Genomic DNA, 92,706 nt, shown 5'->3' with positions numbered 1-92,706 from the left:
ACATCTGGTTCAACGGCTTCATGAACCCGTTCGTGCTGGGCGCGCTGGGCGTTGCCGGCAACGAGTACGTCACCATCAAGGAGTTCACGAAGTCCGCGTACGCGTACGCCGTCATCGCCATCGTGGCCATGATGGGCAGCATCCCGCTGTGGATGGCCATGGGCCTGTGCTGAGCAAGCCGTTTGAAGCGTCTCGCCCCGCCAGCGCGATCTGGCGGGGCCTCCGGCTTCACCACGCCTCGCCGTTGCTGCAGCCCACCTGCTCCCTCGGCGCCGGCGAGGCGTGGCGAAACGAGTTTCTTGGAGAGGAGTCCGCATGAACATCCCCCTTGCCATGCTTGTCCTGTACATCGTTCTCACCGTGGGAATAGGCGCCGTCGTGGCGGCGCGCGGGAAGGTGTCGTCCCGCCAGTTCCTCACCGCGCAGGGAAACCTTGCGTGGTACATGATCGTCCCGCTTCTGTTCGCCGAGATGATGGCGGGGGCGGCCACCATCGGCAAAGCCGCCACCGGGTTCACCACCGGCATATCGGCTGTGTGGGTAAACTGGGGCATGTCCATCGGCATGATAGTGTTCATTGTGTTCGCGGCGCGGTTCTACCGGGCCATGCACAGAAAATACGACATTTTGTCCGTGCCGGAGGCATTCCGGTTCATGTTCGATGAGCGCTGCCGCGCCGTGATGCTCATCATCGTGGTGGTGACGTACTGCTTTCTGTACTCGTCCCAACCCATCAGCGCCGCAGCGCTCATCGCCCCCATGACCGGCCTTGACCCCACCCTCCTGGCCTGGATGGTGTCCGCGCTGTTCATCTTGGTCACGTTGATGGGAGGCATGCGGGGCTTGGCCATCATGAACATCGTGCACATGGTGGTCATGTACGCGGGGCTTGTCGTGGCCACGTCGGGCAGCCTGAACATGGCCGGCGGCCTGGCGGTCCTGCAGGAGCAGCTTCCCTCAAGCTACTTCGACCTGCTGCAGCCAGATCCCTGGTCAACCTTGGCAAACGCCATCGGCATCGGCATCAGCTTCCTTGCGGCGGCCACGATGGTGACCGCCTCCATATCGGCCCGATCGGCACGCGACATGGGCATTGGGGCTTGGGGAGCTGCGGCCATCGTCATCCCGTTCGCCACCCTGCCCGCCATCATCGGCATGTGCGGCGTGCTGGTCATGCCCGACGCGGACCCGAACTCCATCCTGTTCTCCATGTCAAATGCCCAAGGCCCCGTCGTGGGAGGCGTGGTGTCCATGGCTATTGCAGCCGCCATCTGGTCTTCGGCACCCGCCGCGTTGCTGTTCGTCTCCAACACGCTCACGCAGGATTTCTACGCCGTCGTGCGACCGCACAGCACCGACCGCCAACGCCTTGCGTTCTCGCGGCTCATGGTGGTGGCGCTGGGAATCGTGTCCACGTGGCTGGGACTGAACGCCTCCTCCATCTTGGGGCAACTCTACGCCGCGTTTCAGATTCGCTCGGTGGTGGGCGTTGTGCTTCTGGTTGCCATGGTGTGGCCGCGCGTGAGCAGCACAGCGGCGTTCTGGTCGATGCTTGGCGGGGGCGCCATTGCGGCCATCTGGCATTTCGCCGGCAATCCCTGGGGCGTTGAGCCGCTGTGGCCCGCGTGCGGATTCACTATCGTCGTGCTGGGGGCGCTGACGCTTGTTAGCAGGCAGCAGGTCTCGGAAGGATACCTGCGTTACAAAGCCGCCCGCGACGAGCTAGCCGAAGCCGAGGGGAGAGCGGTGCGCGAACGGAAAACGAGCCGCTGACCGCCCTACGCCAAGCCCAGCCACACGCTCACTTTGGGCACGTAGCCCATCACGAAGATGATCACGATGAGCGCGGGAATGCCGTACTTGAGCCACGGGCGCGCCCACACGGGAAACCTCGCGCCCTTGCCCGCGTCGGCCTCGGCAAGGAAGCTCTCCCAACCCCAGCCCTTGCGCGTGGTGCAGAACAGCACGAACAGCAGGCTGCCCAGCGGCAGCATGTTGTTCGACACGATGAAGTCCTCGATGGACTGGATGTCGCCGATGGCCGGAATGGAGATGTCGGAAAGCACGTTGAACCCGAGCGCGCACGGAAGGCTGAGCACCGTGACCAGCACGGCGTTGGCCAGCACGGCGCGCCGGCGCGTCCATCCCCATTTGTCCATCGACCAGCTGATCAGGTTCTCGAACACGGCGATGACCGTCGACAGGGCCGCAAACGCCATGAACACGAAGAACAGCGCGCCCCACACGTTGCCAAGCGGCATCTGCCCAAACACCATGGGCAGCGTGACGAACACAAGCGACGGACCTTGATCGGGGCTGACACCGTAGGCGAAGCACGCCGGAAAGATGATGAGGCCGGCCAGCACGGCGACGACGGTGTTGAGCGCCGTCACGGACACGGCCTCGCCTGTGAGGCTGCGCTCGCGGCCGATGTAGCTGCCGAATATCTCCATCGCCGCAATGCCGAGCGACAAACTGAAAAACGCCTGGCCCATGGCGGCGTACACGGCCTCGCCGAACGTGCCCCACTGCTCGGCAAAAGTGGTGCCCGCAAACAGACGCGAGAAGTCGGGAACAAGGTAGAACGCAATGCCCTCGCCCGCGCCTGGCAGCGTGACGGCGCGCACGCAGAGCAGCAACATGACCACGAACAACGTGGCCATCATCCATTTGGTGACGCGCTCGACGCCCTTTTGCAGGCCCATGCTGCAAATGACGAAGCCGATGGCGATGGCGGCCAGCATCCACCCCACCAGCTCGCCGGGATTGGCGAGCATGGCATTGAATATCTGCCCGGTGGCCGCAGCGTCGGCAGCGCCGAACGTGCCCGAGGCCATCTTGGGAATGTAGGCCAGCATCCAGCCGCACACCGTGGTGTAGAACATCATGAGGATCATGCAGCCGACGTATCCCCACCACGAAAACCAGTGCCAACGCCGCGAGGGCTGCAACGCGTCGAACGCCTGAGCGGCCGATTTCTGGCTGGCTCGGCCCACGGCGAACTCCATCACCATGACCGGCAACCCCAGGATAACCAAAAACACCAGGTACATGAGCACGAACGCGGCGCCGCCGTACTCGCCCACGATGTAGGGGAACCGCCACACGTTGCCCAAGCCAATGGCGCAACCGGCGCTGATCAAGATGAAGCCGAGCCGCGATGCGAACCGCTCGCGCCCGACCGGCTGCGCGCCGACGGCGGCCTCACCAACGGTCGAGCGCGCGCCGGCGGCCTCACCTACGACCGAGCGCGCGCCGGCAGTCCCCTGCTCCTTGTCCATACCACACTCCTCTTGCGATCGCTTGCGCGAAATTGCTCAAAAATTGCGTCAAGATTTTAGCGCAAGAACGCAGTCGGAAGAGCCTGAATGCGGAAACGCCGGCGCAGGAGCGCGCCGCCGAGGCGCGCCCGCGCCGCGAATGGGGAGCACGGCCCTGCGCCGAATGGCTACAACTCCTTGGACAAGCGGGCAAGCTTGCGCTCGATAACCAGATCGGAGACGCCCTTCGCAACAAGCAGCACGCCGAGCACCAACACGAACATGGCGGTGGTGGCAAACGGGTTGGCGATGATGACGATGCCCCCGATTGCAACGGCCACGCTCACGAGCATCGCAACCACCCAGACGCCGCCTTGGTACGCGCGCAGCTCAAGCGATCGAACGGCGTTGACCACGCCGCCGATAAGCAGCAAAACGCCCAGAATCAGCGAGAAGAACCCCGCAACAACCTGCGGAAACATGAACACGAGCAAGGCAAGGACCAGCAGCACCACCGCATTGGCGAGCACCAAGGGGGAGCGATAGCGCGGGCCAGCCGAGCGCAGGTAGGCAACGAGCGAAGCCGCGCCCGACACCGCTAGGTAAACGGCGAGCATGTACACAACGGCGATGGCGGTGACGCCCGGCAAAAACGCCAGCAGCAACCCCAAGACGATGGACAAGACCGCCTGGGCGACCATGTTCGAGCGAACCGCATCGAGAAATGTTTTCATAGGAGAGCCTCTTTTCCAAAGGTAGCAGAAGACGCATGGCCCCTTTCAGGCGAGCGCCCACCATCCACTATACACGCCTTGGGGGCGCGAGGGGCGCGGAGAGCGACAACGATACGAAAGGGTAACGCGCTGATCGGGAGGCTTGGGGCGGGCGGCTGAGTTGGCAGGCCGGATTGGGAGGTTTGGGGCGGGAGGCCGGGTCGGGCGGCTGGGAGCGAATCGGCAGTTGGAGTAGCTGGACGGTTGGGGCTGGCTGGCGAGATGATCGCGTCATCTTGGGCTGTCCTCGGACCGCCGTAGGATCGTCGGCGCCACAGCGCGCCTGCATCACCCGCCCGCGCATCCTTCCACGTCACAAACTCAACGCCGCAAAGCCGTGCAAGCCCCGTCATCTCGAGTTCGCTCGCCCCTGTCACCTCCCCGCCCACGATCCGCGCATAATCCGCGCCACTCACCCGCCCATGATCGGTTAGTACTGCGATGGGTACGGAAAGCTAGGGGCACCTACCGCGACTTCCCGCCCGCGATCCCTCGCCCGACTTCCCACCCAAACCAACCCCTCGTCCACCACCCGCGCATGCCGCGCACCGCGCATCGCCGCTCGCCCGCATGGCGCATGATTGTGTTCGTTTCATGGTGGGCAAACTAACACTTGAAGCCGCAACGCAGCATGGGTATTATTTGTTCTTGCCGCTTTTCCTGCCTGAAGCGCTTCGTGCAGGAAGGGTAGGCGCAATGATGCGGGGTGGAGCAGTCTGGTAGCTCGCCGGGCTCATAACCCGGAGGTCGTAGGTTCAAATCCTGCCCCCGCGACCAGCATTTACACAGGTCAGCTTACTGATTCAAGTAGCTGGCCTGTTTTCTTTTGTCTCGCAGCAGGCATGCTCCCTGATGCCCTCAACGACGCGCTGTGCCTTCTTGTGCTTCTTCTTGGTGGTGCCGTCCTCTTGCTTCTTGTCGAAGGTGGGCGACAGGCGCGCTAGCGCATGACGTCAGTTTCGTAGGGCTCGTTTTCGGCCTGCTCATCTCCGTAAGACTGCAGGTGCATCACCCTGCACGAGTCGCTGCAGAATTGCTTCGTGTTGCGTTGTTGCTCGAAGAAGCGGTGACAGTGCTTGCACACGCCAATGGCTCCGACTCTCTCCTCCTTGCTAAGGCCGTCTGCGAAGTAGGACCAGGCTTTGGACAGGATGGTGTGGTGATATTTGTAGGTAGTGAGATCACATTCGTTTATCATCTTGCGCTCGCCGGACATGAGCAGCGAGAACGCCGTGGAGACATACGACCTGACTGCGCTTTCCATGTCAGCGGGCTTGTGGAGATGCATCTGTTTGATGGCCACGTGGGTGCTGAAGCCGAGAAGCACGTTGCCTGTGTTGTTCTTGAGCTTCTCATAGTAGTCGTGCAGGAAGACCGGCTCCTCAGCGTCGATGGTGCGCATCTCAGCCTTGCGGTCGCCTACGGGAAGGCCGTGTTCCTCTAGCGAGTTTCGACCAAAAAAGCAATCCGCATGGTATGATGCCGTCAGTAAGCCCGCCTGGCCTCTGCTTTCGAGCATGCACACTGGCGGGTTTTTGCCGCTCTAAGGACCTTTTCCCATGAAGTACACGAAACCGTTCCTCACATACGAGCAGCAAGCCGACCTACTGATGGTCGAGCACGTCGAGGTCTACATGCGCACCCAGCTCGCCTACCTACTGGCGGAGCAGACCGGATCGTTCGGCTTCCTCGAGCGCGGAAACCTGCCCAGGCTGAAAGGTGACGCCTACAACAAGTACCTGCGTGTCGAGGCCCAGGGCGTCCAGCGCGGCATCGCCGGCTGGCGCGACCACCCACTTGTTGGCGCGCGCTATGGCGCGGACCACTTCGTCCACGCTCGCGGGGACCTCGGTGTCGAGGAGCCGCTTTTCTCGGGGACGTAGCAGACGCCCCGGACGACGCGTGCTATCTCCCCGCTTTTCTCGATATATGAAGATTGAGGCGAATCGTCCTGGCAACTATCAAGCGGGCTGGTTCGGATGATTGCGCAGGATTGCCCATGGGGACAAATTGCCCCGGCGGTTGCGGCGTCCATCAGCCCCCCTCTTCCAACGTCGCCAGCATGGCGCGCAATCGCGAAAACGGCACCGAGCGCATGCTCCGCCTCGAAATACGCCAGAGCATGCAGGGAAGGCGCGCCGAAGCCTTGACGACACCGCAACAACCGCATCGCAGGCAGGCGATGAAGGGAGTCCCGCGCCGCCTTGAACAGCAGAGCGCCTACCAGCGCTTTTCATTCCCTGGATCGGCAGGCTCGTCGGTGCCTTGCAGCACTGCCCTCTCCCAATCGGCGCGACGGACCCGGGGACGGTGCTCCACTCCCTTGAACCACGCCAGCACGTGGTCGAGCGAAACGGGCTCGTAGCCGTTGGCGTCCACCCCCACGTCGTAGCGCAGCAAACGCTGAGCGCGGCACCATTCGTTGTAGGCGCGGCTCGCGTGGATGTGCCCGTGCAGATGAATGGACCCGTGGGCCAGCGACGGCCAGTCCATCAACGGGTAGTGCGACAGGATGAGCTTGCGGCCCCCGTCTATCTTGACGGTGCAGATGAGCGGTTCCACGACGAACGTGCCGGCCACGCCGGGCTGCGCCCAATCCTTGTCGTGGTTGCCCGGCACCAGGCGCACGTTGCGGCAGGCGATGCGACGGCGCCAAGCGGCCGCCTGCTCGCGGGTGATTTTGAACGAGAAGTCGCCGAGGATGTAGAGGACGTCGTCGGAAGCGACGTGCGCGTTGATGCGGTCGACGAGCGCTTCGTTCATAGCGTCAACGTCGGAAAACGGCCGCCCTGTGAATTCGACGGCTTTGGCGTGCCCTAGGTGAAGGTCGGATGTGAACCAGATCATGATACGCTCCTCGGCAATGCGGGCCACCACTATAGCGAACGAGCGCTGCGCAGGCAAGCTTCACGCGCATCCGCCCGTCGCAGCTACGCAAGCGACCCCGTTTCGGTAAATATCGTCGAAAAATTCTCGTCCGTTACCGTAGTGACGCAAGGCTATCGTCAAGGGTTTGCTGGGGACGCTAAACCGCATCTATGGGCGAGTCCGACACGCCAAGCACGCGAAGGCGCGGGCGGCGCCCAGGCACATTGGACGCGTAGCAGACGTACAGGCGCTCGGACGCATTGGACATTTGGGTACACGGGCATACGACGTACCAGACGCGGACGCGGGACGCTTGCGCGCCAGAATGTTTCACGTGAAACATTCGTTCCGACTTACCTGTTCGCTTGCGGGCGGTTCCATTGCACGGACGGACTGGTCCGCAGCGCTCACCGCGCCTTCGCCTGGTAGCCCTCGCCCCAGGTCCACATGGCGTCGATGATGGGGCGAAGGCTTTCGCCCGTGCCCGTGAGCGAGTACTCCACATGCGGCGGCACCTCGGGATACACGCGACGAATCACCAGCCCCGCTTCCTCCATATCGCGCAGGTTGGACGTGAGCACCTTCTGCGAGATGCCGCCGACGGAACGCTGGAGTTCTTTGAAGCGCATCGTCTTGTTCAGCAGCAGGTCGCGCATGATGAGCAGTCGCCATTTGCTGCCGATGAGCCGCACGCATGTCTCCACCGGGCACGCCGGCAAATCCGCACGTTTCGGCGCGTGCTCGTTGCTGAACTCAGCGTATGCTCCGTTTGTTCCATCCATGAGAATCCTTTCTTGCTCCGTGCGATGCCGCAACACAGCGCGCGGCCTTTTTTCCCCGTCGCAAAGTCCCTCCTGCGGCAACGCGCCTTGCGGCTGCCATGATCCAACACGACTTCGCGCATTGCCGCGGCGCCCCCGCATCGTTGCGGCGCGCCTCGGCCGCACACCGTCCCCCTTGCATTGCCGCGGCGCGACTCCCCGCATTGCTGCGGCGCGACTCCCCGCATCGCTGCGGCGCACCCCTTGCATCGTCGCGGCGCATCTCTCGCATCGCTGCGGCGCACCTCGCACATCGCTTCGACGCTGCCTCCTGCATTGCTTTATAGTTACCAAAAGGTACCTACAGCACAATATTGTGCCTACTTTCCCTTTGGTGCTCTGCATTCTAAGCTACGTTTCGTCAGAACGCAAACGGGCAAAGCGCCCCTACGAGAAAGGAACCCTCATGAAGATCGCAGTTGTCGCCGCGAACGGCAAAGCGGGCACGCTCATCACAGAAGAGCTGGTGAACCGCGGCAGCGAAGTGACCGCGTTCGTGCGCGGCGAGAACCGGACGGCCGCGCAGCACGCGGTGCGCAAGGACCTGTTCGATCTCGAAGCCACCGACCTCGCCGGATTCGATGCGGTGGTGGACGCCTTCGGCGCTTGGACGCCCGAGACGCCGCCCCAGCATTCCACTTCGCTTCGGCATCTGGCCGACCTGCTCTCCGGCACCGACACGCGCCTGCTGGTGGTGGGCGGCGCGGGCAGCCTGTTCGTCAATCCGGAGCACACCGTCACGCTTGACCAAACCCCCGAGTTCCCCGACACGTTCAAGCCGCTAGCCTCCGCCATGGCCGAAGCGCTGGCCGAGCTGCGCACGCGCGACGACGTGCGGTGGACCTACATAAGCCCCGCAGCCGACTTCCAAGCCGACGGTGAGCGCACGGGCGAATACCTGCTGGGCGGCGAAGAGCTGATAACGGGGTCTCAGGGATCCGTCATCAGCTACGCCGACTACGCTATTGCCCTGGCCGACGAAGCGGAGAGCGGCAACCATGTGCGCGAGCGCGTTTCGGTGGTGCGCAAGTAGCGCCCTCCTTGACGCAATGGGCGTGCACGACGCAAGAATGTTTCACGTGAAACATTCTTGCGTCGTATCGCCGCGAACGGACGGGGCAAGCAAACAGGGAGCTGCTTTTGCTGCGAACAGGCCAAGGTGGCTGTTCCGTCGCAAGCGGCGCAACGGGGAACCCGGGAATGTTTCACGTGAAACATTCGTTTGCCCTGTGCTCTTGGAATCGAAAAGAATGGGCAAGCAAGAGGAACAGCGACTGCCACGAGCAGGCGGAACGCAGCTCCTCTGCCAAGAGCAGCGCAACAGGACGCAACAGGGCGAAGCGCAGAAAGGCGAAGCACAACGGGACGCAGCGCAACAGGACGTGGCGCAACAGAGCGAGGCGCAACAGAGCGAGGCGCAACAGGACGCGGCGCAACGGAGCGAGGCATAGAAAGGCGAGGCGCAGCGCGTTTCACGCGGGACGCCTGCTTTGACTGCGCCGCGTCCAACGCACCAAACGCGTTCAGCGCGCAAAGAGCGAGGGTCCGCGCTCAAAGCACGGACCCTCGCTTCGCATCATCCGAAAAGGCACTCGGCCTTCAGCGAACGCCCTACGGCGCGGACCAGCTTACTCGTCCTCGCCTGCAGCCTGCTTCGCCGCCTCGGTCACCGAGGCGTTGGTGATGAGGATGAGGCTGGCCACCGACGCCGCAGCTTGCAGCGCCGTGCAGGCCACCTTCGCGGGATCGGCCACGCCCATGGAGATCATGTCGCCGTACTCGCCGGTCACGCAATTCAAGCCGAAGCCCTGCTTGGCCTCCTTGGCCTTTTCCACTTCCACGTTGCCGTCGAAGCCCGACGCGTACGCCAGCGCGCGCAACGGCTCCTCCACGGCCTTGCGGACGATGTCGATTCCCAGCTGCTCGTCGGCGTTGTCGCACGCCAGCGCGTCCACGGCGGACGCCGCCTGCAGAAGCGCCACGCCGCCGCCTGCCACCAGGCCCTGCTCGGCGGCCGAACGCGTGGCCAGCAGCGCATCCTGGATGCGGCTGCGAATCTCGTTCATCTCGCTTTCCGTGGCGGCGCCCACCTTCATCACGGCAAGGCCGTTGGAAAGCTTGGCCAAACGCTCGCGCAGAACGTCGCGGTCGTAGTCGGTGTGCTCGCGCTCAAGGTCGTTGCGGATCTGCGCGCAGCGCTCCTCGACAGCCTCGGGCTTGCCCTTGCCCCCGATGACCGTGGTGGTGTCCTTGGTGATCTGCACCAAGGCGGCACGGCCGAGCATGCTCTTCTTGGCGTCGGACAGGGCCAGGCCGCGATCAGGCGTGATGACCTCGCCACCCGTGAGGATGGCCAGGTCCTCCAGCTCCGTCTTGCGGCGGTCACCGTCCATGAGGCCGGGTGCCTGCACCGCCACGCTGATGAGCGTGCCGCGCGCACGATTCAAAAGCAGCGCCTTCATGGACTCGCCGCGCACGTCGTCGGCGGCAATGAGCAGGGGATGGCCCGAATCCATGACTTCCTCCAGCACGGGCACGACGTCTTTGAAGTTGTCGGCCAAGCGCTGGTCGGTCATCAGGATGTAGGGCTCCACCAGCTCGCCTTCCATGCGGCCCATGTCGTCGGCCATCTGCGGAGAGATGAAGCCGTGCTCGAACATCATGCCCTGGCGAAGCTCCACCTCTATGCCGAAATTCTGCGACTTCTCCACGGAGATGATGCCGTCTTTGCCGATGGCCTGCAGGGCGTCGGCGATTTTCTCACCGATCTCGGCATCGCCCGACGACACCGTGGCGATTTCCGCGAACTGGTCGCGCGTGGACACCTCCACCGCGTCTTTGAGCACCGCTTGCTCGATGGCGGTGGCGGCGCGTTGGATGCCGCGGCGCAGCGCCAGCGGATCGGAGCCGGCGGTCACGCAGCGCACGCCCTCGCTCACGATGGCATCGGCCAAGATGGTGGCGGTGGTGGTGCCGTCACCTGCGTCGTTGTTCGCAGCGATGGCGGCCTCGCGCACTATCTTCATGCCCATGTTCTCTATCGGGTCCGAAAGATCCACGTTGGCGGCCACGGTGGCACCGTCGTTGGAGACGTTGACTTTGGGCTTCTCCTTGGGCTTTTCCATTGCCACGTAGCGGCCCTTGGGGCCTATGGTCACCCGCACGGCATCTGCCAGTTTGCTCACGCCCGCAGCCATCTTTGCGCGCGCGTCGTTGTCGAACGCGATATCCTTGGACACGATCCTGTTCCTTTCTCGCTTTGCAGGGCGCGAGGCGCCCGTTTCGGTGAGCGAGCGGCCGCCAAGGAACGCAGCGCAGGTTCTTGTGCAGCCGCCAGAAAAGTCGCTAGGGAAAAATTAGCACTCTTTCGCTTTGAGTGCTAGTCATACGGGGGCTTTCGCGCAAGGAATTCAAAGCACGGGCCAGGCATCCGAGCGAGGGCCAGGCATCCGAGCCCCGGTCGGGCATCCGAGCGCGGGCCAGACCCGAATGCGCGTGCGGTTCCGCGCCCCGCCTGCTTCGCTCCGCTCCGCGCTCCCCGTCTGCCGCCGCGTCCCCAACGCAGCGCGTTTGGCTGCTGCGCAAACGCAAGCGTTGCACTACAATCGAAGGCGAAACACGCCGCAGATCGCAAAGGAGCTTGCCCATGGCCGTCATCGATGCCCATGCCCACATCTACCCCGACAAAATAGCCGCGCGCGCCGTGGACGCCATCGGAGAGTTCTACCTGGTGGACATGTACGGCAAGGGCACCGCCGAGCACCTGCTCTCCGTAAAGGACCGCTCCCCCATCACGCATTTCATCGTGCATTCGGTGGCCACGTCGGCGCGTGCGGTGGAGGGCATCAACGACTTCATAGCCACGCAGTGCTACGTGCATCCCGAGTTCATCGGGTTCATGACCATGCACCAGGATTACCCCGATCCCGAGGCCGAGATAGAGCGCGCCATCAGCTTGGGGCTTCGCGGCATGAAGCTGCATCCGGACACGCAGAAGGTGAACATGGACGACCCTCGGCTCATGGAGATCTACCAGATGATAGAAGGCCGCATGCCGCTGGTGGTGCACACCGGCGACTACCGCTACGATTACTCGCATCCCCGGCGCCTGGCGCACATCTTGAAAACGTTCCCCGACCTGGTGGTGGACGCGGCCCACTTCGGCTTCTGGTCGTGCTACGAAGTGGGGTACGACACGCTGCACCACCTGGACAACGTGTTCATCGACGCGTCCAGTTCCCAGTTCTTCTTAGGGCCGCGCCGCACGCGGGAGCTTGCGCGTCTCTGGGGCACCGACCGCGTGATGTTCGGGTCCGACTTCCCCATGTGGGATCCGGTCGACGAGTACAACCAGTTCGTCAACGCGGGATTCAGCGAGGACGAGCTGGAGAACATGCTGTGGCACAACGCCGAGCGCTTCGTCGGCGTGAAGGTGGACTGAGGGGCGCGCAACACGGCTGCACCCCCGCGCGCCGCAAGGCGCGGCGGATGCGGGGCTTACGCCTCCTCGGCCTCTTCGGAGGCGGACTCCAGCACCACGCGGATCTTGTCGATGCGATGGCGGTCCATGTCCATCACGGTGAACGACGCCTTTTTGCCGCCGTCCTCCACGGAAACGGCGTCGCCCTCGTCGGGAATGCGGTCGAACAGCGTGAGCAGCAAACCGCCCGCCGTCTCGCACTCCTCCGACTCCTCCGGCTCGAAGCCGATAAGCTCCACCGTGTCGTCGATGGGCAGCGAGCCGTCGATGAGGTAGCTGCCGTCGTCCAGCTTCACCACTTCGTCCGTCTCGCCGTGCAGGTACTCGTCGTCTATGCGCCCGACGATCTGCTCCATGATGTCGCTCATGGTGACGATGCCCGCCGTGCCGCCGTGCTCGTCTATGACCACGGCGATCTTCGTGCGTTCGGCCTGCAGAGTTTGCAGCAGCTTCGCGATGGGGATGCCCTCGGGAACCGCCTGGATCGGGCGCACGCGTAGATCGTCCACCGTGGCGTCTTGCGGCAGCGTGTAGAGGTCCTTCACATGCACGAAGCCGACGATGCGGTCCTTCGTGTCGCGGCACACCGGGTAGCGCGTGAACTTGTAGGACTGCACCAGCTGCAGGTTCTCTTCGAGCGAATCCTCCAGGTCGATGCAGATGACGTCGGTGCGCGGGGTCATGATGGCCTCGGCGTCCTTGTCGCCTAGATCGAAGATGTTGTCCACGTACTCGTTTTGCTCGGGGTCGATGAGGCCGCTTTCGGTGCTCTCGTCGATGAGCAGCTTGATCTCCTCGTCGGTGTACACCTCGTGCTCGTTGGCCACGTCGTGGCCCAAAAGCTTCATGACGCCGTTCGTGATGGAGTTGAACAGCCACATGACGGGGTACGTGATGCGGTAGAACCACACGAGCAGCCCCGCCGTGAGCAGGGCCCAGCGCTCCGTGGAGAAGATGGCGAGCGACTTAGGGATAAGCTCGCCCACCACAATGTGCAAAGCGGTGATGATGATGAAGCCCACGGCCACGGCGATGGCGTGGATGGCCGCCTCCGGCAAACCGATGGCTGCAAGAGCGGGCGAGATGAGGGCCGAGACAGCCGGCTCGCCCAGCCAGCCCAAGGCCAGCGAGGCCAACGTGATGCCCAGCTGGCACGCCGAAAGATAGGCGTTCACGTTGTCGGCGATGAGCTTGGCGTACTTGGCGCCGCCTTTGCCCTCGTCAAGGGCTATTTCGATCTGGGACTTTCGCACGCGCACGAGCGAGAACTCAGCAACGACGAAAAAGGCATTCATGATCAGGAAAAACAGAACAAGAAGCAAGCTGATTGCTGGGTGCATGGCTGCGGATGGTCCTCCTTTGTATGACATTCGCCTCGCTATCGTACGACACCGCTCCCCCCGGGTCGGTCGGCTGGTCGCAGAAACCCGCAGGTTTCCATAAGTGGGGGCCGAAGCGACGCGACGGAGGCGGGCGATGGCGGGGAACGCAGAGGGGGCGGGCGGCCGAGGCGCTGCGCGCTGGCGGGTTCGTCGAGGTTGGCGGTTGCCATCGCAGGCTCGGACGCAATGGACCCAGAAAAAGGCGGGCGCTTCGCGTGAAGCGCCCGCCAACCGACAGACTATGCAGCGACGGACTACGCACCCACAGGCTCGCCCTTGTCCAGCCCGCGCCTGCGCCTGCGGCGCGCGGCGATCGTCGCCGTGGCGGCAACCGCCGCGACCACCAGCGCGAACGGCAGGCGCGCCCACAGGTCGCCCAGCTTGGGCAGAGGCTTGATCGCTCCCTCGTCAAACCACAGCCCCAAATCCACCGCGTTGCCGTCGGCGCGCGTCCAGCTTGCCACATGCACCAGATCGAAGGACTGCCCAAACGCATTGGCCCCTTCGGATCGGGCCGAGCCGGGCGTCAAGGCCGCAGTCGCGCCGAGCGCGTCCCCGCGGTCGAGGTCGAGCGGCGCGAAATCGTTGTCCTCGTTGTCGCGAGTGTTGCCCTGCGCGTCAAGCTCGGTGACGTGCGAGCCCTTCGGCCCCTCCGCGCGCACGCGGTACTGGTAAGGCGCGCCTGTCTCCGAGCAGACGGGAAGCTCCTCGAAGCGATAGGTGCCATCCTCGCCCGAAGGCATGCCGGCCACGTCCGTCCAACCCTCGTCAGTCCCGGCGACAGCGGGCCCGACGGCCGCAGAGGCGGGCGCCGCATCGCCGCCCGTCGCAACCTCCCGGCGGTCCAGGCGCACCTCCACGCCCACGAGCGGCTGCTCTCCCACATCCTGCAAACCGTTACGGTTGTCGTCATCCCACACACGACCCTCGATGACCATCAGACCGTGCGGCACGAAGCCCGCGTCAAGGCAGGCGCAGTCGTGCGAGGCCACCGGCGAGTACGCGCGGCCTCCGGGCCCGTTCCCGATGTCGGACGGATCGGAGCCGTCGGCCGCATCGGCCAGCACGATCAGACCCTCCACCGGCTCGTCGGGCAGCAGCCACGTCGTCGCCTCGTCCAAATCGGAATCGAGCGCGGCATCGCCCGCATCAAGCCGCGAAACATCGAAGCCCTGCGGGAACTCCTCCACCACCACGCGGTAGCCGTACACCAACGTCTCCACCGTGCCGTCGTCCGCGGCAGCCACGCCGACAGCAGGCAAGCCGGTGAAGGCGTAGGAGCCGTCCTCGGCCGTGACGGCCGTTTTGGCCTCGAACGCCTCGTCGAACTCCCAACGATCGCCATCCGCCGCGCCCGAACGGTACGCGTACCGCGACAAACTCACCCTCACGCCCGCCAGGCCGGCCTCGTCCCGGCCCTGCAAGCCGTCGTCGTCGGCGTCCACCCACGCCCGGCCGCTGATGCTGGCCGGGCGCACGGCCACAAAGCCCGCGTCGCCGCCGCGCTGGGCCACCGCGCTGCGCAGCACGTCGTACTCCACACCCGCGAACGTATCGCGGTACTGGCTGTTCAAAGCCCCGTCAACCGCAACGGCCATCACGGCGAACCCATCGCCGCGCAGCGCGCCCTCGGTACCGTCGGGATAGCGCTCCACCACAGACAGCGTCCGGTTAGCTGCATCAAGCAGCGCGTCCGAATCCACCGTGGGGTCGTCGCCCACGTGGTAGCGCGTGGCCGCGTAGCCCTCGGGCGCGCCGTCAAGCGACACCCGGTAGGCCGCCAGGCGGAAGTCGTCGTCGCCCAACTGGCCCTCCTCCACCGGCGCGCCATCCTTCATCTGCACGTACGGCGCCAGGCCCTCAAAGCGGTAGCGACCCCGCTCGTCGGTGATCGCGGTGCGGCCAAACGCCTCGTTTCGCACCCATTCCCCGCTTTCGCGGTACCACTGGGTAATCCGCACGGCCTGTCCGGGCATGCCGAACTCCAAACCCTCCTCGCCGGGAGAGGTTAGGTCCTGTGTGCCGTCGTAATTCGCGTCGTCCCACACCACGCCTTCGAGCACGCCAAACGGGAAGGGTCCGAAGCCACCGTTCATGCGCAGCTCGCTGCGGCCCTCGGCCACATTGAAGCCCTCAAGCACGTAGGAGCCGTTCACTGCGGCGTCGCCCTCTGCAGCGGGACGCGCCAGCACAATGCGCCCGTCCAGCACGGACTTGTCGGACTCGGCCACATGAGATTCCGTCCAGGCGATGGCCCTATCCTCCTCGGACGCGGGCGGCACGACGGAGTTGTCTCCAGGCCGGCGCACCTTGGAGTTGAGCTTGTCAGCCGCAGGCGAGTCGGTCTGCAGCACCGTGACCGGCAGACCACCCGTGCCCTCGGAGCCCTGGGACCCGTCAACCGCAAGTGTGTAGCCTACCAAACGCCGCACGCCATCTTCGTCAAGCGCCGAAGCGGCCAGCCCGCCGAACTCGAAACGTCCCGCGCCGTTTGTAAGCTGGGACGCCTCCCCTGTCTTCGTCCAGCCATCCTTGCCCAGAAGCCACGTGGACAGCGCAACGCGTTTGCCCGCCAGCAACTCCTCGCCGTCGCTTATCACACCGTCGTAATTAGCATCAACCCACAGCGTGCCCGCTATGGCGTTTGCCGGCGGCGCCATGAGGCCGGCGTCGTCGTGGTCGCGCGAGAGCACCCGCGCCAGGTCGTACGTTGCCAGCGACGCCGCGCCGTCTGCGCGCGAGGCCGGCGCTTGCACCCGGTTGTCCAGCGCCGTGCCCTCGTCGGCCAACCCCAGCAGCACCAGATATTCCTGCGCCGCCCGCTCGGCCAGAAGGCCGTCTTGGAACAGATCGGAATCAAAGGTGCCGTCTTCTCCCAAACGCGGAACCGACACCAACCACGATGCCTTTACCTCATCAGGATGGGCAAGCTCCACTCGGTAGGCGTACACCACAGGCGCACCATCCACCGTACCCCACGCGTCCAGACCGTCGAAGCGGTACACACCGTGGGAGTTGCGGCCAAAGCCATCCACACCCTGACCAGTTGCTTGAACCATGGGCGTGAAGGATTCGTCCACCTTCCAACCATCGCCGTCGCCATCCGCGTTGCCCGCATCGGGCACATAGCGGGTAAGCACCACGTCCACGCCGTCGATGCCAGCTTCCGGACGATAACCCTCCGAAGAACCCGACACCTCCGAGCGTTCGTTTTGCAGCCCGTTACCGTCAGCATCCTCCCACACCACGCCCGCGATGTGCGTGGTAGCAACCAAATGTTCGCCCGCATCGCCACCGGACACAGGATTGGCCTGAACGCGGACCAGGTCGAACACAACACCAGCATACTCCACGCCATACGGAGATCTCGCATCGTCCGCAGCCACCGGATGCGCCACAATGACCGCGCCGTCTGAGCGTTCCGCCCCATCGGCGGAAACGAACTGCTCGTAGAGCGGTATGGTGGCCTCGCCCGCAACCAGCAACGCGTCGGAGTCTGCCTGCGGATTATCGCCCGCATGATAGTGCGTGACAATGCGGCCCTCGCCAGGTGCATCCACACTCACCCGGTAGGAGGCCAAACGGAAGTCATCGGTAGCGTGCCCCGCCGGGGCAAACGAGCCGTCTGCGGCCAGCCGCACAAAGGATGGCAGCCCCTCGAAGACATAGCGGCCCTCCCCGTTGGTGGTCGTGGTGCGGGAGAAGTCTGCGTTTTGCACCCAGGTGCCATCTGAGCCCAGGTACCACTGGGTCAGGTGCACGCTGCGGCCCTCGATGCCCGGCTCTTGCGCCGGATCTCCCTGCACGCCGTCGTAGTCGGCGTCCTCCCACACCACGCCTTCGATGGAGCCGGTTTCAGCGGGGATGAACCCGCCGTTCATGCGGTTTTCGTCTTGGGCGAAGGCCAGGTTGTAGCCCAGGCGGTCGTAGTCGGCCACCATGCCCGGCTGCGTGCGCTCGGCCACCACCATACGGCCGCCCAGCACGCGGTGCGCCGGATCGTCCGCGCCGGCTCCGGTGTTCCAGGCTATAGCATAGTCCCCCGCGTTCTGCGGCGCCGCAACCGAGGCGTCGCCCGGACGGCGCACCTTGGAGTTGTCGTTGTCGGAAGTTGGCGAATCTGCTTGCAGAGCCGTCACCGGCAGGCCGCCCACGCCCGCAGAACCCGCCGCATCGAACGCCTGGCCGTCCACCGCCAGCGTGTAGCCCAGAAGCCGACGCACGTTGCCATCGGCCGCCGAGGCCGCCACCGTGAAGGAGAAGCGACCGTCGTCGCCCGTCAGCGCCTCTTGGTCGCCAGCCGCATAGCGCTGCCAAGCACCCTGGTCGTCCAGCATCCACGCGGCAAGGCGCACCGTGCGGCCGGGCAGCACGTCCTCGGGCGCCGCGTTGCCTTCGGCTTGCGCATTGTAGAGGCCGTCATGGTTGGCGTCCCACCACAGCACGCCGGACACTTCGGCGGCAGGCAGCTCCACCAGGCCCGCATCGCCGCCGGCCGTCGCCTCGCGCGCAGCGGCCAACAGGTCGTACGAGCGGTTCGTGGCCGGATCCTCGCCAATAAACGCGCCGCTTGCGCCAACCGCAGCCGCCGCAAGAACGATGCGGTCGCCCGGACGCGTTTGCACCGAACCGTCATCGGCCGCCACCTGGTCATGCAAGGGATGCCAACCCGCCGCATCCGCACCGTCGGCATCCGAGTCCACGCCCACGCTGGCCGCCGGACCCGCATCGAGCACGGCATGATAGCGCGTGAGCAGGCGGTCGTCCGCAAGCGCGCCCACATACACCTTGTAGGAAGCAAGGTACGACCGCGACGTGGCCGTGTCCGTCCACGCCGTGGGAAGATTGTCGAACACGTAGCGGCCCTCGGCATTCGTGACCGTAGCCACCGCCGTCGTGCCCGCTGCGCCAAACGCATCGTTGCGCTCCCACACGCCGTTTTTGAGCACGTACTGCTCCAGCAGCACCTGCTGGCCGTCCACGCCGCGCTCGGCGGCTTCATCGCGCAAGCCGTCGCGGTTCGCGTCGTCCCACACCACGCCCTCGATGCGCGCCGTGGGCACGGCCACCAGGCCGCCGTCCCACGTGTCGTCCTCAAAGCCGCGCGCCGCATCGTAGGACGCGCCGCCCGGCCCCGCCACCGCGTACTGCGAGCCATCGGCGGCAGGCTGCGCCGGCACGATGAACTCGCCGTCGTCGGTGAGGTAGCGGGTGCCGCCCGCCGCCGCAGGCGCGCCAAAAAGCGCCGGTTTCACAGCTTCGGCCAGGTCGGAATCGAGGGCGCGATCGTCCCCGGCGCGGCGCTGCGTCACGCCCCACGCCTCGGGCAGCGCGCCCAGATGGGCGCCGTCCACACGCACCTTGTAACCGGCGAGCCGCACCGTGCCGTCAACCGTGATGGTGGTGGGCACCTCGAAACGATAGGCACCGTCGGCGCCGGTCGCCGTCGTTTCCAACGCACCGGCGGGGGCGATCTTCCACTCATCCGCATCGGCATCGAAGTACCAGCGCTCCAACGTCACCGTCAGCCCCGCGACGCCCGGCTCGTCGGCCGGATCGTCCTGAACGCCGTCGCGGTCCGCGTCGTCCCAGATGCGCCCGGACACAAACGCGGGTTCCCGGTCGGTGAACCCGGCGTCGCCGCCGAAAACGCGCTCTTCGGCCCGCACCGGGTCATAGCTCACGCCGGCGTAATCGGCTGCGTACACGGCGGGCGCGTCGCCGTCGGCAACCGGATGCGCCACGATGACCGCGCCGTCGGCCCGCGCGTCTTCGTACTGCTGATAGAGCGGCAGCGGCGTGCCGTCGGCGGTCACCACCGCGTCGGAGTCCTTCGAAGAGTCAGACCCGGCATGGAAGCGCGTGACCACCTCGTCGCCCTCGGGCCCTTGCACGCTCACGCGGTAGGATGCCAAGCGGAAGTCGTCGTCGCCACGCACGGTTTGATCCACAGGCGCGCCGTCCTTCATCTGCACATAGGGCGCCAAGCCTTCGAAGGAGTAGCGGCCCTCGCTATCTGTGAGCGTCGAGACGCTGCCGGCCGGACCGCCATTGCCGCCCAGGCCGAAGGACGCGTTCTGCACCCACTGGCCGTCGTCGCCCAGGTACCATTGGGTCAGGTACACCTGGCGGCTGCCGATGCCCGGCTCGCCGTCTTCCTGGACGCCGTCGTAGTCAAGGTCCTTCCACACCAGGCCCTCGACCTTGCCCTGCTCGGCCGGCACGAAGCCGCCGTGCATGCGGTTCTCGTCCTCGGCGAAGGCCACGTTGTAGCCCGAAAGCTCGTAGGCGTCGTTCATGCCGTCTTTATCGGCGGCGGCCACCACCACGCGCCCGTCCAGCACGCGACGGCCGTCCACGGTGCCTTGGTCGTCCGCACCGTCCTCGCCCGCCCAGGCGATGGCGTAATCCTCCGCAGTCTGCGGAGCTTCCACCGAGGTGTCGTTCGGTCGGCGCACCTTGGAGTTCGCGCTGTCGGACGTAGGCGAATCCACCTGCACAGACGTGATAGGCAGACCGCCCACGCCCGCAGAGCCCGCGTCAGAATAGGTTTGCCCGTCGGCCGCCAGGGTGTAGCCCAGCAGACGCCGCACGCCGTCCACCTGGGCCGACGCCGCCACATCAAAGGAGAAGCGTCCGTCGCTGCCGCTGGTGGCTTCTTGGTCGGCCGCCGCATAGCGCTCCCATGCGCCCTGCTCCTCGTTGCGATACCACGCCGCGAGATGCACCGTACGCCCAGGCAGCACCGCCTCGGGCGCCGTGCCAACCGCGGCCTGCGAGTTATACAGACCGTCGTGGTTGGCATCCCACCACAGCACGCCGGACACCGTGGCCCGCGGCTCATCCACCACGCCCGCGTCGCCGCCGCGCTGCTGCTCGCGGCCGGCCAGCGCGTCGTAGGTCACGCCGTTGAACGTGCCCGTGTACCACGGAACAGCCGCAGACGCATCCTGCTTTTGCGCCAGAATAATGAAGCCATCCTCGCGCAGCTGGGTTGTTGCGCCCGCGCCGTCGTCAAACGTTTCGAACAGCTCGCCCACCTTCAACCCTTCGGCCGGAGCCGCCAGGTCGGAGTCGATGGTGCGGTCGGTGCCCGCATGGCAGACGGAGGCCAGTTCGCCATCGGGCAGAAGCACGCTCACGCGATACGCCGCCAGACGGAAGTCGTCGGCGCCCACCCGCACGTAGGATGTCAGGTTGTCGAAGGAATAGCGGCCCTCGCCATCTGTGAGCGTCGAGACGCTGCCGACCGGGCCGCCGTCGCCGCCTGCGCCGAAGGCGGTGTTCTGCACCCACTGGCCGTTGTCGCCCAGGTACCACTGGGTCAGGTACACCCGGCGGCCGTCCACCGGCTTGTCATCCCCATCTTCGGTGCGCATGCCATCGCGATCCGCGTCGTTCCACACCACGCCGGTGATGCTTCCTTTCGCATCGGGCACCACGCCGCCGTTCATACGCAGCTCGTCTTGACCGGCGGACACGTCGAAGGACAGGCCGCCCGCATCCACGCGGTACGCGTTTGTGGTGGTGTCATCTGCCCGGGAGGCCAGCACCAGCCGGCCGTCCAGCACGCTGCGCACCAGACCATTCGCATTGCTATCCTGGCTATTCTGCTCGTTCCAACGCAGCGGATAGCTGTCTTGGCCGTACACGCCGGCGTTGGCGGCGGCATCGGCCGGACCCCGCATGGTGGAGTTGGCGCCGTCTTGCTGGGGGCTGTCCGACAGCAGGCGGGCAAGCGGCAGGTCGCCTATGCCATCGGCACCGCTGCCGGCCGCCTCCAGCGTGTAGCCCGCCAGCAGCACCTCGCCGCCCACGCCGCGCACGTAGGTGGGCAGGTTGTCAAACGAGAACGACCCGTCGGTCTGCGTGGTGGCGGTCAGATCGACCCCTGCCGCCGACCAGGTGCCGTCAGCCGCCCTCTTCCATTGCTTCAGGGTGACCTTCTTGCCGGACAGGCCCTCCTCGCCTTCATCTATCAGGCCGTCGTTGTCGGCGTCTTGCCACAAGCGGCCCGCCACCGTGTGCTTCGGCGGCACGATGACGCCCGCGTCGTTCGAAGCGCGATCGGATGCCTTGGCAGCATCGTAGATGAGCGTGGCGGCATCCTGCGTGCCCGGATTCGTTTCCTGGTAGTTGGGATTGCCGGAAACAGGCTGGTCGCGCATCACGTTCGCGCCGAAGGACTGGTCGTCGGCCACATCAAGCAGCACGTCGTACTCCACAGCCGCGCCGGCCGCGTCCGCCGCCATGAGGAAGCCGTCCTCAAAGCGCAGGTCGGAATCAACCTGATAGCTGTCGCCCTCCTGGTACTTGGCCATCATGAGGTTGCCGTCCGCGTAGCGCGCGTCGCTCACGCGCACGCGGTAGGCGTACGGCACGCGTCCGTTCGCCCCGTCGCTCTTCGAGGCCAGCAGGTTCTCGAACACGAACACGCCCGGTTGCTCGGTTGCGGCATCCGCGTTGCTGCCCGCATCCGCATCGCCGCCCGCGCTCGAATCGCCGGCCGCGCCACCTGCATCCGAGCCGCCAGCCACGTCGCTGTCTGCGCCACCCGTATCTGCATCATCACCCGTCGGCACAACAGCGCTCGCCACCGGCTGCTGCATGGCAGTACGGGCCGTGAGATCAGTCCAACCAGAATCCTTCATCCAGCCGCCGTTGCCGTCGGGAACGTAGCGCTCCAGCGTCACCTCCACGCCGTTGGGCAGGTCGTCCGCGCCAGCGCCAGCCGCCGCCTGCATCTCCTCGGCATCGCGAATGCCGTCGTTGTCGGCATCCAGCCACACGAAGCCGGAGATGCTCGGACGCGGCGCGGGCAGCTCGCCCACGTCGCCGCCGCGCACCTGGCCGTTCTCGTCGGCCACGCACGTGAGCCAGTCGTAGACGGCCGCCTGGCCGTCGAAGGAGTCGTTGGCCGCCACGGCAACCTGGCTTGCCTGGTCGTCAACCAGCGGATGGGCCGTGCCCGCGTCCGCCACCTTGTCGGCCAGGATGATCAGACCGTCGAGCGCACGCGCGCCCTCGTCCGTGCCGGCGGCACCCGCAGCGTAGCGGTCGGTCACCGCCAGGGGTTGCCCCAACGTGGCCACGTCAGAATCAAGGCTGATGGACGCCTCATCCTCGCCCTGATGGTAGCGCGTGAGCAGCCACGGCTCGCCATCCGCATCGTGGTTCACGTCGTTCAAGGCCACGCGATAGGCCGCCAGATAGTGCTGCCCATCGTCTGTTGTGTACGCCACCGGCAGGTTGTCGAACACATAGCGGCCCTCCGCATCCGTGCTCACCGTCACCGCACCCGTCGCCGCCGAGCCGCCCGTCACGATGCCCTTCGTCCACCGATCCGCGCCGAACGCCGTGTTCTGCTGCCACGCACTTCCGTCGTAGTACCACTGCGTGAGCGTCACCTTCTGGCCAGCCAAGCCGGGTTCGGACGCGTCCCAGTTCCCAGCCGCATCGCGCTTCTGCAACCCGTCGTAATCGGCGTCGTGCCACACGCGCCCGGTCACGCTGGCCGTGGGCACCGCCACCAAGCCGGCGTCCCACTTCTCTATGCGCTGGGCGTTCGCCAAGTCGTAGGTGCGCGTCAAGCCGTCGGGCAGCTTGATCTCGCACGTGTTGGCGTCCACCGTTTGGTTGTCGGCCTCGCCGGCAATGACGATCATCTGGTCAAACGCCAAATCGGCGTCGGAGCCGCTTGCAAGCCCCTCCTCGTTCATCCAGTACGACGTGCCATCCGCCGTATCGACCGCGGGAGCCGTGGACAGGTCGGAGTCGTTCTCCTCGCCCACATCCACGTTGCGCAGCGTCACGCCCCAGTCGGTGGTCAGGTTTGCCAGGTCATCCTTGGCAATGCGCAAGCGATAGCCCGCCAGGTACTTGTCCTTCTGATCTTCGTCAAGGTCGGGCTGCGCACCCAGCGGATCGGCCACATAGGTGGGCACGTCCCTGAACAGGTACAGACCTGATGCGCTCGTGGTCTGCGTCTGCAAAACGGGCTTCTTCGTGGCAGGATCGACCAACTGCTCCCAGCCCGCGCCGCCGTCCTTGTCCGGATTCCACCAGTACGTCTCCAGCGTCACCTGCACGCCCGGCACGCCCGGCTCGTCCATGTCCTGCACGCCGTCGTAGTCTTTGTCCTCCCACGCGAAGTTGCCCAGGTAGCCCTTCGTGCCGTCTATCCAGCCCAGCGCGAGCTTGCGGTAGTGCGCAAGGCCCGTCCACGCCTCGCCATCCTGCTCGTACACCGCCTTGCCGTCGGCGTCCACAGGCACCACGGCCTCGAACGCGCGCGTGATGCCGCGCCCTTCCTTGAGCTGCAGGTCGTTGTCCCACACGCCGTCGGCGCCCGTCGCGCCGGGGCGCACCGGGAACTCCAGCGGGTCGTTGCTGCGCACGTACAGCGTGGGTTTCAGCAGCTGCGTGCCGTACTCGTCCTCGCACGTCACCACGTAGTGCCGCCCCGTTTGCAAGCTGAACGAGAACGCGCCGTCGGCCTCCGTCTCCTGCACGGCGGGCTTGCCGTCGGCATCGAGCGCGGGCCCGTCCGACACCTCGCCCGTGACCGGATCGTAGTCGTGCACCGTCACCGTCATGCGCGCCAGGCGTTTCTCCTCCGCAGCGGTGCCGCTGCCCAGCGCATCGTCAATGCCCGTGCCGTAGTAGTCCAGCACGCCGTCGATGGCGTCCTCGCCCTTGTCACCTTCGAGCGAGCCGTCTGCCAGAAGGTCGTCGCGATACACCACGCCCTCGTAGGTGGCAGGCATGGCAATGCCCACGTCGTAGCTGGTCATGCGCGCGTCGTAGGCCGCGTGCACCTGGTCGGGCTGGCCGGCTTTGAGCGCCTCCTCGTCAAAGGCCACTGCATCCACCTGTATCACGTCGGAGGTGGCCACCAACGCCGTTTCGTCCACGTCGGCCGTTGCGGGGTCGTCTGCGCGATGCTCTATGGTCATGGCGGTGTCTGCCACGCCGTCCCCGTCGTCATCGGGGCCGATGCTGCGCGTGCTCAGCGTGTAGCCGGCGTATTCCTTGGGGAAGGTGAAACGCAGCCGGTACTCGCCCGGAGCCAGGTTGGACAAGATGTAGTAGCCCTTGTTGTCGTAGTAGTCCGACTCGGTCACATAGGAGTAAGGCGCGCCGGCCTCGGCCAGGTCGTAGCCGCCGTTCTGATTGATGATAGGCTCGCCCGTCTCCGGGTCGCACACCACCCACTGGTCCTTGCCGTCCGTAAGCGCCGGATCGTTCACCAGCGAGGACGCTTGCCCGTCGCGGTTAACCGGCTGGCCGTAGGCGTTGAGCAGCTCCACCTTCACGCCGTTGATGCCGGGGTCTTCCGCCTCGCCGTCGTAGTCGAGGTCGCGGAAGAGGTCGGCCGTGCGCGAGCCGTTGCCGTACAGGCCTTCCCACACGCCGGTGTCAGGGTCGATGCTCTTGTCGGTGGACAGCAGCCAGCGCCCGTTGTCGGCCAGGTGATAGGTGGTTTCGCGCCCCAAGCCGTCCTGGGTCAGCTCGCCGTCCGTGTCGTTTTGCAAACGATCCCAGTCGGGGTCCAACCACACGTAGTCGCCAATGTAGCCGCGCTCGGCCGGGGCGTCCACGAACGCGCCGGCGGAGGCGTACTCGGTTACCGAGGTGTTCTCGTCGTCAGTAGCCGACCTTCCGCTGTTCACGCGGCTGGCGAACGTGTTTTTCTGCATGGTGTCAGCCAGCTGTTCGGCCCGTCCCGGATTGGCTTCGGCATCCATGTCGAAGGCGGGATCGCCCGACAAGTTGCCCAGGTACTTGGGCAGATTGAGCGGAGCGCGCAAATCGTAGGTGAGCCGGATGGTGCCCAGCGGATAGATGAACACGTCATCGTTTAGCACCTGGCCCCACAGCGCACGGATGGCCTTTTTCAGCTTCTCGGCCTCGGCCGGATGGTCGGCGCAGTATTGCTTGAACTCGGACAAGCTGACAAAGCCGAGATCGGCCATGCCCGCGCCCTTGTTGTCGCGCACATCGTAGTACAGCGCGTTCATCCATTTCAAGCGGTCGGCGTCTCCGGACAAACGATACAATTCGGGCAGCTCGGCTTCGGTTTGCGGCACAAGGGCGCCGCCCTCTCTCTTGAAGGGACCCACCCATATGCTGCACTCGCTCTCGCCCAGCTCCTGGTCCACACGATCGCCCAGCAGGCCGTCGGGAACGGCACGCGTCATCTTGATGGAGTCGAGATCGTCCAGCCAACCGTTCCACTGGGAGTTGCGGGGCACGCCCTCGTTGCCCTCTCCAGGGCTGCTGGCGTACTTGTCGCCCTCGTAAGGCAGAATGTCGAGCATGGCCGAACGCACGAAGCCCAAGGCGGACGTCTCGTTGGCGCCCACGTTGTCGATAGAGTTGAGGTAGGTGTAGCTTGTGCCCTCGGGCACAGCCACCGGCCCGTTCACGTTGGAGCTTCCGATGGTGAACAAGGTGTTCACCTGGGAGGAGGCGTACTTCGTCTGAAGCGTGGTGTTGTTGGAGGCAAAGCCCATGGACTCCATCTGCTTCATAATCATCTTCTGATTGTTGATGCCGTCCAAGTTCACGTCGCGGGTGTCGCGCGTTATGCCTATCTTGCTTTCGCCGGTTTGCACGGCGGGCACGTACCCGTTGAAGTTGCCCTGCTTGTAGCCGTAGCCCGAAGCCGTCAGCAACTCCTTGACGAGGGCGCCGTTCGCATCTTCGCGAATGGGCATCATGAACTCCACCACCAGCGTGCTGCCCGCCTCCAGGCGACCCAGGTTCTGGTTGCCGCTGTCTTCGGTGCCGGCAAAGTGCCAACTCATGAACTCGCGGTTCACCTGGCTGTCCGCAGAACCCAGCTTGTCGGCCACCAGGAGGTCGCCGCCCACGTAAGGCTCGGGCATCCCCAAACCGCCGTTGCTTTGCTCTTGGTATGCTCCCGGCGTGAAAGAGTAGTCGCCGGAAGAACTCGCGCTCATCTCCGTTTCAGCCACATAATACGTCCACAGCGGCGTGGCGTCGTCCAGATTGGCGGCAGGACGCGTAACCTCTTCAAACACCTGCTCGCCGTTGTCGTCGTATGTCGGTTTGCCCTCATCGTCCAAGACGGGCTTCTTCTCAATGATCGGGCTGCTGGTGTACGCCGGGTTCAACGGGCAGTCTTCGCTTGTATAGTTGTCGTACGAAACGAACTCGAAGTCGTCGGGCGTCAACCCCTCGGCCGCCCCGAACGCCTCGATGAACGGAAGAATGACCGACAGTTGCGGATTGGAGCAGTAGTCCTCCCCATGACGTTCGTCGTACAGACCCAACGCCTCAAGCTGCTCGTTGCTCAAATTGCTCAGCGTCAGCTGGTAGCGCATCATGCGCGAAGCCCGGGGATCTATGGTGGGGCGAGTGGAGAAATTGCTCCATGCGTAGCCGCTCAAACCTCCGCCCTCGAAATAGGACTGATGCATATCGAACGCCAGATACGGATACTCCGGGTCGCGGTAGAAGCCCGCCCGCGCCCGCGCGTCGTCCGAACGCAGGTACTTCGTGTCATCGTAGCGCGGCGTGGCGCTTGCAAAGTGATTCAGATGCACGATGGACGTGGGCACGATGCTCTCTGCATCGTCGGTTTCGGTGCCGCCCGCATCGCCATCGCCAACATCGAGCACCGTCAGGCCCGCAGCCCGAGCGGCTTCCAATCCTTCGTCGGTAGAGGCCACGAAAGCTCCGCCTCCGTTGGCGGCTTCCCTCACCGCAGCGGATTCGTCAGCCGCAAGCGCAGCCTCAGACGCAGCCTCGGCCTCGGCCAGATCATCGTCGTCCACCGCCACATAGGTGGGCAGTTCTGCGGCACTGGTGGCCGCAGCGCCTTCGGGGATCCTCGGCGTTTCCATGACCAGCGTGTTGCACACCACGGCAGCAGCGTTGCTGGTGATGCCTCCGGGCATGGGCGTCTGAGCCTCAATCCTCACCACGCCGTACTTGTCACGCTGATAGCTTGTGCCGTCCGGATTCTTCAACGGCGTCCAACCCACGTTGGCGCGCTGCGGGTCAACGTCGTCAGGCTCTTGCGAACCGAAGGTGAACTCCCTTGTCTCATCGGACGCATCGTCGTCCACCGCAGCATCCACCGCAAGGCGCAGGCCCTGCGGCACCGGACAAGCGCGCCCAGCGTTCGTATCGTCCAGCGAGCCGGCAGTGATAATCCAACGTACTTGGCGCACGTCCTTGCCGCGTTCGGTCGATAGGGGTATCTCCACGTTCTGCTTGTCGGAGACGGCATAGCCGTTCGGATCGCCCACCAGCTTCCACTCGCCGGCTTCGTAATAGTCGCGATCCTTGGAAGTGCCCGCCAGCGCGAAGTTCTCCTTGTCCTGATACGAAGGTCCGTTCTGCTCCTCGTATCCGTTTGCGGAATCGGTGTAGGAGGTGGACGCCTGGCGCACCAGCACGTAGACGCGCAGCTGCTGCTCTATGGATTCCTTCTCCTCCTGGGTGTACTCGGTGCCGCCAATCTCCCATACGCCGGTGCTCACGCGCTCCACACCCGGCTGCGTGCGGCCGATGGCCATGGAGGAGTTTCCAAAAGGCGCATCCAGCACCGAGCCTTGGCCCGTAGCCCAATAAGGCACCTGCCAATCCACGATGAAGCTGTTCACCGCGCCGCCGGTGTTGATGGCCTGCGTGACCATCATGGTGGTGGACCCGCGTTCGTGAGCGTCATCGCCCAAAACCACGCCGAAGTCCGGATCGGACACCAGACTGCGCTGATCCAGCGTATCAGCGCGGATGGAAGCGCTGGGCTTGGCCACCTTGAACCAACCGGCGGCGGCCGCAGTGTAGATGTCGTCCAGCTCGCCGTCCGCATCGTAGTCCGTGTCAGGCACCTGCACGTCGTCATCCGGATTGCTCGGGTCGCCCTCGTCCAGGTACCCCGGCGCATCCTCCACCCGATTGTCGAACGTGAAGCGGTCGGGGGTTTGGTCGGAGAAGTCCTTTACCGGAAAATCGGGGTCTGCGGGCAGCTTGGGCTTGGTTTTGGTTTCCCCTGCCGCGCCTTCGTCTCCGGTGTAGTTGTCGGAATAGGTGTGCGTCCATTCGTCCGTCCAGCCCAGGGTTCGGTCGTGCGTGGTCACGTACGCCTGCGAGCCCTCGCCGTCCCAGGTGCGAATGTTCTCAAGTTGCTCGCGGTAGGTTTCGGGCATGCCCTCGGCAGCAGATTCCTCGTCGCCCAGGTTGTCGATGACCGTGCGCACCTTGAGCGTGATCACATCGCCCATGCCGAAGTAGCCGTCCGGACGGATACCGTCTTTCCAGTACGCCTCCAGCATGCTGTTCGAACCATCGAACTCCGCATCAGTGGCGTCGTCAGGCGGCGCCAGCTCGACCACCAGCACCTCGCCCTCGTGCGACTTCGGCTTGGCCGTGCTGCCCGCACCCGCATCGTCGGGATCGTCGTAGTCGGGCTTGGCGTAATCGGGATCGCTGTAATTGTTCGCACCGTAGTCGGGCTGCGCGGTGACGTTCACCGTCCAGCCGGCCGCGCGCAGCTGCTTGGGCGTCAGGGTCTCGATCACCTGATCGGTCTGACCGCGTGGCGTATAAGTGCGTTCGACGAAGAACTGGTAGTCGTCGTCCTCGTAATCGGCATAGTTGTTGGAGTCCAGCGTGGCCTTGTTGTAGAACGTCACCTGTTCGGGCAGATGGAACGAGAACACCAGCTTGCCGTGGGCCAACGCGCCCGACGAGCCGAGATTCTCTTCATCCGCCAGGTTGTTCTTCACTGTGAGAGCATACCAGGGCTCATCGCCGTATTGCCACGACTGGTCAGCCTCGCCCGTTTTGCCGCCGTCGGCGTCCAACACCTCGCCGTCGCCGCCTGCGAGATCGCCCTTCGCGCCGTCCCCGGTATTGGTCGTTCCCGTAGCGGAGGGGTCGGCTCCGTCAAGCGGACGCACGGGATCGGCCTCCACCTCATAGGAGGAGGTGAACGACGGATACGACGTCCGCAGCTTCAAAGCGGCATACGAACCTGCGTCGGGAATCTGATCGGCGCTCCCCGCCGCTCGATTGGAAAACGCATCCTGATAGACGGCAGCGTCATCGCCATCCAGCGCCTGTGTGTTCTCCTCGGTCAGCGACCACGCCGGCCGGAACGCGTAGTCCTCCACCAGCAAAGGCAGCCCCTCACGCTCCACCACGTCGCCCAGGGACACATCGCCCTCTTCGTTTGCCGTGGTGTTTCGCATGTCGCCCATCTCGGCATAGGTTCCGCTGAACCCGGGCAGCCAATTGAAGGGCACCTCTTCGCGCGTTCCCTCGTCGGCCATGCAATTGGAAGGCACGGGCGCAGTCGGATAATCCTTGCTCGCCCGGGCATCCAAACGCAGATCTCCCGACGACTGCTTTTCGGCGCCCACCAAATAGGGATTGCCTCCTATGTCGGTGTCGCTTATGAATCGGTAACCGCCCATGGCCGAACTCACGTAGCTGCGCACGTTCTCGTAGGAGTTCTCCACCTGTTCAGGATCGCCCTCTTCGCGCACAGGCTCCTCGTACGTCACAATATCGAACGAGAACAACCCCGCGCCATCGGACTTGATGCGCTGCTCGCTGTTGCCGGCGCCCACGGCACCGTCGGGAGCGTCCAGGTCGTCGTCCTGCGGCAAGAAGCGCACCACGTAGCGGTACTCCTCGCCATCCGAAGCCGCCGTGTCGCCATCAGTATCGGTCATCGTCACCTTCTCGTAGGTGACCGTGGCTCGGAATCCGGGCTGCATATCCTCCGCGTTTGCGTCGGGTTCGTTCGCCGTTGCGCCATCGGTGTAGGACACGCCCCAATCGGCCTGGTCAAAATTCTGCTCCACATCCGGAGAAGGGCTGTACGGCAGACCGGTATCCCTATCAACCGGTGCAATGCCCTGCGGCAGCACCGTAGTCACCACAGGCAGCACGAGGTCGCCCCGCGCACCACCGTCAGTGGCATAGTTGTGGTAATGATTCTGATATGACGTCTTCTGAATATCGTTCCACCAATAGCGGTTTTCCACATGGACGTTCAACTGGCGATGATCAGCTTCCTGCATCAGGTAGTAGTCGGCCACAGAGCCGCTCACGCCGTTTTCGCCCAGCGTGTTCCACACGCGCACAAGCGGCTCACGTTGCACGGCCGTAGTACCCGTCTGCGCATAGAGCGGCGCCTCGCTCCCGGCGTCTTTGTACGCTTTACCCCATGCAATGGCGCTTGTGTTGGCCACCTTGACGCTCAGATCGTCGGCAGACACCGTGTTGTTCTGCACGGTTTTGCCGTTGACGGCAGGCATATTGGGTGAGCCGTACAGCTGGCTGCGCCCAGTTCCGTAATATGAAGACCAGCGCCAATCCATGCCGTAGGGCTGCACGTTGTGCGCCTTATCGGCCTGCGCCGTGGCACCCTCCCAGTGGTCGATATCGAACACCTGGTAGTAGGCGCTCGAACGGCTACCCATGCCCTCGGAGCGACTCGTGTCCACAGGGCGCACCAGCACGCGGTCGTTCCATTCGCCATTGGCGTTGTTTGCGAACACGTGCACCGGCACGTCCACGTTTATCTTGTAGCCGCCGTCGGCGTAACCGTCGGGGTCGGCTGTGTTGACCTCGCTGCCGTCCTGCGCGCGATAGAACCATTTGCCCAGGGGCTGCTCTACGGTAATTTTAAGCACCCATGGCTGCGAGCTGTCGCGATACGATTCAGCGTCACCTGCCGCAGCAGCTACGGCTTCATAGGACGACATGCTCAGATCCGCAGACAAATCCTCTGCGTTTGCCTTGAGCACCTTGCCGTCGCGGTACGCAGCCGGGTCCTGCGCGGCGCTCGGCGCGTCGTAACCCTCGTAGTCACCATCGGGGCGCTGCACTACCTCAACCTTCACCAGGTCATCGGGGATGTCGTTCCATGTTTCCTCGGCATATGGATCGGTGCCAGGGTTAGCGGCAGACACGGCCTGCTCCAACACCTTGGCGTCCACCTCCACCATGCTTCCGTCGTCGGCAAACACCGGCTCCACGCCACGTGGCAGCACATACGTGAACTCCACGCCGTCAAGCGTACGGTCGCCGTAGTTGAGCGCCTGCAGACGCGCTGTAAAATCTTGGTTGTACTGCAGCGCGGTAGTGTGCTGGCCCCATAGAACGCCTCTGTTGTCATCGTCCCACCATGTGGGGTTCCCCGCGTAATCGCAATGCGGATCGCGGCCCGATTCGTACACACGAGCGCTCTCGTAGTTTGGCGCAGAGCCATTGTCCATCGCGGGGTCATCGCCCTTTACCGCAAACTCACTTGCCGTGGCTATCCAGGCTTTCTGCAAATGAACGCGCGTTTGGCTCCACACCACCGGAACTTCGGTTTCGTTTTCCAAGAGCGCGCCAATGCGGGGCGTGAGGCACAGCTTGTCAAAGGAGAGCGCATACCGCGCATGCGTAGAGGACGAAGACGTATCGGTGCGCGTGTAATGCTTGGCCTCTGGCCAGGACTCTGTCGTAGCGTCGTTGGGACGCTGGGGTGAATAGCGCGCTGTTTGACAATTGTTCAGCGTGCGCATGTCCGTATCGAAGAAACTGTCATCGTTGTCGCTGTTATCTCCCGGCAGATAGGCAAGCGAACCGTCAAACGTTTCCCACAAATCGGTATCGTCGGGACGATCGCCCGTGAATCCGCTTTCGTGCAACAGCGAATCCAAATCCATGAGCACATTGCTGGTGTTCACCTTAATCGCTGCATAGTAAGACGGCAACGCAGTACTAGTGAACCACTCGCCCCCTAGAGGATCGGCATAATGACTGTAATAATACGATGAATACGAATTCGCCGAGTACTCGCCCAGACGTGGGAAATACGCAGGCTCGGCACCCGTCGTTCCCGACGACAGTGCGGCCTGGTCTAGATCCGTGTACACCTGGGGCAACCCATCGAGTGCCGCTTGTACGGGGAACCACAGCTCTATGGTGTCGCCCACCTCCATGCGCGTGTTGCCCGCCTTCACGCGATCAACCGGCGCCAGATCCGTCGCATCAGCCGGATTACCGCCCTCGGTGCCAGCCGCCGGCTCCCAGCTTATCTTGAACAGATAAAACGTCGTGTTTTCACTCACACCGGAATCCGTGGGGTTCAGGTCGGCAAATGGCTTACCGCCCGCTGGCGTGGAAACCTCCGAGGTGGAGGCATACGTCATGGCGCCACCGTAGTCAGGGGCCTCGGATGCATCCGCCAATTCAACGGACAGCTCCATGCCCACGTCGGTCGTACGCGCGGCGGTTACATCGTTGCCATCGCGATCCGTCCAACGCAGGTGTTGTTTAATGTACGATTCCAAATACTCGGCCGTTATATCGACCCCGGCATGAGCACCCAATGCCTGCTTTAAGTAATTCGCAGGTATGCGCTCGTAAAACACGGGGTTATACAACTCGCCCTGCAAGTCGCTGACACCCGGGTTCGTACCCTCCTTCACGTTACGCAGCGTATCCTTGTACCAGAACGTCTCGCCCGGAATGTAGCCCAGTTTCTGGTCGGCCTCCGCGTCATAACCCGCAGCAGCCTGTTCTTGGGTCTGGAACACCTGGTTATGGAACTGCATCACAGGCGTGCGGCGCGACACCGTCACACGAACATAATCGTTGTAATCATCCTGCTTCGTGAGCCACGTGCCATGCAGAGCGGGAGCTGCCTCAACCTCCACGGAACCCTTGGAGAACAACGGCTCACTCTCGTTGTGGCGATGCGTGAAACTTACGTCAAGGTATTGGTCGAAGTTCCAACTGGTTGCCTGCTCCTTGCTGGCCACGGTTCCCTCGTCCAACCGCACATCGTGGTAACGACCCACGCCGATAAGCGCCACATCATCCAGCAAAAACTCCCCTGCATCGCCCTCCGCACGCGCAGGCACATCGTAGTACGTCCAGCGCACGCCGGTAGCTGTGCGGAACACGCTGTCGTTTACCACGTGATCCGTTTCGGCAGGACCTTGCTGCTTCATGAGCGTCTCAAGCGCATCATACTCAAGCCATGCACCCTGACTCGGCTCGTAGTACTCCACCTTGACATCAGGACGACCCGGCGTGTCGGGGTCTGGCCCAGCCTCGCTCTCAACGATGCCCTCGGGATAACCCACGTCTTTCAGGCCGTCAGCAGAACCCACCGACGATGCTAGCTTCGGCGTGTCCGTCAACTCAAAGATAGGCGCGCCCACGGGGTTGCCCTTTTCATCGTGATCTTTGGTGAACAGCACCGTCACCGTCATATCCTCGACATGGTAGGTGGGGTTCTTCAAATCCGACACCGTAAGCTTCATGGGGTTGCCGTCAGTGTCGGCCGGGTTTTTCTCAACGGTGGCAGAGCTGCCAGCATTGGGATCAACCTCCAGCCACTCCGCAGCAATTCTTGCATTGGAGTATCTATATTCATAATGCGTATAGAACGTCAGTGCCGAAGTGGCGCGGATGCCTAGTTGCTCTTGTCCATCCAAACGGGAATCTTGGGTGATCTCGCGATAGAAAGACGTGCTCGATGAACCATCGTCGGTTCTGTAGCTTGTATTGTACGACGTGGATGTTCCGTAAAGCGCGTTCATCTGCTTACTTGGATAGCGCGCACTGCGCACATCGCGCACGCGGTATTGCGCGAAACCATGCTTCGGCGCTGCCGTGACCATGAACTGGGCAGTGGGCGACTTGCCTTTCCATGCAGGCTCGTCATCTTGGAACGCCACACCCTCTTCGCTGTCATAGCCGTCATCGCCCAGCTCGCTCGTCAACTGGGTGATGACGCGAATGTTCACGAACGTTCCCTGCTGCATCTGTGCGTTATCGGGGCTGAGCGAAGCATCGCCCACCGTCAACACCAGCTCGCGGTTCTGCTCGTACTGCTCTTGCCCCTCCGCCACGGAAAGGTCCTCTTGCGCCGGAGCCTCGCGCATACCCTGCGCGCCACCCTCCACCGAGCCTATTTTGGCCGTCACGGGAAGCGGCGCACCATCCGCGCCCACAGCTGTGCTGTCGTCAGCAACCTCCCAGCCTACAATACGCTGCCCTGCGGCAACAGAGAAGCGGCCGGTTGCCTGCTCAAGCGGCAGACCGGCGTCCTCGCCCGCCTGAATGGTGAGCGTGTACTCCACATAGTCGCCTGCATACAGGTTACGGTCGGGGATGTTGGTGGGTTCACCGGCCAGCGGATCAGCGCTCGACGGAGACGCAAGCGAGCGGTCGTCGCGGTCGTAGGCGAACAGGGTCCGCTCGGTGGGCGAGCCGTCCGCACCCTCCACCGTTATCTTCGTGCCGCGAGCCATACTCATCTCCAGCAAACCAAGCCGATGACGCGCATGGTAGAAGAACGTAGGATCGGAGCTTGCAGCGCTTGGAATGTTATGATTCGGATCCTTCGTCTCCACATTGGACACCGACAAATCGTGCCGTATGGAGGTGGCATCCGATGATATGGATGCGTACGTGTAGGAAGTCGTGACTTGCTTTGAGAATGTCGGCGTAGCCAGACGGTCCCACCCCTCATCAACAGATGAGGAGTTTTGGAACGCATCGAGCGTGCGGTCTACGAGCACGCACTCATACGAGAACGCGTACCCGCCCTCTTCGTTAGCCAGATACTTGCCCGAATCCAACATGGTGGTCGGGTCATAGCGGTCGGCATTGGGGGAATCGAACGTCAGCGAGATGCTGCTGACGTGCGCCTTGGCATACTCAACGTCCACTGCGGGATCATCTTTGTAACCATTGATGCTGTTGGTATCCGTCGTGGCCTTATACGTGGTCACCAGTTCCTGGGACACCGTGTCCGGGTCACCATCCAGCTGATTCTTCAAATCCTGTCGCAGGTATGCCTCTAGGTCAACCTCATAATCGCCCTTTGCGTTTGCCTGACTGGACACCACGCCCGCATTCACGAGATCTTCCCACGACAGCTCCACCGTCTTCCCGTTCGCCACGAACGACAGGGAAACCACCCGCAGCCAGTTTTCGGAATATCCTTGACCACCAGGCACCAGACGCTGCGGCACGTAAACGGTCTGCAGACGCGAGTTGTCATCCAGAGCGCTCGTCAGCGTCACATGGCTGATATGGGAAGCGCGCTTGGCGTCATCCACTCCCGGCGTTCCATCCTCGACGTTTTGGAAACGAGCCTCGTAGATAGTCTTCGTGGGCGCATCATTGTTCTCATTAAAGTCGTACACCACGGGACACAGCGTGTCCGTCACATCGTTTTCACCGTGCAGTGTGTAGCGATACCGGAGCGGAATCAAGTAGCCGGTGAACGCTGCCGGGTCGGAAGATCTGTCATGATTGTCGTAGTAGTTCCATGCAGGCGAAGAGATAGGCGTATCCGGATCCTCGTTCAGATAACTGATAGCGCTCACCGTATTCGTAGCATCAGATACAGCCGTTGCGCCACCTGTCAGGGGATTCTCTTGGCTGCCGTACACATAAGGTCGGCCAAGCACGTGCAGGTCAATATCCGTTTCCGTGCCGTCAGCCTCGCCGTTGTAGCGCTGATCCGTCTCGCCCGCACCATCCACGTCACCGGCATATGCACCTAGCTCAATCGACAATTCGGCAATAAATTCGTTCTCGTGCAGATCGATGACGAACGGTTTCCCGCCTGTCTCCACCATGCTTTTGATCTCAACGGCCGGCTCTTCATCAGGCCGCGCAAACTGCACATACACCGTGCCGTCAGCAGCTGTCGCATCCAGCAGATCGGCAATCGTCTCATCCGACAGCTTCCGCTCCGCACCGCTGGCGTCTCGCTCAAAGGTGCCCTTCGTGGTCACCGCAATGGTGCGCGCCGCACCCTCGTTTTCCGCATAACCACCCACAGCGGACTCATCTTTTTGCCACTGCTTGGTAGTCAGCCTCAATTCGGGCGCAACGGCACCCTGCTGCTTGGCAAGCTGGCTTTGCAGCTTGCTCAGCACGCCGGAGTCAGCCGGAATCCCTATCCCCGTGCTCAAAAACCCGTAGTACCCCAACTCGTCATTGGGGAAGCACACAGGGAAGGTATCTTGCAACACCACGCGGTCGGCAAACGATATGCGGCCGTAATTCCAATCGTTGTAGTCTGAGCCGGAGAGGCTGACAAGATTGTTCGTGTGTTTCCGGTAAAACGACACGTAGAACTTCTGGTCGTCCGCAAATTTGACGCTATCGTCAACGTCCAATTCGTACGCCAGATCCGTGTTCACGCCCTTGCGCACATAGTTGCCATCGTCAATCACCGACACTTGGCTGATCGTCTGCAGATGACTCATCTGGCCTTCGTAATCAACATGACTATAGGTCGTTTTATGACCCCATTTTCTGTTGTCGTACGACCACTCGCTCTTGTGGCTCGAAGTTCCGCTACCGTCGTCGTAGCGCGTGACAGCCTTGTGCCCTGCGCGGTTGTTACCCGAATAGTCACCGCCCGCTCGTACTGTCACCGTGGTGACGCTCTGTCGATTGTCGCATGTTTTATAGAAACGACCCGTCACCTCAAACGACATGAGGTTGATCCAGTCTGGATTGTCGTATTGAAGGCTGTCGCCGAACCACGTGCCGTAGTCGGGCAGATTCGCTGTATTCCCGCGCCCATCACCCGCCTGGTTGATCGCATCCGTGTACTGGCATTGGTTGATGCTCAAAGTGTACGACACGCTTTCCACCAGCTGGACGCCCTTAGGCATCGCATCGGTTTCGTAGGCGCTGAACGGGTCGCGGTAGGAGTACGCGTCACCGCTATCTTTCCCGTAGTCGGGCACATGTTCGCCGTCCTCCAACCGAAGCAGGTTCAGGCGGAAGTACGGATTGCTCTCCGAATCCATCCGCACAGAGTCGGCCGCACCGCTTTTTGCCTGCGCACGCACTTCATCGCCCGATACGCTCATAACGGAGCCATCGGCATAGGTCACGTCCATGTTCTCGAGGAAGGGAAGCGCTTGCGCACGCACCAGCACGTAATACGCATCGAACACGTCGGAGGGAAGCTCCTGGTTGATGGTCATCTGCAAGCCCGTGTTATACGAAACAGGCTTGATGGCATCATTGTAATAGCTTATCTCTCTCTGCTCGTTGTCACGATACGACCCGTATTGCATGTAGCACGAGTATTCCGGCCCATCAAGGCTATTCACCTGTCGGAAATCAACCAGATACGACCCTTGGGCCTTGTATCCCAAGTTCAACGCACAGTTTTGCTCTCCATATTCAGGTTGCACGTTGCCATGTGACTGCCGCGCATGGTTGGAATCCATCGTCCCCTGCGTGTAGGTGGTCAGACGCTGACCGGAAGATGCCGTATCCTCGTCGTAATACCCCACGCGGTTAACGGCGTCGAAGTACATCTTGCTCACATACACGCCTGACAAGTCAGTACGCTTCACCTCGTAGGACGAAGCCTTATCGCCCGCGCGGAATCCGCCCAGATGATTGATCGTCTGCGCTTGGAACGTGTCCTCCGTGCCGAACATGCTATCCTCGAAGCCGTGCACCGTTATGACCTGCGTCTCAGCTTCCGAGTTGGCGCTGGCGTCGTCTTCTTGCATGTTCTTCCACGACACCAGTTCTATGGTCAGCAGGTTCTGAATGCCCAGGGCGGCAACAGCGCTCTCCTCAATCGTTACCTGACCGTTCTCCACCGGATAGAACGTTCCCCGTTCATCCACAAAGCCGGCTACCTCATTGCCGCTCAACGTTGTGTCGCCCGCATCCCAGCTCGCACTGGGATCGGCTACCGGGCGCAACTCCTTCGCCACCGCGCTGGCATTCGCATCAGCGTCTGGCGCATAACCGGTCAGACGGATGGTGCCCACCTGCCCCTGCGGGAAGCATGACAGAATATCTTGGTTCACCGTGAAGCTGGTCACGTGGAAGCCCGTCCACGCGTCCACCGTGGAACCATCCTCTTGTTTAATGCCCGTCTCGTACTTCAACGGCATAGTCAGCACAACATCCAGGTCGTCGAGCACCGACACGTTGCGCTCGTTTTGCACGGTGGCCCACATAGTGAAGTCGCGGTCGTAGGGCACCACAACTTGGGTGCGCGTGTTGTCGTCCGAACCTCCGCGGTTGGTGTAGTTGGGATCCTCGCACTCGGTGCCATCATCGGCAGTGGCGTACTGCACGTAGGTGTGCAACTCAGCCGCCGGGCGCTCCACGCGCAGCACGGCTTTCTGCGAACTGGGGATGCGCGTGTCGAACGCGCCCTTCTGCTCGAAAGTCTGCGCGGCCACGTGGTCATCGTACCAGTCGGCCTTGCCCGTCAGCTCTATGCCCAGCGTTGCGCCCGACGTAACGGGATCAATAGAAGCATATCGCAACTCTATCTTGCTCAAATACTGTCCCGCACGGTCGGCCAGCATTCCCTCGCCCACCGTGAGCGTAAACGAATCCGCGCTGGCCAGCGCACTCTGCACGGCCTGCGCGTCCATCTCAAACGCCCCTCCTGCCTGCTCACCCGTGGTGGGATCAAGGAAGAAAAGCAGGGCTTTTTCGAACGCCGTGGAGCCATCGCGGTTCGTGCCCAGCTTCAGTATGTCGGCGCTTACCTCCACCGTCTTGGTTCGGAAACCGCGTACCGTGTTGTCTTCATCTTCGGCACCGCGACGTGCGATGCCTTGCACGTCCAGAGTTATCGTAGATTCGTCAGAACGCGCGTGGCTGGTGTTTTGGAAGGAGAACCGATAGCCCACGTTTTCCGCATGCGCCGCCACCTCTATGCTGCCGCCGTCGGTGCTTTCAATTGGCCCGTCAGTCGGCCGCACGTCAGCCGGCTTGAAAGAGCGAGCCGTGGTGGCAGTCCCCAACTGACCGATGAGCACCGTCGCAGAGCTTTTGCGCTCGATTCCATCCCCGTAAGCATCCGTAACCGGGAAGAAGTGCGCCGAGGTGGTGATGGAGTTCTGGTACGTATGGTTCGCACTGCCCGCCGCAGGAGCACCGTGCGTGTTCATATATCCAAGCATACGCACAACCATTGATGACTGCGCACTCAAGTGGGCGTACTTCACCCGCACGAGCGCCACCGGCGCATCCTGCGGGAACTCGGTGTCCGGAATGGTCAGCACACCGTTGTCAATCCATTTCGTCAGCGCTTCGGCGTCGAAAGAGCGCACCGGCACGACGGCATCGCCTTCTGTCGGCAGGTTGTTGAACGCGTACAGCTCCACCCCTTCGATGGTGCCCGATTCGTGACGCACGGCCGCCCTGCCACCGGCTGCTCCGTCTGCCCCGCAGAGTGCGCCTTCGCCCGTGGCCGGCGCATCAGCCGCGTCCCGGAACCCCTCTATCGCTACCCCGTTTGGCAGAAACCCTCGTGCACCGGCAAGCGGATCCGCCGTGATGCCGCTTGCGGACACATCCAGCGCCACCTTGTCGGCCTCCGCCTCGGTGGGGTTGGCCAGCTGCGCCTGCACCCATGCTTGTTCGCCCTCAGCGAAACCCCAGCGGTACGGGATGGCGCCGCTCAGCTCGGCGCCCTGCCAACTCCATCCGTATGAGGAGGTCACCGTGGGTTTGATAGTGGTTGTGGCGATATAGGATCTGTCGGCGGAGGACTTGTTCCACTCCTCCACCTCGTAGTCGGTGGAGAACTCCGCTTGCAAATGCATGACATCCATCAACGTGGGCGTGCCGAACACGTCCACGTAGGCTCCTCCGTTTATACCGCCAGCGGGAGCATTGCCGCAAAACGTTTCGAAGCGGACGGTGGCGCTTGCCAAATAACCGCCGCCCCACGCCTCGGCGGGCACCACCAAGTCTCCTTCAGAATTCAAGTAGCCTTTCAGACCGTCCCAGTCCAAATCGACCGTAGATTGCCCCCCGGCGTTATCGTACACCGCAAACGACGCCGACACGCCCTCGCCCGATGCCAGAAGCTCGGCCGACAGCGACACGTGCGACGTCACGAAACCACGCGGCTCGCTGCCGGACTCGTTGCGCGGCAGCGGGCCCACGGTGATGAGCGCAGGCTCCATCAACGCGGCGCTGTTGTTCCATATGGTGAACCGCCAACCGCTCTGATGACGGCTGAGCGGCACTTCCAGCGGGTTTTTCTCCGGAGCATCGGCGAACGTGATCAGCGGATTTTGGTTGGGATCCTGCGCATCGGTGTAGGCAACCGAGCTCACGCAAGGCTCTACGGGGAACACCTCCAGCACGGAGGTATCCGCACCTCGCATGTTCCAATCCTCTTGTTGATACAGCGTCTCGAACGCCGCTTCCACGCCATACGTGCCCACCACTTTACCCGTGCCGAACACGTCGATGAACGCCTGGATGTCTTCGGCAGGTTGGCTGCCGTACACGCGATCGTAGCGCACGGTCACGGTTTCCAAGAGTCGCTGGCGATACGGATTGTCCTTGTCGGGATCGTCTTCGCTGGGTATCCACGCCCAATACGAGTTGGGAATCACGTACGCGTTCGCATCCTGATCGAAATAGCTCTTGATCTGATTGGAGTCGATGGTCTTGGTAGCCGTCTTCCATTCTTCGTCGTTGTCGTCGTATACGCGGTACGTCACGTCAATACCAGCGAAATCGCCCAGTGTTTCCACCAACCCGGGGGAAAGCGACAGGTGCGACACCTCCACGCTGGACATGAGCTTGTTCTCGCCGGTGTCCACCAGCGGAAGCGGGCCTACCGTGATCTGGGCAGGTTCAAACATGGACGAACCCGGATTGCCGAACAAGTAACGCCAACCCGCCGAGTGCACGTCCAGCGGCACGCTGCTCTTATCCTCCAGCGTGGCATCGGGGTCGGCCGCCTGATCCGCATCGGCGTACGCCTTTGCGTCCACCGTGGGCGCGAGCGGCAACAGGGGCTGCAGCACCGCTGTTGCCGGATCGCTCGCACGGTTGAAGTACTGGTACCCGGACTGCACCCCGTCGCCGGCCGTTTGAGAAGCGGTCACCCACAAACGCTGCGCGTACTCCAAGCGTGCCGAGTTGAGGTACTCCTTGGCATCGTGCGCAGGGCCAGGTTCCAGCATGAAGCCGTTCACCTGCACCTGCCCCGGAATCTTTTCGGTCGTGCCCACAGGCTCGTGGAAAAGCAAGCGGAAACGTCCGGTGAACAGGCCGTTTTGTCCGGCGCTCGACCCCACTTTGGCACCATAGCCACGAGCTTCTAACTCGGCCGCCAGCGAATTGGCGCGCTCTTCGCCGCCAAAGCGCCAGGTAACAGATTTGATGGAGCCGTCCTCTTCGTTCTCGATGCGCGTGGGAGGAAGGTCAAGCCCTATCCACTGACGGGTTCCCGCGCTGTCCTCCACTTCGAATTGGAGCGCGGCAGCCTCGGGGTGCTCTTCGCCCTCCGCCACATAGTAGTAGTCGGACAGCTGCGGGCCGAGCGCTTCTTCACCCTCCGCCTCGGCCTCAACTTGAGGCAGCGTGATCTCCACGTTGCCAAACTCCCAGCCGCCGGGCAGGGTGTCCACCAACGCCGGACCGATATCGCTGCCTTCGGGATGGCTCTCCTGCCCGGGCTCCAGCTCACCGGTAGAGTCGAAGTCTCCGCCGCTTGCCCGCGATCCGAAGAGCGGCATATTGCCAGTAGAATGCATATTGTTGATGACGTACCCGCTCAAATACCCTAAGCGGTCTTTGCCACGATTCGAGAGACTCTCGCTGCCGTCGCCGCTGCTGCGGTCGATAGCCCATTTCTCTAGCGAAAAACCGGGATCCGGCTCGTCAAAGCCATTCGACGTTTCCAAGAACTTGGTCCACGTGTAGTCGTTCTCCCCCAATTTGCCGAAGTGAACCGTAGTTTCAAGTTCGAAGTACGCCCTTTGGAACACCTCGGACGCGCCCAGCCCGTTACGGGGGATGTTCGTAGTGTAGGGAAGCGCCACCAACAACGTGGTGTGGTCCTTGTTGTCGGGTTTCGCCCCGCCCTCGGTCGAAATGAGGGTGCCTTCGCCGTCTTTGGTGTAGAACGAGATCAGCCCGTCCTGGCCGCCTGTCTGATAGCAGATGCTCTCGGCGTTGGGGTCAACGTCCTTGACGTTGGCGAACGTGGCCATGTCTAGCTGGTTGTACTGATCGTCGGTCCAAGCGGTGGTGTCGTATATGAGCGCGCCGCCCTGCCCCGGTACGCCCACAAGAGTCAGCTCGTTGTGCTGCGCGTCGAAATTATCGTTCGGAACAATCTGGCCGTCTTCCACCTTCCAGGCCATAAGATCCTCGGGCCGCATGCCCCAGCCCCCGTCGGTGGTCACGTTCTGGAACCGGAAGAAGTGTTCGAAACGGTCGATCACGCTGTCTTCTGTCGGAGAGGTGTTGGTGATGGTGACCTTGTACACGGCATAGTTGTACTTATCCCACAGCACCGGCGTGTGGACGCACTCGGCCGCATGCTCCCATTTCAGGTTGGTCACGATGAAAGACATCTGGCGCACCAGCGTGCCGCTTGAGTCATCAGGCGAAATCTTAATTGGCCCTTGGGCAACCAGAGTTCCATCGCGGTTGTAGCAGCTGTCCGCAGTTCCTCCGAGCTGAACGGTGCCGCCCGCGTTTTCGGGAATGTTGCCGGCGAAACGCAGACTGAAGGTGGCTCGTTGGAACTGGTTGTCGAATTGACCGAGGCCGTTCGCACCAACGTATTTCAGAATATACTTGCCGGTCAGACCCTTTTCATCGCTGTACGTTTCTTTGGTGATTTCGGTGAGGGGCGTACCGTCCCCGGGGTCTTTGTACAACTGATAGTATTGGAAAAAGGTATCCGGGCTGTCAATGGTGAAGTACATGCGCTTGTTATCCGCATTGGCTGCGGGATTATTCGCTTTGTTGGCCTCCCACTCTGCCTCAGTGTACACGCCCACCAGCGCGCCGCCGGCATTTTGGTAGAGATAGGGGATGTTCAGATGAAACTCAACGCCGCTCAAATAGCCGCCCACCGGAAGCGAGGTCATAGCAGCTTGGAGCGTAACCGTCGGCGGCGCGTCCGTCGTTCTTACCATGAACAGGTTGTCGCTGACCTTTTCCGCACCGTCCTGAGTCAGGTAAGGCTGGAAGTGGTCTTGGGTCATCTGGCTCGCCCGCAAAAGCGAAATGCGGTCGGCGAGGGCGGTGTCCAGGTCGGCGTACATGCCCGGCAGGCGGTTGGAGCCCTCGGGGGGCTGCCATTCGTCGGGGATTTCGAGAGCCGGATTGTTGGCGGAGGCGTCGGCCAAAGCGTCGTCGCCGGGGACGTTGGAGCCGTCAGGCTTGTCGGGGTTGCCGGGGTCGTCAGACTCGCCGGGCTTGTCGGAGTTGTCGGAGCCGCCGGACTCGTCGGGTTCACCGGACTCGCCGGTCGCTCCGCCCTCGTCAGATGGTGCGGCGGGCGCAAGCGCGATGCCCGCCTCCTCGAAAGAACCCGCGAACTCGGTTACGCCGCCAACGTTATAGCGAGCATACGGGCGCAGCTTCGCCGCACCGGCAAACGAAAGTAGCCACCCCCCCCCCGTTGGCGTTTTTCGAGGTCTCGTACGGTACAGCCGCGTACAGGACGACGGTTTCCCCCGGCGCCACGGCGCGCTCGTCCTCTGCGGAAAGCGCCCAGCGCCCGTCGGCGCCAGCGCCCAACACGGAGGCGCCCGCTGCCACGGCCGCTGCCGTATCGGATGGGTCGATGGCCGCCACGTCCTGATCGGACAGCCCCGTGACGTCCAGCAGCACCGGAAGGGCCGCATCGCCGTCAGCCGCAGGCGCGCTGCGGTCATAGCCGTCCGACCAGCTCAGGCCAATTCCCGAAGCTGCCGGATAGCCCTCGGGCACATGGTAGGTCACGCGGTAGGCCAGCCAACCCGCCTCCTCGCCCTCCGCAGGCGCGGCGATGCGCTCCGCCTGGAAGTCGGCCTTGGCGGCGGGTTCGTCGTTGCGCAGCACAACGGTGCCGGCAAAACCTTCGGCCATGCCCATGAGCACCGAGCCGCCGGAGGCCGTGAAGGAGCCCGCCATGTAACCCACAGGCACGGACACATCGCGGCCTGCGGGCACGTCGCCGGCAAAACGCAGGTCAAACGAGGGCATGACGGAATCCGCGCGCAGGCGGCCGCCTGCGGTGTCGGTACCCTCCACGCCGTCGTAACGCAACACGATGCGCCCGCTCACGCCGGAGCGCACGTCGTCGTCGCCCACGCGCTGATAGCCCTCCTCGGCGCTCCACCGCGTCCACACCGACCATCCTTCCGGCACCTCGTCAGCCACCACGGCCGCGCGCATGCCGGCCTCCTGGCCGCCGTTTTGCAGCCATTCCTCAGGCGAGAGCGTCTCCTTCAACGTGCCGTCGTCGGTGAAGTACAGGTACGGGGCGTCCACCGTCACAACCACGCGGTCGCCGTCGTAGGCCGCGCCCAAATGCCCGTCGCCAAGCGCGGACCGCAGCTGCCCCAGCTCCACATCCACATGCGCGGCCGACGATCCCACCTGGTAGAAGCCTGCGTCGGCACGCGGCGCGCCCGAAACGTCCACGCGCGGGTCCAAAAGCGAGGCCACGTTGCCCCGCCCATCGTTGCGCGCAGGCTCCACTTGATCGGTGGGAACCAGGTTGTCGGGAGCCGGCAAGGACTCCTCCTCGGAAGTAGCTGGGGTGGCAGACGGGTCGGTGGCCTGCCCCTTGGAGGCGTCGCCTTCGTCCGAGGCGGCGGCGCCGGCGCCTGCGTCGGAACCACCTTCGGAGGGGGTCTCCGTGTCGGAGACGCCAGACTGGTCGGACTCGCTCGAAGGATCGGCGGCGGAGGAGGCGGCCTCTTCGCCATTTGCCGCAGAGGCGGAACCGGCCTCCGCGGAAGGCTGCGAAGCCTCGTCGCCCGACGATGCGTCCGCGTCCGTTTCGGCCATCGGGGCGGTTTCCTCGCTTTGGCCCTGGTTGGCGGCCAGCGCGTACTGCACTCCGCGCGCGTCCATCATGGTGACGGCAAGCAGAGCCGCCAACCCCGCCGACACGCAGCGCCTCCACAACGGCGTGCGCGAGACGGAAAGCGTCGCTCCCGACGCGCCCCCTGCATCCGACGCGGCGCCCATCTTGCCGCTCCGACTGCACCCTTCGTTCATATTGACGCCCTTCCTACTCCCCATTCAGCGACGATGCGGGGACCAAGCAATCGTTTTCGCCTGAAACGCCCTGCTCGTTAGCGAAGGGCGCGGCCTTGGACAACGGCACGGCAGGCATCTTCTCCCCAGATCATCGCACGCTCGTCCGTATGCGATACTGACACCCCCCATTATATAGAAAGCCCCCCTTAAAAACATTAGGTTTTTGTATTGTTTCAGCGCGAAAGCGACATTATTTGGACGCGCGGCGACAGCAATCAGCGCCATCTACGCCACAGCAAGAAAAGCGGCAGTTCGGGCATCAAGGCAATCTTGGCCAGGAAATCTATGAAAGCCGAGGATCGGCAACGTTGGAGGCATCAAAACGAACGAGGCGAGCGACCTGCCGAAGACGCCCTCCGAGGCCGATTTCTCAAAGAGCGATTCGCCCTCTCCGCGCTGGCAAAGCACGCCGCCGGATCGCCGTCGACATCGACAGAGAGAACGCAACTGCTTCAAAGCCGAATCGCGGCGCATCGGCGCTTTACATCAGGCGATCATCAACGCGCACCCAATAGAATGCCGAGAGCAGAAGAGGTGCTTGATGCTCTCATGGTTCGAGTTCGACGAAGAGGCTCGTCGCACGGAGCGAAAGCCGATGGACGCAAGAGGGCCGCCGGCCCCTGCTGCGCTTTGATGCTGCGGGGCAAAAGCAGTGCGGAAAGCGGCGGGCGCGCGGAGCGGCGGATGTTTCACGTGAAACATCCGCCGCTCCGCGCGCCCGCCGCTTTCCGCACTGCTTTTGCCCCGCAGCATCAAAGCGCAGCAGGGGCCGGCGGCCCTCTTGCGTCCATCGGCTTTCGCTCCGTGCGACGAGCCTCTTCGTCGAACTCGAACCATGAGAGCATCAAGCACCTCTTCTGCTCTCGGCATTCTATTGGGTGCGCGTTGATGATCGCCTGATGTAAAGCGCCGATGCGCCGCGATTCGGCTTTGAAGCAGTTGCGTTCTCTCTGTCGATGTCGACGGCGATCCGGCGGCGTGCTTTGCCAGCGCGGAGAGGGCGAATCGCTCTTTGAGAAATCGGCCTCGGAGGGCGTCTTCGGCAGGTCGCTCGCCTCGTTCGTTTTGATGCCTCCAACGTTGCCGATCCTCGGCTTTCATAGATTTCCTGGCCAAGATTGCCTTGATGCCCGAACTGCCGCTTTTCTTGCTGTGGCGTAGATGGCGCTGATTGCTGTCGCCGCGCGTCCAAATAATGTCGCTTTCGCGCTGAAACAATACAAAAACCTAATGTTTTTAAGGGGGGCTTTCTATATAATGGGGGGTGTCAGTATCGCATACGGACGAGCGTGCGATGATCTGGGGAGAAGATGCCTGCCGTGCCGTTGTCCAAGGCCGCGCCCTTCGCTAACGAGCAGGGCGTTTCAGGCGAAAACGATTGCTTGGTCCCCGCATCGTCGCTGAATGGGGAGTAGGAAGGGCGTCAATATGAACGAAGGGTGCAGTCGGAGCGGCAAGATGGGCGCCGCGTCGGATGCAGGGGGCGCGTCGGGAGCGACGCTTTCCGTCTCGCGCACGCCGTTGTGGAGGCGCTGCGTGTCGGCGGGGTTGGCGGCTCTGCTTGCCGTCACCATGATGGACGCGCGCGGAGTGCAGTACGCGCTGGCCGCCAACCAGGGCCAAAGCGAGGAAACCGCCCCGATGGCCGAAACGGACGCGGACGCATCGTCGGGCGACGAGGCTTCGCAGCCTTCCGCGGAGGCCGGTTCCGCCTCTGCGGCAAATGGCGAAGAGGCCGCCTCCTCCGCCGCCGATCCTTCGAGCGAGTCCGACCAGTCTGGCGTCTCCGACACGGAGACCCCCTCCGAAGGTGGTTCCGACGCAGGCGCCGGCGCCGCCGCCTCGGACGAAGGCGACGCCTCCAAGGGGCAGGCCACCGACCCGTCTGCCACCCCAGCTACTTCCGAGGAGGAGTCCTTGCCGGCTCCCGACAACCTGGTTCCCACCGATCAAGTGGAGCCTGCGCGCAACGATGGGCGGGGCAACGTGGCCTCGCTTTTGGACCCGCGCGTGGACGTTTCGGGCGCGCCGCGTGCCGACGCAGGCTTCTACCAGGTGGGATCGTCGGCCGCGCATGTGGATGTGGAGCTGGGGCAGCTGCGGTCCGCGCTTGGCGACGGGCATTTGGGCGCGGCCTACGACGGCGACCGCGTGGTTGTGACGGTGGACGCCCCGTACCTGTACTTCACCGACGACGGCACGTTGAAGGAGACGCTCTCGCCTGAGGAATGGCTGCAAAACGGCGGCCAGGAGGCCGGCATGCGCGCGGCCGTGGTGGCTGACGAGGTGCCGGAAGGATGGTCGGTGTGGACGCGGTGGAGCGCCGAGGAGGGCTATCAGCGCGTGGGCGACGACGACGTGCGCTCCGGCGTGAGCGGGCGCATCGTGTTGCGTTACGACGGCGTGGAGGGTACCGACACCGCAGGCGGCCGCCTGCGCGCGGATTCCGTCATGCCCTCGTTTGACCTGCGTTTTGCCGGCGACGTGCCCGCAGGCCGCGATGTGTCCGTGCCTGTGGGTTACATGGCGGGCTCCTTCACGGCCTCCGGCGGCTCGGTGCTCATGGGCATGGCCGAAGGTTTTGCCGGCACCGTTGTGCTGCGCAACGACGAACCCGCCGCCAAGGCCGACTTCCAGGCGGAGCGCATCGCCGCGCCTGCGGAGGGCGAGGAGGCGGGTTGGCTGGCCTACCGCGTGACCTACCATGTGCCCGAGGGCTATCCGGCAGCTTCGGGAATTGGCCTGAGCTGGTCGGACGGCTATGACCGCAGCGCGCCTGCGGCTGACGGCGATGCGGCCCTTCCGGTGCTGCTGGACGTCACGGGGCTGTCCGATCAGGACGTGGCGGCCATCGACCCATCCGATACGGCAGCGGCCGTGGCAGCGGGCGCCTCCGTGTTGGGCGCTGGCGCCGACGGGCGCTGGGCGCTTTCCGCAGAGGACGAGCGCGCCGTGGCGCCGGGGGAAACCGTCGTCCTGTACGCGGCTGTACCGTACGAGACCTCGAAAAACGCCAACGGGGGGGGGGTGGCTACTTTCGTTTGCCGGTGCGGCGAAGCTGCGCCCGTATGCTCGCTATAACGTTGGCGGCGTAACCGAGTTCGCGGGTTCTTTCGAGGAGGCGGGCATCGCGCTTGCGCCCGCCGCACCATCTGACGAGGGCGGAGCGACCGGCGAGTCCGGTGAACCCGACGAGTCCGGCGGCTCCGACAACTCCGACAAGCCCGGCGAGTCTGACGACCCCGGCAACCCCGACAAGCCTGACGGCTCCAACGTCCCCGGCGACGACGCTTTGGCCGACGCCTCCGCCAACAATCCGGCTCTCGAAATCCCCGACGAATGGCAGCCCCCCGAGGGCTCCAACCGCCTGCCGGGCATGTACGCCGACCTGGACACCGCCCTCGCCGACCGCATTTCGCTTTTGCGGGCGAGCCAGATGACCCAAGACCACTTCCAGCCTTACCTGACTCAGGACGGTGCGGAAAAGGTCAGCGACAACCTGTTCATGGTAAGAACGACGGACGCGCCGCCGACGGTTACGCTCCAAGCTGCTATGACCTCGCTTCCGGTGGGCGGCTATTTGAGCGGCGTTGAGTTTCATCTGAACATCCCCTATCTCTACCAAAATGCCGGCGGCGCGCTGGTGGGCGTGTACACTGAGGCAGAGTGGGAGGCCAACAAAGCGAATAATCCCGCAGCCAATGCGGATAACAAGCGCATGTACTTCACCATTGACAGCCCGGATACCTTTTTCCAATACTATCAGTTGTACAAAGACCCCGGGGACGGTACGCCCCTCACCGAAATCACCAAAGAAACGTACAGCGATGAAAAGGGTCTGACCGGCAAGTATATTCTGAAATACGTTGGTGCGAACGGCCTCGGTCAATTCGACAACCAGTTCCAACGAGCCACCTTCAGTCTGCGTTTCGCCGGCAACATTCCCGAAAACGCGGGCGGCACCGTTCAGCTCGGAGGAACTGCGGACAGCTGCTACAACCGCGATGGAACTCTGGTTGCCCAAGGGCCAATTAAGATTTCGCCTGATGACTCAAGCGGCACGCTGGTGCGCCAGATGTCTTTCATCGTGACCAACCTGAAATGGGAGCATGCGGCCGAGTGCGTCCACACGCCGGTGCTGTGGGATAAGTACAACTATGCCGTGTACAAGGTCACCATCACCAACACCTCTCCGACAGAAGACAGCGTGATCGACCGTTTCGAACACTTCTTCCGGTTCCAGAACGTGACCACCGACGGGGGCTGGGGCATGCGGCCCGAGGATCTTATGGCCTGGAAGGTGGAAGACGGCCAGATTGTTCCGAACGATAATTTCGACGCGCAGCACAACGAGCTGACTCTTGTGGGCGTACCGGGGCAGGGCGGCGCGCTCATATACGACACCACCGCTTGGACCGACGATCAGTACAACCAGCTAGACATGGCCACGTTCGCCAACGTCAAGGACGTTGACCCCAACGCCGAGAGCATCTGCTATCAGACAGGCGGCCAGGACGGGCTGATCTCGTTCTACACCAAAGACGGCGAAGGCACCCTCATTTCGACCGAGGGCGGGGCGAAACCCGACAACAAGGACCACACCACGTTGTTGGTGGCGCTTCCCTACACTACGAACATCCCCCGTAACGGGCTGGGCGCGTCCGAGGTGTTCCAAAGGGCGTACTTCGAACTTGAAACTACGGTTCACTTCGGCAAATTGGGGGAGAACGACTACACGTGGACCAAGTTCTTGGAAACGTCGAATGGCTTTGACGAGCCGGATCCCGGTTTTTCGCTAGAGAAATGGGCTATCGACCGCAGCAGCGGCGACGGCAGCGAGAGTCTCTCGAATCGTGGCAAAGACCGCTTAGGGTATTTGAGCGGGTACGTCATCAACAATATGCATTCTACTGGCAATATGCCGCTCTTCGGATCGCGGGCAAGCGGCGGAGACTTCGACTCTACCGGTGAGCTGGAGCCCGGGCAGGAGAGCCATCCCGAAGGCAGCGATATCGGTCCGGCGTTGGTGGACACCCTGCCCGGCGGCTGGGAGTTTGGCAACGTGGAGATCACGCTGCCTCAAGTTGAGGCCGAGGCGGAGGGTGAAGAAGCGCTCGGCCCGCAGCTGTCCGACTACTACTATGTGGCGGAGGGCGAAGAGCACCCCGAGGCTGCCGCGCTCCAATTCGAAGTGGAGGACAGCGCGGGAACCCGTCAGTGGATAGGGCTTGACCTTCCTCCCACGCGCATCGAGAACGAAGAGGACGGCTCCATCAAATCTGTTACCTGGCGCTTTGGCGGCGAAGAGCGCGCCAATTCGCTGGCGGCCGAGTTAGAAGCTCGTGGCTATGGTGCCAAAGTGGGGTCGAGCGCCGGACAAAACGGCCTGTTCACCGGACGTTTCCGCTTGCTTTTCCACGAGCCTGTGGGCACGACCGAAAAGATTCCGGGGCAGGTGCAGGTGAACGGCTTCATGCTGGAACCTGGCCCTGCGCACGATGCCAAGGAGTACCTCAACTCGGCACGCTTGGAGTACGCGCAGCGTTTGTGGGTGACCGCTTCTCAAACGGCCGGCGACGGGGTGCAGTCCGGGTACCAGTACTTCAACCGTGCGAGCGATCCGGCAACAGCGGTGCTGCAGCCCCTGTTGCCGCTCGCGCCCACGGTGGACGCAAAGGCGTACGCCGATGCGGATCAGGCGGCCGACCCCGATGCCACGCTGGAGGATAAGAGCAGCGTGCCGCTGGACGTGCACTCGGCGGGTTGGCGTTACTTGTTCGGCAATCCGGGTTCGTCCATGTTTGAACCTGCCCAGATCACGGTAGGCCCGCTTCCGCTGGTGGACACCGGCGAGAACAAGCTCATGTCCAGCGTGGAGGTGTCGCACCTGTCGCTTTCCCCCGGGTTGGTGGAAACACTGGGCGATTTCGCTGGTATTGACGTGACGTACCGCGTATACGACGACAACGACGAAGAATGGAAGACGGCTACCAAGACCATCGACTCCAATCAGATCAAGAGCTATTTCGATCAGGATGCGAACGCGTACGTGATTCCCAACTCGTATTGGGCGTGGATACCCAGCGAAGACGATCCCGACAAGGACAATCCGTATCGCCAGCGACTCTTGGAAACCGTGACCGTGCGCTACGATCGCGTGTACGGCAGCCAACCTGCCGAAGACATCCAGGCGTTCATCGACGTGTTCGGCACGGGTAAAGTGGTGGGCACGTATGGCGTGGAAGCGGCGTTCGAGACGCTGTATCAACAAGAGGATTGGAACATGCGAGGTGCGGATACCTCCGTGCTGGAGGTGTTCCCCGTAGAGCCTTGCGTGAGCTCGGTTGCCTACACCGATGCGCAGGATCCCAACCAAAATCCGCTGATCACGTTCGCCGATGCTCCGGAGAAAAACCCGCTGGAAGTGCCGCTCAGCCGTCATCAGAGCGGTTGGCGGTTCACCATATGGAACAACAGCGCCGCGTTGATGGAGCCTGCGCTCATCACCGTGGGCCCGCTGCCGCGCAACGAGTCCGGCAGCGAGCCGCGTGGTTTCGTGACGTCGCACGTGTCGCTGTCGGCCGAGCTTCTGGCATCGGGCGAGGGCGTGTCGGCGTCGTTTGCGGTGTACGATAACGCCGGGGGGCAATCTACGGTCGATTTGGACTGGGACGGTCTGAAAGGCTACTTGAATTCTGAAGGAGACTTGGTGGTGCCCGCCGAGGCGTGGGGCGGCGGTTATTTGGCAAGCGCCACCGTCCGCTTCGAAACGTTTTGCGGCAATGCTCCCGCTGGCGGTATAAACGGAGGAGCCTACGTGGACGTGTTCGGCACGCCCACGTTGATGGATGTCATGCATTTGCAAGCGGAGTTCTCCACCGACTACGAGGTGGAGGAGTGGAACAAGTCCTCCGCCGACAGATCCTATATCGCCACAACCACTATCAAACCCACGGTGACCTCCTCATACGGATGGAGTTGGCAGGGCGCCGAGCTGAGCGGCGCCATCCCGTACCGCTGGGGTTTCGCTGAGGGCGAACAAGCATGGGTGCAGGCGCAGCTGGCCAACCCCACCGAGGCGGAGGCCGACAAGGTGGCGCTGGATGTGTCCGCAAGCGGCATCACGGCGGATCCGCTTGCCGGTGCACGAGGGTTTCTGCCAAACGGGGTAGCGATAGAGGGGTTCCGGGACGCGGCTGATGCGCCGGCCACGGGCGAAGGCGCACTCTGCGGGGCAGACGGAGCAGCCGGTGGCAGGGCGGCCGTGCGTCACGAATCGGGCACCATCGAAGGGGTGGAGCTGTACGCGTTCAACAACCTGCCGACAGAAGGCGATGCCGTCGTGCCGGTGCGCTCTTTCGACGCCGAAGCGCTGACGAAATGGATTGACAACGGTGTGCTGACCATTCCGGACACCGAGTTCCCGCAGGATGCGCCGGTGGCGCTCGTGCGGGTGAAGTACGCCCACTTGAGTGCGCAGTCATCAATGGTTGTGCGTATGCTTGGATATATGAACACGCACGGTGCTCCTGCGGCGGGCAGTGCGAACCATACGTACCAGAACTCCATCACCACCTCGGCGCACTTCTTCCCGGTTACGGATGCTTACGGGGATGGAATCGAGCGCAAAAGCTCTGCGACGGTGCTCATCGGTCAGTTGGGGACTGCCACCACGGCTCGCTCTTTCAAGCCGGCTGACGTGCGGCCGACTGACGGGCCAATTGAAAGCACCGACGGCGGCAGCATAGAGGTGGCGGCGCATGCGGAAAACGTGGGCTATCGGTTCTCCTTCCAAAACACCAGCCACGCGCGTTCTGACGAATCTACGATAACTCTGGACGTGCAAGGCATCGCACGTCGCGGTGCCGAAGATGAAGACAACACGGTACGCGGTTTCCGAACCAAGACGGTGGAGGTAAGCGCCGACATACTGAAGCTGGGCACGAACCGCGATGGCTCCACGGCGTTCGAAAAAGCCCTGCTTTTCTTCCTTGATCCCACCACGGGTGAGCAGGCAGGAGGGGCGTTTGAGATGGACGCGCAGGCCGTGCAGAGTGCGCTGGCCAGCGCGGATTCGTTTACGCTCACGGTGGGCGAGGGAATGCTGGCCGACCGTGCGGGACAGTATTTGAGCAAGATAGAGTTGCGATATGCTTCTATTGATCCCGTTACGTCGGGCGCAACGCTGGGCATAGAGCTGACGGGCAAGGCCGACTGGTACGATGACCACGTGGCCGCGCAGACTTTCGAGCAGAAGGGCGCGTTCGACACGCGCATCCCCAGTTCGCAGAAAGCCGTGCTGCGCGTGGAGCGCCCGGCGGCTGAGTTGCACACCTACGTGCAGTACGCCACTGCCGATGATGGCACCGAGTGCGAGGATCCCAACTACACCAACCGCGGAGGTTCGGACGACAACACGCGCACCCAAGTTGTGGTGCCCTACGACCGCGACTTCACTATGTGGGCCACCGTGCAAAACGAGCGCAACGTGTCGGTGCTCGACGACCTGGATGTTGTGCTGACTATGCCGTTGAAGTACGAGACGGGCATTAAACAAGAGGATGGTTCCACGGTGGACGCGTGGACGGGCTTCCACGTGACCAGCTTCACGGTGAACCAAGATATTCTGTCATGCTTCCCGCAGGGGCAGGTGGGCACCATCCGTCTGACCGGTTATGCGCCAGACGCTGATGCGAATGCCAGCGCGGTGGCGAAGGAGTTGCGCCCGGTAGCCGATCCCAGTGCGAGCTGGGATGCGGGCGACACAACGTTGAGCGGCAATGAGGTAGCCGGCTTTGTGGATGAACGGGGAACGTTCTATCCGGTGGAGAACGGTCAGGTAACGATTGAGGAGAGCGCTGTTGCCGCCCTGGGCATTCAGAACCTGCTGACCATAGAACTGGTGTCGTGGAAGAACATGCAAGAAGACGACGCCAGCGCCAACTCGGAAGCTGAGACGCAGGTCATAACGGTGCACGGCTTCGAGGATAGCATGTTCGGCACGGAGGACACGTTCCAAGCGCAGACGATCAATCATCTGGGCGGATTCCGCGCGGGCGATAAGGCTTCGTCCTACGAGGTGAAGCGTACTGACTTGTCAGGCGTGTATGTGAGCAAGATGTACTTCGACGCCGTTAACCGCGTGGGGTATTACGACGAGGATACGGCATCTTCCGGTCAGCGTCTGACCACCTACACGCAGGGGACGATGGATTCCAACCATGCGCGGCAGTCACATGGCAACGTGCAACCTGAATATGGAGAGCAAAACTGTGCGTTGAACTTGGGATACAAGGCCCAAGGGTCGTATCTGGTTGATTTCCGACAGGTGAATAGCCTTGATGGGCCGGAATACTCGTGCTACATGCAATACGGGTCGTATCGTGACAACGAGCAGAGAGAGATAAGCTATTACAATGATGCCATCAAGCCTGTTTCGTATAACACGGGCTTGCAGATGACCATCAACCAGGAGCTTCCCTCCGACGTGTTCGATGCGTATTACGTGCTGGTGCGTGCGCAAGCGCTTCCCTTCCTCGAGAACATGGACGTGACCTATGCCGATGGCTCCGTTATGAGCGTATCGGGCGATGAAGTGCGTGCGCAGGCAAAAAGCGGTGCGGCCGACTCTGTGCGGATGGATTCGGAGAGCAATCCGTACTTCCGCCTGAACCTGCTTCGGTTGGAGGACGGCGAACATGTGCCCGACTACGGGAAAGATAGCGGTGACGCGTACTCCTACCGCGACCCGTTCAGCGCCTACGAAACCGATGCGATGCCTAAGGGCGTCCAGCTGGTGGAAAGCGTGTCGTACACTTTGAGCATCAACCAATGCCAGTACACGGATGCGATCAACCAGGCGGGTGATGGGCGCGGGAATACAGCGAATCTGCCCGACTACGGCACGTGGTTCGGCGACAGCCTTCAATACGACAATCCAGACTGGATCAACCTCATGTCGTTTGAGGTGACGGGTCGTTTCTATAAAACATGCGACAATCGACAGAGCGTCACCACGGTGACAGTACGAGCGGGCGGTGACTATTCGGGTAACAACCGCGCAGGGCACAAGGCTGTCACGCGCTACGACGACGGTAGCGGAACTTCGAGCCACAAGAGCGAGTGGTCGTACGACAACAGAAAATGGGGTCATAAAACGACCTATAGTCATGTTGATTACGAAGGCCAGATGAGTCATCTGCAGACGATCAGCCAAGTGTCGGTGATTGACGATGGCAACTATGTGCGCAAGGGCGTGAACACGGATCTGGCGTACGAATTGGACGTTGACGATAGCGTCAAATTTGCGGACGACCAGAAGTTCTACGTGTCGTTTTACCGGAAACACACGAACAATCTTGTCAGCCTCTCCGGCTCAGACTACAACGATTGGAATTACGGCCGCATATCGTTTGCCGACCGCGTGGTGTTGCAAGATACCTTCCCTGTGTGCTTCCCCAATGACGAGTTGGGGTACTACGGGTTTTTGAGCACGGGGATAGGGATTCCGGCTGACTCCGGCGTGCTGAGCAAGCTGCAAAGCCAGCTTGCCAAGCAGCAGGGTGCCGTTGCGCCCGAATTGAGGCTGACTACCAAGCAGTGGCAAAAAGATGAGTCCGCTGTGGGTGGTTATGCGGAAAACGAGGGTGCGGCGCGCACCATTGCGGTGACCACGAAGGGCACCTTTGAGCGAGACGCCAGCGGTGCGGAGCGGAAGCTGTCGGATGAGACGATTGCCGATCTGCTGGATGCGACAGCTGCTGACGGCACGGTGTATGTGCAGTTTGCGCGGCCTGATGAAGAGCCGGCCGTTGAGATCAAAAGCATGGTGGAGACAGGCGGGAAACCGTTCGTCATCGATCTGCACGAGAACGAATTTATTGCCGAATTGTCGATTGAGCTAGGTGCATATGCCGGTGACGTGGATGGTGCGGGCGAGACGGATCAGCGCTACAACGGCGAGGCTGACGGCACGGAAACGGATATTGACCTGCACGTGCTTGGCCGACCTTATGTGTACGGCAGCCAAGAGAATCCCCTGACAGGTGGCGCAACGGCTGTATCTGATGCTACGAATACGGTGAGCGCTATCAGTTATCTGAACGAGGATCCGGATACGCCTATCTCTTCGCCTGCATGGAACTACTACGACAATCATGACAGATCTTCCGACCCGGCAGCGTTCACCGGCTACTTGATTCCGCTCCGGTATCGCTACACACTGCACGGTGAAAACGATGTGACGGACACGCTGTGTCCCGTGGTGTACGACTTTAATGAGAACAATGATGCGCCCACGAAGACTATCTACGAGGCTCGTTTCCAAAACGTCGAGGATGGAACGCCGGGAGTGGATGACGCCAAGCGCGCTTCCCATATCAGCCATGTGACGCTGACGAGCGCTCTGGATGACAACTCGCGTCTGCAGACCGTTTACGTGCCGCAGCGTCTGGTGCCTGGTGGTCAAGGATATTCCGAAAACTGGCTGCGGGTGGTTTCCCTGTCGTTCGTGGCGAACGGGAAGACGGTGGAGCTGTCGTGGGAAGATCTCGTGAATGCGGGCGTGGTGTCCAGTCAGGCAAACGCAAAGGGCGATTATGAGGTTGACCTAGAGGCATACCTGCGACAGGATTTGAAGAATCAGCTGGATGGTGACCCGGACACGGTGTCCCAGGAACTGGTGACCACGTATAAGGCCACGACGGATACCAACAGCATCAATGGTTACAAAGATGATCCCGCAGTGGACGTTGAGTATGCCAAGGCGCACGTCAGCAGCATCTCGCTGACGTTCGATTCCCCCAATGCCGACCGCTATGACCCGACCACCATGTTGGATTCGGGCAAGTATCTGGCTAACGAAGAGGGCGGGTACGCGTTCTCGTATGAGTGCGTGCTCGTAGACCGCACGCTCGATGCGTTCCAAAACTCCTCATCTGTTGATGAGGGGTGGGACCGTCTGGCTACGCCGACATTCTCAAAGCAAGTCACGACTTCCTACACGTACGCATCCATATCATCGGATGCCACCTCCATACGGCACGATTTGTCGGTGTCCAATGTGGAGACGAAGGATCCGAATCATAACATTCCAAGCGCTGCAAGCTCCGATCCTACGTTCTTCTACCATGCGCGTCATCGGCTTGGTTTGCTGGAGATGAGTATGGCTCGCGGCACGAAGATAACGGTGGAGGGTGCGGACGGCTCGCCCACCGAGCGGACCCTGTTCGCCTACGACCGCGACGACCGCTCGCTTGCGTCTCCGTCGAGCGCTGATCCGCTGGCCGGTGAACCCACCAACATCCCCGACCGTAACCTGTATGCAGGCGACTATGTGGAGTACACGCTCACCATTCAGGCGGGCGAGGACGCCGGTCTGCCGCTTGAGCAGGCAACCGGCCGCTTCTCTGTTGCCGCAGGGCAGCGTATTGTAGGCTGGGAGGTTGCTGACGACAGCACAGCTGTGGGCGCGGATGGTGCGCCGCTTCCCGTGACGGCCAAAATAGGCTCGGTGGAGGGTGGCGCGCAGGGTATGCGCGAGGCTCCGGCGCAAGAGGACCTTTCCGTGGCGGAGGGGCAAGAGCAGTACGAGCAGAACCGCGAGCTGGTGTTGACGGTGGGCGATGCTTCGCTCAGCCCCGATAACGCACAGATGCAGCAGGGAACGTTCGTGAACATTCGCGTCATCACCCAGTTGACGAGCGAGCTGGGCGATGACGGCTATGACAGCGAAGAGGGTGTGGCGTTCCAAGATGACGAGCCTGCATGGAAAGGCAAGTCGCCCACTGCCCAGTTCATGGTCACGGCAGCGCCGAAGCATGGTTTCGCGCAATACCGCGTGCGCGATGTGCGCAGTGCGCGCTATCCAAGTAAGCAGATGAACGCGCTTTACGGAACATCCACGTCGTACAATACAAGCTACAGAACCGACGATGGTTCATCGAGCACGTCTTTCTATCGCGAGATCACCCAAGATTCCCGTTTGGATGGACAAGAGCAACTAGGCATCCGCGCCACTTCGGCACTGACGTTCTATACGCATTATGAATATAGATACTCCAATGCAAGAATTGCTGCGGAGTGGCTGGAGGTTGATCCCAATGCTGGCAGCTCTGCCACCGTTGAGAAAAACCCGGCCGACACTGACGGCAACCCCATGAAGCTTACGGTGTCGGATTTGAAGAACCCCACCTACCATGTCGAGGATATGACGGTGACGGTGCTGTTCACCAAAGATCACGATGAAAAGGGCAACCCCGTGGGCGCGCCTATCTTTGAGTTGACGGACACGCCGAAGCTAGCATCGTCGGTGGGTTCTGCTGACGGCCTGAAAGACGTGGGTTATCCCGAGGGCATCGTTGAGAGCGAGGCTGGGCCAGACCCCGACACGCCGGGTCGTCCTGATGTCAAGGTGGAGTACTACGAGCCGAGTCAGGGTGCATGGCTTGAGTATGATGCGCTTGAGACGCTCATGAAGCAGCAAGGTCCTGCCGAAACGGATCACGTGGTAAACGACAGCGTGTTCCGCACAGCTACCGGCGTGCGCTGGACGTACTACGATGTGCCTGCGCGTGCGGAGGGCGATGCAGGGGAGTTTTTGCTGGATGATGTGGCGCTTATCGGCGTGGGTCGTTACCACGATGTGCGGTTGGACGAGGGAACCGTGGCCAGCAAGGAGCAGGCAACCAGTTGGAACTTCGACCAATACCTTGACGTAAGTTTCACGCATCGCCACAACGAGAGTGAGCCGTTGTTCTCCAAGGGTTCCGTGGAGGTTGAGGCAGCTCCCGCTCTGCATGGCACGTGGCTCACGAAGCAGGATGATTACAACGATTATGTTCGTGTGACGGTGTCGCGCCGCACGCCTGTGATGCAGTTCCATAACCAGGTGTTCCAGACCCAAGAACAGGCTGCTGCGGGTTATGACGCGGAGGCCGACCAGAAACTGGGCTACATTCCGGGCGAGACGTTCTGGTACAAGGATACGCTGCGTAACGTGAAGGAGGGTACGAACCCGGGTGTCAGCGACTTGCAGGGCGAGTTGTATAACCCCGTGTTTTACGAGCGCATACCTGCGAATTACTTAAAGCAGGCATTGGGTGCTCATGCCGGGGTCGATATAACGGCCGAGTATTTGGAATCGTACATTAAACAACACCTGCGTTGGACGGATCGCGATGGCAACGATGTAACCGCCGCGCGTACGACCGACGTGGGCATGGAGCTGTCCGTTGAATTGGCGGATGCATCCGAGGCCCCTGACTACGGTGGCGCCATGACGTATGCCTCCACCTCGGAGGTTTCCACGCCAGCGGGCGGTAAGCCATTTGCCGACCTGAACCCCACGGATTCCGGTGTGAGTGAAAACACGACGTTTTATCTGTTCAAGATAAGCTGGGAGCCGGCGGCTGGCACCGAGGGCGGTAATCCGGCTGATGCGACGGATCTGGCGCCGGTTGATCGCGTGAAGGCGGGCAACACGCGCATGGAGGTGGGCGACACCATAGAGCTGTGGTTCCCCGTACAAGCGGCACTCGATGGGTTGCCCCAGGTGTACACGGATCTAGACCAGGCCGCACTGTCGTCGGGAACGACGGGTGCCGAGCCTGCGTATTTCCCACGTCTGGGCGAGTACTCGGCGAATTCGTATTCATCGTATTATTACAGTCATTATGCCGATCCTCTAGGGGGCGAGTGGTTCACTAGTACTGCGTTGCCGTCTTACTATGCAGCGATTAAGGTGAACACCAGCAATGTGCTCATGGATTTGGATTCGCTGTTGCACGAAAGCGGATTCACGGGCGATCGTCCCGACGATACCGATTTGTGGGAAACGTTTGACGGTTCGCTTGCCTATCTGCCGGGAGATAACAGCGACAACGATGACAGTTTCTTCGATACGGACATGCGCACGCTGAACAATTGTCAAACAGCGCGCTATTCACCCCAGCGTCCCAACGACGCTACGACAGAGTCCTGGCCAGAGGCCAAGCATTACACGCGCACCGATACGTCTTCGTCCTCTACGCATGCGCGGTATGCGCTCTCCTTTGACAAGCTGTGCCTCACGCCCCGCATTGGCGCGCTCTTGGAAAACGAAACCGAAGTTCCGGTGGTGTGGAGCCAAACGCGCGTTCATTTGCAGAAAGCCTGGATAGCCACGGCAAGTGAGTTTGCGGTAAAGGGCGATGACCCCGCGATGGACAATGGCTCTGCGCCAAACTACGAGAGCGCTCGTGTGTACGAATCGGGCCGCGATCCGCATTGCGATTACGCGGGGAACCCCACATGGTGGGACGATGACAACAGAGGCGTTCTATGGGGCCAGCACACTACCGCGCTGCAGTACAACCAAGATTTTACAGCGCGTCTGCAGGCGCTCAACTACGGCGACCGTACGCTTGACGGCGTGGAGTTCACGTATGTGCTGCCACGTGGCGTGGAGCCGGTGTTTGCCGACGACGGAAGCATGGTGGAGGTGGACGCCAAGGTGTTGGAGCAGGCCGTGTCTGCCGCTAACCCTGGCACCGATCCATATGCCGAGGAAACATGGAACGACATCCCCGATGACCTGGTGAAGGTTGAGGTAGTGCAGCGCCCCGATGGTGACTACGAGGGTTACGACGCGCCGAGCGCCGCGCAGGACCCGGCTGCGTACCGCGACGGCAAGGTGCTCAAGGCAAACGCAGAGGATTTGTCTGCGGATCTGAGCATGTCGTCCTATGAAGCCGTAGCTGCTGCGGCAGGTGACGCTGAATCGTATCGCGACAGCTCGCAGCCATGGGTGCTTAAAATTACCGTAGAGCAGCCCCTGGGCAAATGGTTCTATCGCGCGCAGGACGGCAGCGAGGTCAACACAGCCGACCCCGACGGTTACGCCGACGGCGGCTACAAGATAAACGTGGACGTGCCGGTGCACGTGTTCGCAAACAACGCCAATGGCGAATGGAACGACCGCGTGCTGGTGCGCCCTGTGGACACGAGTCGCTCCGAGGGCATGGGTAGCCGTTCGAGCGCCTACTACCAGGTGTTCGATATCGACCACTGGGAGGGTGCCACGGCGCAGGCCGATAAGGCGCACAACGTGCAGCCCTACGGCATGGATTGGCGCTGGTCTTCATATTACGGAACTGGGCGCAGCCAGCTGTACGGCTCACCCAATATGCCTGCCGTCAACGGCAAAACCGTGCAGAACAACACGGTGTCTGCCGACGATCTGAGCGTCAAGGTGGCCAACACAAGCGCCATTGCATGGGGTAAAGCGTACAAAGACGCCGGGAGCGAGGCGCCGCTCTATGCGCAGACGGGTACTACGGCCGTGCAACGTGAGCCGCTTGTGCGCGTGTGGAACACGCTGGGCGAAAACGGCGTGAGCGGCTCTGTGGCCGACTACTACCTGATGCAGGAAGCTGATCATCGCCAGTTGAACGTCCATGTGGAAAACCGCTATTGGTGGAACGATATTCAGAAGACGTCATATCAGAATCATTACCACAACTATGCCACTGACGGTGGTGCGCGGGGCGACCTCGTGCTGCCTGTGGTGACTACGGTGCTGCCGCAGGGCATTGCACCGGTTGATAGGGATACCGGTCTGCCGTACAGCCCTTCTCCGGATGTGGAGCAGAATTTTGACCAGGCCGATTGGGGCGTGTCCTACACCGATGGCGCAACGGCGAACGAACCCGACGCAAACGCGGAGGATATGCAGCCCGGATTCCGAGCCACGGTCACCTACGAGAAGGTGACGATGACCGATACTGATGGCGACACGGCGGCTTCGGATGGCGAGGAGTACCGCTACGTGGTGCGCTTCTTGCCGCAGGACGACGACCTGGACGCTCCCGACGGTGCCGTGGGCGCCGGCAACAGCGAGCAGCGCATCAAGTCCGATGGCGCGGGGTTGTTCTCGTTCGATATTGTGACGTACGAGGAGCCTGTGCGCGAAGAGGGCGATCCTGAACAGGTGGAGAACTCCTACGAGAACGTGCGCAGCTACGTGAGTTCGGCCATGGGCGGTTACCGATTCATAAGCGACACCGACATAGGAGGCAATCCCTATTTGGTGGGCGCCGAAAAGCAGTCGTCGGGAGATCTGCGTTTGGATGCCCGGGCGAGCAAGGATTATCCGACTGCGCCCGTGCCTTCCAATTGCATGGCCGACGAGGGAACGCGCGAAGAGGTGCCCTTCAATTGGCTGCCCGGGTTCAGCGGAACCTATGCCGAGATGGGCGACATGCGAAACACCACGGCAAACGAAGAGGGCGATGTGTCCCTGGGCGACGTGGTGGAGCGTGAGGGGCTGCCTTTGCTGGTGGAGGACTACGCGTTCCGGCCGGCGTGGTCGCTGACCGAGGAGAACACACAGGCGCTGGATGGCGATGACGCTGCCGTCTATCAGGATGCGTTTTCCAATCGAGCGGCGGGGAGCGCCGATCAGATTCCCGACGCAGGTTCGTATGCCGCTTTGAAGCTGCGGACGTCGTATCCGTCGTTCACCTCCTCCTATGAGGTGGAGGCCGATCCCGTGCGTCCGCTTGACGGAGCCGACCCCTCCGCTACGGGAACGACCAATACCGGGGACGGCGCGAAGGGCGATCTCGCAGGCGGCGACGGCGAGGTGTTGGACGCCGACGGCGGCAAAACGGGCGAGGCTGACCAGTCGTGGCAATACGGCGATGAGCCCTGGTATGCTCTCACAGTGAAGAACAACCTGGCGGATGAAGAGAATCTCGGCTCGTCGGGCGCGTTGGCCCACGGCAAGCTGGTGTTCTCGTTCCATCTGCCCGAACAGGTGACGTTCTACAACAAGGCCACGCTGGACTCCAACAACTATGCCGATTACGAGGACGACGACTACCAGTTCTTCGTCGAACGCACTTATACGCCACGCGGTCAGACCGATCAGGTGATCGAGACCCTGACGCCCAAGCAGCTGCGCGCGGCCGGCTGGACGGTGAACGTCACCGCGCAGCCCGACTACGGTGCGAACAATTACAGCGATCCCGATTACGCCAAGCCCGACTACGACGATCCCGACGATGCGGGTGCGGGCAGCACGGCCAAGCCGAAGTCGCACGAGGGCGAGGTGCTGGTGGTCGAGCTGGCGCCGCCTGACGACGCCACTGATGCGGAGTTCGATGGTTCGAACAGCATGCTGGAGGCGTACTGGAAAGACGGTATCCGTCCGGACGGCTACTTCGGCATGGGCGATGTGATCACGCTCAAGGTGCGCACGGTCATCGACAACCTGGGCGACGAGGAATCTGCTGCCGAGGGCATGCCCGAAACCTACCGCGAGCAACTTGAGAACATTCGCACCTGGGACGGCGAGGGCTCGCAGGCGTACGTGACCACGCACGACCGAACCCTGGGCTGGACGGACGAATGGACGCACACCTATTCCGACAACTACACCGGAGACGAAGGCGCGGCAGGGGAAACCAAAACCAAGCCCAAGCTGCCCGCAGACCCCGATTTTCCGGTAAAGGACTTCTCCGACCAAACCCCCGACCGCTTCACGTTCGACAATCGGGTGGAGGATGCGCCGGGGTACCTGGACGAGGGCGACCCGAGCAATCCGGATGACGACGTGCAGGTGCCTGACACGGACTACGATGCGGACGGCGAGCTGGACGACATCTACACTGCGGCCGCCGCCGGTTGGTTCAAGGTGGCCAAGCCCAGCGCTTCCATCCGCGCTGATACGCTGGATCAGCGCAGTCTGGTGTCCGATCCGGACTTCGGCGTGGTTTTGGGCGATGACGCTCACGAACGCGGGTCCACCACCATGATGGTCACGCAGGCCATCAACACCGGCGGCGCGGTGAACAGCTTCATCGTGGATTGGCAGGTGCCTTATTGGGCTACGGGCCAAGGCTCGGTGCTGGATGCGCCTTTTGGAAACTCCTCCATGGCCATCGGCCGCACGCAGCCGGGTGTGGAGCGCGTGAGCACCGGCGTATGGGAGATTGGCGGCACCGAGTACACCCAGGAGGAGAAGGAATCCATAGAGCAGCAGCTGCGCGTCTACGTGCTGGTGCGCCAGGCGTCCACCTCCTACACCGATTCCGCAAACGGATACGAGGAGCAGAACGGACCTTCGTATCAGGACAAGGAGAACTTCGCGCTGGCGGGCACTTCCAAGGATCGCGACTATTACGAAGCCGGCGAGTGGAAGCTGGTGGGCGATCCGAACGGCTATGCCGTCTCCGACAAGCAGAACGTGGAGATACCCCTATCGACCGAACGCGGCAAGGACGTGCGCCAAGTACGTTGGATTATCACTGCCGGCTCGCTGGACGATACGAACGCTGGGCGCGCTTGTCCGGTGCCGCAGGGCCTGCGCCTTGCGGTGGATGCTGCGGTGGACGACGATGCGTCCGATGAGACAAGGGAGTTCACCTTCGGTTCGCAAGAGCCTGACGACGTTGACCCGCAGCGCGCCAACGTGGGTTGGACGCCGTTGAAGAATCCGGACGGCACAAGCTATCAGCGTGACAAGTACGGCGTGGTGAGGATTGAGGCTCAGACGCCCATGCCCGGAGGCATCACCAGCAACGCTGCTGCCGTGGTGTGCAACACGCTGGTCATGGAAACGCCGAGGATCCCCGAAGGCGCTGCGGCCACCAGTGCCGCAGAACTGCCCACCTATGTGGCGGTGGACGACGATGATCTGGCCGAGGCCGAGGCTGCGTCTGAGGCTGCGCTTGCGGCTGACGAATCCGCTGCGGTGAGGGAAGCCGCCAACGGAGGCGGAGCTTTCGTGGCCTCTACCGACGAAGGATTGGAAGCCGCTCGGGCTGCGGGCCTGACGGTGCTCGATGTTGGCGATGGCGATGCGGGCGGCACCGAAACCGACGATGCAGAGAGCATCGTGCCCACGTCCATCGTGCATCTGAATCACTTTGCAAGCGCCACGCCGCGCTACGATGACACGAAGTACCTGCGTTCGGACGACGCGCGGGCGCGGGCGGGCTTCTACCGCGACCCGGAGTATCCGTATCTGGCGTTCGATATGCATCAGTCCTATTTCGAGGGCGGAGGTTTGAGCGGCTACGCATGGAGCAATTTCTCCACTCGCCCCACCATAGATCCCCGGGCTTCGCGCATGATGCGCTACCAGCTGACGCTGAGCAATTTGAGCAACGAGCAGCTTGAGGCGTTGGGTCTGTACGACGAACGTCATGGGGAGGACTACTGCTCCAATCCGCAACTGTCGGTCATTCTTCCGTTCATCGAGGCGTTCGGGGCGGCCGAGGGGTTGACGCCCGACGACTTCGAGTTCGTTTCGTACGACAACTATACAAGCGAAGACTGCCCGTTGAACCCGGCGTACACCAGCAGCCCGATCATTGAGAAGAAGCCCGTCTTGGACGATGAGGGCAAACCGACATACGACGACAACGGCGAGCAGGTGTTTGAAGAGGTTACGCGTCCTGCCGCCAATCTGGACGACGCCACGCCGCTGTGGACGTATTATGTGGCTGAAACGGAGATGAGCGCGAGTTCTTCCGGCGACTACTCTTTCACGCCGGGAGCATACCAAGAGCAAAGCAACGGCGGTTTGGGGATGCCCGAGCCTTACGTGGGCGGCGACCTCCTGGTGGCCGACAAGCTGGGTTCTGCGGACAGCCAGGTGAACCGCGAGTTCATGAGTTGGCACTTTGCCGGCACCGAAGACAGCGGCAACCAGAACCTGGGTCGCCTGGAGGCGGGCAGCACGCTGGTGGTGGAGTTCATGATGCCCATTCGCGAAGATGCGAACGGCGCCCTCGTCAAGGAGTTGCTGACGGCTTCGGGCTACGGCTACAAGCAGGGCAACTTCAACGGGTACGTGCCCGCCGTGCAAACCGGCGAAAGCAAGATAGGCATAACGCGCGACACCCGCGACGTGAACTTGGACGGCATCAACAATCAGAAGATGATTATGAAGCAGATGGAGTCCATGGGCTTTGCCTCCAACAACACCACGCTTCAGACGAAGTACGCCTCCTCCCAGGTGAACACCTTGTTCACCATCGGAAGCTCCAACGTGAACGGGCCGGTGGCTGTGCCCGAGGGCACAAGCTACACCTACCTCAACTCTATCGACAACGTGGGCGCCAACGAGACGTCCGCCTTGGGCTTCGTGCGTTCGGCCATGCTCGACATTCTGCCTTACGAGGGCGACAAGTACGCCAGCAGCCCTGGAGAGGGCAACGAGGGCGTGCCCCGCAACTCCCAGTGGAACGGTTGGCTGGACGATCTCGACTCCATCAAGATGACGCGTGCCGTTCCCGACGGCCTGCTGGGCGATCGTGTGGACCAGGAGCTGGGCGAGAGCGAGTGCAGCATATGGGTGGGTCCCTTCAAGAGAGAGGGCGGCGCCCTTGTGCCGCAAACCGAAGCCGAGCTGCCCGAATTGTATCGTTTGTCCGGAGACGCCGACCGCTTGAAATGGATGAACGCGCTGTACTACGATGTGCGCGACAACAAGGGCGCGGGCATGGCCGATCTCGGCTTTGTCAGCTTGTCCGAGTTCAAGCAATACTGCGCCGACCATCCGGCCGAGGCCGAGAAGCTGAAAAAGGCCATCCGTGCGCTGTGGGGCCAGGTGCTAAACGATGACGTGTTCATCTATCCGCTGGGCACCATCCGGCTCACCTACGATTTGCGCGCTCCGCTCAATCTGCCCAAGTACCTGGGCAACTTGTCGGGCGATCCCGCCTTCGACATGGATGCCGAAGCCAATCCGGGACGGGCCGAACAGCTGGCTGACACCATGCAGAAAAACACGTTCGCCAGCCGCGTGAACAGCGGAAGGTCGGCTACTGACGACGAGAACACCTCGGTAACCGAGTACGCCTCCGCCGGCGCGTTCGTGGACGCCCCGGCCGAGCGCGGCTACATTGGCGACTACGTGTGGTTGGACCCCGACTGGGATCGTTTGCAAAACGACACGGACGGCGAGCTGACCCAGGACGGCTTGGGGCGCGAAACCACCTATCACCTGGCCGACAACGGGCGCTGGCTGCTGTCCACCGACAAGAGCATCGACCCTGACACCGGCGTGTGGGAAGGCCTGTACGGCAACGGCTCGCGCACGGCCGACCTCTTCCGCGACCTCGACTACGACGGCGAGGCGGAAGACCCCGGCATCAACGGCGTGAAGGTGGAGCTGCTCAACGCCTACGGCCAGCCGGTTAACCGCGACGGGCAAGCGTCCTCGCTGGTGAACGATCCGGCGCTTACGGACGGCAAGGACCAGTGGGTGGTGTGCGACCCGGAGACGGGCGAGCCTATCATCAATCAGAACGGCGGCTACGACCTGGCCGAGGCCGGCGCGCCTTACTCCTATGTGACCGAGTCGGACTACTACGACAACAAGGGCTACTACATCTTGTCCAACCTGGCTCCGGGCGAGTACCGGCTGCGTTTCACCTTCCCCAAGGAATACGCCGGCTACACGCTGAGCACGCGCAGCATCGGCCCCGATGACGACGGGGACGGCGTGGCAGACACCGCCATGACCATAGAGCATCGCGCAGACGACCCCGCAACGGCCGACGTGGACGAAACGGCGTTGGTGGCCACCTCCGACGTGATACAGGTGGATGCAGTGGCCTTTGACGAGGAGGCGCTCAAAGCCGGCCAGCCCGACCAGGTGCACGCGGCCTACGACGCGCGCATGACCAGCTACGACGTGGGCATTGCCATGCCTGCCACCTACGAGGGCGTGGTGTATCGCGACGACCTTCTGGCAGACGGCTCGCTCGAAGGTGACAAGGGCGAGGACGCCATCGACGGCGTGCTGGACTACTACGGCACGGGCATTGACGATGCGCTGGGCAGCGGCACCGCTGCGGAGGAGAAACGCCTGGCGCGCATGACGGTGACGGTGCACGACTACGATCCGGTCACGGGCGAGGTGTCGGACGGGCCCGCGCTCGATGCCGACGGCAAGCCCGCCGTGCAGGAGACGGAGGCCGACGGCGCGTTCTCGTTCAGCTTGCAAACGGGGCGGCACTACGTGGTGACGTGCGAGGACGAGTACGGCACGCAGCTGCTGAAACCCACGCTGTACGTGCGCAGCAACGACCCGCTGGAGTTCCCGGTGCGCCCCGGCGCGACGGGCGCCGACGGCGTGTGGGACAACGACCTGCAGCTCAAGGAAGGGCGCGGCATCACGCGCGCGTTCGAGGCCGTGGTGCCTGTGGACGCCGACGGCAAGGCGGTGTACGAGCAGGATGGCGAGGCGTGGACGGGCCTTGCGCACTACCGCAAGCTCGCGCTGGGCTGGATAGACGGCACGAAGGGCTACCTGGGCAACTTCGCGTGGGAGGACAAAGACTACGACGGCGTGCAGGACATGGACGAGCCGGGCGTGCCGGGCGTGCAGGTGACGCTGGAGACGTACTGGTGGAATCCGGACAAGGACGGCGGCGCGGGCTGGGAGCAGTTGGTCGATCCTGCCACGAAGAAGCCCGTTTTGCAGACGCAGACCACGAGCGCATCAGGTCTGTACCTGTTCAGGGACGTGCCCACCTATGTGGCCGATCCGCTGGGTGCGCAGCCCGACCTTGACGAAGATCAGAAGGACAAGTACCTGGCGGGCTATCGCTTGCGCATTGCCAAGGATGACCTGGCAAACCTGACCACCGACTGGGGCGTGACGCTGCGCAACGTGGATGTGGGCGAGGAGAACGACTCCGACCTGTCCACGGCTCCCGCGGTCGATACGGCGGATGGCACGTCGTACTGGATGAACGAGGAGGGGCTTGCAAGCGGCTCCGACGCCGATTTGGCGTTTGACCAGATGATCGTCATTGCCGGCGAGGCCGACAACCAAACGGTGGACGCCAACACGTGCGAGATCAAGCTGCCCGACGGCTTGACGCGCACCTACGACTTGGCGAACGCCCAGCGCATAGAGAAGTGGGACGCCGGCTTGGTGGCGGTGCCCACGGCCAGCGTGACCGGGCGCGTGTGGCACGACGCCGATTACGACGGGTTGCAGAAGCGCGATGCGGCTGGGAACTGGGACGCGTCCGAACCCGGCTTGGCTGGCCAGAAGGTGACGCTCACGCAGTGGTACTACGACGGAAGTGCGTGGCAGCAGAACACGGCGTTCGGCGCGGATCGGTGGACGAAGGGCATCGTGACGGGCGGCTCGGCGGCGACGGGTGCGGTGACGGTGAGCACGGATGCGGAGGGCCGCTATGTGTTCGACAACCTGCCGGTGGCGTACACAACAGACGATGGGCAGCACTATCTGGCGGCCTATCGCGTGGCCTTGAACGACGTGAACCACGATGCGGATGGCGAGCCGTGGCTGCTCACGCGCTACCATCAGGGCGAGGATGAGGCGTCCATCAGCCTTGATTCTGACGTGGCCACGTTGGGGCAACCCCTGGCGGTGACCGACCGCTACGCTGCGGGTGCCGCCGGCACGGACGAGGGCGCGCGTGCGCTCGACGGTCTGATCATCCTGGCCGACAAGGTGGCGGACGCGGGCACGGCCCATCCGCTGGTTGACGACCAGGCAAGCCAGGTTGCCGTGGCGGCCAACGACTCCTTCGACGGCCAGGCGGCCGTCTACGACTGGCTCACGTGCGTGGCCGACGAGAACGGCCAGGTGCGCGGCGGCGACGTGGGCGAGCTGCCCGCGCCGCGTCCGAGCATCTCCGGCTTCGTGTGGCTGGATGCCGACAACGACGGCATTCGCGATGCCGAGGAGATGCAGGCGGCGGCTGGCGCTGGCGCGGACGACCTGCCCAACGGCGTGGAGGTGACGCTGGAGCGCTACGTTCCCGACGGCAACGGCGGCTGGATGAAGGATTCTGGTTGGACTGATCTCACGGCCCGTACTGCCATGCAGCAGCCGGTGGCGAGCGCTGTTGTGCCGACGGGTGATGATGCAGATACGGGTGGCGCAGACAGCGACGTGGCTGGCGGCTCGGATGCAGGTGGCGCGGCCGGCGATTCGAGCGCGGGCGGCGATGCGGATGCGGGCAGCAACGCGGATGCCGCAACCGAGCAACCGGGCGTGTTCGTGTTCGAGAACCTGCTGGCCTCGAAGAGCGACGGGGCGAACGGACGCGTGCCGTACGCCTACCGCGTGCGCGTGAGCGACGCGCGCTACGCGGACGGCAACCTCATGATGGCCAAGTACCAGGAGGGCGACAGCTATCAGGTTGATTCCGACCTGCGCTTTGAGGACGGCTTCCTCATGGCGGCGGACGCGGCCGGCGCGGCTGTGGAGTACGACGTGCTGCTTGATGTGGCCGACGACCAGTCCTTCGGCGCGAACGTGATGCGCGACCAGCCTGTTTCCGGCAATCCCAACTACCAGGAAACGAATCCGGGCACGCAGGATGCCGCCACGCTCATCTACGATGCTGCCAAGGCATCCGATCGCGCTTCGAACGACGCGGGCGTCATCGTGCCGCCGAAGCACACGGTGGCGGGCCGCTTGTGGCAAGACGCCGACAACGACGGCCTGATAGATGAAGGCGAGGAGGGCCTGTCCGGCAAGAAGGTCACCCTGAAGCAATGGAAGAGGGCGGCTGACGGCACCTGGTCGGCGGCAGGGGTCGATCTGACCGCCACCACGCAGACCGACGGGTCGTTCTCGTTTGACAACCTGCCCACCTACGTGCGCGGCGTGGGCGGCGAGGTGCTGCTGGCGGGCTACACGCTGGAGGCGGCCGGCAGCGGTGCCGATGGCATAGGCGACCTGCCGCTTGCCCGCCTGCTGTCGGACAGCCCCCAGCAAGACGGCGCCAACTCCACCATGCGGGGTCCGGCCGATGCCGCCGCCAACGCCGGCGTGTACGGCCAAGACAGCTATCCGCTGCGTTGGAACGAGCAGAATAGCCAGGATAGCAATGCGAATGGTCTGGTGCGCAGCGTGCTGGACGGCCGGCTGGTGCTGGCCTCCCGGGCAGATGACACCACCACAAACGCGTACCGCGTGGATGCGGGCGGCCTGTCCTTCGACGTGTCCGCCGGTCAAGACGAGCTGCGTATGAACGGCGGCGTGGTGCCCGATGCGAAAGGAAGCATCACCGGCGTGGTGTGGAACGACGCGGATCGCGATGGCATGCGCACCGAAGATGGGGATGACAAGCCGGTGGACGGCCGCCGGGTGTACCTGACCCAGTGGTACCTGGGCGACAACGGCCAGTGGGTGCAGAACACCGCCTTCGGCGCAGGCGGCGACGGCGGCCCGGTCGGCAGCGTCTCGACGCTCACAGATGGCGAGGGCCGCTATTCCTTCGACAACCTGACATCCTACGTGCGGGTGGGCGCCGACGACTTCCGTCTGGCGGCGTATCGCGTGAGCGTGCTTCTGCCCGATGGCGAACTGGCCTCCGTCTGCCATGCGGGCACCGACCGCACCATCGACTCCGACCTGGCGGCTCCGGCCGAAGGGTTGAAGGTGGGCGAGCTGTTCGAAACGTTTGACGACGGCGCGGGCGCAACAACCCAGCTGCGCGAGGATGGCTTCATTATTCTGGCGCAAAAGCAGGATGCGTCTGCGGCTGTTCCGTGGTACACGGGCACGTTCAACGGCGTGACCTACGACGCGCTGGCCGGCCGCGAGCAGCAGCGCGGCGGCGACGCGGGCGTGGTGGATGAGCCGCGGGCCACGGTGTCCGGCGTGCTGTGGTGGGATGCCAACCACGACGGTCTGTATAACTCGCAGGCCGCGGTTGGCACGGCGCCCGAGGCGGTGCTGCCTGGGCGTACGGTGCATCTCGCGGCGTGGTATCGCAACGAGGAGCAGGGCGCATGGGAGCGCTATGCGGCGGCCGACCAAGAAGCCACCAGCGGCAGCGACGGACGCTTCTCCTTTGATGTGGCGGCGTCGGCCCAGGTGGACGGCGTGCGGCGTCTGCTGGGCTACACCCTGGCGGCCGACGGGCAAACCTATTCTGACGCGGGCTCTGCGGGCGTGGGCGGTCTGCCTATCACGTCTGTGCAGGTGGATTCGCCTACGTCCGACAGCGCGAACTCCAAGGTGCGCCGACCGAACGACACCTCGGTGGAAGCTCCGCAGACTGCGGAGGATTACGCCATCGCCTGGGCGGGCGAGGACGGTGCGGACGACCAAGGCACCGTGGACGGCCGTCGCGTGCTGGACGGGCGCGTGGTGGTGGCCGCCGCCGATAAAGACGGCATGAACGACGCCTACGAGCTTTCGGGCTACAACGTGGCCTTCGCCGAGGACGAGAACCGCATGCACGGCGGCTTCGTGCCGGCCGAGCAGGGCAAGGTCGAGGGCCTGGTGTGGAAGGACCTTGACTACGACGGCGTCCAGGAAGACGGCGAGCCGGGCATCGGCAGCCGCCAGGTGTACCTGACCCAATGGTACCTGGGCGACGACGGCCAGTGGGTGCAGAACGCGTCCTTCGGCCTGGGCGGCAATGGCGGTCCGGCCGGCAGCGTCTCGACGCTCACAGATAGCGAGGGCCGCTACTCCTTCGAAGGCTTGGCGCCCTATGTGCAGATGAAGGACGGCGCGCCTGTGGATCAAACCGTGCGTGGCGACGACGACTTCCGCTTGGCATCCTACCGCGTGAGCGTGCAAGGGCCCGAGGGCGACGAGGTGGTCACGCGCTTCCATGCCGGGTCTGACTCTTCGAAGGACTCCGACGCGGTGGTGACCGCCGACGGCACGCCGCTGCCGCTCTATCAGCAGTACGAAGACGCGCGGGCCGACGGCGCGGTCATCGTGGCGCATCCGGTTGCCGACGGCGACGCGCCCGCCGTGTACGCAGCCGATTACGCCGGCGTGAGCTATGACCCGGTGCGGGCCGAAGAGCGCGTTTTCGGCGGCGACGCCGGGTTCACCGACCGGGAACCCGCGTTTGTGTCCGGGCGCATCTGGGACGACGCGGACCGCGACGGCGTTCAGGACGATCCGGCCGACGAGCCGGGCGTCGCGGGGCTGACGGTGACGTTGGAGCGCTGGTACTTCGATGCCGATGCGGATGAGTGGAAGATCGCCCCCGCCGGTGCGTTGGAAACGACGGCGACCGGCGCCGACGGTGCCTATCGTTTCGAGGTGCCCACCACCATCACGGTTGACGGCACGGTGCGGCTCGCCGGTTACAAGGTGCGTGTGGACGGCGCCCATCTGGGCGCGCTGCCCGAGGCGTGGGGCGTGACGCAGCGCCGCGCCGGGGACGATCGCGCCCTCGATTCCGACCTGGCCGAAGCTGTGAAACCGGCGCTTTTTGGCGCGCCTGCGGCGGCGGGCGGCACCCGCTACCTCACCGACGACGGCGAGTTCATCGTGCCGGCGCAGCCTGCCGCCGATGGCTCGCAGTACGCGGTGGCGGGGCCGGGCGGCGCGTCCTACGATGCGGCGCGCGGCTTTGAGGACGACACGTGGGACGGCGGCCTGGTGGCCGTGCCCACGGCGCGCATCGAGGGCGTGGTGTGGGACGACGCGAACCGCGACGGCTTGCGCGATGAAGCCGCCGAGCGCGGCGTGGACGGCCAGCAGGTGCTGCTGGAGCAGTACGTGCTCAAAAACGGCGTGTGGGAGCGCAACGATGCGTTTGGCGCAGCGGGCACGACGGCGGTGGCTACGGTCACGAATGCCGAGGGCCGCTACGTGTTCGACAATCTTCCCACGGCGTGGACGGACACGGCCACGTCGCGGTCGTACCTTGCTTCCTACAAGGTGTATGTGGGCGCGCTTGCGGACGACCGCCTGCTCACGCGCTATCATGCCGTGCTCGATGCGGGTCCGGCGGCCAGCGTGGGCGTGGACTCGGATGCCGACGGTGCGGATGCGGCGGGTTGGCATCCCTTGCATGACCAGGTGGCGGCCGATGACGGTTCGGTGCAAACGCGTCCGGGCGACCGCATCGTTCTTGCGGCGGCTGCGGTTGGCGCAAGCGGCGCGTTTATTGGCGAGGATCCGGCCACGAACCGCTCGTACGACCTGTTGGCCGCTGCGCGCGAGGCGACGGCCGGCGGCGATGCGGGCCTGGTGGAGCTGCCTGCCGCCGAAGTGTCCGGCGTGCTGTGGTGGGACGCCAACCATGACGGCCTCTACAATGCGCAAGCCGAAGGCAACGCGGCGCCCGAGGACGTGCTGCCCGGCCGCACGGTGCGCCTTGCCGCGTGGATGCTGGACGACCAGGGTGCTTGGCAGCGCTATGCGGCTGGCGACCAAGAGGCGCTGACGGGCGACGACGGTCGCTTCTCCTTCACGGTGGCGGCCTCGGCGGCCGATGGCAACGTGCGTCGGCTTCTGGGCTACACGCTGGCGGTGGACGGCCAGGCGTTCGATGCGGCGGGTTCTGCGGGCGTGGGCGGCCTGCCGGTGACGGCTCTGCAAGCAGATTCGCCAACTTCCGACAACGACAACTCCAAGGTGCGCCGTCCGGGCGACGCCTCGGTTGCGGCGCCGCAGAACGCGGGGGACTATGCTATAGCCTGGAACACCGGAGCCGGCGCGGACGATCCGGCGCACCGCGTGCTGGGCGGCCGTATGGTGGTGGCCGAGCGCACGCAGCCGGGCATGGTGGCCGACTACGACCGCCTGGGCTACAACCTGGCCTTCGCCCAAGACGAAAACCGCATGAACGGCGGGTTCATCCCCGCTGAAACCGGCTCCATCGAAGGCGTGGTGTGGGAGGACGCCGACTACGACGGCGTGCAGGGAGATCCGGCGCAAGAGCCGGGCATCGAGGGCCGCAGCGTGCACCTGACCCAGTGGTACCTGGGCTCAGATGGCACCTGGGTGCAAAACGCAGACTTCTCCCGCACCACGACCACCAACGGGGAGGGCCGCTATGTCTTCGAGGGGCTGCCATCCTTTGTGCGGCTGGCCGCAGACGGCTCGTTTGCCCCGGCGGGGCACGCTACCGATGACTTCCGTTTGGCCTCCTACCGGGTGAGTGTGGATGCACCTGGCGAGGGCCGCATTGTCACGCACTATCATGCGGGCGATAATCCGCAGGCAGACTCCGACGCGTTGCTGGTTGCGGGCGAGGCCACCATACCGCTCTACGAGCAGTTCGTTTCCGCCGATGGGGCGGAACGCTCAGACGGCGCGGTCATTGTGGCGCATCCGGTGGCTGCGGACGATGCGAGATCTCCGTATGGCGTGGAGTATGCTGGTGTTGTGTTCGACCTGGTCCGCGTTCAGGCCAATCCTGTGTCCGGTGGCGATGCGGGCGAACATTTGGTTGCTACCACGCACATCGCGGGCGTGGTGTGGGAGGATGCTGACGGTAACGGGCTGCAAAACGAACGCTCGGAGGTGTCGGGTTCTTCGGAGGGTTATCGTCCGGAAGCTGGCATCGACGGCGTGGACGTGGTGCTTACCCGCTATGTGCCCGATGCGGGCAACGCGGATGGCGACGGCGATGGTTGGAAGGTGGACGAATCCTTCACGCCCATGGTTCAAGCAACTGGTCAGGGTGTGGATGGCTTTGGCCGCAACTCCCACGGTGTGTACCGCTTCGACGGTCTGGACGCGTGGGGTACGGTGGATGGTGCGCCTGTGGTGTACGCCTACCGAGTGGAGCTTGCCCATCCTGATGAGGTAAAGGCATCGTGGTTGGTGTCGGTTCCGCGTTTGGGAGAAGACGGCACCTTTGATTCCGATCTGTTCCAAGACGGCCTTCTGGCCGAGCGGGCGGCGCAGGAATATCTGGTGCTGCTGGGGTTGGCCGACGAGGGCACGGCGCTGGACAACCGGGTGCAAGCGCCGGCCTCGCGCGCAGACGGCGCGGCGTCGCTGGCAACGTACGACCTGGCGCGGGTGCTCTCGCGCGACCACGACGACGCCGGCCTCATGGCGCCGCCGGCAAACGCCATAGCGGGCACGCTGTGGGTTGATGCTAATTACGACGGTGTGATAAGCGACGGCGAGGAGTTGCTGGCGGGCAAACGCGTTGCGCTGTCCACGTGGCTTCTGGGCAAGGATGGCTGGACGAAGACAGGGGAGGCGTCCCAGCTTACAAACGGCGCGGGACGTTTCGAGTTCGGCGGGCTGGCCGCTTCGGCGCTTGACGAAGATGGCGTGCGGCGTTTGGTAGGCTACACACTTGCGGTTGACGGGTCCCAGGGCTCCGAGGGCACGGGTGGTCTGCCGGTCACGGTGCTGCAGACCGACTCGCCTGCGGCTGACAAGCTCAACTCCAAGGTGCGCCGGCCTGGAGACAACTCCGTCGTGCCGCCCGCGTCCGAGGAGGATAGGGCCATCGCCTGGACGGAATCTCATGTGGCCGAGTCCGACAAGTCCGTGCTGGACGGGCGCATTGTGCTGGCGCGTCCCGCTGCAGAGGGCGACGCCGCAGTGAACGGCTCCTACGTGCTTGAGGGCTTCAATGTGGCCGAGGGCCGCAGCGAGCTGCGCATGAACGGTGGCTTCGGACCCTTCCCGTTTGGCGTGCTCGAAGGCGTGGTGTGGGACGACGCGAATTACGACGGCACACAGGACCTAACCTCTCCCGGCGAGGAGGGTTTGGAGTTCGGCATGCCCGGACAGGCCGTGCGGATTACCCAGTGGTACCGCGAAAGCGGGGAATGGGTGCGAAACGAGGCGTTTGGCCGCACCGCGATCACCGACGAGCGGGGTCGCTACCGCTTTGAGGGCCTGGCGCCGTACGTGCAGATGAAGGATGGCGCGCCGGTGGAGGAGGGCCAGTTGGGCGACGACGACTTCCGCCTGGCGGCCTACCGGGTGTCGCTTGACGGCGCGCCCGAGGGCTACGCGGCCACGCGCTACCACGTGGGCGACGACCCCACGGTGGATTCGGACGCGCTGCTTGATGCAGCTAACCGGACGCTGTCTGTGGTGGAGCGCTATCCCGACGGTACCGAGGGCGCGCTGCGCGGCGATGGGTTCGCCGTGATGGCCGTTGCGGTTGACGGGGCTTTGAACAGCCAGTACCGCGATACGTTCGCGGGTGTGGAGTACGACGTGCTGCGCAGCGCGGTGGCCCAGCGCGGCGGCGACGCGGGCTTTGTGGCCGTGCGCCCGGCCAGCATCAGCGGCCGGGCGTGGGTGGACGCCGACGACGACGGCTTGCAGGGCCGGGACGAGGCCGGCCTGGCGGGCGTGAGGGTGAGTTTGTCGCGGTACGCGTACCGTTCGGGCGCGGCGGATGGCGATCGTTGGGAGTTCGACGAGGCGTTCGAGGCCAAAACGGCCGTCACGGCCGAGGACGGCTCCTACGCCTTCACCGGCTTGCCTGCTGTCGGCGTGGCTGCCGCGGACGACGGCACGGTGGAGACGTTGGTGTACGGCTACCGCGTGGTGGTGGAGGAGTTCCCGCAGGGCTTCGATGTTTCGCGGCTTGATGCGGGCGATGCCGCGCTCGATTCCGATTTGGACGAGGCGACGACGTGGCTGCTGCCCGACGAGCCGGTGGAGGGTCTGATCGTGCTGGCCGATGCGGCCGACGGCTCCGATCCGTCCGACATCGGGAACGGGCCCGGAGGCCGCGCGTACTCGCCGGTGGCCTCGCACGACTGCGCCTGCCTTGACGCGGGCTTCGTGCCGCACGGTCTGATGGTCATCGAGGGTCGTGTGTGGGATGACGACAACCGTAACGGTTTGCAGGATGTGGGAGAGCAGCCGCTCGTGGGCGTGGAGGTGCGCCTGGACCGCCGGGAGGTTGCGACGGGCGGCGATGCGGCGCCCGCCTCTGCGGCCGTCGGGCCCGCTGTCGCCGGGACTGACGAGGGTTGGACGGACGTGGCCGGCATGCCTTCGGGCGAGGATGGCACCTATCGCTTCGAGGAGCTTCCCGTCTGCTCGGAGACAGGCGCGCCTTACCAGTACCGCGTGCGCGCGGAGGGGCCGAAGGGCTCGCACGTCACCGAGCTTGACGCGCAGGGCAACACTCGCGACAACGAGGACAACGATTTCGCGCCGCTCGACCTCGACCGCGGGGACGCGCTCGGCGCGACTGCGGCCTTGACGCCCGGCTCGGCCCGATCCGAAGGGGCCAATGCGTTTGGGCAGTCCTTCGATCTGGTGCATGTGGCAAGCTGGACGCGCGCCGACGGCAACGCGGTGGATTTGGGGCTGTGGTTTGACGAGGGAGCGATCAAGCCTCTGCCCAAGCTGGGCGACCTGTGGGCGCGCCTGCCGTTCGCGCTGGTGGTCGCGGCGGTTGCCGCCACGGCGACGATCGCCGCGCGCCGCAGGCGCAGGCGCGGGCTGGACAAGGGCGAGCCTGTGGGTGCGTAGTCCGTCGCTGCATAGTCTGTCGGTTGGCGGGCGCTTCACGCGAAGCGCCCGCCTTTTTCTGGGTCCATTGCGTCCGAGCCTGCGATGGCAACCGCCAACCTCGACGAACCCGCCAGCGCGCAGCGCCTCGGCCGCCCGCCCCCTCTGCGTTCCCCGCCATCGCCCGCCTCCGTCGCGTCGCTTCGGCCCCCACTTATGGAAACCTGCGGGTTTCTGCGACCAGCCGACCGACCCGGGGGGAGCGGTGTCGTACGATAGCGAGGCGAATGTCATACAAAGGAGGACCATCCGCAGCCATGCACCCAGCAATCAGCTTGCTTCTTGTTCTGTTTTTCCTGATCATGAATGCCTTTTTCGTCGTTGCTGAGTTCTCGCTCGTGCGCGTGCGAAAGTCCCAGATCGAAATAGCCCTTGACGAGGGCAAAGGCGGCGCCAAGTACGCCAAGCTCATCGCCGACAACGTGAACGCCTATCTTTCGGCGTGCCAGCTGGGCATCACGTTGGCCTCGCTGGCCTTGGGCTGGCTGGGCGAGCCGGCTGTCTCGGCCCTCATCTCGCCCGCTCTTGCAGCCATCGGTTTGCCGGAGGCGGCCATCCACGCCATCGCCGTGGCCGTGGGCTTCATCATCATCACCGCTTTGCACATTGTGGTGGGCGAGCTTATCCCTAAGTCGCTCGCCATCTTCTCCACGGAGCGCTGGGCCCTGCTCACGGCGGGGCTGCTCGTGTGGTTCTACCGCATCACGTACCCCGTCATGTGGCTGTTCAACTCCATCACGAACGGCGTCATGAAGCTTTTGGGCCACGACGTGGCCAACGAGCACGAGGTGTACACCGACGAGGAGATCAAGCTGCTCATCGACGAGAGCACCGAAAGCGGCCTCATCGACCCCGAGCAAAACGAGTACGTGGACAACATCTTCGATCTAGGCGACAAGGACGCCGAGGCCATCATGACCCCGCGCACCGACGTCATCTGCATCGACCTGGAGGATTCGCTCGAAGAGAACCTGCAGCTGGTGCAGTCCTACAAGTTCACGCGCTACCCGGTGTGCCGCGACACGAAGGACCGCATCGTCGGCTTCGTGCATGTGAAGGACCTCTACACGCTGCCGCAAGACGCCACGGTGGACGATCTACGCGTGCGCCCGATCCAGGCGGTTCCCGAGGGCATCCCCATCGCGAAGCTGCTGCAAACTCTGCAGGCCGAACGCACGAAGATCGCCGTGGTCATAGACGAGCACGGCGGCACGGCGGGCATCGTCACCATGAGCGACATCATGGAGCAGATCGTCGGGCGCATAGACGACGAGTACCTGCACGGCGAGACGGACGAAGTGGTGAAGCTGGACGACGGCAGCTACCTCATCGACGGCTCGCTGCCCATCGACGACACGGTGGAGCTTATCGGCTTCGAGCCGGAGGAGTCGGAGGAGTGCGAGACGGCGGGCGGTTTGCTGCTCACGCTGTTCGACCGCATTCCCGACGAGGGCGACGCCGTTTCCGTGGAGGACGGCGGCAAAAAGGCGTCGTTCACCGTGATGGACATGGACCGCCATCGCATCGACAAGATCCGCGTGGTGCTGGAGTCCGCCTCCGAAGAGGCCGAGGAGGCGTAAGCCCCGCATCCGCCGCGCCTTGCGGCGCGCGGGGGTGCAGCCGTGTTGCGCGCCCCTCAGTCCACCTTCACGCCGACGAAGCGCTCGGCGTTGTGCCACAGCATGTTCTCCAGCTCGTCCTCGCTGAATCCCGCGTTGACGAACTGGTTGTACTCGTCGACCGGATCCCACATGGGGAAGTCGGACCCGAACATCACGCGGTCGGTGCCCCAGAGACGCGCAAGCTCCCGCGTGCGGCGCGGCCCTAAGAAGAACTGGGAACTGGACGCGTCGATGAACACGTTGTCCAGGTGGTGCAGCGTGTCGTACCCCACTTCGTAGCACGACCAGAAGCCGAAGTGGGCCGCGTCCACCACCAGGTCGGGGAACGTTTTCAAGATGTGCGCCAGGCGCCGGGGATGCGAGTAATCGTAGCGGTAGTCGCCGGTGTGCACCACCAGCGGCATGCGGCCTTCTATCATCTGGTAGATCTCCATGAGCCGAGGGTCGTCCATGTTCACCTTCTGCGTGTCCGGATGCAGCTTCATGCCGCGAAGCCCCAAGCTGATGGCGCGCTCTATCTCGGCCTCGGGATCGGGGTAATCCTGGTGCATGGTCATGAACCCGATGAACTCGGGATGCACGTAGCACTGCGTGGCTATGAAGTCGTTGATGCCCTCCACCGCACGCGCCGACGTGGCCACCGAATGCACGATGAAATGCGTGATGGGGGAGCGGTCCTTTACGGAGAGCAGGTGCTCGGCGGTGCCCTTGCCGTACATGTCCACCAGGTAGAACTCTCCGATGGCGTCCACGGCGCGCGCGGCTATTTTGTCGGGGTAGATGTGGGCATGGGCATCGATGACGGCCATGGGCAAGCTCCTTTGCGATCTGCGGCGTGTTTCGCCTTCGATTGTAGTGCAACGCTTGCGTTTGCGCAGCAGCCAAACGCGCTGCGTTGGGGACGCGGCGGCAGACGGGGAGCGCGGAGCGGAGCGAAGCAGGCGGGGCGCGGAACCGCACGCGCATTCGGGTCTGGCCCGCGCTCGGATGCCCGACCGGGGCTCGGATGCCTGGCCCTCGCTCGGATGCCTGGCCCGTGCTTTGAATTCCTTGCGCGAAAGCCCCCGTATGACTAGCACTCAAAGCGAAAGAGTGCTAATTTTTCCCTAGCGACTTTTCTGGCGGCTGCACAAGAACCTGCGCTGCGTTCCTTGGCGGCCGCTCGCTCACCGAAACGGGCGCCTCGCGCCCTGCAAAGCGAGAAAGGAACAGGATCGTGTCCAAGGATATCGCGTTCGACAACGACGCGCGCGCAAAGATGGCTGCGGGCGTGAGCAAACTGGCAGATGCCGTGCGGGTGACCATAGGCCCCAAGGGCCGCTACGTGGCAATGGAAAAGCCCAAGGAGAAGCCCAAAGTCAACGTCTCCAACGACGGTGCCACCGTGGCCGCCAACGTGGATCTTTCGGACCCGATAGAGAACATGGGCATGAAGATAGTGCGCGAGGCCGCCATCGCTGCGAACAACGACGCAGGTGACGGCACCACCACCGCCACCATCTTGGCCGATGCCATCGTGAGCGAGGGCGTGCGCTGCGTGACCGCCGGCTCCGATCCGCTGGCGCTGCGCCGCGGCATCCAACGCGCCGCCACCGCCATCGAGCAAGCGGTGCTCAAAGACGCGGTGGAGGTGTCCACGCGCGACCAGTTCGCGGAAATCGCCACGGTGTCGTCGGGCGATGCCGAGATCGGTGAGAAAATCGCCGACGCCCTGCAGGCCATCGGCAAAGACGGCATCATCTCCGTGGAGAAGTCGCAGAATTTCGGCATAGAGGTGGAGCTTCGCCAGGGCATGATGTTCGAGCACGGCTTCATCTCTCCGCAGATGGCCGACGACATGGGCCGCATGGAAGGCGAGCTGGTGGAGCCCTACATCCTGATGACCGACCAGCGCTTGGCCGACAACTTCAAAGACGTCGTGCCCGTGCTGGAGGAAGTCATGGATTCGGGCCATCCCCTGCTCATTGCCGCCGACGACGTGCGCGGCGAGTCCATGAAGGCGCTGCTTTTGAATCGTGCGCGCGGCACGCTCATCAGCGTGGCGGTGCAGGCACCCGGCCTCATGGACGGTGACCGCCGCAAGACGGAGCTGGAGGACCTGGCCATCCTCACGGGTGGCGAGGTCATCACGCCTGATCGCGGCCTGGCCCTGTCCGACGCCAAGAAGAGCATGCTCGGCCGTGCCGCCTTGGTGCAGATCACCAAGGACACCACCACGGTCATCGGGGGCAAGGGCAAGCCCGAGGCTGTCGAGGAGCGCTGCGCGCAGATCCGCAACGACCTTGAGCGCGAGCACACCGACTACGACCGCGACGTTCTGCGCGAGCGTTTGGCCAAGCTTTCCAACGGCCTTGCCGTGATGAAGGTGGGCGCCGCCACGGAAAGCGAGATGAACGAGATTCGCAGCCGCATCCAGGATGCGCTGCTGGCCACGCGTTCGGCCGCCGAGCAGGGCCTGGTGGCAGGCGGCGGCGTGGCGCTTCTGCAGGCGGCGTCCGCCGTGGACGCGCTGGCGTGCGACAACGCCGACGAGCAGCTGGGAATCGACATCGTCCGCAAGGCCGTGGAGGAGCCGTTGCGCGCGCTGGCGTACGCGTCGGGCTTCGACGGCAACGTGGAAGTGGAAAAGGCCAAGGAGGCCAAGCAGGGCTTCGGCTTGAATTGCGTGACCGGCGAGTACGGCGACATGATCTCCATGGGCGTGGCCGATCCCGCGAAGGTGGCCTGCACGGCGCTGCAAGCTGCGGCGTCGGTGGCCAGCCTCATCCTCATCACCAACGCCTCGGTGACCGAGGCGGCGAAGCAGGCTGCAGGCGAGGACGAGTAAGCTGGTCCGCGCCGTAGGGCGTTCGCTGAAGGCCGAGTGCCTTTTCGGATGATGCGAAGCGAGGGTCCGTGCTTTGAGCGCGGACCCTCGCTCTTTGCGCGCTGAACGCGTTTGGTGCGTTGGACGCGGCGCAGTCAAAGCAGGCGTCCCGCGTGAAACGCGCTGCGCCTCGCCTTTCTATGCCTCGCTCCGTTGCGCCGCGTCCTGTTGCGCCTCGCTCTGTTGCGCCTCGCTCTGTTGCGCCACGTCCTGTTGCGCTGCGTCCCGTTGTGCTTCGCCTTTCTGCGCTTCGCCCTGTTGCGTCCTGTTGCGCTGCTCTTGGCAGAGGAGCTGCGTTCCGCCTGCTCGTGGCAGTCGCTGTTCCTCTTGCTTGCCCATTCTTTTCGATTCCAAGAGCACAGGGCAAACGAATGTTTCACGTGAAACATTCCCGGGTTCCCCGTTGCGCCGCTTGCGACGGAACAGCCACCTTGGCCTGTTCGCAGCAAAAGCAGCTCCCTGTTTGCTTGCCCCGTCCGTTCGCGGCGATACGACGCAAGAATGTTTCACGTGAAACATTCTTGCGTCGTGCACGCCCATTGCGTCAAGGAGGGCGCTACTTGCGCACCACCGAAACGCGCTCGCGCACATGGTTGCCGCTCTCCGCTTCGTCGGCCAGGGCAATAGCGTAGTCGGCGTAGCTGATGACGGATCCCTGAGACCCCGTTATCAGCTCTTCGCCGCCCAGCAGGTATTCGCCCGTGCGCTCACCGTCGGCTTGGAAGTCGGCTGCGGGGCTTATGTAGGTCCACCGCACGTCGTCGCGCGTGCGCAGCTCGGCCAGCGCTTCGGCCATGGCGGAGGCTAGCGGCTTGAACGTGTCGGGGAACTCGGGGGTTTGGTCAAGCGTGACGGTGTGCTCCGGATTGACGAACAGGCTGCCCGCGCCGCCCACCACCAGCAGGCGCGTGTCGGTGCCGGAGAGCAGGTCGGCCAGATGCCGAAGCGAAGTGGAATGCTGGGGCGGCGTCTCGGGCGTCCAAGCGCCGAAGGCGTCCACCACCGCATCGAATCCGGCGAGGTCGGTGGCTTCGAGATCGAACAGGTCCTTGCGCACCGCGTGCTGCGCGGCCGTCCGGTTCTCGCCGCGCACGAACGCGGTCACTTCGCTGCCGCGGTTCACCAGCTCTTCTGTGATGAGCGTGCCCGCTTTGCCGTTCGCGGCGACAACTGCGATCTTCATGAGGGTTCCTTTCTCGTAGGGGCGCTTTGCCCGTTTGCGTTCTGACGAAACGTAGCTTAGAATGCAGAGCACCAAAGGGAAAGTAGGCACAATATTGTGCTGTAGGTACCTTTTGGTAACTATAAAGCAATGCAGGAGGCAGCGTCGAAGCGATGTGCGAGGTGCGCCGCAGCGATGCGAGAGATGCGCCGCGACGATGCAAGGGGTGCGCCGCAGCGATGCGGGGAGTCGCGCCGCAGCAATGCGGGGAGTCGCGCCGCGGCAATGCAAGGGGGACGGTGTGCGGCCGAGGCGCGCCGCAACGATGCGGGGGCGCCGCGGCAATGCGCGAAGTCGTGTTGGATCATGGCAGCCGCAAGGCGCGTTGCCGCAGGAGGGACTTTGCGACGGGGAAAAAAGGCCGCGCGCTGTGTTGCGGCATCGCACGGAGCAAGAAAGGATTCTCATGGATGGAACAAACGGAGCATACGCTGAGTTCAGCAACGAGCACGCGCCGAAACGTGCGGATTTGCCGGCGTGCCCGGTGGAGACATGCGTGCGGCTCATCGGCAGCAAATGGCGACTGCTCATCATGCGCGACCTGCTGCTGAACAAGACGATGCGCTTCAAAGAACTCCAGCGTTCCGTCGGCGGCATCTCGCAGAAGGTGCTCACGTCCAACCTGCGCGATATGGAGGAAGCGGGGCTGGTGATTCGTCGCGTGTATCCCGAGGTGCCGCCGCATGTGGAGTACTCGCTCACGGGCACGGGCGAAAGCCTTCGCCCCATCATCGACGCCATGTGGACCTGGGGCGAGGGCTACCAGGCGAAGGCGCGGTGAGCGCTGCGGACCAGTCCGTCCGTGCAATGGAACCGCCCGCAAGCGAACAGGTAAGTCGGAACGAATGTTTCACGTGAAACATTCTGGCGCGCAAGCGTCCCGCGTCCGCGTCTGGTACGTCGTATGCCCGTGTACCCAAATGTCCAATGCGTCCGAGCGCCTGTACGTCTGCTACGCGTCCAATGTGCCTGGGCGCCGCCCGCGCCTTCGCGTGCTTGGCGTGTCGGACTCGCCCATAGATGCGGTTTAGCGTCCCCAGCAAACCCTTGACGATAGCCTTGCGTCACTACGGTAACGGACGAGAATTTTTCGACGATATTTACCGAAACGGGGTCGCTTGCGTAGCTGCGACGGGCGGATGCGCGTGAAGCTTGCCTGCGCAGCGCTCGTTCGCTATAGTGGTGGCCCGCATTGCCGAGGAGCGTATCATGATCTGGTTCACATCCGACCTTCACCTAGGGCACGCCAAAGCCGTCGAATTCACAGGGCGGCCGTTTTCCGACGTTGACGCTATGAACGAAGCGCTCGTCGACCGCATCAACGCGCACGTCGCTTCCGACGACGTCCTCTACATCCTCGGCGACTTCTCGTTCAAAATCACCCGCGAGCAGGCGGCCGCTTGGCGCCGTCGCATCGCCTGCCGCAACGTGCGCCTGGTGCCGGGCAACCACGACAAGGATTGGGCGCAGCCCGGCGTGGCCGGCACGTTCGTCGTGGAACCGCTCATCTGCACCGTCAAGATAGACGGGGGCCGCAAGCTCATCCTGTCGCACTACCCGTTGATGGACTGGCCGTCGCTGGCCCACGGGTCCATTCATCTGCACGGGCACATCCACGCGAGCCGCGCCTACAACGAATGGTGCCGCGCTCAGCGTTTGCTGCGCTACGACGTGGGGGTGGACGCCAACGGCTACGAGCCCGTTTCGCTCGACCACGTGCTGGCGTGGTTCAAGGGAGTGGAGCACCGTCCCCGGGTCCGTCGCGCCGATTGGGAGAGGGCAGTGCTGCAAGGCACCGACGAGCCTGCCGATCCAGGGAATGAAAAGCGCTGGTAGGCGCTCTGCTGTTCAAGGCGGCGCGGGACTCCCTTCATCGCCTGCCTGCGATGCGGTTGTTGCGGTGTCGTCAAGGCTTCGGCGCGCCTTCCCTGCATGCTCTGGCGTATTTCGAGGCGGAGCATGCGCTCGGTGCCGTTTTCGCGATTGCGCGCCATGCTGGCGACGTTGGAAGAGGGGGGCTGATGGACGCCGCAACCGCCGGGGCAATTTGTCCCCATGGGCAATCCTGCGCAATCATCCGAACCAGCCCGCTTGATAGTTGCCAGGACGATTCGCCTCAATCTTCATATATCGAGAAAAGCGGGGAGATAGCACGCGTCGTCCGGGGCGTCTGCTACGTCCCCGAGAAAAGCGGCTCCTCGACACCGAGGTCCCCGCGAGCGTGGACGAAGTGGTCCGCGCCATAGCGCGCGCCAACAAGTGGGTGGTCGCGCCAGCCGGCGATGCCGCGCTGGACGCCCTGGGCCTCGACACGCAGGTACTTGTTGTAGGCGTCACCTTTCAGCCTGGGCAGGTTTCCGCGCTCGAGGAAGCCGAACGATCCGGTCTGCTCCGCCAGTAGGTAGGCGAGCTGGGTGCGCATGTAGACCTCGACGTGCTCGACCATCAGTAGGTCGGCTTGCTGCTCGTATGTGAGGAACGGTTTCGTGTACTTCATGGGAAAAGGTCCTTAGAGCGGCAAAAACCCGCCAGTGTGCATGCTCGAAAGCAGAGGCCAGGCGGGCTTACTGACGGCATCATACCATGCGGATTGCTTTTTTGGTCGAAACTCGCTAGAGGAACACGGCCTTCCCGTAGGCGACCGCAAGGCTGAGATGCGCACCATCGACGCTGAGGAGCCGGTCTTCCTGCACGACTACTATGAGAAGCTCAAGAACAACACAGGCAACGTGCTTCTCGGCTTCAGCACCCACGTGGCCATCAAACAGATGCATCTCCACAAGCCCGCTGACATGGAAAGCGCAGTCAGGTCGTATGTCTCCACGGCGTTCTCGCTGCTCATGTCCGGCGAGCGCAAGATGATAAACGAATGTGATCTCACTACCTACAAATATCACCACACCATCCTGTCCAAAGCCTGGTCCTACTTCGCAGACGGCCTTAGCAAGGAGGAGAGAGTCGGAGCCATTGGCGTGTGCAAGCACTGTCACCGCTTCTTCGAGCAACAACGCAACACGAAGCAATTCTGCAGCGACTCGTGCAGGGTGATGCACCTGCAGTCTTACGGAGATGAGCAGGCCGAAAACGAGCCCTACGAAACTGACGTCATGCGCTAGCGCGCCTGTCGCCCACCTTCGACAAGAAGCAAGAGGACGGCACCACCAAGAAGAAGCACAAGAAGGCACAGCGCGTCGTTGAGGGCATCAGGGAGCATGCCTGCTGCGAGACAAAAGAAAACAGGCCAGCTACTTGAATCAGTAAGCTGACCTGTGTAAATGCTGGTCGCGGGGGCAGGATTTGAACCTACGACCTCCGGGTTATGAGCCCGGCGAGCTACCAGACTGCTCCACCCCGCATCATTGCGCCTACCCTTCCTGCACGAAGCGCTTCAGGCAGGAAAAGCGGCAAGAACAAATAATACCCATGCTGCGTTGCGGCTTCAAGTGTTAGTTTGCCCACCATGAAACGAACACAATCATGCGCCATGCGGGCGAGCGGCGATGCGCGGTGCGCGGCATGCGCGGGTGGTGGACGAGGGGTTGGTTTGGGTGGGAAGTCGGGCGAGGGATCGCGGGCGGGAAGTCGCGGTAGGTGCCCCTAGCTTTCCGTACCCATCGCAGTACTAACCGATCATGGGCGGGTGAGTGGCGCGGATTATGCGCGGATCGTGGGCGGGGAGGTGACAGGGGCGAGCGAACTCGAGATGACGGGGCTTGCACGGCTTTGCGGCGTTGAGTTTGTGACGTGGAAGGATGCGCGGGCGGGTGATGCAGGCGCGCTGTGGCGCCGACGATCCTACGGCGGTCCGAGGACAGCCCAAGATGACGCGATCATCTCGCCAGCCAGCCCCAACCGTCCAGCTACTCCAACTGCCGATTCGCTCCCAGCCGCCCGACCCGGCCTCCCGCCCCAAACCTCCCAATCCGGCCTGCCAACTCAGCCGCCCGCCCCAAGCCTCCCGATCAGCGCGTTACCCTTTCGTATCGTTGTCGCTCTCCGCGCCCCTCGCGCCCCCAAGGCGTGTATAGTGGATGGTGGGCGCTCGCCTGAAAGGGGCCATGCGTCTTCTGCTACCTTTGGAAAAGAGGCTCTCCTATGAAAACATTTCTCGATGCGGTTCGCTCGAACATGGTCGCCCAGGCGGTCTTGTCCATCGTCTTGGGGTTGCTGCTGGCGTTTTTGCCGGGCGTCACCGCCATCGCCGTTGTGTACATGCTCGCCGTTTACCTAGCGGTGTCGGGCGCGGCTTCGCTCGTTGCCTACCTGCGCTCGGCTGGCCCGCGCTATCGCTCCCCCTTGGTGCTCGCCAATGCGGTGGTGCTGCTGGTCCTTGCCTTGCTCGTGTTCATGTTTCCGCAGGTTGTTGCGGGGTTCTTCTCGCTGATTCTGGGCGTTTTGCTGCTTATCGGCGGCGTGGTCAACGCCGTTCGATCGCTTGAGCTGCGCGCGTACCAAGGCGGCGTCTGGGTGGTTGCGATGCTCGTGAGCGTGGCCGTTGCAATCGGGGGCATCGTCATCATCGCCAACCCGTTTGCCACCACCGCCATGTTCGTGTTGGTGCTCGGCGTGCTGCTTGTTGCGAAGGGCGTCTCCGATCTGGTTATCGAGCGCAAGCTTGCCCGCTTGTCCAAGGAGTTGTAGCCATTCGGCGCAGGGCCGTGCTCCCCATTCGCGGCGCGGGCGCGCCTCGGCGGCGCGCTCCTGCGCCGGCGTTTCCGCATTCAGGCTCTTCCGACTGCGTTCTTGCGCTAAAATCTTGACGCAATTTTTGAGCAATTTCGCGCAAGCGATCGCAAGAGGAGTGTGGTATGGACAAGGAGCAGGGGACTGCCGGCGCGCGCTCGGTCGTAGGTGAGGCCGCCGGCGCGCGCTCGACCGTTGGTGAGGCCGCCGTCGGCGCGCAGCCGGTCGGGCGCGAGCGGTTCGCATCGCGGCTCGGCTTCATCTTGATCAGCGCCGGTTGCGCCATTGGCTTGGGCAACGTGTGGCGGTTCCCCTACATCGTGGGCGAGTACGGCGGCGCCGCGTTCGTGCTCATGTACCTGGTGTTTTTGGTTATCCTGGGGTTGCCGGTCATGGTGATGGAGTTCGCCGTGGGCCGAGCCAGCCAGAAATCGGCCGCTCAGGCGTTCGACGCGTTGCAGCCCTCGCGGCGTTGGCACTGGTTTTCGTGGTGGGGATACGTCGGCTGCATGATCCTCATGATGTTCTACACCACGGTGTGCGGCTGGATGCTGGCCTACATTCCCAAGATGGCCTCGGGCACGTTCGGCGCTGCCGACGCTGCGGCCACCGGGCAGATATTCAATGCCATGCTCGCCAATCCCGGCGAGCTGGTGGGGTGGATGCTGGCCGCCATCGCCATCGGCTTCGTCATTTGCAGCATGGGCCTGCAAAAGGGCGTCGAGCGCGTCACCAAATGGATGATGGCCACGTTGTTCGTGGTCATGTTGCTGCTCTGCGTGCGCGCCGTCACGCTGCCAGGCGCGGGCGAGGGCATTGCGTTCTACCTTGTTCCCGACTTCTCGCGTCTGTTTGCGGGCACCACTTTTGCCGAGCAGTGGGGCACGTTCGGCGAGGCCGTGTACGCCGCCATGGGCCAGGCGTTTTTCAGTTTGTCGCTCGGCATTGCGGCGATGGAGATATTCGGCAGCTACATCGGCCGCGAGCGCAGCCTCACAGGCGAGGCCGTGTCCGTGACGGCGCTCAACACCGTCGTCGCCGTGCTGGCCGGCCTCATCATCTTTCCGGCGTGCTTCGCCTACGGTGTCAGCCCCGATCAAGGTCCGTCGCTTGTGTTCGTCACGCTGCCCATGGTGTTTGGGCAGATGCCGCTTGGCAACGTGTGGGGCGCGCTGTTCTTCGTGTTCATGGCGTTTGCGGCCCTGTCGACGGTCATCGCCGTGTTCGAGAACCTGATCAGCTGGTCGATGGACAAATGGGGATGGACGCGCCGGCGCGCCGTGCTGGCCAACGCCGTGCTGGTCACGGTGCTCAGCCTTCCGTGCGCGCTCGGGTTCAACGTGCTTTCCGACATCTCCATTCCGGCCATCGGCGACATCCAGTCCATCGAGGACTTCATCGTGTCGAACAACATGCTGCCGCTGGGCAGCCTGCTGTTCGTGCTGTTCTGCACCACGCGCAAGGGCTGGGGTTGGGAGAGCTTCCTTGCCGAGGCCGACGCGGGCAAGGGCGCGAGGTTTCCCGTGTGGGCGCGCCCGTGGCTCAAGTACGGCATTCCCGCGCTCATCGTGATCATCTTCGTGATGGGCTACGTGCCCAAAGTGAGCGTGTGGCTGGGCTTGGCGTAGGGCGGTCAGCGGCTCGTTTTCCGTTCGCGCACCGCTCTCCCCTCGGCTTCGGCTAGCTCGTCGCGGGCGGCTTTGTAACGCAGGTATCCTTCCGAGACCTGCTGCCTGCTAACAAGCGTCAGCGCCCCCAGCACGACGATAGTGAATCCGCACGCGGGCCACAGCGGCTCAACGCCCCAGGGATTGCCGGCGAAATGCCAGATGGCCGCAATGGCGCCCCCGCCAAGCATCGACCAGAACGCCGCTGTGCTGCTCACGCGCGGCCACACCATGGCAACCAGAAGCACAACGCCCACCACCGAGCGAATCTGAAACGCGGCGTAGAGTTGCCCCAAGATGGAGGAGGCGTTCAGTCCCAGCCACGTGGACACGATTCCCAGCGCCACCACCATGAGCCGCGAGAACGCAAGGCGTTGGCGGTCGGTGCTGTGCGGTCGCACGACGGCGTAGAAATCCTGCGTGAGCGTGTTGGAGACGAACAGCAACGCGGCGGGTGCCGAAGACCAGATGGCGGCTGCAATAGCCATGGACACCACGCCTCCCACGACGGGGCCTTGGGCATTTGACATGGAGAACAGGATGGAGTTCGGGTCCGCGTCGGGCATGACCAGCACGCCGCACATGCCGATGATGGCGGGCAGGGTGGCGAACGGGATGACGATGGCCGCAGCTCCCCAAGCCCCAATGCCCATGTCGCGTGCCGATCGGGCCGATATGGAGGCGGTCACCATCGTGGCCGCCGCAAGGAAGCTGATGCCGATGCCGATGGCGTTTGCCAAGGTTGACCAGGGATCTGGCTGCAGCAGGTCGAAGTAGCTTGAGGGAAGCTGCTCCTGCAGGACCGCCAGGCCGCCGGCCATGTTCAGGCTGCCCGACGTGGCCACGACAAGCCCCGCGTACATGACCACCATGTGCACGATGTTCATGATGGCCAAGCCCCGCATGCCTCCCATCAACGTGACCAAGATGAACAGCGCGGACACCATCCAGGCCAGGAGGGTGGGGTCAAGGCCGGTCATGGGGGCGATGAGCGCTGCGGCGCTGATGGGTTGGGACGAGTACAGAAAGCAGTACGTCACCACCACGATGATGAGCATCACGGCGCGGCAGCGCTCATCGAACATGAACCGGAATGCCTCCGGCACGGACAAAATGTCGTATTTTCTGTGCATGGCCCGGTAGAACCGCGCCGCGAACACAATGAACACTATCATGCCGATGGACATGCCCCAGTTTACCCACACAGCCGATATGCCGGTGGTGAACCCGGTGGCGGCTTTGCCGATGGTGGCCGCCCCCGCCATCATCTCGGCGAACAGAAGCGGGACGATCATGTACCACGCAAGGTTTCCCTGCGCGGTGAGGAACTGGCGGGACGACACCTTCCCGCGCGCCGCCACGACGGCGCCTATTCCCACGGTGAGAACGATGTACAGGACAAGCATGGCAAGGGGGATGTTCATGCGGACTCCTCTCCAAGAAACTCGTTTCGCCACGCCTCGCCGGCGCCGAGGGAGCAGGTGGGCTGCAGCAACGGCGAGGCGTGGTGAAGCCGGAGGCCCCGCCAGATCGCGCTGGCGGGGCGAGACGCTTCAAACGGCTTGCTCAGCACAGGCCCATGGCCATCCACAGCGGGATGCTGCCCATCATGGCCACGATGGCGATGACGGCGTACGCGTACGCGGACTTCGTGAACTCCTTGATGGTGACGTACTCGTTGCCGGCAACGCCCAGCGCGCCCAGCACGAACGGGTTCATGAAGCCGTTGAACCAGATGT

General features: G+C 63.3%; 26 protein-coding genes and 2 tRNA genes. 14 read left to right on the top strand and 14 right to left on the bottom strand.

The genetic code is table 11. The annotated features are described in order from the left end of the window. Window positions 1-315: 315 nt before the first annotated feature. Window positions 316-1,773: a sodium:solute symporter family protein gene (locus ACWKY3_RS12365; RefSeq protein WP_449316683.1), complete on the top strand. Its 1,458-nt coding sequence runs from the start codon at window positions 316-318 to the stop codon at window positions 1,771-1,773. Between the two features lie 5 nt (window positions 1,774-1,778). On the opposite strand, the gene ACWKY3_RS12360 is transcribed toward ACWKY3_RS12365, so the two are convergent. Both ACWKY3_RS12360 and ACWKY3_RS12355 read right to left on the bottom strand, forming a co-directional pair. Beyond that, complete coding sequence (locus ACWKY3_RS12360; RefSeq protein WP_449316684.1) at window positions 1,779-3,281, bottom strand: sodium-dependent transporter; 1,503 nt, start codon at window positions 3,279-3,281, stop codon at window positions 1,779-1,781. Window positions 3,282-3,448: 167 nt separating this feature from the next. Then, on the bottom strand, window positions 3,449-3,994 hold the full coding sequence (locus ACWKY3_RS12355) for a DUF308 domain-containing protein (protein WP_449316685.1): 546 nt from the start codon (window positions 3,992-3,994) through the stop codon (window positions 3,449-3,451). A gap of 739 nt (window positions 3,995-4,733) precedes the next feature. Here ACWKY3_RS12355 and ACWKY3_RS12350 point away from each other — a divergent pair. Then, a tRNA-Met gene (locus tag ACWKY3_RS12350) sits at window positions 4,734-4,810 on the top strand. Between the two features lie 163 nt (window positions 4,811-4,973). On the opposite strand, the gene ACWKY3_RS12345 is transcribed toward ACWKY3_RS12350, so the two are convergent. The 4 genes from ACWKY3_RS12345 to ACWKY3_RS12330 all read right to left on the bottom strand — a co-directional run bounded on the left by ACWKY3_RS12345 (window position 4,974) and on the right by ACWKY3_RS12330 (window position 7,683). Next, window positions 4,974-5,435: a hypothetical protein gene (locus ACWKY3_RS12345; protein ID WP_449316686.1), complete on the bottom strand. Its 462-nt coding sequence runs from the start codon at window positions 5,433-5,435 to the stop codon at window positions 4,974-4,976. A gap of 253 nt (window positions 5,436-5,688) precedes the next feature. Continuing rightward, window positions 5,689-5,868: a hypothetical protein gene (locus tag ACWKY3_RS12340; RefSeq protein ID WP_449316687.1), complete on the bottom strand. Its 180-nt coding sequence runs from the start codon at window positions 5,866-5,868 to the stop codon at window positions 5,689-5,691. 385 nt (window positions 5,869-6,253) lie between these two features. Beyond that, on the bottom strand, window positions 6,254-6,880 hold the full coding sequence (locus ACWKY3_RS12335; protein ID WP_449316688.1) for a metallophosphoesterase: 627 nt from the start codon (window positions 6,878-6,880) through the stop codon (window positions 6,254-6,256). A gap of 428 nt (window positions 6,881-7,308) precedes the next feature. Continuing rightward, the gene (locus ACWKY3_RS12330; protein WP_449316689.1) at window positions 7,309-7,683 is read right to left on the bottom strand and encodes a winged helix-turn-helix transcriptional regulator; all 375 of its coding nucleotides are present in this window, start codon (window positions 7,681-7,683) and stop codon (window positions 7,309-7,311) included. Between the two features lie 445 nt (window positions 7,684-8,128). Here ACWKY3_RS12330 and ACWKY3_RS12325 point away from each other — a divergent pair, with 445 nt between their 5' ends. Further along, complete coding sequence (locus ACWKY3_RS12325; protein ID WP_449316690.1) at window positions 8,129-8,755, top strand: NAD(P)-dependent oxidoreductase; 627 nt, start codon at window positions 8,129-8,131, stop codon at window positions 8,753-8,755. Window positions 8,756-9,350: 595 nt separating this feature from the next. Here ACWKY3_RS12325 and groL (ACWKY3_RS12320) read toward each other — a convergent pair. Next, window positions 9,351-10,961: a chaperonin GroEL gene (groL, locus tag ACWKY3_RS12320; RefSeq protein ID WP_449316691.1), complete on the bottom strand. Its 1,611-nt coding sequence runs from the start codon at window positions 10,959-10,961 to the stop codon at window positions 9,351-9,353. A 407-nt stretch (window positions 10,962-11,368) separates the two neighbouring features. Between groL (ACWKY3_RS12320) and ACWKY3_RS12315 the strand changes: the two genes are divergently transcribed. Next, window positions 11,369-12,163: an amidohydrolase family protein gene (locus tag ACWKY3_RS12315; protein WP_449316692.1), complete on the top strand. Its 795-nt coding sequence runs from the start codon at window positions 11,369-11,371 to the stop codon at window positions 12,161-12,163. A gap of 56 nt (window positions 12,164-12,219) precedes the next feature. Here the strand turns inward: ACWKY3_RS12315 and ACWKY3_RS12310 are convergent, their stop codons facing one another. The 3 genes from ACWKY3_RS12310 to ACWKY3_RS12300 all read right to left on the bottom strand — a co-directional run bounded on the left by ACWKY3_RS12310 (window position 12,220) and on the right by ACWKY3_RS12300 (window position 45,618). Then, the gene (locus ACWKY3_RS12310; RefSeq protein WP_449316693.1) at window positions 12,220-13,542 is read right to left on the bottom strand and encodes a hemolysin family protein; all 1,323 of its coding nucleotides are present in this window, start codon (window positions 13,540-13,542) and stop codon (window positions 12,220-12,222) included. Between the two features lie 296 nt (window positions 13,543-13,838). Next, window positions 13,839-43,754: an SdrD B-like domain-containing protein gene (locus ACWKY3_RS12305; RefSeq protein ID WP_449316694.1), complete on the bottom strand. Its 29,916-nt coding sequence runs from the start codon at window positions 43,752-43,754 to the stop codon at window positions 13,839-13,841. A 211-nt stretch (window positions 43,755-43,965) separates the two neighbouring features. Next, on the bottom strand, window positions 43,966-45,618 hold the full coding sequence (locus ACWKY3_RS12300; RefSeq protein WP_449316695.1) for a hypothetical protein: 1,653 nt from the start codon (window positions 45,616-45,618) through the stop codon (window positions 43,966-43,968). Between the two features lie 1,470 nt (window positions 45,619-47,088). On the opposite strand from ACWKY3_RS12300, the gene ACWKY3_RS12295 reads away from it, so the two are divergent. The 3 genes from ACWKY3_RS12295 (at window position 47,089) to ACWKY3_RS12285 (ending at window position 80,487) form a co-directional block, all read left to right on the top strand. Further along, window positions 47,089-48,741, top strand: a complete 1,653-nt coding sequence (locus tag ACWKY3_RS12295; protein ID WP_449316695.1) for a hypothetical protein — start codon at window positions 47,089-47,091, stop codon at window positions 48,739-48,741. 211 nt (window positions 48,742-48,952) lie between these two features. Continuing rightward, entirely contained in the window at window positions 48,953-78,868 is a 29,916-nt protein-coding gene (locus tag ACWKY3_RS12290) for an SdrD B-like domain-containing protein (protein WP_449316694.1), read from the top strand. 296 nt (window positions 78,869-79,164) lie between these two features. Beyond that, window positions 79,165-80,487: a hemolysin family protein gene (locus ACWKY3_RS12285; protein WP_449316693.1), complete on the top strand. Its 1,323-nt coding sequence runs from the start codon at window positions 79,165-79,167 to the stop codon at window positions 80,485-80,487. Between the two features lie 56 nt (window positions 80,488-80,543). Here ACWKY3_RS12285 and ACWKY3_RS12280 read toward each other — a convergent pair whose 3' ends face one another. Then, window positions 80,544-81,338, bottom strand: a complete 795-nt coding sequence (locus ACWKY3_RS12280) for an amidohydrolase family protein (RefSeq protein ID WP_449316692.1) — start codon at window positions 81,336-81,338, stop codon at window positions 80,544-80,546. Window positions 81,339-81,745: 407 nt separating this feature from the next. Here ACWKY3_RS12280 and groL (ACWKY3_RS12275) point away from each other — a divergent pair, with 407 nt between their 5' ends. Next, window positions 81,746-83,356, top strand: coding sequence for a chaperonin GroEL (groL, locus tag ACWKY3_RS12275; protein ID WP_449316691.1), 1,611 nt, complete (start codon window positions 81,746-81,748; stop codon window positions 83,354-83,356). A gap of 595 nt (window positions 83,357-83,951) precedes the next feature. Here the strand turns inward: groL (ACWKY3_RS12275) and ACWKY3_RS12270 are convergent. Further along, window positions 83,952-84,578 carry an NAD(P)-dependent oxidoreductase gene (locus ACWKY3_RS12270; protein ID WP_449316690.1) on the bottom strand — a complete coding sequence of 209 codons (627 nt, stop codon included), beginning with the start codon at window positions 84,576-84,578 and terminating at the stop codon, window positions 83,952-83,954. Between the two features lie 445 nt (window positions 84,579-85,023). Between ACWKY3_RS12270 and ACWKY3_RS12265 the strand changes: the two genes are divergently transcribed. The 4 genes from ACWKY3_RS12265 (at window position 85,024) to ACWKY3_RS12250 (ending at window position 87,733) form a co-directional block, all read left to right on the top strand. Beyond that, window positions 85,024-85,398, top strand: coding sequence for a winged helix-turn-helix transcriptional regulator (locus tag ACWKY3_RS12265; protein WP_449316689.1), 375 nt, complete (start codon window positions 85,024-85,026; stop codon window positions 85,396-85,398). Between the two features lie 428 nt (window positions 85,399-85,826). Beyond that, window positions 85,827-86,453, top strand: coding sequence for a metallophosphoesterase (locus ACWKY3_RS12260; protein ID WP_449316688.1), 627 nt, complete (start codon window positions 85,827-85,829; stop codon window positions 86,451-86,453). A 385-nt stretch (window positions 86,454-86,838) separates the two neighbouring features. After that, window positions 86,839-87,018 (top strand): hypothetical protein, encoded by a 180-nt coding sequence (locus ACWKY3_RS12255; protein ID WP_449316687.1) that lies wholly within the window; start codon window positions 86,839-86,841, stop codon window positions 87,016-87,018. A 253-nt stretch (window positions 87,019-87,271) separates the two neighbouring features. Beyond that, window positions 87,272-87,733, top strand: coding sequence for a hypothetical protein (locus ACWKY3_RS12250; RefSeq protein WP_449316686.1), 462 nt, complete (start codon window positions 87,272-87,274; stop codon window positions 87,731-87,733). A gap of 163 nt (window positions 87,734-87,896) precedes the next feature. Here ACWKY3_RS12250 and ACWKY3_RS12245 read toward each other — a convergent pair. Further along, window positions 87,897-87,973 (bottom strand) — tRNA-Met (locus tag ACWKY3_RS12245). 739 nt (window positions 87,974-88,712) lie between these two features. On the opposite strand from ACWKY3_RS12245, the gene ACWKY3_RS12240 reads away from it, so the two are divergent. Both ACWKY3_RS12240 and ACWKY3_RS12235 read left to right on the top strand, forming a co-directional pair. Next, on the top strand, window positions 88,713-89,258 hold the full coding sequence (locus ACWKY3_RS12240; RefSeq protein ID WP_449316685.1) for a DUF308 domain-containing protein: 546 nt from the start codon (window positions 88,713-88,715) through the stop codon (window positions 89,256-89,258). Between the two features lie 167 nt (window positions 89,259-89,425). Beyond that, entirely contained in the window at window positions 89,426-90,928 is a 1,503-nt protein-coding gene (locus ACWKY3_RS12235; protein ID WP_449316684.1) for a sodium-dependent transporter, read from the top strand. Window positions 90,929-90,933: 5 nt separating this feature from the next. Here ACWKY3_RS12235 and ACWKY3_RS12230 read toward each other — a convergent pair whose 3' ends face one another. Continuing rightward, window positions 90,934-92,391 (bottom strand): sodium:solute symporter family protein, encoded by a 1,458-nt coding sequence (locus ACWKY3_RS12230; RefSeq protein WP_449316683.1) that lies wholly within the window; start codon window positions 92,389-92,391, stop codon window positions 90,934-90,936. Window positions 92,392-92,706: the final 315 nt, after the last annotated feature.

Source organism: Rubneribacter sp. (genome assembly GCF_965361815.1).
The sequence above is the reverse complement of the archived record's forward strand: the minus strand, read 5'-3'. Positions and strand labels throughout refer to the sequence as shown.

Bases quoted from the DNA above. Each gene is read 5' to 3' on its own strand.
- ACWKY3_RS12365 (WP_449316683.1), top strand. From the start codon at position 316: ATGAACATCCCCCTTGCCATGCTTGTCCTGTACATCGTTCTCACCGTG.
- ACWKY3_RS12360 (WP_449316684.1), bottom strand. From the start codon at position 3,281: ATGGACAAGGAGCAGGGGACTGCCGGCGCGCGCTCGGTCGTAGGTGAG.
- ACWKY3_RS12355 (WP_449316685.1), bottom strand. From the start codon at position 3,994: ATGAAAACATTTCTCGATGCGGTTCGCTCGAACATGGTCGCCCAGGCG.
- ACWKY3_RS12345 (WP_449316686.1), bottom strand. From the start codon at position 5,435: ATGCGCACCATCGACGCTGAGGAGCCGGTCTTCCTGCACGACTACTAT.
- ACWKY3_RS12335 (WP_449316688.1), bottom strand. From the start codon at position 6,880: ATGATCTGGTTCACATCCGACCTTCACCTAGGGCACGCCAAAGCCGTC.
- ACWKY3_RS12330 (WP_449316689.1), bottom strand. From the start codon at position 7,683: ATGGATGGAACAAACGGAGCATACGCTGAGTTCAGCAACGAGCACGCG.
- ACWKY3_RS12325 (WP_449316690.1), top strand. From the start codon at position 8,129: ATGAAGATCGCAGTTGTCGCCGCGAACGGCAAAGCGGGCACGCTCATC.
- ACWKY3_RS12315 (WP_449316692.1), top strand. From the start codon at position 11,369: ATGGCCGTCATCGATGCCCATGCCCACATCTACCCCGACAAAATAGCC.
- ACWKY3_RS12310 (WP_449316693.1), bottom strand. From the start codon at position 13,542: ATGCACCCAGCAATCAGCTTGCTTCTTGTTCTGTTTTTCCTGATCATG.
- ACWKY3_RS12300 (WP_449316695.1), bottom strand. From the start codon at position 45,618: ATGAACGAAGGGTGCAGTCGGAGCGGCAAGATGGGCGCCGCGTCGGAT.
- ACWKY3_RS12295 (WP_449316695.1), top strand. From the start codon at position 47,089: ATGAACGAAGGGTGCAGTCGGAGCGGCAAGATGGGCGCCGCGTCGGAT.
- ACWKY3_RS12285 (WP_449316693.1), top strand. From the start codon at position 79,165: ATGCACCCAGCAATCAGCTTGCTTCTTGTTCTGTTTTTCCTGATCATG.
- ACWKY3_RS12280 (WP_449316692.1), bottom strand. From the start codon at position 81,338: ATGGCCGTCATCGATGCCCATGCCCACATCTACCCCGACAAAATAGCC.
- ACWKY3_RS12270 (WP_449316690.1), bottom strand. From the start codon at position 84,578: ATGAAGATCGCAGTTGTCGCCGCGAACGGCAAAGCGGGCACGCTCATC.
- ACWKY3_RS12265 (WP_449316689.1), top strand. From the start codon at position 85,024: ATGGATGGAACAAACGGAGCATACGCTGAGTTCAGCAACGAGCACGCG.
- ACWKY3_RS12260 (WP_449316688.1), top strand. From the start codon at position 85,827: ATGATCTGGTTCACATCCGACCTTCACCTAGGGCACGCCAAAGCCGTC.
- ACWKY3_RS12250 (WP_449316686.1), top strand. From the start codon at position 87,272: ATGCGCACCATCGACGCTGAGGAGCCGGTCTTCCTGCACGACTACTAT.
- ACWKY3_RS12240 (WP_449316685.1), top strand. From the start codon at position 88,713: ATGAAAACATTTCTCGATGCGGTTCGCTCGAACATGGTCGCCCAGGCG.
- ACWKY3_RS12235 (WP_449316684.1), top strand. From the start codon at position 89,426: ATGGACAAGGAGCAGGGGACTGCCGGCGCGCGCTCGGTCGTAGGTGAG.
- ACWKY3_RS12230 (WP_449316683.1), bottom strand. From the start codon at position 92,391: ATGAACATCCCCCTTGCCATGCTTGTCCTGTACATCGTTCTCACCGTG.